At 38.8% G+C, this 115,343-nt stretch carries 99 protein-coding genes, 2 tRNA genes, 3 pseudogenes and 2 riboswitches (2 of these 106 running past the window's edge); of the genes and pseudogenes, 95 read left to right on the forward strand and 9 right to left on the reverse strand.

Translation table 11 applies throughout. From position 1 onward, the window contains the following. The 4 genes from FYJ25_RS00755 to tnpB all read left to right on the forward strand — a co-directional run. Positions 1–1,199 carry the 3' portion of a TRAP transporter large permease gene (locus FYJ25_RS00755; protein WP_154580286.1) on the forward strand. The gene continues 91 nt to the left of window position 1, outside the view, so the window shows 1,199 of its 1,290 coding nt (coding positions 92–1,290); its start codon lies beyond the left edge, outside the window; its stop codon occupies positions 1,197–1,199. A gap of 20 nt (positions 1,200–1,219) precedes the next feature. Further along, complete coding sequence (locus FYJ25_RS00760) at positions 1,220–2,254, forward strand: TRAP transporter substrate-binding protein (protein ID WP_096239223.1); 1,035 nt, start codon at positions 1,220–1,222, stop codon at positions 2,252–2,254. A gap of 691 nt (positions 2,255–2,945) precedes the next feature. After that, complete coding sequence (locus FYJ25_RS00765) at positions 2,946–6,101, forward strand: leucine-rich repeat protein (RefSeq protein ID WP_167513755.1); 3,156 nt, start codon at positions 2,946–2,948, stop codon at positions 6,099–6,101. 594 nt (positions 6,102–6,695) lie between these two features. Continuing rightward, the gene (tnpB, locus tag FYJ25_RS00770) at positions 6,696–7,814 is read left to right on the forward strand and encodes an IS200/IS605 family element RNA-guided endonuclease TnpB (RefSeq protein ID WP_154580288.1); all 1,119 of its coding nucleotides are present in this window, start codon (positions 6,696–6,698) and stop codon (positions 7,812–7,814) included. A gap of 530 nt (positions 7,815–8,344) precedes the next feature. Here tnpB and FYJ25_RS00775 read toward each other — a convergent pair. Continuing rightward, positions 8,345–9,277, reverse strand: coding sequence for an AEC family transporter (locus tag FYJ25_RS00775; protein ID WP_154580289.1), 933 nt, complete (start codon positions 9,275–9,277; stop codon positions 8,345–8,347). A 759-nt stretch (positions 9,278–10,036) separates the two neighbouring features. Here FYJ25_RS00775 and FYJ25_RS00780 point away from each other — a divergent pair. From FYJ25_RS00780 to FYJ25_RS00835, 12 genes are all read left to right on the forward strand, one after another. Then, a complete protein-coding gene (locus FYJ25_RS00780; protein WP_154580290.1) occupies positions 10,037–10,918 on the forward strand; it encodes a substrate-binding domain-containing protein in 882 nt (293 codons plus the stop codon). A gap of 14 nt (positions 10,919–10,932) precedes the next feature. Further along, entirely contained in the window at positions 10,933–11,787 is an 855-nt protein-coding gene (gene pstC, locus FYJ25_RS00785; RefSeq protein ID WP_147608702.1) for a phosphate ABC transporter permease subunit PstC, read from the forward strand. 75 nt (positions 11,788–11,862) lie between these two features. Continuing rightward, positions 11,863–12,723, forward strand: a complete 861-nt coding sequence (pstA, locus tag FYJ25_RS00790; RefSeq protein ID WP_154580350.1) for a phosphate ABC transporter permease PstA — start codon at positions 11,863–11,865, stop codon at positions 12,721–12,723. Positions 12,724–12,759: 36 nt separating this feature from the next. Further along, positions 12,760–13,500: a phosphate ABC transporter ATP-binding protein PstB gene (gene pstB, locus FYJ25_RS00795; protein ID WP_216412264.1), complete on the forward strand. Its 741-nt coding sequence runs from the start codon at positions 12,760–12,762 to the stop codon at positions 13,498–13,500. Between the two features lies 1 nt (position 13,501). Further along, entirely contained in the window at positions 13,502–14,146 is a 645-nt protein-coding gene (gene phoU / locus FYJ25_RS00800) for a phosphate signaling complex protein PhoU (RefSeq protein WP_096239230.1), read from the forward strand. A 173-nt stretch (positions 14,147–14,319) separates the two neighbouring features. After that, positions 14,320–16,173 (forward strand): Na/Pi cotransporter family protein, encoded by a 1,854-nt coding sequence (locus FYJ25_RS00805; protein WP_096239231.1) that lies wholly within the window; start codon positions 14,320–14,322, stop codon positions 16,171–16,173. 18 nt (positions 16,174–16,191) lie between these two features. Beyond that, positions 16,192–16,863: a response regulator transcription factor gene (locus FYJ25_RS00810; protein WP_096239232.1), complete on the forward strand. Its 672-nt coding sequence runs from the start codon at positions 16,192–16,194 to the stop codon at positions 16,861–16,863. Positions 16,864–16,884: 21 nt separating this feature from the next. Then, the gene (locus FYJ25_RS00815) at positions 16,885–18,198 is read left to right on the forward strand and encodes a sensor histidine kinase (RefSeq protein ID WP_096239233.1); all 1,314 of its coding nucleotides are present in this window, start codon (positions 16,885–16,887) and stop codon (positions 18,196–18,198) included. 183 nt (positions 18,199–18,381) lie between these two features. Further along, positions 18,382–19,266 carry a pyridoxal 5'-phosphate synthase lyase subunit PdxS gene (gene pdxS, locus FYJ25_RS00820; protein WP_021907282.1) on the forward strand — a complete coding sequence of 295 codons (885 nt, stop codon included), beginning with the start codon at positions 18,382–18,384 and terminating at the stop codon, positions 19,264–19,266. A 15-nt stretch (positions 19,267–19,281) separates the two neighbouring features. Further along, positions 19,282–19,857: a pyridoxal 5'-phosphate synthase glutaminase subunit PdxT gene (gene pdxT / locus FYJ25_RS00825; RefSeq protein WP_096239234.1), complete on the forward strand. Its 576-nt coding sequence runs from the start codon at positions 19,282–19,284 to the stop codon at positions 19,855–19,857. 57 nt (positions 19,858–19,914) lie between these two features. Continuing rightward, a riboswitch (cobalamin riboswitch) is annotated at positions 19,915–20,089 on the forward strand. Positions 20,090–20,391: 302 nt separating this feature from the next. Next, entirely contained in the window at positions 20,392–21,477 is a 1,086-nt protein-coding gene (locus tag FYJ25_RS00830; RefSeq protein ID WP_021907284.1) for a M14 family metallopeptidase, read from the forward strand. Beyond that, positions 21,474–22,817 carry an MATE family efflux transporter gene (locus tag FYJ25_RS00835; RefSeq protein ID WP_154580291.1) on the forward strand — a complete coding sequence of 448 codons (1,344 nt, stop codon included), beginning with the start codon at positions 21,474–21,476 and terminating at the stop codon, positions 22,815–22,817. Before FYJ25_RS00830 ends, FYJ25_RS00835 begins: the two co-directional genes overlap by 4 nt. 10 nt (positions 22,818–22,827) lie before the next feature. Here the strand turns inward: FYJ25_RS00835 and FYJ25_RS00840 are convergent, their stop codons facing one another. Continuing rightward, the gene (locus tag FYJ25_RS00840; protein ID WP_154580292.1) at positions 22,828–24,159 is read right to left on the reverse strand and encodes a threonine/serine exporter family protein; all 1,332 of its coding nucleotides are present in this window, start codon (positions 24,157–24,159) and stop codon (positions 22,828–22,830) included. A gap of 36 nt (positions 24,160–24,195) precedes the next feature. Continuing rightward, on the reverse strand, positions 24,196–24,999 hold the full coding sequence (locus FYJ25_RS00845) for a DUF4866 domain-containing protein (protein ID WP_021907287.1): 804 nt from the start codon (positions 24,997–24,999) through the stop codon (positions 24,196–24,198). 216 nt (positions 25,000–25,215) lie between these two features. Beyond that, a riboswitch (FMN riboswitch) is annotated at positions 25,216–25,378 on the forward strand. A gap of 323 nt (positions 25,379–25,701) precedes the next feature. Here FYJ25_RS00845 and FYJ25_RS00850 point away from each other — a divergent pair. The 10 genes and pseudogenes from FYJ25_RS00850 to FYJ25_RS15195 form a co-directional block, all read left to right on the forward strand. Further along, positions 25,702–27,243 (forward strand): FGGY-family carbohydrate kinase, encoded by a 1,542-nt coding sequence (locus FYJ25_RS00850; protein ID WP_096239235.1) that lies wholly within the window; start codon positions 25,702–25,704, stop codon positions 27,241–27,243. 237 nt (positions 27,244–27,480) lie between these two features. Then, positions 27,481–27,570: transfer RNA gene (locus FYJ25_RS00855), tRNA-Ser, on the forward strand. Between the two features lie 308 nt (positions 27,571–27,878). Then, on the forward strand, positions 27,879–30,578 hold the full coding sequence (locus FYJ25_RS00860; protein ID WP_154580351.1) for an NYN domain-containing protein: 2,700 nt from the start codon (positions 27,879–27,881) through the stop codon (positions 30,576–30,578). A 184-nt stretch (positions 30,579–30,762) separates the two neighbouring features. Then, positions 30,763–31,476, forward strand: coding sequence for an ABC transporter ATP-binding protein (locus tag FYJ25_RS00865; protein ID WP_021907290.1), 714 nt, complete (start codon positions 30,763–30,765; stop codon positions 31,474–31,476). Between the two features lie 12 nt (positions 31,477–31,488). Then, positions 31,489–32,406 (forward strand): SufB/SufD family protein, encoded by a 918-nt coding sequence (locus FYJ25_RS00870; RefSeq protein WP_096239238.1) that lies wholly within the window; start codon positions 31,489–31,491, stop codon positions 32,404–32,406. A gap of 144 nt (positions 32,407–32,550) precedes the next feature. Beyond that, a complete protein-coding gene (locus FYJ25_RS00875) occupies positions 32,551–32,823 on the forward strand; it encodes a metal-sensing transcriptional repressor (RefSeq protein ID WP_096239239.1) in 273 nt (90 codons plus the stop codon). Positions 32,824–33,046: 223 nt separating this feature from the next. Continuing rightward, positions 33,047–33,253, forward strand: coding sequence for a hypothetical protein (locus FYJ25_RS00880; RefSeq protein ID WP_021907293.1), 207 nt, complete (start codon positions 33,047–33,049; stop codon positions 33,251–33,253). A gap of 269 nt (positions 33,254–33,522) precedes the next feature. Further along, the gene (locus tag FYJ25_RS00885; protein ID WP_096239240.1) at positions 33,523–34,071 is read left to right on the forward strand and encodes a TetR family transcriptional regulator; all 549 of its coding nucleotides are present in this window, start codon (positions 33,523–33,525) and stop codon (positions 34,069–34,071) included. Between the two features lie 250 nt (positions 34,072–34,321). Beyond that, entirely contained in the window at positions 34,322–35,047 is a 726-nt protein-coding gene (locus FYJ25_RS00890) for an MIP/aquaporin family protein (protein ID WP_154580293.1), read from the forward strand. Between the two features lie 226 nt (positions 35,048–35,273). Then, positions 35,274–35,708 (forward strand): annotated as a pseudogene (locus FYJ25_RS15195) (IS1182 family transposase); the annotation flags it as partial. Here FYJ25_RS15195 and FYJ25_RS00900 read toward each other — a convergent pair. Then, positions 35,689–36,234, reverse strand: a pseudogene (locus tag FYJ25_RS00900) (cation diffusion facilitator family transporter); the annotation flags it as partial. The pseudogenes FYJ25_RS15195 and FYJ25_RS00900 sit on opposite strands and share 20 nt — an antisense overlap. A gap of 103 nt (positions 36,235–36,337) precedes the next feature. Between FYJ25_RS00900 and FYJ25_RS00905 the strand changes: the two are divergent. The 13 genes and pseudogenes from FYJ25_RS00905 to FYJ25_RS15200 all read left to right on the forward strand — a co-directional run. Continuing rightward, entirely contained in the window at positions 36,338–36,676 is a 339-nt protein-coding gene (locus FYJ25_RS00905; RefSeq protein WP_154580294.1) for a cupin domain-containing protein, read from the forward strand. Between the two features lie 177 nt (positions 36,677–36,853). Further along, positions 36,854–37,861: a sugar-binding transcriptional regulator gene (locus FYJ25_RS00910; protein ID WP_154580295.1), complete on the forward strand. Its 1,008-nt coding sequence runs from the start codon at positions 36,854–36,856 to the stop codon at positions 37,859–37,861. Positions 37,862–37,885: 24 nt separating this feature from the next. Then, positions 37,886–39,397, forward strand: coding sequence for a glycerol kinase GlpK (glpK, locus tag FYJ25_RS00915; protein ID WP_154580296.1), 1,512 nt, complete (start codon positions 37,886–37,888; stop codon positions 39,395–39,397). A 281-nt stretch (positions 39,398–39,678) separates the two neighbouring features. Then, positions 39,679–41,178, forward strand: coding sequence for an NAD(P)/FAD-dependent oxidoreductase (locus tag FYJ25_RS00920; RefSeq protein ID WP_154580297.1), 1,500 nt, complete (start codon positions 39,679–39,681; stop codon positions 41,176–41,178). Next, positions 41,159–42,433, forward strand: a complete 1,275-nt coding sequence (locus tag FYJ25_RS00925) for an NAD(P)/FAD-dependent oxidoreductase (protein WP_154580298.1) — start codon at positions 41,159–41,161, stop codon at positions 42,431–42,433. Before FYJ25_RS00920 ends, FYJ25_RS00925 begins: the two co-directional genes overlap by 20 nt. A 2-nt stretch (positions 42,434–42,435) precedes the next feature. Beyond that, positions 42,436–42,801: a DUF1667 domain-containing protein gene (locus FYJ25_RS00930; RefSeq protein WP_154580299.1), complete on the forward strand. Its 366-nt coding sequence runs from the start codon at positions 42,436–42,438 to the stop codon at positions 42,799–42,801. Then, positions 42,792–43,598, forward strand: coding sequence for a Cof-type HAD-IIB family hydrolase (locus FYJ25_RS00935; RefSeq protein ID WP_154580300.1), 807 nt, complete (start codon positions 42,792–42,794; stop codon positions 43,596–43,598). Before FYJ25_RS00930 ends, FYJ25_RS00935 begins: the two co-directional genes overlap by 10 nt. Before the next feature lie 122 nt (positions 43,599–43,720). Then, entirely contained in the window at positions 43,721–45,064 is a 1,344-nt protein-coding gene (locus FYJ25_RS00940) for a RuBisCO large subunit C-terminal-like domain-containing protein (RefSeq protein WP_154580301.1), read from the forward strand. 403 nt (positions 45,065–45,467) lie between these two features. Beyond that, positions 45,468–47,018: an FGGY-family carbohydrate kinase gene (locus FYJ25_RS00945; RefSeq protein ID WP_154580302.1), complete on the forward strand. Its 1,551-nt coding sequence runs from the start codon at positions 45,468–45,470 to the stop codon at positions 47,016–47,018. Between the two features lie 36 nt (positions 47,019–47,054). Beyond that, entirely contained in the window at positions 47,055–47,822 is a 768-nt protein-coding gene (locus tag FYJ25_RS00950) for an SDR family NAD(P)-dependent oxidoreductase (protein WP_154580303.1), read from the forward strand. A 126-nt stretch (positions 47,823–47,948) separates the two neighbouring features. Then, the gene (locus tag FYJ25_RS00955) at positions 47,949–49,505 is read left to right on the forward strand and encodes an FGGY-family carbohydrate kinase (RefSeq protein WP_154580304.1); all 1,557 of its coding nucleotides are present in this window, start codon (positions 47,949–47,951) and stop codon (positions 49,503–49,505) included. A 40-nt stretch (positions 49,506–49,545) separates the two neighbouring features. Further along, complete coding sequence (locus FYJ25_RS00960; RefSeq protein WP_154580305.1) at positions 49,546–50,355, forward strand: sugar phosphate isomerase/epimerase family protein; 810 nt, start codon at positions 49,546–49,548, stop codon at positions 50,353–50,355. Positions 50,356–50,474: 119 nt separating this feature from the next. Next, positions 50,475–51,088, forward strand: a pseudogene (locus FYJ25_RS15200) (transposase); the annotation flags it as partial. A gap of 375 nt (positions 51,089–51,463) precedes the next feature. Here the strand turns inward: FYJ25_RS15200 and FYJ25_RS00970 are convergent. Then, positions 51,464–51,817 carry a hypothetical protein gene (locus tag FYJ25_RS00970; protein ID WP_096239243.1) on the reverse strand — a complete coding sequence of 118 codons (354 nt, stop codon included), beginning with the start codon at positions 51,815–51,817 and terminating at the stop codon, positions 51,464–51,466. A 183-nt stretch (positions 51,818–52,000) separates the two neighbouring features. Between FYJ25_RS00970 and FYJ25_RS00975 the strand changes: the two genes are divergently transcribed. From FYJ25_RS00975 to FYJ25_RS00995, 5 genes are all read left to right on the forward strand, one after another. Then, a complete protein-coding gene (locus tag FYJ25_RS00975; RefSeq protein ID WP_021907298.1) occupies positions 52,001–52,192 on the forward strand; it encodes a hypothetical protein in 192 nt (63 codons plus the stop codon). Between the two features lie 39 nt (positions 52,193–52,231). Then, on the forward strand, positions 52,232–52,672 hold the full coding sequence (locus FYJ25_RS00980) for an RrF2 family transcriptional regulator (protein ID WP_154580306.1): 441 nt from the start codon (positions 52,232–52,234) through the stop codon (positions 52,670–52,672). A gap of 163 nt (positions 52,673–52,835) precedes the next feature. Continuing rightward, complete coding sequence (locus FYJ25_RS00985) at positions 52,836–53,768, forward strand: putative ABC transporter permease (RefSeq protein ID WP_096239245.1); 933 nt, start codon at positions 52,836–52,838, stop codon at positions 53,766–53,768. A 192-nt stretch (positions 53,769–53,960) separates the two neighbouring features. Then, entirely contained in the window at positions 53,961–54,644 is a 684-nt protein-coding gene (locus FYJ25_RS00990) for a phosphatase PAP2 family protein (protein WP_096239246.1), read from the forward strand. Positions 54,645–54,712: 68 nt separating this feature from the next. Then, positions 54,713–55,243 carry a EutP/PduV family microcompartment system protein gene (locus tag FYJ25_RS00995; protein ID WP_021907302.1) on the forward strand — a complete coding sequence of 177 codons (531 nt, stop codon included), beginning with the start codon at positions 54,713–54,715 and terminating at the stop codon, positions 55,241–55,243. A gap of 329 nt (positions 55,244–55,572) precedes the next feature. Here FYJ25_RS00995 and FYJ25_RS01000 read toward each other — a convergent pair. Continuing rightward, positions 55,573–55,645, reverse strand: a tRNA-Thr gene (locus FYJ25_RS01000). Between the two features lie 854 nt (positions 55,646–56,499). Here FYJ25_RS01000 and FYJ25_RS01005 point away from each other — a divergent pair. The 21 genes from FYJ25_RS01005 (at position 56,500) to FYJ25_RS01105 (ending at position 79,785) form a co-directional block, all read left to right on the forward strand. Next, entirely contained in the window at positions 56,500–57,468 is a 969-nt protein-coding gene (locus FYJ25_RS01005) for a ketopantoate reductase family protein (protein ID WP_154580307.1), read from the forward strand. Between the two features lie 92 nt (positions 57,469–57,560). Then, the gene (locus FYJ25_RS01010; RefSeq protein ID WP_330399849.1) at positions 57,561–57,758 is read left to right on the forward strand and encodes a helix-turn-helix domain-containing protein; all 198 of its coding nucleotides are present in this window, start codon (positions 57,561–57,563) and stop codon (positions 57,756–57,758) included. A gap of 65 nt (positions 57,759–57,823) precedes the next feature. Further along, a complete protein-coding gene (locus FYJ25_RS01015) occupies positions 57,824–58,363 on the forward strand; it encodes a hypothetical protein (RefSeq protein WP_243145655.1) in 540 nt (179 codons plus the stop codon). Positions 58,364–58,793: 430 nt separating this feature from the next. Next, complete coding sequence (locus tag FYJ25_RS01020) at positions 58,794–61,766, forward strand: DEAD/DEAH box helicase (protein ID WP_154580308.1); 2,973 nt, start codon at positions 58,794–58,796, stop codon at positions 61,764–61,766. 30 nt (positions 61,767–61,796) lie between these two features. Beyond that, positions 61,797–62,198 (forward strand): (deoxy)nucleoside triphosphate pyrophosphohydrolase, encoded by a 402-nt coding sequence (locus FYJ25_RS01025; protein WP_154580309.1) that lies wholly within the window; start codon positions 61,797–61,799, stop codon positions 62,196–62,198. Between the two features lie 31 nt (positions 62,199–62,229). Then, complete coding sequence (locus tag FYJ25_RS01030; RefSeq protein ID WP_154580310.1) at positions 62,230–62,787, forward strand: M48 family metallopeptidase; 558 nt, start codon at positions 62,230–62,232, stop codon at positions 62,785–62,787. 68 nt (positions 62,788–62,855) lie between these two features. Then, positions 62,856–63,392 (forward strand): GNAT family N-acetyltransferase, encoded by a 537-nt coding sequence (locus FYJ25_RS01035; RefSeq protein ID WP_154580311.1) that lies wholly within the window; start codon positions 62,856–62,858, stop codon positions 63,390–63,392. Positions 63,393–63,394: 2 nt separating this feature from the next. Next, positions 63,395–64,621: a 6-phosphofructokinase gene (locus tag FYJ25_RS01040; RefSeq protein WP_154580312.1), complete on the forward strand. Its 1,227-nt coding sequence runs from the start codon at positions 63,395–63,397 to the stop codon at positions 64,619–64,621. Between the two features lie 138 nt (positions 64,622–64,759). Then, entirely contained in the window at positions 64,760–65,539 is a 780-nt protein-coding gene (locus tag FYJ25_RS01045; RefSeq protein WP_154580313.1) for a nucleotide-binding protein, read from the forward strand. Continuing rightward, a complete protein-coding gene (locus FYJ25_RS01050; RefSeq protein ID WP_154580314.1) occupies positions 65,533–66,876 on the forward strand; it encodes a nitrogenase component 1 in 1,344 nt (447 codons plus the stop codon). The genes FYJ25_RS01045 and FYJ25_RS01050 overlap by 7 nt, the downstream gene beginning before the upstream one ends. Next, positions 66,877–68,007 carry a nitrogenase component 1 gene (locus tag FYJ25_RS01055; protein ID WP_154580315.1) on the forward strand — a complete coding sequence of 377 codons (1,131 nt, stop codon included), beginning with the start codon at positions 66,877–66,879 and terminating at the stop codon, positions 68,005–68,007. Beyond that, positions 68,004–70,409: a carbamoyltransferase HypF gene (hypF, locus tag FYJ25_RS01060; RefSeq protein ID WP_154580316.1), complete on the forward strand. Its 2,406-nt coding sequence runs from the start codon at positions 68,004–68,006 to the stop codon at positions 70,407–70,409. The genes FYJ25_RS01055 and hypF overlap by 4 nt, the downstream gene beginning before the upstream one ends. A 3-nt stretch (positions 70,410–70,412) precedes the next feature. Then, entirely contained in the window at positions 70,413–70,622 is a 210-nt protein-coding gene (locus FYJ25_RS01065) for a HypC/HybG/HupF family hydrogenase formation chaperone (protein WP_147607629.1), read from the forward strand. Further along, positions 70,619–71,674 (forward strand): hydrogenase formation protein HypD, encoded by a 1,056-nt coding sequence (gene hypD, locus FYJ25_RS01070; protein ID WP_154580317.1) that lies wholly within the window; start codon positions 70,619–70,621, stop codon positions 71,672–71,674. The genes FYJ25_RS01065 and hypD overlap by 4 nt, the downstream gene beginning before the upstream one ends. Positions 71,675–71,761: 87 nt before the next feature. Then, complete coding sequence (gene hypE, locus FYJ25_RS01075; RefSeq protein WP_021908042.1) at positions 71,762–72,778, forward strand: hydrogenase expression/formation protein HypE; 1,017 nt, start codon at positions 71,762–71,764, stop codon at positions 72,776–72,778. An 18-nt stretch (positions 72,779–72,796) separates the two neighbouring features. Continuing rightward, positions 72,797–73,045, forward strand: coding sequence for a TM1266 family iron-only hydrogenase system putative regulator (locus FYJ25_RS01080; RefSeq protein ID WP_021908041.1), 249 nt, complete (start codon positions 72,797–72,799; stop codon positions 73,043–73,045). A 29-nt stretch (positions 73,046–73,074) separates the two neighbouring features. Continuing rightward, entirely contained in the window at positions 73,075–73,830 is a 756-nt protein-coding gene (locus FYJ25_RS01085) for a nucleotide-binding protein (RefSeq protein ID WP_021908040.1), read from the forward strand. 101 nt (positions 73,831–73,931) lie between these two features. Then, positions 73,932–75,296: a nitrogenase component 1 gene (locus FYJ25_RS01090; RefSeq protein WP_096241538.1), complete on the forward strand. Its 1,365-nt coding sequence runs from the start codon at positions 73,932–73,934 to the stop codon at positions 75,294–75,296. Between the two features lie 141 nt (positions 75,297–75,437). Further along, on the forward strand, positions 75,438–76,682 hold the full coding sequence (locus FYJ25_RS01095; protein WP_154580318.1) for a nitrogenase component 1: 1,245 nt from the start codon (positions 75,438–75,440) through the stop codon (positions 76,680–76,682). A gap of 645 nt (positions 76,683–77,327) precedes the next feature. Continuing rightward, positions 77,328–77,924 carry a cytidylate kinase-like family protein gene (locus tag FYJ25_RS01100; RefSeq protein ID WP_021908037.1) on the forward strand — a complete coding sequence of 199 codons (597 nt, stop codon included), beginning with the start codon at positions 77,328–77,330 and terminating at the stop codon, positions 77,922–77,924. Between the two features lie 79 nt (positions 77,925–78,003). Continuing rightward, positions 78,004–79,785: an aminopeptidase P family protein gene (locus FYJ25_RS01105; protein ID WP_154580319.1), complete on the forward strand. Its 1,782-nt coding sequence runs from the start codon at positions 78,004–78,006 to the stop codon at positions 79,783–79,785. Between the two features lie 141 nt (positions 79,786–79,926). Here FYJ25_RS01105 and FYJ25_RS01110 read toward each other — a convergent pair whose 3' ends face one another. Beyond that, complete coding sequence (locus tag FYJ25_RS01110; RefSeq protein ID WP_154580320.1) at positions 79,927–80,649, reverse strand: SDR family NAD(P)-dependent oxidoreductase; 723 nt, start codon at positions 80,647–80,649, stop codon at positions 79,927–79,929. Between the two features lie 290 nt (positions 80,650–80,939). Between FYJ25_RS01110 and FYJ25_RS01115 the strand changes: the two genes are divergently transcribed. From FYJ25_RS01115 to FYJ25_RS01135, 5 genes are all read left to right on the forward strand, one after another. Then, positions 80,940–82,400 (forward strand): LCP family protein, encoded by a 1,461-nt coding sequence (locus FYJ25_RS01115; RefSeq protein WP_154580321.1) that lies wholly within the window; start codon positions 80,940–80,942, stop codon positions 82,398–82,400. A 94-nt stretch (positions 82,401–82,494) separates the two neighbouring features. After that, positions 82,495–83,358, forward strand: a complete 864-nt coding sequence (locus FYJ25_RS01120) for a WecB/TagA/CpsF family glycosyltransferase (protein ID WP_154580322.1) — start codon at positions 82,495–82,497, stop codon at positions 83,356–83,358. 337 nt (positions 83,359–83,695) lie between these two features. Then, positions 83,696–84,427 (forward strand): ABC transporter ATP-binding protein, encoded by a 732-nt coding sequence (locus FYJ25_RS01125; RefSeq protein ID WP_021908032.1) that lies wholly within the window; start codon positions 83,696–83,698, stop codon positions 84,425–84,427. A 205-nt stretch (positions 84,428–84,632) separates the two neighbouring features. Further along, entirely contained in the window at positions 84,633–85,721 is a 1,089-nt protein-coding gene (locus FYJ25_RS01130) for a PucR family transcriptional regulator (RefSeq protein ID WP_154580323.1), read from the forward strand. A gap of 74 nt (positions 85,722–85,795) precedes the next feature. Then, positions 85,796–87,145 (forward strand): S41 family peptidase, encoded by a 1,350-nt coding sequence (locus FYJ25_RS01135; protein ID WP_154580324.1) that lies wholly within the window; start codon positions 85,796–85,798, stop codon positions 87,143–87,145. An 83-nt stretch (positions 87,146–87,228) separates the two neighbouring features. On the opposite strand, the gene FYJ25_RS01140 is transcribed toward FYJ25_RS01135, so the two are convergent. Then, entirely contained in the window at positions 87,229–87,711 is a 483-nt protein-coding gene (locus FYJ25_RS01140) for a DUF5721 family protein (RefSeq protein WP_021908030.1), read from the reverse strand. A gap of 142 nt (positions 87,712–87,853) precedes the next feature. On the opposite strand from FYJ25_RS01140, the gene FYJ25_RS01145 reads away from it, so the two are divergent. From FYJ25_RS01145 to FYJ25_RS01265, 25 genes are all read left to right on the forward strand, one after another. Further along, positions 87,854–89,128 carry a M18 family aminopeptidase gene (locus FYJ25_RS01145; RefSeq protein WP_154580325.1) on the forward strand — a complete coding sequence of 425 codons (1,275 nt, stop codon included), beginning with the start codon at positions 87,854–87,856 and terminating at the stop codon, positions 89,126–89,128. A gap of 58 nt (positions 89,129–89,186) precedes the next feature. Next, positions 89,187–90,656 (forward strand): stage IV sporulation protein A, encoded by a 1,470-nt coding sequence (spoIVA, locus tag FYJ25_RS01150; protein WP_096239273.1) that lies wholly within the window; start codon positions 89,187–89,189, stop codon positions 90,654–90,656. Between the two features lie 142 nt (positions 90,657–90,798). Further along, positions 90,799–91,599: a GTP pyrophosphokinase gene (locus tag FYJ25_RS01155; protein WP_005349093.1), complete on the forward strand. Its 801-nt coding sequence runs from the start codon at positions 90,799–90,801 to the stop codon at positions 91,597–91,599. 45 nt (positions 91,600–91,644) lie between these two features. Next, positions 91,645–93,045 (forward strand): RsmB/NOP family class I SAM-dependent RNA methyltransferase, encoded by a 1,401-nt coding sequence (locus FYJ25_RS01160; RefSeq protein ID WP_154580326.1) that lies wholly within the window; start codon positions 91,645–91,647, stop codon positions 93,043–93,045. A 74-nt stretch (positions 93,046–93,119) separates the two neighbouring features. Further along, the gene (locus FYJ25_RS01165) at positions 93,120–93,836 is read left to right on the forward strand and encodes a pseudouridine synthase (RefSeq protein ID WP_154580327.1); all 717 of its coding nucleotides are present in this window, start codon (positions 93,120–93,122) and stop codon (positions 93,834–93,836) included. Positions 93,837–93,866: 30 nt separating this feature from the next. Next, positions 93,867–95,897 (forward strand): YgiQ family radical SAM protein, encoded by a 2,031-nt coding sequence (locus FYJ25_RS01170; RefSeq protein ID WP_154580328.1) that lies wholly within the window; start codon positions 93,867–93,869, stop codon positions 95,895–95,897. An 11-nt stretch (positions 95,898–95,908) separates the two neighbouring features. Continuing rightward, positions 95,909–96,670 carry an SDR family NAD(P)-dependent oxidoreductase gene (locus FYJ25_RS01175; RefSeq protein ID WP_154580329.1) on the forward strand — a complete coding sequence of 254 codons (762 nt, stop codon included), beginning with the start codon at positions 95,909–95,911 and terminating at the stop codon, positions 96,668–96,670. Positions 96,671–96,675: 5 nt separating this feature from the next. Then, positions 96,676–97,821, forward strand: coding sequence for an RluA family pseudouridine synthase (locus FYJ25_RS01180; RefSeq protein WP_154580330.1), 1,146 nt, complete (start codon positions 96,676–96,678; stop codon positions 97,819–97,821). Next, positions 97,821–98,360 (forward strand): Holliday junction resolvase RecU, encoded by a 540-nt coding sequence (locus tag FYJ25_RS01185; protein ID WP_021908022.1) that lies wholly within the window; start codon positions 97,821–97,823, stop codon positions 98,358–98,360. Before FYJ25_RS01180 ends, FYJ25_RS01185 begins: the two co-directional genes overlap by 1 nt. An 86-nt stretch (positions 98,361–98,446) precedes the next feature. Further along, on the forward strand, positions 98,447–99,325 hold the full coding sequence (locus FYJ25_RS01190) for a YicC/YloC family endoribonuclease (protein WP_330578214.1): 879 nt from the start codon (positions 98,447–98,449) through the stop codon (positions 99,323–99,325). Between the two features lie 11 nt (positions 99,326–99,336). Continuing rightward, a complete protein-coding gene (locus FYJ25_RS01195) occupies positions 99,337–99,606 on the forward strand; it encodes a DUF370 domain-containing protein (RefSeq protein ID WP_021908020.1) in 270 nt (89 codons plus the stop codon). After that, positions 99,596–100,243 (forward strand): guanylate kinase, encoded by a 648-nt coding sequence (gmk, locus tag FYJ25_RS01200; RefSeq protein WP_021908019.1) that lies wholly within the window; start codon positions 99,596–99,598, stop codon positions 100,241–100,243. Before FYJ25_RS01195 ends, gmk begins: the two co-directional genes overlap by 11 nt. A 25-nt stretch (positions 100,244–100,268) precedes the next feature. Then, positions 100,269–100,586, forward strand: coding sequence for a DNA-directed RNA polymerase subunit omega (gene rpoZ, locus FYJ25_RS01205; protein ID WP_021908018.1), 318 nt, complete (start codon positions 100,269–100,271; stop codon positions 100,584–100,586). After that, positions 100,576–101,187: a VanZ family protein gene (locus tag FYJ25_RS01210; protein ID WP_154580331.1), complete on the forward strand. Its 612-nt coding sequence runs from the start codon at positions 100,576–100,578 to the stop codon at positions 101,185–101,187. The genes rpoZ and FYJ25_RS01210 overlap by 11 nt, the downstream gene beginning before the upstream one ends. 128 nt (positions 101,188–101,315) lie before the next feature. Then, positions 101,316–102,776 carry a UDP-N-acetylmuramoyl-L-alanyl-D-glutamate--2,6-diaminopimelate ligase gene (locus FYJ25_RS01215; RefSeq protein ID WP_154580353.1) on the forward strand — a complete coding sequence of 487 codons (1,461 nt, stop codon included), beginning with the start codon at positions 101,316–101,318 and terminating at the stop codon, positions 102,774–102,776. A gap of 15 nt (positions 102,777–102,791) precedes the next feature. Beyond that, a complete protein-coding gene (gene priA, locus FYJ25_RS01220) occupies positions 102,792–105,044 on the forward strand; it encodes a replication restart helicase PriA (protein WP_154580332.1) in 2,253 nt (750 codons plus the stop codon). Positions 105,045–105,112: 68 nt separating this feature from the next. Continuing rightward, positions 105,113–105,589: a peptide deformylase gene (gene def / locus FYJ25_RS01225; protein WP_154580333.1), complete on the forward strand. Its 477-nt coding sequence runs from the start codon at positions 105,113–105,115 to the stop codon at positions 105,587–105,589. Continuing rightward, entirely contained in the window at positions 105,580–106,527 is a 948-nt protein-coding gene (fmt, locus tag FYJ25_RS01230) for a methionyl-tRNA formyltransferase (RefSeq protein ID WP_154580334.1), read from the forward strand. The genes def and fmt overlap by 10 nt, the downstream gene beginning before the upstream one ends. A 29-nt stretch (positions 106,528–106,556) precedes the next feature. Then, entirely contained in the window at positions 106,557–107,912 is a 1,356-nt protein-coding gene (rsmB, locus tag FYJ25_RS01235; RefSeq protein WP_205677370.1) for a 16S rRNA (cytosine(967)-C(5))-methyltransferase RsmB, read from the forward strand. After that, the gene (gene rlmN / locus FYJ25_RS01240) at positions 107,913–108,950 is read left to right on the forward strand and encodes a dual-specificity RNA methyltransferase RlmN (RefSeq protein WP_154580335.1); all 1,038 of its coding nucleotides are present in this window, start codon (positions 107,913–107,915) and stop codon (positions 108,948–108,950) included. Next, positions 108,947–109,678 carry a Stp1/IreP family PP2C-type Ser/Thr phosphatase gene (locus tag FYJ25_RS01245; RefSeq protein ID WP_021908010.1) on the forward strand — a complete coding sequence of 244 codons (732 nt, stop codon included), beginning with the start codon at positions 108,947–108,949 and terminating at the stop codon, positions 109,676–109,678. The genes rlmN and FYJ25_RS01245 overlap by 4 nt, the downstream gene beginning before the upstream one ends. 5 nt (positions 109,679–109,683) lie before the next feature. After that, a complete protein-coding gene (gene pknB / locus FYJ25_RS01250) occupies positions 109,684–111,789 on the forward strand; it encodes a Stk1 family PASTA domain-containing Ser/Thr kinase (protein WP_154580336.1) in 2,106 nt (701 codons plus the stop codon). 27 nt (positions 111,790–111,816) lie between these two features. After that, on the forward strand, positions 111,817–112,695 hold the full coding sequence (gene rsgA / locus FYJ25_RS01255) for a ribosome small subunit-dependent GTPase A (protein WP_021908008.1): 879 nt from the start codon (positions 111,817–111,819) through the stop codon (positions 112,693–112,695). Between the two features lie 108 nt (positions 112,696–112,803). Next, positions 112,804–113,493 (forward strand): thiamine diphosphokinase, encoded by a 690-nt coding sequence (locus FYJ25_RS01260; protein WP_154580337.1) that lies wholly within the window; start codon positions 112,804–112,806, stop codon positions 113,491–113,493. Positions 113,494–113,594: 101 nt separating this feature from the next. Further along, a complete protein-coding gene (locus tag FYJ25_RS01265; RefSeq protein WP_154580338.1) occupies positions 113,595–114,635 on the forward strand; it encodes a leucine-rich repeat domain-containing protein in 1,041 nt (346 codons plus the stop codon). A 90-nt stretch (positions 114,636–114,725) separates the two neighbouring features. Here the strand turns inward: FYJ25_RS01265 and ychF are convergent, their stop codons facing one another. Further along, positions 114,726–115,343 carry the 3' portion of a redox-regulated ATPase YchF gene (gene ychF, locus FYJ25_RS01270; RefSeq protein ID WP_021908005.1) on the reverse strand. 480 nt of this gene lie beyond the right edge of the window, so the window shows 618 of its 1,098 coding nt (coding positions 481–1,098); its start codon lies off the right edge, out of view; it ends in the stop codon at positions 114,726–114,728.

Here is a 115,343-nt window from a genome sequence, read left to right on the forward strand (position 1 = left end):
CGGGAGTATTTGATCCGTCTTTTACAGCAAGTGCTTCCTACGTTATCCGTTCTATGTTTGGTGGAATCGACAGTTTCCCACTCCTTGCAGTACCGATGTTTATTTTATCCGGTATTATTATGGCAAGAGGTGGAATTTCTAAGAGGTTATTTGATCTCTTTTCATATTTCATTGGAAAACGTACAGCAGGTCTGCCATGTGCAGCAGTAATAACCTGTCTGTTTTATGGAGCAATCTCTGGTTCGGGAATTGCCACAGTTGCCGCAGTTGGAAGTATGACAATCCCTCTGTTAGTAGAGCTTGGCTACGATAAAAAGTTCTGTACTGCCTTAGTTGCAGTTGCAGGAAGTCTTGGTGTTATTATTCCACCAAGTATTCCATTTATTATGTATGGTATGGCATCAGGAGCATCTGTAAGTGATATTTTCCTTGCAGGAATTGTTCCGGGAGTTCTTATCGGACTTCTTTTAATGGTATATGCCGTATTTTATTGTAAGAAACATGGAGAAGATAAAGAAAAGATTAATGCAAAGATCGATGATCTTCATGCACAGGGATTATGGAAAGTATTTAAGAGCAGTTTCTTTGCAGTGCTGTCTCCAGTCATCATCCTTGGATGTATTTACTCAGGTGTTGCCTCGCCTACAGAAGCAGCCGTTATCTCTGTATTCTACTCACTGATCGTCAGTATTTTCATTTATAAATCACTTCCGATTAAGAAAGTTTACGATGTATTTGTAGAAGCAGTAAGAACATATGCACCGATCTTATTTATTTTAGCAGCATCCATAGCATTTTCCAGAGTACTTACACTGATGCAGGTTCCACAGCTTATCAGTGGATGGATTCTTGCTCATTTTACAAGTAAGGTTGTTGTATTGATCGTAATCAACCTTGTATTATTACTTGTAGGTATGGTTATGGATACTACTCCTGCCATCCTCATCCTTACACCAATCCTTCTTCCGATTGTAGAGGGCTTTGGAATGGATCCCATTCATTTTGGTATCATGATGGTTGTAAACTTAGCGATTGGTTTTGTTACACCACCAATCGGTGTAAACCTTTTCGTAGCAAGCTCTCTTACCGATATTCCGGTTGTAGATATCGCAAAAAGAGCAATGCCACTCATTGGTTTCTTCTTAATCGCATTGTTACTTATTACATTTATTCCACAGATCAGTCTGTGTCTGCTTTAGATTAGGAAAGGAGAATCAAAATGAAAGGAAAATTTACAAGCGTTATCCTTGCAGTTGTTCTTGTCGCTATTACTGCTGGAACCATATTCTTTGGATATTCTAAGGCAAGTGGTAAGATAACAAAGTCAGGTGCAGAAGAAGAACAGAGATACGCATGGCCACTTGCAACCTGTAGTACAGAAGATACAATCACACACATCTTCGCAACACAGTTTGCAAAAGAAGTAGAGAAATTAAGTGATGGCAAGATGAAGATTAATGTATATCCACAGAGTACATTAGGTGGTGACCGAGAACTTATGGAGAGCTGTAAAGACGGAGATATCCCATTCGTTGTACAGTCTCCGGCACCACAGGTAAGCTTCATGCCGCAGCTTTGTGTATTTGATACACCATGTTTATTTGAAAATATTGATGATGCCCGAAAAGCAATCGATAATCCAGATTTCCAGAAAGAAATTCAGAAAATTTATAAAGGCGCAGGCTATGATCTACTTGGAATCGCAGACCAGTGTTTTCGTGTAATGACCAGCGCCAAACCATTTACAGGAATCGAAAGCTTCAAAGGTCAGAAAATCCGTACAATGGAGAACGCATACCATCTTCAGTTCTGGAAACAGATGGGAGCAAACCCTACACCAATGAGTTTCTCCGAAGTATACATCGGACTCCAGCAGGGAACGATCGATGCACAGGAAAATGCTTACGAAATTATCGTAAGTGCGAAGCTTTACGAACAGCAGAAATACCTGATCAGCACGAATGCAGTACCGGATTATACAACATTGATTGTCAGTGACGAATTCTACCAGGGACTGACAAAAGAACAGCAGAAGATTATCGATCAGGCTGCAAAAACAGCACAGGAAAAAGCTCGTGAATCTGCCGATGACCGTCGCGTACAGCGTCAGAAGGTTCTTGAAGACGAAGGTATGCAGATTGTAGATGTAGACCAGAAAACCTGGAAACAAATGCAGGAAAAATGCCAGCCAGTATACGATGCGATTCGTAAACAGGCAGGAGATAAACTTGTAGACCTGTATATGGGAAAATAGTAATTTGCTGGGGAAACAGACGCCGCTTTAGTAGAAGATATTGAGTTGAATTGTAGTAGTCTTCTAAAGAAAAGAAGAATGGTTATAAGTTTGATTTTGTTCCGTTGCACTAAGCATTCCATTCTGCCCAGAAAAACAGGAACTTGGGAAAAACGAGTCCCAAGTTCCTATGGTCAGAATTCCATAGCGCAAAGTCACAAAATGCAATACTTATAACCATTCTTTTTTCTTTACCATAGTTTCCTTACAATTCAGCAGGAAATTTTGTTTCAGCGGCTGTCTGTTTTTAATAGCAAATTAGTGATTTCTGTTGAAAAGAGAAGGGGATTCTCCAAAAGATTATGTGAGCTAACCAGAGAAAAATTCTCCATGAGGTAGGAGTAGTTAAATGTAATTTTTATACAATCAAGTAAGAAAGTATCTTCTTCTAGAGATGTTCATTCTAATGAAAACCATAGTCTTCTGGGCAATCCCCATTCTCACCAACTGTAGATTTGGATAGTCAGAAAAAAGAAATAATACCATATCCCAGATGCGGCTTCGGAGCGTGTTTAAGATGCGAATGAGCATTTTAAACACAGCGACTACAGAGCAGATGGGATATGGTATTATTTCTTTTTTCGTCTATACCAAATCTACAAATTCGTATTTTATATGGTATAATAAAATAATTAGACGGAGGAGGAAAGTTATGAAAAAACTATTTAGCAGGTGCAGTTGGCTTATAACTGTGCTGATATGTTTAGGTATTCTGTTTTCAGTAAAAACATTTGCTAAGGACAGTGCTGCTGATGATTCATTAAGTGGATCTTTAGGGAAGAATATTACATGGACGTTAGAAGGAAGTTCTGATTCTGGATATACTATTCGTATAAGTGGTAGTGGAGATACACCGGATTACGATTATACTAGTGATATTCCCTGGTATTCCCATATTAATGAGATCAAAAGTGTTATCGTTGAAGATGGGATTACAGGTTTAGGAAAATCATCTTTTTATAAAAGTACAAGTATCCAATCTGTTAAATTAGCAGATAGTGTTCGTTCGATTGGAGAAATGTGTTTTTTTCGGAATGGATCTTTGGAAAAAATTGAATTGGGGAACGGCCTGACATCTATTGGGGAAGCGGCTTTTTCAGTTAGTAACCTAAAAAAAGTTTCTTTACCTATAGGGATTACACATATTGAGTCAGATACATTTTATGGCTGTAAACAGCTTGAAAGTATTAATCTTGAACATGTAAAAAGCATTGGTAGGAGAGCTTTCTATTTTTGCTCTAATTTATCTGGTATTAATTTATCAGCAGATATTGAACAACTGGAGTATGCAGCTTTTCGTGGATGTAGTTCTATTGATAAGGTTAATATTGGAAGTAAACTGAGTGAATTAAGTGAACAGGTATTTGCTGAGTGTTCGTCTTTAAAAGAGATTTATATACCTGATAATATTACAGCGATTCAGAAAGCGGCTTTTTATGAGTGTACTGCTCTTGGGCAGGTAACTGGAGCTAAGAATGTAGAAGTGCTGGGAGAGATGGCTTTTAATGGTGCAAAATCTCTTGAAACGTATCCTTTCGGTGATAAAGTTCGGTTTATTGGAAACAGTGCATTTTCTGGTTGTTCATCTTTTAAGATTGATAAGATTCCTGACAGTGTAACATTTATGGGAACATGGGCCTTTGGCAGCACAGCAATCGAAACTATTGAGTTTGGCAGTGGATTGACATATATTAATTCTTATGCTTTCTCATATTGCTCAAACTTAACAAAAGTTACGTTTCCATCCAATATTGAGTCAATTAAAATATATGCCTTTTCTCATTGTCCCAAATTAAAAAATGTAATTTTTACAGAAGGTTTGAAAACAATTAATGAAGGAGCCTTTACAGGGTCTATTATTAAAGAAGCTGTAATTCCTAAGTCAGTATCTGCTATAGGCAGTAGAGCATTTCCGGATAGTACAAAGTTGACTTTACTCAACAACAAATTGACAAATATGGGAGAAAATACATATAAAGTAATTCATAAGGCGAAAGCCTCTTTTTACTATAATTATGATTATGCCTATGAAGTTCTTGAGTTGGTGAATAAGATTAGAAAAGAAAATAATCTTGAGCCGATGACTATGGATGTTGATTTGCTTGATAATGCCATGTATAGAGCTTCTGAACTTGCTCTGTATTTTAGTCATCAATCACCTATGGGATTTACAGCAATCGGTACAACAGAAAATTGTGCATTAGGTCAGAAAACTCCTCAGAAGGTTGTAGATGCTTGGATGTCGGATGAACACAAATATCCTATTCTCTCATCAGATTTTACTGCAATAGGCATTGGAGCTGTCGAATCAAACGGTCAGCTACACTGGACACAAGAATTTTTATCTAAGGTATCAGAAGAAGCGATGCAATCTTCTTATAAAAATGGGAATCAGATTAATACGATTAAATATACAACAGATATTGTAAACAATTTTTATCCTGAACAAGAATTGGTCAAGATTAAGGAAAAAGGAAATAGTTCTATCGTAAGTATCCTAAAGCGAGCGGTTCTATTGCCTGATTCCGTCCATTATGTATCTTCTGATGAAAAGGTATGTACAGTTTCCAAAGATGGTAAGCTTACTGGTAAGGAAGCGGGAAATGCAACAATTACAATTTATGCTGCAGATAGCGCTGATGAATATGCTCTGCAAACGACAGTCCAGGTGGAAGTACAACATAATTGGCAGTCGAAATATACAATTGATAAAGAACCTACTTGTACAGAGAATGGTAGCCAGAGTATTCATTGTGATGTTTGTAATACAATTAATCAAGATAGAGTAAGAGTAATCAAAGCAACTGGACATAAATGGTCTGATTGGGAAGTGACAAAAGAAGCAAGTGAGACAGAGGAAGGAAGCCGAAGAAGAGTCTGTGAGAATGATAAGACACACGTAGAGACAGAAGTAATCCCTGTTTTAGCTCATGTGCATAAGTTGATGAAGGTAGAAGCAAGGAAAGCAACATGTACAGAAGACGGAAATAAGGAATACTATGTATGTTCCAGTTGTAAGAAACTTTTTGCCGATGCTGACATTGGAAAAGAAATCAACAAAGAAGATACAGTAGTTAAGGCAACAGGTCATAAAGTAGTAAAAGATTCTGCTGTTCCAGCAACCACAACAACTACAGGTCTTTCGGAAGGCTCCCACTGTTCTGTATGTGGACAAATTATTGTTGCCCAGAAAGTGATTCCTAAAAAGGACGTCAAAGGAGATGTTAACGATTCGATTTCTGTAAATGATGTAGAAAAGAAAATTACAGCAAACAGAAATGATGGAGATATTGCGGGCTCAACATTTAAGATTCTTCAGTTAAGAGCTAAGAAGACAGGAAGAAATTATATCAATTTATCATGGACGAAGGTCAAAGGAGCTTCTGGTTATATTATCTATGGTAATAGATGTAATTCTGCTAGAAAAGTATATTCGCTTAAAAAAGTTGTGAGTACAACCAGAACATCTGCTAAGATTACAAAGTTGAATAAAGGTACTTACTACAAGTATACAGCTGTCGCTTATAAAACAACGACAGAAGGACAGAAAGTAATTGCATCTTCGAAGACTATTCATGTAGCAACGATAGGAGGTAAGGTTGGTAACTATAAGAAAGTGAAACTTAATAAGAAGAAAGTTAAACTGAAAAGTGGAAAGATCTTTAAGATAGAGGCAGAGCAGCTACCTGAAAAGAAGAAGCTGAAAGTAAAGAGACACCGAGGTATTTGTTTTGAATCATCGAATTCATCTATTGCTACTGTAAGTAGTTCTGGTAAAGTGAAAGCAAAAAAAAGGGAACTTGCGTAATATATATATATTCACAGAGCGGAACCTTTAATAAAATGACTGTTAGAGTTAAGTAACGATAATAACAGAAAGAAACTTTGTGATGGAGAAAAATAATGTTGAAGTGACAAATGAAGTTTCTGTGAACTGTAGTAAAAATATTGACAACAAAAAAGGTTTTTTATATAATAAACCCATCAAAATAGTAGGTTAAAACTGTTATGATAGAAAAAGTCTATTGTAACAGTTTTTTCTTCTTAAAAGAGTTTTGATTTTGCAGATTTTACTTTTGAACATGAAGAAAGCAAGCACTCAGAAAGACATTGTATTGCGATGTGCGGTAGGAGGTCTGGCTGGAATTGGTGATGGTTTGCAATCTTCGTTTTTATCCTTTTCTAGCAAGAAGACTCCGACCTCTAAGGTGGGAGATGAATTGCGTCTGCTACCTACTTGATAGAGCATCCTAATTATAGTATAGTATTTTTAGTCGGATAATAAAAAATTGAGATACAATAAATTGAGATATAATGTACATTTAGTATTCTTACTATACTAGCATCGTGTGCTTGTGGTCAAGTATCGCAGGCGGTTTTTCTAGGAAAAGGAAGTGTTGGAATGGCAAACAGAGCATATAAATTCAGAATGTATCCCAATGATGAACAGAAGATTTTGTTTGCTAAGACTTTTGGATGTGTCAGAATGGTGTATAATCATTGGCTTGATAGAAAGATCCGGCAGTATAAGGAGAACAAGACCAATGTAACATATACCATTTGTGCAAAAGAAATGGCTGCAATGAAGAAAACAGAAGAATACGGATTTTTAAAGGAAGCAGATAGTATTGCATTACAGCAATCGCTCAGACACCTTGATACGGCATTTCAGAACTTTTTCAAACAGCCGAAAACAGGTTTCCCAAGATTCAAATCAAAAAAGCGGAATAAAAACAGCTATTCCACAGTCTGCATCAATGGGAACATAACTTTGTCTAATGGATATTTGAAATTACCTAAGATTGGACAAGTCCGCTTAAAACAGCACAGGTCTGTTCCAAGTGAATACAGACTGAAATCTGTAACAGTAAGTCAGACCCCAAGTGAAAAATACTATGCAAGTATTCTTTTTGAGTATGAAGACCAAGTACAGGAAAAGGAGCTGCAAAAGTTTTTAGGTTTAGATTTTTCCATGCATGAATTATATCGTGACAGCAACGGTAAGGAGCCTGCCTATCCAAGGTATTACAGGAACGCAGAGAAAAAATTAGCGAGAGAACAACGTAAGCTTTCCAGAATGCAGAAAGGTTCAAACAATCGCAATAAGCAGAGGCTTAAGGTGGCAAAACTTCACGAAAAGGTTTCCAATCAACGAAAAGACTTTCTGCATAAGCAGTCAAGGCAGATAACCAATGCATATGATTGCGTATGTATAGAAGATTTGGATATGAAAGCAATGTCGCGGTTGCTAAATTTTGGGAAATCTGTTTCGGATAACGGCTGGGGAATGTTCACAACATTTTTGAAATACAAACTGGAGGAACAGGGGAAAAAGCTTGTGAAGGTGGGGAGATTTTTTGCAAGCAGCCAGACCTGTTCTGTTTGTGGTTATAAGAATGTTAAAACGAAAAATCTTGCGATAAGAGAGTGGGATTGTCCACAGTGTGGAACCCATCACGACAGAGATGTAAATGCGGCTATAAATATCAGAAATGAAGGAATGCGGATAGTAAATGTATGACCACAACATAATAACCTAATATAAACCGTGGGACACACGGGGATAGCTCGCTTATGCTTAGCACGGTAGTACTATCGAACGAGAACCAAACTTGCCGAGGATGGGAAGCCCCAACCTCTACAGGTGGGGGAGGATGTCACTACAGGGAAGTTTAAAGTTATTTGCAGGAATCATTATGATAATTATGGGAGTAAATATGCTTGGGATTTTCCAAGGGCTTAGAGGCTGTTTGAAAAATCATTCCAGTAAGCTACAAAAAATCAGTAAGATGCATAAAATACAGACTTCATTTCTCCATAAAAAAATATCAGGCGGAAGAAAAACACCATTTATCATAGGAGTATGTAATCCGTGACCGATTCTGGAAGAAGATAAAACAGAAACAGATAGCGAAATAAAAATATCCTACGACTTTTTAAAAGAGTCCTCGGATATTTTTGAAAACTGGAAAGTGAATTAGCTTCTGAGTTGTGAGAGATATTAATGTCAATATGAGTGTATCCATTGTTAGATTCCGATAAAGTAAAAAATTATATAGCAATCTGAAATAACATTACCATAAGAGGCATTGTAATAATAGCAAGCAGGGTAGTCACAACATTAATCGCACTGGCGTACTGTGAGTCATTTCCATAGACCTGACACATCTGTGTTACGGTAGAAGCAGATGGTGTGATAATTGCAAGAAAGACAATCAGCATAAGCTTATTTCCATTTGAAGAAAATGTGGAAAGCTGGCTGCATTTGATAAGAAAAAGTGCGATTACAGGGACGATGATTAAGCGTAAAAACGAAATGAAATATACTCGTTTATTTGCAAAAATCTGTTTGAGATCCATGCCGGCAAAAAGCATGCCGGTTACAATCATGCTTGCCGGTCCGATCATGGAGCCAACAGCACTTAACGTATTATTGATATTTGCTGGCAAATGAATTCTGGTTAAGAAAAGTATGATGCCAATTGCAATAGAGATCATATTAATATTTAATACAATCTTTCTCCAGTCATAAGTGGATTCCCGGCTGATAATCTTCTTGCAGTGCGTCCATATAAATACAAGCTGTACACTCATAAAAACACATCCATAAAGAACCCATTCTTTTCCTAAAATAAACGTCACGATTGGCACGATCAGATTACCGGAATTAGAGTAGTAAATGGAAGCAATTTCTACTTCATTTAAATGTAGAAACTTTCCTGAGACAGAGATAACAATAAGAAGAATAATTTGTGTCAGGACAGAAGCTGCCAAGGTGATTAATAATCCCTGTACAGTGTCTTTAGTATAATTCACTTGAAAAGCATTGATGATCACGCAAGGGATAATAAGATAAAGAACAATAACAGATAATATTTTACTATCCTCTGCTTTTAGAAGATTCGCTTTTACAATGATCAAACCCATAAAGATCATAATAAAAAGCTGGATAATCTGATTCATAAGAAGTAAACTGATGTGCATAAAATCATCTCCTGGTTAAATTTAAATATTATGTAGTGCACATACGGATGCAAAAAGAATATGTAGAATGCTTATTATTAGGAACAAATGTTTCGATACATTCATTGCCTGTCATAAGCCGTATTAATTATACAACAATTTTTATATTTTGTCTGTCTGAAAAAATATGATTTTTATATTTTTTTGTTATAATTATTATAATAAGTAAATTGTAAAACAGATATGGTATATTATAAGGAATATGTTATAGTATCAGTACAGAATTTTTTATTCTATAAAATTAAGGTTAGTTTATGGGAATCTGTCTTTGGCGGTTGGAGGAAGGTCAGAAGTTGTTTTTGGAGAGATTTGAGGGAACTTCAAAAGTCTACGATTTCTATTCAAACGGAAACATCCAGAAGAAATGTGTCAATCCTATAGACTTTAATTTCTCAAGAATTCATAACCTTCTGGAGAATTCCCATTCTCACCAATTGTGGATTTAGAGCAGTCAGAAAAAAGAAATAAGACCCTATCCCAGATGCGGCTTGGGAGCGTGTTTAAGATGCGGACGAGCATCTTAAATACAGCGACGACAGAGCAGATGGGATAGGGTCTTATTTCTTTTTTCGTCTATATTAAATCTACAAATTTTTACTTTTATTTTACAAAACTATGGTTTTGAACTTTACATGAGTCCCGTATCCTTTAGAGGAAGCTTGAGGGAAGCAAGCTTAAGAAAGAAAAAATAAAAGAAAGTAAGAAAGAAGGATTACAATCATGAAGAAATTTATCAGCTTCGCATTGATCGCAGCGATGGCAGTAACTACTCTTGTAGGATGTGGAAACAAAGGTGGTAATGCAGCAGGAGGAAGTTCCGATGCAGCAATTACTGTAATGTCAAGAGAAGATGGTTCAGGAACAAGAGGAGCTTTTATCGAACTGTTCGGTATTGAAGAAGAAGAGAACGGAGAGAAGGTAGATAAGACAACAGATGAGGCAAGTATTACAAACAGTACTTCCGTAATGATGTCTTCTGTAGCAAATGATGCGAATGCAATCGGTTACATTTCTCTTGGCTCTTTAAATGATACTGTAAAGGCTGTAAAGATTGATGGTGCAGAAGCTTCTGTAGATAATGTAAAGAATGGCAGCTACAAAGTAGTAAGACCTTTCAACATTGTATTAGGTAAAAAAGCAAGTGATGCAGCAAATGATTTCGTAAGTTATATCATGAGTGCAGAAGGACAGAAGATTGTACAGGATAACGGATACATTCCTGTTGATGAGGCAGCAGCTTCTTATAAAGCAACTGGTGCAAAAGGAAAAGTTGTTGTAGGTGGTTCTTCTTCTGTATCTCCTGTTATGGAAAAATTAGTAGAGGCTTACAGTAAAGCAAATAAAGACATTCAGGTAGAAGTACAGACAACAGATAGTACAACAGGTGTTTCTTCTACAGTAGAAGGTTCTTATGATATCGGTATGGCATCTAGAGATTTAAAAGATGATGAAACATCACAGGGTGTAGAAGGTAAGACAATCGCAAAAGATGGTATTGCAGTTATCGTAAACAATGACAATTCCGTAGATGAATTATCTACAGATCAGGTAAAATCTGTCTTCACTGGTGAGACAACATCATGGAGTGACGTTAGTAAATAAAGGAGAGAACAGACATGGCAAAATCTAAAGAAAAAATAATGGAAATCGTTTTTCTGCTCGCTGCCTGTGTCTCCATTCTCGCTGTAGCATTAATATGTGTATTCCTTTTTGCAAACGGAATACCTGCAATGAAGAAAATCGGCTTTGCCGATTTTCTTCTTGGTACAACCTGGAAGCCAGGAAATGATATTTATGGTATCTTCCCAATGATTCTTGGAAGTATTTATGTTACAGCAGGAGCGATTATCATCGGTGTTCCGATTGGATTACTTACCGCAGTTTTTCTGGCATGGTATTGTCCGGAAAAGATTTATAAGGTTGTAAAACCGGCAGTAGAGCTTTTGGCAGGTATTCCATCTGTAGTATATGGTTTCTTTGGTATGGTGATGATCGTGCCAACAATCCGTTATAACTTTGGTGGAACAGGAAGCAGTATTTTAGCCGCATCCATTCTGTTGGGAATTATGATTCTCCCGACAATCATTGGTGTATCTGAAAGTGCAATTCGTGCAGTACCGGGAAGTTATTATGAAGGTTCTCTGGCACTGGGGGCAACACATGAGAGAAGTATTTTCAGAGCTGTGTTACCGGCAGCAAAGTCAGGAATTTTTGCAGGAATCATTCTTGGTGTAGGTCGTGCGATTGGTGAGACGATGGCAGTTATCATGGTAGCTGGTAACCAGGCAAGAGTTCCAAGCGGTATTTTAAAAGGTGTTCGTACACTGACAGCAAATATCGTAATGGAGATGGGATATGCAGAAGGTCTTCACAGAGAAGCCTTAATCGCCACAGGCGTTGTATTATTTGTATTTATCCTTGTAATCAACCTTGCATTTTCTATTGTAAAAATGCGTTCCAATAAAGAGTAAGACAGGAGATGAGTAAATAAGATGGGAACGATGCAGCAGACAGCGAAAGCAGCCACAATGATAAACGAAGCTCCTATGAATCGTCTGTCATTAAGTGACAGATTAAAATCTTACAAAAGAACACCAGGTTCTTTGCTCGTTATGTTGCTGGTTGTTTTATCCGCAGTAACAACGATTGCGGCACTTATATTTTTGATTTTATATATTCTTGTAAATGGTATTCCGTATATCAACGCTGATTTATTTTCATGGAATTACACTTCGGAAAACTGTTCTGTAATTCCGGCAGCGATCAATACGGTAATTATGGCAGCGATTTCTCTTTTACTTGCCGTTCCTTTTGGAATCGGATCCGCAATTTATTTAGTAGAGTATGCTAAAAAAGGAAATAAATTAGTAAAAGTTATTCGTGTAACCGCAGAAACATTAACAGGTATTCCGTCAATCGTATATGGATTATTCGGTATGTTATTTTTCGTAACGGCATTAAAATGGAAATTCTCAATTCTTGCAGGTGCATTTACATTAGCGATCATGATTCTTCCAGTTATTTTAAGAACAACAGAAGAAGCATTATTGTCTGTACCAGATTCTTATCGTGAAGGAAGTTTTGGACTTGGGGCAGGAAAGCTTCGTACGATTTTTAAAATTGTTCTTCCGGCAGCAGTACCGGGAATCCTTTCCGGTGTTATCCTTGCAACCGGACGAATCGTAGGAGAAACAGCCGCATTGATTTATACTGCAGGAAGCGTAGCGAAAATTCCAAGCAGTGTATTTTCTTCAGGAAGAACGTTAGCAGTGCATATGTATTTACTTGCAAATGAAGGTTTACATGTAAATCAGGCATATGCAACAGCGGTAATATTACTGATACTTGTTATTGCGATCAATGCTTTATCTTCCTTTATCGCAAAGAAGATTACAAAAGCACAGTAATTTATAGAAAGGCAGGACAATATCTTGGCAAATAAAATGATGATTGATGACCTGAACCTGTATTATGGTCAGTTTCACGCATTAAAGGATATATCTTTAAATATACAGGAAAAAGAGATTACCGCATTTATCGGACCATCCGGTTGTGGTAAATCTACATTATTAAAATCATTAAACCGTATGAATGATTTAGTGGAAGGATGTAAGATTACCGGTCAGGTAACTTTAGATGAAACAGATATCTACAGAGATTTAGATGTGAATCTTCTTAGAAAAAGAGTAGGTATGGTATTCCAGAAACCAAATCCTTTCCCAATGAGTGTATATGATAACGTAGCTTACGGACCAAGAACACATGGTATCCGCAGTAAAGCAAAGCTTGACCAGATTGTAGAAGAGGCATTAAGAGGAGCAGCTATCTGGGATGAATTAAAAGACCGCTTGAAAAAGAGTGCATTAGGTCTATCTGGAGGACAGCAGCAGAGACTTTGTATCGCAAGAGCGCTGGCAGTAAAACCAGAAGTATTGCTTATGGATGAGCCGACCTCCGCGCTTGACCCGATATCTACGATTAAAATCGAAGAGCTTGCACAGGAATTAAAGAAGGATTACACGATCGTAATGGTAACTCATAATATGCAGCAGGCAACACGAATTTCCGACAAAACAGTATTCTTCCTGTTAGGAGAAATTATTGAGACAGGAAAGACAGATGAATTATTCTCTATGCCAAAAGATAAACGTACAGAGGATTATATTACAGGGAGGTTTGGTTGATATGCGTATCCGCTTTGATGAACAGTTAGAACAACTTAATGAAGAAATGATCAATATGGGAAATATGATCGAAGCATCTATTGGAAATGCGGTAAAAGCATTGATGAAGCAAGATGAAGAACTTGCAAAAAAAACGATGGCAGGCGATGAGAAAATTGACCGTACAGAAAGAAAAATCGAAGACTTATGTCTTAGACTTTTATTACAGCAGCAGCCTGTAGCAAGAGATTTAAGAAATATTTCTTCTGCATTAAAAATGGTAACCGATATGGAACGAATTGGAGATCATGCAACAGATATTTCTGAACTGGCGATAGTTCTTTCTAAAAAACCATACGTGAAAAAGTTAGATCATATTGAAGAGATGGCAAAAGAGACGATGGTTATGCTGATTCAGAGTCTGGAAGCCTTTGTAGAAAAGGATCTAGATAAAGCACAAAAAGTCATTGCACATGATGATGTTGTTGATGACCTTTTTGAAAAAGTAAAAAAAGAACTGATTGCACTGATTAGAGTTCATGCTGATGAAGGGGAACAGGCAGTAGATCTTTTAATGGTTACAAAGTATTTCGAGCGAATCGGAGATCATGCAACAAATATTGCAGAATGGGTTATCTTTTCTATTACCGGACAGATTGTAGCATAATAAAAGCAATAATTTGGTAATACGTCCTGTTAGAATCTATGTTTCTAATAGGATGTCGAAAAAAGAAATAATTTTACATAAACTTTACATAGTTCTCTCTTTGGATTTTACATACATATGATAACGTAAAAACTACGTATTAGAAAAGTAAAATGTAAAACGGAGGAGAGAATATGAATATTTTTGGTATTTTATCTATGATAGGGGGACTGGCGTTATTCCTTTATGGTATGGACGCAATGGGTGCAGGACTTTCAAAGTTATCCGGCGGCCGTATGGAACGTCTTCTTGAGAAACTGACTTCAAAAAGAATTATGGCAGTTTTATTAGGAGCCGGCGTTACTGCAGTAATCCAGTCTTCATCTGCAACGACAGTAATGGTAGTAGGTTTTGTAAATTCAGGAATCATGAAACTGAACCAGGCTGTCGGTATCATTATGGGAGCAAATATAGGTACGACAATTACATCCTGGCTCTTAAGTCTTACAGGGATTCAGGGAAGTAGCTTTGTATTACAGATGTTGAAGCCGTCCTCATTTTCTCCTATCTTAGCTGTGATAGGTGTAGGGCTTATCATGTTCACAAAAAACGAGAAAAAGAAGGATATCGGTAGTATTTTTATTGGATTTGCCATTTTAATGTATGGAATGGAAGCTATGAGCGGAGCAGTAGCACCTCTTGCAGATAATGAAAAGTTTACCGGTATTCTTACTACGTTTTCTAATCCACTTCTTGGACTGTTAGCAGGTACGATTCTTACGGCAGTAATTCAGAGTTCCTCTGCGTCTGTCGGTATTTTACAGGCACTTTGTGCCACAGGAGCGGTTAATTTCAGTACAGCTCTTCCAATTATTATGGGACAAAACATCGGTACTTGTATAACAGCGATTATTTCCAGTATTGGTACAAGTAAAAATGCAAAAAGAACAGCCGCAGTACATCTTTTCTTTAATATTACCGGAACAATAATCTTTATGGTTGTTTTTTATACTTTAAATGTATTTGTTCATTTTCAGTTTTTAAATACTGCTGCAAGTCCGGCAGGTATTGCAGTTATCCACAGTTTATTTAATATCGGCGCAACCATTCTTTTATTCCCATTTGCAAATCTGCTTGAAAAAATGGCAATTTTTGTGATTCCGGATAAAGAATCTGAAATGGAAGAGATGGAAGAAGAAAAAATCAATCCAGATCTTGCCAGATTGGACGAGCGTTTCTTAGATAAACCGGGATTTGCGATGGAAGAATGTCGTAGTGTTGCGATTAATATGGCAAGAAAATCACAAAAAGCAATGAATCTTGCGATTGATCTGCTTGGAGAATACAGTGACAAGACGGCAGACAGAGTAGAAAAATTAGAAAATCAGATTGATCAGTATGAAGATGCGCTTGGTACCTATCTTGTAAAATTAAGTGGGCGGGAGCTTTCGATAAAAGACAGCCGGGTTTTATCCGTACTGCTTCACTGTATCGGTGACTTTGAGCGGATTTCTGATCATGCCGTAAATATCAGAGATGCCGCAGTGGAAATGCATAAGAAGGACCTGAAATTTTCTGAAAAAGCAAAACAGGAACTTCGTGTATTTTCTAATGCAATCCGAGATATTTTAGACAGAGCAGTGATGGCGTTTGAGACAGGCGATGTGGAACTGGCAAAAGAAGTAGAACCATTAGAACAGGTTGTAGATGCCTTAAATAAAGAAGAAAAGCAAAGACATATCAACAGGCTTCGCACCGGAACATGTACGATTGAACTTGGATTTATTTTGTCGGATATTTCCACAAACTTTGAACGTGCCGCTGACCATTGTTCCAATATTGCAGTATGCCTGTTACAGGTTGACGAGGGTGGGTTTGACACCCATGAATATCTTGATATACTAAAAGAAGAAAACAGCGAAGAATTTCAACATGAATATATGGAGCTTAGTGAAAGGTATGCTTTACCGGAAAGTAAACATACTGGCAAGAAAGAAAAGATAGCAAAGACAGAAAAGATGGAGGCAAGAAAAGATAGTGGAAAATAATTATGGAGGAAAATAAGAATGGCAAATATTTATATAGTAGAAGATGATACAAACATTCAGGAAATAGAAGCAATCGCATTAAAAAACAGCGGTCATAACGTGGAACAGTTTGAAGATGCCAAACATTTTTATAAAAAAATAGAAGAAAAACTTCCTGATCTGGCAATTCTTGATATTATGCTGCCAGATGAAAATGGATATGAAATTGTAAAAAAGCTTCGTAAAAATCCAGCAACAAAAAAGCTGCCGATTATTATGGTAACTGCAAAGACATCGGAAATTGATATGGTAAAGGGATTAGATATCGGAGCAGACGATTACATAAAAAAACCATTTTCCATTATTGAATTTATTACAAGAATAAAGGCCGTTCTTCGCCGTACTGTAGAACAGCCGGATGACAAATATATGACGATTGGAGAAATCTTCCTTGATAATGAGCGTCATATGGTTTATGTAGACAATAAAGGAATTGAGCTTACTTATAAAGAATATGAACTTTTAAAACTGCTCATGCGTAATGCGGGAATCGTTTTGTCAAGAGAAATGATTATGGAACGTGTATGGGATACAGAATTTGAAGGGGAATCCCGAACCGTTGATATGCATATCAAGACTCTTCGTAAAAAGCTGGGCGATAGCAGTAAACATATCAAGACAGTGCGTAATGTCGGATATGTAATGGAATAAAAAAGAAACAGGGGAAGTATCATGAGAAGAAAGATTAATGTACAACTGGTAAGTATTTCGCTCATTGCGATTGTTGCTACTATGCTGGTCATGCTGTTTGTATTTTATGATTTATTTCAGACACAGGTGCAGGATGACTTAAGAGCCAATGCCATTGTATTGAAAAATACAGGAATTTTTCATTCTGGAAATGAAAATGCATTACATATGGATTACAGGAAACTTCGAGTTACATGGATCTCTGCAACAGGAACAGTCCTTTATGATAATGATGCAGATGTAGGAACAATGGATAACCATATGAGTCGTCCTGAAGTGAAACATGCATTTAAAGATGGAGATGGAAATGCCGTCCGGAAATCTGCGACGATGGATACAAATACTTTTTATTATGCCATAAAGTTAAATGATGGTTCGATACTTCGAGTAGCCAGAGAAGCAAGCAATATATGGAGCGTATGCGGAAAGATACTTCCCATCGTAGCGGCTACGATTCTTATTATGATGATTTTATGTATTATTCTGGCACACATTATGACGAAAAACATTATAAAACCAATCGAGCAGATGGCAGTAGATTTAGACGATTTTTCTGTTATTCCAGCTTATAAGGAATTAGAGCCATTTGCGGCAACGATTCGGGCACAACATACGGATATTTTAAAAAGTGCCAGAATGCGGCAGGACTTTACGGCAAATGTGTCCCATGAATTAAAAACGCCACTTACCGCGATATCCGGTTATGCGGAACTTATGGAAAATGGCATGGTTCCTTCAGAAGAAATTGGAACTTTCTGCCAGAAAATCGAAAAAAGCGCCCGCCGTCTCCTTTCGCTCATCAATGATATTATCCGTCTTTCTGAATTAGATAGTGCGAATACCCAGCTCATTGTAGAAAAGTTTGACCTTTTTGAAGAAGCAGCACTCTGTGTAGAAAATATGCAGATTTATGCGGAAAAAAATGATGTGACTATTACATATGAAGGTGGTCCGCAGGAAATCACTGCAAATCGGGAGATGATAAACGAGCTGATCAATAATCTTTGTGCCAATGCCATTCGCTATAATAAAAAGAACGGAACAGTAAAGGTCAGAGTAGACAGTGAACAAGGTCATTCATATTTGAGAGTAGAAGATACTGGAATCGGTATTCCAAAAGAACATCAGAAAAGAATTTTTGAACGATTCTACCGCGTAGATAAAAGCCGTTCAAAACAGACTGGAGGAACCGGTTTAGGGCTTGCCATCGTAAAACATATCGTTGCACTTCATGATGCAAAACTCGATCTTCAAAGCGAAGTTGGAAAAGGGACTACAATTACAGTGACATTTTAAACTGACTATATTAAACCGATAGGAAAAGCGAATAAAAAGCAAAATAAACTCCAAAAAGAAACAAAGTGACCATATTGACTATATCTAAATTGGATATTTCAATATGGTCATTTTTGCTGTACTATACGGGCAGATGCAAATGAAAAAGGCAATATTTTATCGGGAAAATGAAAGGAGTTTATCATGAATAATAATGCAGAAAAACAATATGAATTAAATAAAGAACTTGCTCAGATGTTAAAAGGTGGTGTCATCATGGATGTTACTACTCCGGAGCAGGCAAAGATTGCAGAAGAAGCTGGTGCATGTGCTGTTATGGCGTTAGAGAGAATTCCAGCGGATATTCGTGCAGCCGGTGGAGTTTCAAGAATGAGCGATCCAAAGATGATCCGCGGCATTCAGGAAGCAGTTTCTATTCCGGTTATGGCAAAGTGCCGTATTGGACATTTTGCAGAGGCACAGATTCTTGAAGCAATCGAGATTGATTATATTGATGAGAGTGAAGTTCTTTCTCCGGCAGATGATGTTTATCATATTGATAAAAAACAGTTTAAAGTGCCATTTGTATGTGGAGCAAAAGATTTAGGAGAAGCACTCAGAAGAATCAATGAAGGTGCTTCTATGATCCGTACAAAAGGAGAGCCTGGAACTGGTGATGTTGTACAGGCAGTACGTCATATGCGTATGATGAATCGTGAGATTGCACGCATTACTTCTATGAGACAGGATGAACTTTTTGAAGTAGCAAAAGAGTTAAGAGTTCCTTATGAATTAGTGTTAAAAGTACACGATACCGGAAGACTCCCAGTCGTTAATTTCGCAGCCGGTGGAGTTGCAACTCCGGCAGATGCGGCATTGATGATGCAGCTTGGTGCAGAGGGAGTATTCGTTGGTTCTGGTATTTTTAAATCCGGTAATCCAAAGAAGAGAGCAGATGCGATTGTAAAAGCGGTTACAAATTATAAAGATGCCAAAATGCTTGCAGAGCTTTCTGCTGATTTAGGAGAAGCGATGGTCGGCATTAACGAGAGTGAGATTCAGTTATTAATGGCAGAGAGAGGAAAATAAAGAGAGGAAAACAAAATGAAGGTTGCGGTACTTGCGGTCCAGGGGGCCTTTATAGAACATGAAAAAGCATTAGAAAGACTTGGTGTGGAGACAGTAGAGCTTAGAAAGGCAGAAGATTTAGAACAGGATTTTGATGGCCTTGTTCTGCCGGGCGGAGAAAGTACCGTACAGAGCAGACTTTTAAAAGAACTTTCTATGTTTGAACCTTTAAAGAAAAAAATAGAAGAAGGTCTTCCGGTTTTGGCTACCTGTGCCGGTCTTATTTTACTGGCACAGAATATTTCAAACGATGAGAATCGCTGCTTTGCTACGTTACCGGTTACTGTAAAGAGAAATGCATACGGAAGGCAGCTTGGAAGCTTCTATTATGAGGGAGAGATTAAAGGAATCGGAACATTTCCTATGGAATTTATCCGCGCTCCGTATATTGAATCTGTCGAAAAAAATGTGGAAATCCTTGCACAAGTAGAGGAAAAAATTGTGGGAGTTGCTTACAAAAATCAGTTAGCATTCTCATTTCATCCGGAATTAACTGGAAATGACAGAATTCATGATAAATTTATAGAACTAATTAAGGTAAGTAATAACTAACTTTTACCCTAAGATACAGTTGCCAGCTGAAAAAGCCTATGTTACAATAGATGAGAATTAGATACACAGCATATAAGTTCCGAAGGGATGAAAAGAGAATCCGGTGAGAGTCCGGAGCGAATCCGTCACTGTAAGGGGAGTCTGTACAATAAGCCACTGAGATATTATATTTTGGGAAGGATGTACCGATGGAGAACCAAGTCAGGAGAACTGCTTATATGTTTAGTCAACTCATCTTACGGAATTTTAAGAGAGCTGTATATCTCGCACATAAATCGACTATATGATTTGCGATGGAATTGGGATTCCAATCTATTTCAAATTTATTAGGTGATTTATGATTGAAAATTTAGAATACGATAGATGAAGAGACTTATAGTGAGTATAGGTCTCTTTTTCTTATCATAAAAAGCAGCCATCCTATAGGAGAAGAGGCAATTTAGGAGTACTTTTTGTTTGAATATACGGAATACTCTTTATGGATGGGAATCATTTTGAGATACAGTATTGTTAAAGGAGGTTATGTAGAAGTTTATGGGATTTCAGTTAGGCAATCTTTATGTAGAAAAGGGTGAAAAGGTATGTGGATTTTTAAAGCTGCCTTTTACAGAGGATGAATTACCCGTAACATTAATCTATGGACAGGAAGAGGGACATACGGTTTTAGTAGACGGAGGAATTCACAATGCAGAATATGTAGGAATTGAGTGTGTCACAGGACTGGCAGCAAAGCTTCAGCCTAAAGACATTAAAGGAATTCTTATCCTGCTTCATATTGTCAATGTAAATGGATTTAAAGCAAGAACGGTCAGTGTTTCTGCAGAAGACGGAAAGAATCTCAACCGGGTATTTCCGGGGGATGCGAATGGAACGTATACGGATAAGCTGGCATATTTTATAGAAAAAGAGATTTTTTCAAAAATAGATTATTATATCGATGTACATAATGGAGATTGGTTTGAGGATTTAACACCATTTATTTATTGTGTCGGTAACGCTCCGGAGGAGACCGTAGCGGAAGCAGAAAGAATGGCACAGGCAGCAGATATGCCATTTTATGTGAAGTCACAAAGTGGAAAAGGTGGAGCATATAATTATGCCGGAACGTTGGGAATTCCATCGGTACTGATTGAGCGTGGATGTAATGGTATGTGGTCAGAAGAGGAAGTAGCCGCCTCACAGAAAGATGTAAAGAATATTCTTCGCCGTATCGGTATGTTAAAGACAAGACCAACGTTAGCAGAAATGCAGATGCGTGTACCAAAACATATGAATCATGCACATTATGTTGATTCAGAAAAGGCGGGCTGCTGGTTCCCGAAAAAGAAGGCAGGCCAGATTGTGAAAGCCGGTGAGCTTTTAGGAGAATTAAAAGATTATTTTGGAAATGTCATCGAAGAATTTCGTTTAAAAGAAGACGCAATCATTCTGTATCAGACAATTTCTTATTCTGTTCCGGAGAATTCTCCATTAATTGCATATGGACATTATGATATCTGTATTGATGATATGGGAAATACACACCAGCATACACATGATGAACTTCATAAACATCGTAAAGAACATTATGACGATCATGCCGGAATTCATTCTCGTGAGATGTGGGAGGATATGATTTGAAAAATAACAGCCATACTTTAACTAAAGGCAGCGTAGGGAAGGGCATACTTTTATTTGCTCTTCCCCTTTTGGGTTCGAGTCTTATTCAGCAGCTTTACAGTACAGTAGATCTTATTTTTGTTGGACAGCTTCTTGGGACGAAAGCATCGGCGGCGATTGGAGCCAGTGGTCTGATCGTAACCTGTATGATCGGATTTTTTAACGGAATGGCTGTAGGGACGAATGTCTTTGCGGCAAGACATTATGGAGCAAGACGCTTTGAACAATTAAAGAAACTGATACAGACGATCTTTTGGACGGGAATAATCGGAGGCTTCTTTTTAACAGTGATCGGTCTGGTCTTATCTCCGGTATTTTTAACCTGGATGGGTACGCCGGAGAGTATTTTTCCACTCGCAGTACGATACCTCCGTATCTATATGGCCAGTATGATATCTGTAGTCAGTTATAATCTTTTAAGCGGTGTACTAAGAGCACTGGGCGATTCCAGAACACCGATGCTATATCAGTTTTTTGGCGGGATCATCAATGTTTTTGCGGATTTTATATTTTTATATGTTTTTCATATGGGAGTAGAAGGAACAGCGTTTGCAACGTTATTTTCCCAGACATTTGCGGCTATCGGAGTCATGATCCATTTATATCGATTAAAAAAACCGTATGCACTGCGGATTCGTTTTTCAGATTGCAGCCTGAAAGAATTTACGGATATACTAAAAGTAGGTGTGCCGGCTGGGGTGCAGTCAATTATTATCACCTTGTCCAATATTATCATACAGTCACAGATTAATACATTAGGTGTTACTTCAGTAGCATCGTTTACAGTCTATTTCAGAGTGGAGTTAATTGTCTACCTGCCAATTGTCGCACTTGGACAGGCGGTTGTTTCCTTTATTGGACAAAACTATGGAGCCGGCAACTGGGAAAGAATCAAAAAGGGTAACAGACTTTGTATTTTTGGAGGATCGCTCATTACATTTGCTGCCTGTATACTGCTTATCATAGCGATGCCGGTGATTTTAAATGTATTTACAAAAGATGCTGCAGTAGCAGCGCAGACATTAGAAATCGTAAAAGTAACCTTTCCATTTTACTTTTTTTACACCGTTCTTGAATGCTTCAGCAGTAATTTAAGAGGCTTTGGAAAGGCCTTTCTGCCAATGATCGTAACGGTGATCAGTTTCTGCGGCTTCCGGATCGTTGCATTATTTGCGCTTATGGCAAAGAATCCTTCCCCGGATAAAGTAGCATTATCTTATCCAATATCCTGGGGAATTGCAGCGGCAGCGATGGCGATACTCTATGTAAGGAACAATAGAAATAGAAGCAGAAAAATATAGTGCGATCCGATCAGGTACAATACCGAAAGGTTTTGTCGGTAAGTATTCTGGCAAAGATCAATCCAAGCGGCAGAGCCAGAATGATTAAAATTGCAGAAGCAAACCAGGTTGCGGAAGTAGCAAGGGACATAATACCAAGGTTGTAGAATCCTCTGTAAAGATAAAGCCCCGGAACCATAATAACGATCGAAGGAACTGTGACAGAGATTCTTGGATACCCAGCTTTATTTTTTATCAAAGAGGCAAGAAGACCTGCGGTCAAAGCGCCGATAAATGCGGCGGCGGCAGGAGGAAAGTTTATCAGATCAACAAGTTCAAGACGCAGCGTATTTGCAATAGCACCGATCAATGCGGCGGTTACTGCCAGCGGAACAGGACTGTTGAACATAATAGAGAAACCAAATACACCGCAAAAACTTGCAAGAAGCCGGAACAGGATCCAATCAGATAATGGTAATGAGATTTTTAAAAAGTCAACCGGCTGAAGATGGAGAATCAAAGCCATGATCCAGGCAGACATTGTTGCAACTAAAATAATGATCAGAGCATAACCGAGTCGTTCAATACCGGAACGCATATCCAGTTTTGCAAGGTCAATACCGCTGGTGATAAAAGGAAATCCCGGAATGATAAATAACATGGCACAGATATATCCGGCTTCATGCCGCACAGAAAGATGGAGAAAGACTTCCCCAAGCTTTAAAAGTCCAGCATAGGAAAGACAGGCGAAAGATACGGATAAAACAATGCCAAGAAATAAAGTATAATGATGTTTGGTTAATTTGCATCTTAAAAAGTTTCCAAGACCGGCACCAATAAAAGCGCAGAACATTTCAATCAGTCCGCCGCCAAGCAAAAAAGTAAATCCGCCACAGGCGATAGCAGCAGCAATACCAAGAGCAACTGGAGAATAAAGACCATGAATTTCTTCGATACTATCAAGAAAATCGTGCAGTTGATTTCCAGACATAGTCTTTCCTTCTGTTTCAAAGTTTCGGATAAAATGTTCCAAACGATTTAACTTTGAAGTATTGACTCCGGTATTTGTTAAACAAAGAGATTGTGTAAAGCCTTCTTCTCCATCAAAACAGGTATACTCAATTGATATTAGCCCAATATCCGCTGTACAGGTGACACCCATCGTCTCAGCAAGCGTATTCATAGAACTTCGTACACGCCATGCACCGGTTCCACAGGATAAGAGCATGATACCTACTCTGCCGATAATAGAAGCCTTTTCTGTAAGACTTGCCTGTGTGACCGGAATATTTTCTCCATTATTGTCAGTATATTCATGCCAGAGAACATCCATGTGATTTTTTCGTATTGTTGACTGACTCATTTTAACACTTCCCTTTACAGTTCTTTATAGATTTCGTTACAGTTCAAGACTTTTTACCCCGGCTTTTTTAATCATTTTTTCACGACAGGTTAAAACAAGTCCGTCTACCTCACTCAAATGGTGTAACATTTTCTTTTCAAATTCACGAATAGGAAGAAGAATACCGATTTCATCAAAAGTCTGTTCTTTCTTTAATCCGGTTTCCTGTCCGTAATAAACGATTGCATGGGGAGCTTCTTTTTGGATATTATGGAAGGTATTCCATACAACAGCGTAAGCCTGTGCTTCAGTTAAACCTAACTTTTTCGTATCAGGAAGTGCATAGAGAATCATAATACCACGTCGTTTATTTTCTTTTTTCTCCGTAATATTCATCTCGCTGCCGCCAACATAGGAACGAACGATATCATATCCATCGGCAAGATAAAGTTTAGAACGAGGCGCACATTCATGATTCTTATAAATTTCTTTAAATTTACTATACTCTCTACTGGAAACGATTTTCTTTGCTGTAGGCAAAAGCTCTCCGTCAGGATTTGTTAAAAGAACAGGATTCATTCCGGCTTTTCCATGAAATTTTTTAGGAATCAGGTACGCATCTCTTAAAAGATCAAACATACTTTTTCCGCAAAGTTTTAATAAAAGAGCGGTGACATCACCGTTTTGATAGGCATAAAAGAGTACTTTGGAAAAATGTTTCGGATCATCCGATTCTAATAAATGATTATCATCCATTGCATCATAAAAAACATCCATTAATTTTTTGCAGGAATCCGGAGAAGCAAGAATCTGGGAAAAAATAGCTTCAACTTCTTCCTCTCTTGGTAAAACAGTTTGCATAATAACACCTGGCTTTCCTTTCGTATGGCTTAAGTATAGAAAGGAAAAGTTCTGACATCAAATGTTTTATTTACATATTGAATATGTGTAGGATATATCGGATGTAAGATGACTCCCACATCTACGATATATCTTGAATAGAAATATAAAATTTTTCCATTATTTTTATCTTGAATCCATATTCATAATGCGTTATAATAAACGAGTAAATAAATACAGAATCTTCGGGGATGGGTGTAATTCCCTACCGGCGGTATTTGTTTCAGATGAAGCATCTGTTTATGAGCGAACGAATCTGGTAACATAAGCCCGCGAGCCATTGGCATGATTCGGTGAGAGTCCGAAGCCGACAGTACAGTCTGGATGAGAGAAGAATGAGAAGAGAGCGGTTTTTATAGTATTTTTATTGTATTGAATGAAGCATCAGGTAAAGGATAGAATCAGTAAAGGATAGAATTACATGATGTGGACTCTGATGCATAATATTATATCAGTTCGTTTAAAAGTGTAGCTTAACCCCGATAATATTTCTATCGGGGTATTTTTTATGGGTTAAAAAAGCTAAAGTTTCCTTCCCTGTTCAAACTTTATTATTTGGAGAGAATGTATTGTGTTTTTCGTAATGTATTTTCAGAGCTTTTTGTAAAATCAAGGACAAAAAGATTCCGAGAGTGCATAGTAAAAGAATGGAGGAATTGAAAAATGAGTCAGTATTATCTTGGATTTGATGCAGGAACGCAGAGTGTAAAAGTAGCGGTATATGATGAGAATATGAATTGTATCGTATCCTCTTCCGCACCAACAACATTAACTTATCCGGAGCCGGGATGGGTAAGTATGGACGTGGATGAGTATCTGGCACTCACGATTAAAGGAATGAAGGAATGTGCTTCTTTGATGAAGGAAAAAGGACTGGATGTGACAAAGATTAAGTCGATTATGGGAGATGGTATTATCTGTGGTATCTGCGGTGTAGATAAAGACGGTAATGCGATCACACCATATATTAATTATCTTGATTCACGTACAAAGGATGATGTAGATCTCGTAAATAGCTGGGATTTAGACATTTTTGGAAAAGAAACAGGTAATCCGGAAGCAAACTGTATGTTCCCTGCCATGTTTGCCCGCTGGTTTTTAAAGAATATAGAAGGATTTAAAGAAAACGGCGCGAAGTTTATTCATGATGCCCCTTATGTACTGGCACATCTTGCAGGTCTTTCTGCAAAAGATATGTTTATTGACTGGGGAACAATGTCTGGATGGGGACTTGGATATAAAGTAGAAGAGAAATGCTGGTCGAAAGAACAGCTTGATCTTCTTGGTATTCCGGAAGAAATGATGCCACGAATCGTAAAGCCATGGGATATCATCGGACATTTAACAGAAGAAATTGCACAGGAAACAGGACTTCCGGCAGGAATTCCTATTTGTGGAGGTGCAGGAGATACTATGCAGTCCATGATCGGAAGTGGAAATATGAAGCCGGGACAGGCCGTTGATGTTGCGGGAACCTGTTCGATGTTCTGTGTATCCACAAAGGGAATTATACCGGAATTAAGCAAGAAAGGAGCCGGTCTTGTATTTAACAGCGGTTCTCTTCCAGATACGTATTTTTACTGGGGCTATATCCGTACCGGCGGTCTTGCGTTACGCTGGTTCAAGGATAATATCTGTAAAAAGGCAGAAGACGATAATTATTATCGAGTATTAGAAGAAGATGCCAGAAAAGTTCCGGCAGGTTCAGATGGTGTACTTTTCCTTCCATATCTGACAGGTGGAATCAATGATATTCCGGATGCGGTAGGATGCTTCTTAAACATGACAATGGATACAGATCAGGCGACCTTATGGCATGCTGTTTTAGAAGCGATTGGTTATGATTACATGGAAATCACAGATCTGTATCGTTCTGCGGGAATTGACTTAAGCCGCATCACGATCACAGAAGGCGGAAGTCGTGATAATATGTGGAACCAGATGAAAGCAGATATGTTAGACAGTCGTACAGTCACATTAGAGAATGCGGCCGGTGCCGTTATGACAAACTGTATGTTTGGTGCCTATGCAGTAGGAGATGTAGACAATATCACCGAAGCTTTATCAGGGAATATTCACCTGAAAAATGTATTTGAACCTTCCAGGGAAAATGTAGAATTTTACCGTAAACAATATGAGAAAAAAACACACCTCGTGAAAAATACCATGAAGGAAGCTTTCGAAATCCTCAAGGAGCTGAGATAGTCTGCTTGGAAACAGACGACCGTTGAAGGAGGTAGCTATAGCAGAAACTCCCTGACCTAAACCCACACCATCAATTTATAGAAGCCAGAAAATGCAAACTCCTGTAATAGGAAAATGTGATGTCGGAGCAAGTAAAAATGCGGTGACGCATTTTCTACGCCGCGATTATCTTCACATTTTCCTATTACAGGAGTTTGCATTTTCGTCTCCCATATGATATAATTGTCGCTGTGCTTTGGAGATGTACCCAAGTGGCTGAAGGGTCCGCACTCGAAATGCGGTAGGTCGGCTATAACCGGCGCGAGGGTTCAAATCCCTCCATCTCCGTTTAATGTACTCTCAGAGTCTTTCTTGCACTTGCTTTTGTGGCTGATTTCCCGCCAGTCGCACCCGAATTTCATCAACGTACGCACCGCGTACGTCTCAAAAATTGGGCACAACTGACAAAAAATCTTCTCACAAAATCAAGCACAAAAAGATTCCGATAATACATTTTAGATGACCAGAGGTCAGGTGATAAGGAATATAAGAGCGGCAGGGCTTTGAAGATAGAAGTCATGTCGCTTTTCTTATGTGGTGTAACAGTTAGTATATTGGATTTTTGAAATGAGGTGAAAAACGTGAAGAATATTGTAATGGGAATACTGGCGCATGTAGATGCCGGAAAGACAACATTATCGGAAAGCATGTTGTATTTATCGGGAACGGTACGTAAGCTTGGACGAGTCGATCACAAAGATGCTTTTCTTGATACGTATGCATTAGAGAGAGACAGAGGAATTACGATTTTTTCAAAACAGGCTGTTTTTTCACTCGGAAATAAAAAAGTGAACCTTTTAGATACACCGGGACATGTTGATTTTTCTGCGGAAATGGAACGAACATTGCAGGTACTTGATTATGCGGTGCTTGTTATCAGCGGGGCAGATGGTGTGCAGGGACATACGGAAACTTTATGGAAGCTGTTAAAGCTTTATGCTATCCCTACATTTATTTTTATTAATAAGATGGATCAGCAGGGAACAGATCAAGCGGCATTGCTTTCAGAATTAAAGGAACGTCTTGATGAAGGATGCATTGCCTTTGGGAAGGAAGAGAGTACAGAAACTCTGGAAGAGCTGGCAATGACCGATGAAAAGGTACTGGACTATTTTATGGAGCATGAAAGTATTCGGAAGGAAGATATCTGTCGCTTGATAAAGGAAAGAAGAGTATTCCCATGTTATTTTGGTTCAGCATTAAAGTTAGAGGGAGTACAGGAACTTCTTTATGGGTTTGAACGGTATATGGAGCCGTATACGGGAACAGAAGAATTTGGAGCGAAGGTATTTAAGATTTCCAGAGATGATAAGGGAGAACGTCTCACATTCTTAAAAGTAACTGGTGGAAAGCTTGTTGTAAAGATGCCGGTGAATCTGGTGGATAAAGAAGAAAAGGTGAATCAGATCCGTATTTATTCCGGAGCAAAGTATGAGACAGTAAATGAAGTGGAAGCCGGGGGTGTCTGTGCGGTTACGGGACTGGTTTCTTCTTATATCGGACAGGGATTTGGTGTGGAAAAAGGTACAGCTGCCCCATTTTTAGAACCGGTTTTAACATATCAGATGATTTTGCCGGATGGAGCGGATACGACAAAGGTTCTCCGGGAGTTGAAACAATTAGAGGAGGAAGAACCACTTCTTAATATTGTATGGAATCCTGCATTAGAAGAAATTCATGTACAGTTAATGGGAGAAGTGCAGACAGAAATCTTAAAGACAATGATTGCGGAGCGTTTTCATTTAGATGTTGAGTTTGGTACGGGAAAGATTGTATATAAGGAAACGATAAAGAATTCTGTTGTGGGAGTCGGACATTACGAACCACTTCGTCATTATGCAGAAGTTCATCTTAAAATGGAGCCTCTTGAGGCCGGCGGCGGACTTGTTTTTGATGCAGATTGCAGTGAGGATGTTCTTGATAGAAACTGGCAGCGCCTGATTCTGACACATTTGCAGGAAAGAGAACATCCGGGAGTGCTTACCGGTTCGCCGATTACGGACATGAAGATAACGATTGTAGCAGGAAGGGCACATTTGAAACATACCGAGGGCGGTGACTTCCGTCAGGCAACTTACCGGGCTGTCAGACAGGGCTTAAAGTCTGCGGAAAGTATATTGCTAGAACCATGGTACTCTTTTGTTTTAGAAGTTCCGTCTGATCAAGTAGGCAGGGCGATGTCAGATATCGGGCAGATGAATGGAAGTTTTGAAGGTCCGGAGGCGGAGGATAAGCAGGGAATGGTGCGGCTTACCGGAACAGCACCAGCTTCGGAAATGCGTGATTATCAGCGGGAAGTCTGGACTTATACGAAGGGACGTGGACGAATCACATTCACTTTAAAAGGATATGAACCTTGTCATAATGCAGAAGAAGTAATAGAACAGATCGGCTATGACAGTGAGAGAGATATTGATAATCCAACCGGTTCTGTTTTCTGCGCACATGGTGCCGGATTTCTTGTAAAATGGGACGAAGTACCGGAATATATGCATATAAAAGAAGATTTTTTATCAGAAGGATCTGATGAGATATCAGAAGAAGAGCAGACGATAACAGGAAACACCCATTTTGGAAATAGTAGTTATTCCTCAGGATATGGAGATGATCCAGAACTCCTTGCAATCATGGAGAGAGAGTTTGGCTCCAAACAAAAAGAAAGAGATCGTTACAGCGGTTATCGTAAACAGACCGTGTCGGCACCAATGCCCCGGAAAACTGTTATAAAAGATACCGAACCGAAAAAAGAATATTTACTTGTAGATGGATATAATGTTATTTTTGCCTGGGAAGAATTAAATGAACTTGCCAAAGCAAGCATTGATGCTGCAAGAAATAAGCTGATGGATATTTTAAGTAACTATCAGGGATTTACAGGCTGTACATTGATTCTTGTTTTTGATGCATATAAAGTAAAAGGAAGTCAGGGAGAAGTGCAGAAATACCATAATATTTATGTTGTGTATACAAAAGAAGCGGAAACGGCAGATCAGTATATTGAAAAGACGACACATGAAATTGGCAGAAAGTATAAGGTCACAGTAGCGACTTCGGATGCTTTAGAGCAGGTTATTGTTATGGGGCAGGGCGCATACCGTATTTCTGCAAGAGATTTTTATGAAGAGGTAGAACGGACAGAAAAGCAGATTCGGGAGATAAATGGGCAGCAGCATGGTGAGAAAAGAAATTATCTTTTGGATTATGCAAAAGAAGAGGATGCAAAACATATGGAAGAAGTAAGGCTTGGGAAAAAGTTAGAGAAACTTGACAAAACCACTGTCAGCGACCCTGAGTAAATCCTAGTAAAGCAGTGTAGTATGCACAAAAAAACAAAGGGAAAAAGGGGCTGTTTTATTGACTTTTGAAAGTCTCTATGTTATATATGGAATTTAGACGTTACGATGAATGTACGCTCGGAATCTTTTCATAAAATCAAGCACAAAAGACTCGAGAGTACATAGGAGATGATAGGAGGAAACTATGCTTGAATTACAAAATATCAGCTATATGGTTGATGATGATGATAAAGAGATTTTAAGAGATATTAATCTTGCATTTGATGAGAAGTTTGTTGCGATTACAGGACCAAACGGAAGTGGAAAGTCCACTCTTGCAAAGATTATCGCCGGCATCTTAAAACCAACATCCGGTAAGATTTTATTAGATGGTGAGGACATTACAGACCTGAATATTACAGAAAGGGCAAAGAAAGGGATTAGCTATGCTTTCCAGCAGCCTGTAAAGTTTAAAGGATTAAAAGTAAAAGATTTAATGAGCATTGCCTCTGGAAAGACATTAGATATTGCCGGAATCTGTGATATTCTTTCTCAGGTAGGATTATGTGCAAGAGATTATATTAACAGAGAACTGAATGGCAGTCTTTCAGGCGGTGAGCTTAAACGTATAGAGATTGCTATGATCAAGGCGAGAGCAACAAAGCTTTCCGTATTCGATGAACCAGAAGCAGGAATTGATCTGTGGAGCTTTAACAGCCTTATTCATGTATTTGAAGATCTTCATGAGAAGACAGACGGTACGATCCTGATCATTTCCCATCAGGAAAGAATTCTTGAAATTGCAGACAGAATCATTGTAATTAATGACGGACTTGTAGAAAAGAGTGGAAAAGGAGAAGAGGTTATTCCGGAACTCCTTTACAAATCAAGTATGTGTCAGAAATTAAACAGAGATTAGGGGGACAGAATCATGGATTTAATACAGAAAGAATTATTAGAAGAGATTGCAGATCTTCATGGAGTACCGGCTGGAGCATATAATATTCGTGCAAATGGAGCTGCTGCTGCAAGAAATACGACAGCGAACATTGATATTGTTTCTAAAGAAGATAAACCGGGAATCGACATTATCATCAAGCCGGGAACAAAGAAGGAAAGCGTGCATATTCCGGTTGTAATCAGTCAGACAGGGCTTACCGACCTTGTTTATAATGATTTCCATATTGGTGATGATTGTGATGTGACGATCGTAGCAGGCTGCGGAATTCATAACAGTGGTGACGGACTTTCACAGCATGATGGTATTCATGAATTTTTTGTTGGAAAGAATTCTAAGATTCGTTATGTGGAGAAGCATTATGGTAATGGTGACGGCAAAGGCGGTAAGGTGATGAATCCAAAGACGATCATTCATCTTGACGAGAATGCATATTTTTATATGGATACCGTACAGATTAAGGGAATTGACAGCACAATGCGTGAGACAGAAGCCGATTTAAAAGACGGAGCAAAGCTTGAGATTTCCGAGAAGCTTATGACACATGGAGAGCAGAAAGCAGAAACACAGTTTGCAGTGGACTTAGACGGTGAGGGAAGCAGTGCGAACGTTGTATCCCGTTCCGTTGCACGTAATGATTCTTATCAGATGTTCCGCGCGAAGATCTCAGGTAATAATGCCTGTGCCGGACATAGCGAATGTGATGCGATCATCATGGATAACGCAAAGGTTCGTGCGATTCCTGAATTAGAGGCGAATAATCTGGATGCAGAACTGATCCATGAGGCAGCAATCGGTAAGATTGCAGGAGAACAGCTTATTAAACTTATGACATTAGGACTGACAGAAGAAGAAGCAGAAGAAATGATCATTTCCGGATTCTTAAAATAGTGATATACTAAACCGTATAATATACAGTCGTTTGTGAATGAAGTGTAACATTGCGGAAACTTGAGTACAACTGGCGGAATTTAACCCCAAAAGCAAGTATCGAAAGATTCTGAGACTATATAAGAATACTAAGGGGGACTTTTTATGAGACAATGTATGGATATGGATAATTTACATAAAAGATTAAAAAGAGTAGAGGGGCAGATCAAGGCAATTGACCGTATGATCGAGCAGGATGTTCCATGCGAGGATATTATTATACAGATTAATGCAGCGAAAACTGCCCTGCATAAGATTGGGCAGGTAGTATTAGAAGGGCATTTAAATCATTGTGTAAAAGACGGAATTGCACATGGCGATGCAGAGAAAACGATCGCAGATTTTGCAAAGGCTGTAGAATATTTTTCAAGATTATAAAACGGATGAATCAATGAAATAAAGAGGACATAGAATTTTTTTAGAATTTTATGTCCTTTTTTGTTATAAAAAGTGCAAAACAAAATAGCTACAGGATGGATATTTTTATTGCTACAAAAATAAAATCAACTTATAATATAAGAATATATTTTCGGAATTTTATAAGCGGATAAGATCAGGCTGGGAAATATCCGAATCAGATGAGAAAATGTGAGGTGTTAATATGAGCAGAACAGACGAAGAAATCAAAAGATATGAAACGAAGATGAAGTCTTGTACGACAATGACAGATTTACTGGTAGCGATGTCTTCCTGGCAGAGCTATGCACAAAGTCATAATTTAAGCACAGAAGAAAAGCGAATGGTAGATGAAGCGTATCTGAAGGCGGAAGAAAGACTGATTACTGCGGTAAAGCCAAGTTTATGGTAAGTTTTTGATTATAGATCTGCAGGAATATAAGTTTGCAGTGATAGCTGCATTGATAAAAGATTCAAGTCGAGCAGCCGCGAGACTTGGCGCGTGATTCTGGTCAGCGTAAGCTGACATATTCTTTACAGAATCACTGCGCATCCTCGCGGAGCGTTTATCTCAGTCGGAGATTGGACTCCCACTGAGACAAATTTGCTGTCACTCACCACCTGAAAGAGGTGGGAGTCTTCTCGACTGAGATAAACAGATTGCTAGTGGAGGGAGACAAAATGAACGGAACGAAAGGAAAAATGGCAGAGGCATTTAAGGAGCTTGTGTGTAAGAAGTCATTTCAGAAGATTACGATAAGCGATATCGCAAAAGAGAGCGCCATGACCAGAGAAAACTTTTATTATCATTTCCGGGATAAATATGACATCATGCACTGGATTTTTGAACAGGAGATCGTAGAAAAACTTCCGTCAGAAGAGGAATCGTTTGAAATATGGTTTCATACATTATTTATAAACACATGTGAGGATTACAAATATTACAGAAAGTTGATAAAGAATCTGAGTGTAGAGGAAGTACGCAGTGACTTATACAAACTATTTGAACACAGAGTACGTCTTATGATCGAAGAGTGTCTGGACGATTCCGTCTGGAATCTACGTAAGGAGAAGGAAGATTTTACAGTAACATTTTTTACGGAGGCTTTTCTTGGATTTTATATCAATTACATCAGGGAGCATGAGGAAATCAATCTTCAGTTACTCCAAATGGAAATAAAGTTTCTCTTTGATAAATTTCTTTCAACCGTAAGAATTACGAAAGAGTAAGTAACCGAGCAAGAAACATAATAATTAGATAAAATATCTAAAAGAAAGATAGGAATAATTACTGAAATAGTGCAAAATAGCCCATGAAAATGGAATTGTAAGGTAAAAAAACGAAAAAATATCGTAAGAAATATGACAGATTCTCACATAATTCTTACAATGTAAAAAGACAAATACCCCTATAAGTGTTATATTTAAATCAGCACTAGTGTACTTAATTGGAAACATTAATTGAATAGGAGGAATTAATATGACTAACGTAATTATTGGTGAATTTGTCGGAACCATTTTACTTGTATTATTAGGTGATGGTGTTTGTGCCAACGTTACACTGAACAATTCTGGATTTAAAGCAGCAGGCGCTCTGTTTATAGCACTTGGCTGGGGTCTTGCAGTTTGTCTCCCAGCAGCAGCATTCAGCGGCATCTGTCCAGCATCTTATAACCCTGCATTGACAATCGCTCTGTTCGCAGACGGAACATTAGCAGCAGCAGATGGCTACACAATCGCAGTTATTATCGAAATGATTATCGCTGAGATGGCTGGTGGTTTCATCGGTGCAGTATTAGTATGGGTAGCATTTAAACCTCAGTTTGATGCATCTTCAGATTTAGGTGATAGCCTTAGAGGTATATTCTGTACAGCTCCTGGCGTAAGAAATATCCCTTACAACATTCTTCAGGAAGCAATTGCAACATTCTGGTTAGTATTCGCTATTAAAGCAGCTTGTGGCGCATTTGATCTTGGAACATTTGGTGTATTCTTAGTAATCGTTTCTTGTGGTACATCTTTTGGTGGTCTTACAGGATACGCTATGAACGCAGCCAGAGATACAGCTCCTCGTTTAGCATTCGCTATCTTACCTATTAAGGGTAAAGGAGATGCTGACTGGGCTTATGGTTTAACAGCTCCATTAATCGGACCTGTAATCGGTGCATTAGTAGCTGTAGCTCTTTATGCCGCATTACCATTATAGAATATAATAGTAATTTAGTTTACTACATAATGAATAATAAAAACGGGGCTGTCGGGAAATAGATAGTTCCAAACAGGGGCAGATTTGATTCATGTAAGTCAAATCTGCCCCTAGAATTTTTCCATAAAAAGAAAAAAGATGGCCAACGACAACCATCTTCTCTCCGTTCCATGTTATAATGGAACTATGCTAAGACAAGATTATTATAACGAATTTTTTGAAATAGGGCAACAGAAAATTAACTCTTGCAGGACTTCTGGATACAGTTGATTTGCTGTATCAGAAATATAATGTTCTGATTGATGAAAATGAGTATAGCATAAGATATGACATTCCCCATGCCCATATGTTTGTGATTGAAGGGATGGAAAAAGTAAGGGATGTCATTAGAAAAAGCCGGAAACGGAAACTGACGAAACATAAAAAGCTGTCAAATAATACAATCATTGAGATTGACAACTGTTCTTCGCTGGAGATCCTGAAACTCTGGAAAAATTTGCTCCAGATTGCCGTAGAGAATTATTTCATTGTCTAGACTTATGTAAGTAATGACCGGACTGATTATAATACATTGATTCCTGTGTTAGAAAAGCACAAAAACGCATTTGGAGAGATTTTGGAAGAAGTAACTGTAGACAGTGGTTATGGTTCGGTCCATAATTGTGGATGATCAGATTATGTGTGCCGACAATACCAGCATAGGATTCTACAATATCTGTAATTTTCTGGTAAAGTTCAGCAGGGACACGTTCACCGATTAAAGGCTCTAAAGTATCCTTTGCGATAGATATACCGGACTAGATAACAATAGCAGAAACAATAAGACTGGCAATCGCATCGACATTAATGGATGTAAAGTGGCAGATAATGATAGAAATTACAGTAGCACTCGTTGTAATAACATCGCCGAGAGAATCTGTCGCAGTTGCAAGCATAACTTTAGAATCGATTCTTTTGCCAAGCTTATTATTAAAAAATACCATCCACAGCTTGACTAGAATTGATAAAATAAGAATAATAAATGGTACAGGATTAAAAGTGATCTCTTCTGGATGTAATATCTTTGAAATCGAACTTTTAAAAAAAGTAAATCCCACTTCAATAACAAGAAAAGACACGATCAAAGCTGCAATATATTCAATTCTTCCATGTCCAAAAGGATGTTCCGCATCTGCGGTAACAGCAAGGAAATGAAAAGAGGAATAATTTTTTCAATCTTGTAAAATAACAAAGAGGTGTATTAAAATAAAAATGTATACGTAGTTACTCTATGAGAGGAGGGAATATTATATGTATTTGGTAGATTCTAAAGACAAAGAATATCGTCATGGAGATCATGGTCCCAAATATTTAATGAAAGGACCAAGATCAAACTTTGGATTGTGTCAGTTGCGTCCGGGAGAGGTGGCAACACCTCATGTACACCGGATAATGGAAGAGAATTTCTATGTTCTTAAAGGGAAGCTCAAAGTAGAAATCAATGGAGTTATAACGATTGTGGAAGAGGGACAGATGTTTCATATTGAACCGGGAGAGTTTCATAAGGTATCTAATCCGACCGATGACTATAATGAGTATATTATAGCTTGTGCACCATTTGCAGATGGGGACAAATATTTGACAGAGTAAATTTATAATGTTATATTTAAAATGCCCACAAATTTTTTAGAAAATTTGTGGGCATTTATATAATATGACATGATATATAGGAGGGAAAAAATTTTCATTATTGTTATTGACAAAAAATAGGGATACTATAGAAATATGATTAGTGATTATTACTTGACATGAAGAGGAGACTTAGCTGTGACTGTAGATATGTATAATCAATCTGCTTTTTTGGTAATAAAAATTGCCTATATGTATTATATGGAGAATTATTCTCAGAATGAGATCGCAAAAGCTTTACAAATATCTGTTACTACAGTTTCAAGAATGTTAAAAAAAGCAAAACAGGAAAAGATTGTAGAGTTTGTAATAAGAGATCCTTATGTAGAATGTATTTCACTGGAGAAGAAGTTAAAAGATACATTCGGACTTAAGGATGTTATTATTGCACCGGGATTGGCGGTAGAGGCAGAGGATGGAAACTATTTAAGCGATGAAGAAAGTGCCAAAAAGCTAGTGGCACTGGAAGGAGCTAGATATTTACAAAGAATTATAAAAAAGAATGATGTTTTAGGTGTTACCTGGGGAAGTACGATTTACCGTCTTATTAATTACTTAAATCCTGCACAAAAAGTAGATGCGGCTTTTGTGACATTGCATGGGAGTATTGCATGCTGCAGGAATGAGTTAGATGTGCGGACTTTAGTATTGAGAATGGCAAAGGCTTTTTCAGGAACGCATTATTATTTACTTACCGAAGCTCTAATGAGCAGTAAGAAGGCAGCAGATATTATCAAGCAGGAGAAAAACAATAAAAAAGTTTTTCAGATGTTTGAAAATATAAATATTTCAATTAGCGGAACCGGTTCATTTTATCCTGAATTAAATTCCGTTCTGGCGAAGCAGGAATTTATGAGTAAGGAAGAGTTAGGCTGGCTGCAGGAACAATCCGTGGTAGGAGATATTGCCTTACGTTTTTTTGATAAAGAAGGAAAAGAATGCAAGACAGAGATTGCAGACAGAATGATAGCTATTGATTTCGAGCAATTTAAAAAGATTGATACGAAGATTACCATTGCGTCAGGGGGATATAAGGCGCATACGGTTTTAAGTGCTCTCAAGGGGAAGTTAATTGATGTGTTAATTATTGACTATCAGCTTGGACAGAGAATTATGGAACTGTACAGGGCTGAGACTACGGAATAATTTATATGTATTGGGAGGGGTAAAATGGAAGAATATATCATGACGATCGATGAAGGTACTACTAGTGCACGTGCGGTTCTTTTTAATAAGGATAGTGAAATCATAGCAATGTGTTCTAAAGAGTTTGCACAGTATTATCCGCAGCCAGGCTGGGTAGAGCAAGATCCAAAAGAAATCTGGCTGACCACAAAGGAAGTTATCAACAAAGTTGTTGCTGATTCAGGAATTGATCCAAAGCAGATTAAAGCAGCGGGTATTACAAATCAGCGAGAGACAGTAGTAGTTTATGATAAGAATACCGGTGAACCGGTATATAATGCGATTGGCTGGGCAGACAGAAGAACAGCTCCATACTGTGATGAATTAAAAGCAGCAGGAAAAGAGCAGATGTTTATTGACAAGACCGGCTTGCTTATTGATGGATATTTTTCAGGAACGGAAATTAAATGGATTCTTGATAATGTTCCGGGAGCAAGAGAGAAAGCGGAAGCGGGAGAGCTTTATTTCTCAAATATCGATGGATGGATTATGTACAAATTGACGGAAGGCAAGTGCCATCTTACAGATTACTCCAATGCATCAAGAACACAGTTATTTAATATCCATACGCTTGAGTGGGATGATGATATGCTGGAGCTTTTTAATATTCCAAAGTCAATGTGCCCGACGGTACTTCCGAGTAGTGGACATTTCTGCACAATAGAAAGAAAGGATTTCTTTGGAGGAGTAGCTGTTCCGATTACAGGTTGTATTGGTGACCAGCAGTCTGCAACGTTTGGACAGTGTTGTTTCGAACCGGGTATGTGTAAGATGACTTACGGAACAGCAGGATGTATGTTAATGAACATTGGTGAAAAACCAATCCCTTCCAAGAATAATCTGCTCTTAACAATCGGCTGGGGATTAGATGGAAAGGTAGAGTACATCTATGAAGGAACGGTATATAATGCAGGTTCTTCTATTCAGTGGTTAAGAGATGAGATGGATATGATTGATTCCACACCGGATTCTGAATATTATGCAGCAAAATCAAAGCTTCCAAGAGGTTATGTATATGTCGTTCCGGCATTCTCAGGATTAGGAGCACCGTGGTATGATTCCTATGCGAGAGCAACTATTTTCGGTATGCATCGTGGTGCTAATAAATATGATGTAATTAAAGCAATGTTGGATTCTCTTGGATATCAGACAAGAGATATTGCAAACGCAATGGCAAAAGATGCAGGTGCCCCTATTAAGTTACTTCGTATCGATGGTGGTGCAGCAAACAATAATATCGTAGCACAGTTTGTAGCAGATATTTTAGGTGCAGATGCAGAACGTCCGGTAAGTGTAGAGACAACAGCAGCCGGAGCAGCATATCTGGCAGGTCTTGCAGTTGGATTCTGGAAAGACAAAGAAGAGATTCTTGCGTGTCGTAAGATTGATCGTCTTTTCCATCCAGAAATGCCGGAAGAAGAAAGAGAAGAACTTTATGCCGGCTGGGTTAACTGTGTAGAGTCTCTTATGGTTTGGAGTAAGAAGGCAAAACAGTAATAAGATAAAAGCAGTCTGGATAAAACAGATTTATTAATGAGAAATCCTTGAATCATTACATCGTTATTTCCAAATTTTCAAAACAATATGATCGCAGGATAAGGAAGCAGTAAAAAAAGAATTGCTGTACAATTCATAAAATGTGTTGTACAGTAGTTCTTTTTTTCTGAAAATATTACATAGGGATGGAAAATTTTTTCATTATTGCACATGGAAATGCAAAAAAGTATAATAAATTTAGGTAAAAAAGAACTTATAACGTAACAGAAAGGGGCGCAAATATGAAAACAGATGTGTTGATTATTGGCGGCGGAGTAATAGGATGTGGAATTGCCCATCAGTTATGTAAGTATAATTTTGATGTTACACTGGTGGAAAAAGAAGCAGATGTGTGTATGGGAACAAGTAAAGCAAATTCCTCTATGTTACACGATGGTTACAATGTCGACAAAACGAAACTAAAAGGACAGATGGTTTTAAAGGCAACGAAGGAACTCTATCAGGAGCTGGCAAAGGATCTGCATTTTGACTTGAATATATGTGGCTCTCTTCTTCCGGGATTTGAGGAACAGGACTGGGCGGCTATTCATCATCAATTTGAGATGAGTGCGGATAATGGAATTCGAGGAGTCAGAATTGTAGGCCAGGAAGAATTACATGAATTAGAACCGCATATGAATCCTGCTGCGAAGTTTGCATTATTTAATCCAAATACCGGTGTGTTAAATCCTTTTGAGCTGACGATCGCACTTGGTGAACATGCGGTACTTAATGGAACAAAGGTATTATTAAATACCGAGGTAACAGGAATCAACTCTGAAGACGGAAGAGTTGTTTCGGTTGACACAACACAGGGAACGATTGAAGCAAAGATTGTAATCAATGCGGCAGGTCTTTATTCAGATAAAGTTGCCGGTATGGTGGAGCATGTAGATTATACGGTAAAACCAAGAAAAGGTGTTTATTTCCTGTATGATAAACAGTATGGGGATTTTATCAGACGACCGATCTACACAGCCCCTACGGCAGTTTCGAAAGGCTTGATCATGCTGCCGACAACAGAAGGAAATATTCTTTGTGGTTCTAATGCGATTTTACATGAGGACAAGGATGACCTTTCAACTGATCTTGAATCATTGAATCACATTTATGCAGAAGCAATTCACAAATATTATCCAGAGCTTCCACGTATGGGTGATGTTACAACAATATTTGCAGGAAACAGAGCGGTATCGAATACAGAAGATTTTATTATCGGACATTCTAAAACCATTCGTGGAATGATCAATCTTATTGGTATTCAATCTCCGGGATTATCTTCTGTTCCTGCGATTGCGGATATGGTAGAGGATCTCGTAAGAGAAGTAGGAGAAGATCTTAACTTTAATATTAAGGATAATTATAATCCAAAGAGACCAAAGCCGGTTCTTTTAAGAGAGCTTCCGTATGAAGAAAGAGCAAGATATATTGAGGAAAATCCAGACTATGGAACGATTATCTGTCGTTGTGAAACTGTAAGTAAAGGTGAAATCCTTGATGCAATAAGAAGACCGATCCCGGCAACGAATCTTGATGCAATAAAGAGAAGAGTTCGTGCAGGAATGGGACGGTGTCAGGGTGGATTCTGTGGACCAAGAGTTGTAGGAATTCTTGAAAAGGAATTAGGAATCTCTCCATTAGAAGTTACAAAGAAGGGTAAATCTTCTTACATACTTTCTATGCAGGCGAAAGAGCTTGCTTTACAGGAAGGAGGAAGCAGCGATGAAAAAGTTATCTTATGATCTTGTAGTCATAGGTGGCGGACCTGCGGGATTAGCAGCAGCGTTAGAAGCCAGAAGAAATAATGTAGAAAAGATTCTGGTCTGTGAAAGGGGTTCCAAGCTTGGAGGTATACTCGAACAGTGTATCCATAATGGATTTGGATTACAGTATTTTAAAGAAGAACTGACCGGTCCGGAATATGCAACCCGGTTTGCCAAAAAGGTTTTGGCAAGTGATATTGATGTAAAAACGGATACTATGGTTTTAGACATCACAGAGGATAAAAAAATTATTGCACAAAATGGTGTAGACGGACTGTTTGAAGTAGAAACAAAAGCGTGTATTCTTGCGATGGGATGCCGTGAAAGAACAAGAGAGGCAATTACGATTCCTGGTGACAGACCATCTGGTGTAATGACAGCGGGAGCGGCTCAGAGATATGTCAATGTGAATGGCTATCTTCCGGGCAAGGAAATAGTAATTCTTGGTTCTGGTGATATTGGTCTTATTATGGCAAGACGTATGACTTTTGAAGGAGCCAATGTAAAATGTGTCTGTGAAGTAGAGCCATTTTCATCTGGCCTTGTTCGTAACAAAGTACAATGTCTTGATGATTTTGGAATACCGCTTTACTTAAGCCATACTGTAACAAAGATTCATGGAAGAGAACGATTAGAAGGTGTTTCTATCGCAAAGGTTGACGAGAGAAAGAATCCAATTCCGGAGACAGAAGTTTATGTACCTTGCGACACGCTTCTTCTTTCCGTAGGATTGATCCCTGAAAATGAATTGTCAAAGAGTGTAGGTGTTACACTTGATAAAGTTACAAAAGGCGCAACTGTAAATGAAAAACGACTTACAAACATTTCGTGGATTTTTGCATGTGGAAATGTATTACAGGTACACGATCTGGTTGATAATGTAACAGAAGAAGCAGAAATTGCCGGAAAAGCCGCAGCAGAATATATTCACGGAGAATTAGTTAAACGGGCAAACTCAATAACAGTACAGCCTGGAGAGAACATCGGTTATGTTGTTCCACAAAGAATTGATTATGCTAATCCAGACGAAAAGGTTGTTAAATTATACATGCGTGTGAGAAAGCCGGATGAGAAGGTTCTCATGGTAGTAAAAGATAATGAAGATAATTTGATTGCCAAGTTTAAAAAAGATACGATTGCACCCGGTTCAATGGTATCACTTAGTATACCGTTAATGAAACTTACGGACACAGTGCATGAACTTACCGTGTCTGTTGAAAAACAGGAGGAATGATTATGGGTCAGACGAAAATCATCTGTATCGGCTGTCCAAAAGGGTGTCCGATTACGGTAACATATGAAGATAAGACAATTACAAATATAGAAGGATTTGGATGTAAAAACGGTGAGAGCTATGCAAGGAATGAGTTTACATCACCAGTTCGTGTATTTACTTCTACGGTCAAAGTAGATAATGGAGAATTCGCATTAGTTCCCGTAAAAACAGCCGGATCTGTACCGAAAAATATGTTAATGGAGTGTGCAAAGGAAAGTTGCCGAATTACAGTAAAAGCACCGGTTAATGTTGGCGATGTTATTTGTGAAGACTTTTGTGGAACCGGTATAAAGCTGGTAGCAACAAGGGATGTATTATGTCAGTAGATAAAAAAACAATAAAGCTAATAGTAACAGATGTTGATGGGACGCTGGGACCTGTGAGTACAGCCAGCATTAATGAAGAATATTATGAAGTTATTGCAAAATTACAGGATAATGGAATCATTTTTGGTGCGGCAAGCGGCAGACCCTGTGATGCCCTGGAGAAACTCTTTGCTCCCGTAAAAGATAGAATGCTTTTTTTGTCGGACAATGGAGCCAGAGGAGTATATAAGGGAAAAGAATTATATACGGATGCCATGTCTTTGACAGATTGCTTTGCTCTGGTAGAAGATACGAGAAAATTAAAAGGGTGTCAGTGCGTGTGGCAGAGTTCCGGAAAGACATATTTTGAAAAAGGAGGAGAAGAGATTTATAAGATTATGACAGAATCTATGCATTACAATGGAGAATTAGTGGAAAATTTAATGGAGGTAACAATCCCTGCATTAAAATATACCGTATATCATCCGCAAGATGCAGAGAAGGCAACAAAAGGAGAGTTCTCTGAAAAATGGGGAAGTGATCATCAGCTTGTCTGTGCCGGTCATAATTTTATGGATATAATGAATTTAGAAGCAAATAAAGGAAATGGACTTGCAAGAGTACAGAAGTATTTGAATATTGGCAAAGAAGAGACTGTGGCTTTTGGAGATAATATTAATGATTTGGAAATGCTTGCAAATGCAGCCTACAGTTATGCTGTAGGTGATGCCAGACAAGAGGTATGCAAGGCAGCTCGCTTTATCGCACCACCGATGGAGGAGGATGGTGTTTTGCAGGTGCTGAAAACATTCCTATGAAAATATTATCAGGAGGCAGAAAATATTTTCCTTCTTGTTTTCAATCAGAGAAGAATTTATAATAAAGTCATAGAAAAGAGAAAACAATAATTATTAATTTTAAAGTATTAGGAGGTAGCAAAATGATTCAACAGGACAGAATGTATAGCCCATTATTAAATCCTTTATATGAAGGATGTGACATGAACGATTTATGTGTAGGAACATATCTGATCGGTGCAACAAAAGAAGAAGAAGCAATTGTTAAAGCTGCCAGTATCGGTATTGAACAGACAACAGGTTCCTGGATCGATGTTCCGGAAGAAACAGATGAAATGAGAGCAAAATATTGTTCAAAAATCATTGGAATTTATGAAGTTCCGGCATTCGAAAATCAGACAAATGTAGATAGACAGGTTGCTCCTGACGGACTTCGTTTTTATGTGATCCGCATCGGATATCCAGTAGCAAACATCGAAGATAATATTCCATTATTGATTGGTTCTATTATGGGAAATATTATGTCAATGCCATACCTTAAATTATTAGATATTGATTTCCCTAAGAAATTTGTTGATAAATTCCAGGGTCCAAAGTTTGGTATTCAGGGAATCAGAGATATTTTAGGAGCATATGATCGTCCATTATTAAATAATATGATTAAGCCTTGTACAGGATATACACCAGATGTAGGTGCTAAGTTATTCTTTGAAGCAGCAGCAGGTGGTGTAGATGTTATTAAAGACGATGAGTTAATCGGTGGAGATCGTTCTTTCAATAAATTAGCAGATAGAGTAAAAGCAAATATGGATGCTGCTCACAGAGCAGAAGAAATTAAGGGAGAGAAAACTCTTTATGCTTGTAACATTACAGACGAAATCTCAAGATTAAAAGACAATGCGATGACAGTTATTGAAAATGGCGGTAACTGTATTATGTTAGATGTACATGGTGTTGGATATTCCGCAGTAAGAATGCTCGCAGAAGATCCGGATATCACCGTTCCGATTCTTGGACATAGTTGCTTTAATGGAGCATTTACCTGTTCACCTTATCAGGGTATAAGTTCCAAAGTTGTTACTAAGCTTTGTAGAATGGCAGGATGTGATGTTTACCTTACACAGCCTCCATACGGTAAATTTGATAATACATTTGATAATTATATTATTAATATGATTACTACAAAAGCTAAATTCTATGATCTTAAGCCAATGCTCCCATTCGTAGGAGGCGGAGTTGTACCTGGACTTGTGCCAAGATTTATGAAGGACGCAGGAAATGATATTCTCTTAGGTGTAGGTGCTGGTATCCACGGTCATGGAATGGGACCTAGAGCCGGAGCAAAAGCATTTAGAGAAGCGATTGATGCCTGCATGAATGATGTTCCATTAAGAGAAGCTGCAAAGAACAGTCCGGAGCTTACATGGTCCATTCAGAAATGGGGTATTTATGGAGAAGATCACAGTAAAGGATTATATGCAATTTAATTCCCCGCTTATTAATTAAGTTATACAATAATTAATACATATTAAATATGCCAGGATAATGACAAAGCCTAAGTAAAACCCAAAGAAGAAGCTGCCAGCGGCAGCTTCTTCTTTTTTGCCTGAGAGTAGTTGATTAAGTAGATTGCATAATTATGAAAAAAATAGAAATTTTGCTCGAAAAAGGAGTAATAAATAAAAAGACAGAAAATAATAAAAATATAGACAAAAAGACAGAAGAATAGAAAGAAGGATTGAAAATTTTTTCAATATTGCTACTGTATCAATAAAATAGTATTATAAATAGAAAGAGGTATTAACGTGTTATCAGTGTAATAACACAGGGAGAAGGTAACTTGTCAACAATATATTTATGCAACTATTGATATAGTAGAAAGGAGTATACATGGGTAAATACTATATTGGCTTTGATGCGGGGACACAGAGTGTAAAAGTTGTAATGTACAGTCTGGAAATGGAATGTATTGCCGAAGCAAATTATCCTACTTTTTTTGAATATCCACATCCTGGATGGGTGCAGATGAATGTGGATGAATATCTTGATGCAGTTAAAAAAGGAATCAGAGATGTTGTTAATGTAGCAAAAGAGAAAGGAATCGATCCATCAGAGATACGTGCTATTTTTGGAGATGGAATTATTTGTGGTATTGTAGGTGTAGATGAGAGCGGAGCAGCTATAACACCATATATTAATTATCTTGATTCAAGAACACAGAAGGATACAGAAGAATTGACAGCAAAGAATTTAGATATATGGGCTCGTGAAACAGGAAATGCTGTACCAAACTGTATGTTCCCGGCAATGTTTGCAAGATGGTTCCTGAAAAATAATGAAGAATTTAAAGCAAAAGGAAAGAAGTTCATGCATAACGCACCATATGTTCTTTCCAGATTGGCCGGTTTAAAAGCGGAAGATGCATTCATCGACTGGGGTGCTATGAGTGGCTGGGGCCTGGGTTACAATGTATATAAAAAAGAATGGTCACAGGAACAGCTTGATATTTTAGGTATTGACATTTCCTATATGCCAAAGATTGTAAAACCGTGGGATATTATTGGCGGACTTACAGAAGAAAATGCAGCATTTACAGGACTTATGCCTGGAACACCTATCTGTGGTGGAGCTGGTGATACGATGCAGTCCATGATCGGATGTGGTCTTACGGAAGTGAATCAGGCAGCGGATGTAGCAGGAACTTGTGCGATGTTCTGTGTATCTACAGACGGAATTAAGCCAGAGTTATCTACTCCGGAATCTGGTCTTATTTTCAACAGTGGAACAATGGAAAATACATATTTTTATTGGGGTTATATCCGAACCGGAGGATTATCTTTAAGATGGTACAGAGATAATATCTGTGATAAAGAAGGTGATGGAGAATATTACGATATTCTTTCCGAAAAAGCAAAAGAAGTGCCGGCTGGCTCTAATGGAGTATTATTCCTTCCATATCTGACAGGAGGATATGGTGATTTTGCAAATGCCAGCGGAGCATTTTTAAATATGACAATGGATACAAATCAGGAAGTGCTGTGGAGAGCTGTTCTTGAAGCAATCGGTTATGATTATATTAGTGTGACAGATGTATATAGAGCAGGTGGAGTATCTTTGGATAAGATCACAGTAACAGAAGGTGGAAGCCGCAGTGATTTATGGAATCAGATTAAAGCAGATATGTTGAATAGTACAGTTACCACTCTGAAAAAAGCAGGTGGAGCAGTTATGACGAATGTTGTTGTTGCTGCTTATGCGGTGGGTGATATTGATAATTTGAAAGATTCCTTTAACTCCTGGCTGGAAGTAAAGAAAGTATATACACCGAATCCGGAAAATACAGAGTATTATCGAAGCATATACAATATGCAGAATAAGCTGGTTCGTGAAGATATGAAGCCAACCTTTGATATGCTGGAGAAAATAAGAGAATATAAATAATCGTTGCATTATTGTAGCAAAGAAGGGGGGCTAAGTATGTTTGAAATATCACTGAAAGGACAGGTTTGTCTGATTACAGGGGCAACTCGTGGAATCGGCAAAGCAGTAGCATTAACGATGGCAAAAGCTGATTTGATGGGAATTGTCATAGTGGATATTCAAAAAGATGCCGTTACAGAAGAAACACAAAAAGAATTACAGTCTATGGGGGTAGACGTAAAGCTTGTGATAGGAGATGCGTCTTCGGAAGAAGTAATCAAAGAAGCCGTTAAAGTTTGCATGGACAACTGGGGTAAGATTGATATTCTGGCAAACATTGCAGGTGTTTCTTACATGAGGAATCTGGAGGATACAACAGTAGAGCAATGGGATAAGGTAATGGCAATCAATTTAAGATCTACATTCCTTACAATGAAATATTGTAGTGAGATTATGAAAAAACAAGGCTATGGAAGCATTGTCAATACATCTTCAATTGCCGGAATTACTGGTGGAAACACAGGACCGGATTACGGTGCATCCAAAGCCGGAATTATCGCTCTTACAAAATTTGCGGCGAAGAAGCTTGGTCAGTATAATATCAGAGTGAATGCGATCGCACCGGGAACGATAGCTACCGATATGATCAGACGAAATTACAGCACATTGACACCGGAACAATATGAAAAGAAAATGGCAGCAATACCTATGAAACGAATGGGAGAGCCAGAAGAAGTCGGAAAGGCTGTACTGTTCCTTGCTTCTGATATGGGTAGTTATATCAGCGGAGAGATTTTAGATGTTACAGGAGCACGCATGAGTTAGATGGTGTTTTAAATATGCTTTAGTGTAGTTGTGTTATTGCTGTCGGACTTAAACTGTAAAAAGGTTGCCGATTAATGGAGAAGGGAATTGGCAACCTTTTTATCAATGTATGAATGGGGGAGTACCATGATAAAATATGTAGCAGGAATTGATGCAGGAACAACGGGATTAAAGACAATTATTTTTGATTTACAGGGACAGGAAATTGGAAAAGACTATGAAGAATACCCATGTATTACACCAAGAGTAGGCTGGGTAGAGCAGGATGTTTACTGTCTTTGGGATGCTTTATGCCACACGGTAAAAGGTGCGATTGCAAAGGCAGGAATTGATCCCAAAGAAATAGGTTCTGTAGGAATCTCCAGTCAGAGAGGAACATTTTTTGCGATTGATGAGAACTGGGAGCCATTGCATAATTCGATTGTATGGAGTGATGGACGTGCCGTAGAAGAAGTAGAGTGGATTAAAGAAAATATCGGTGTAGAGCGTTATCATAAGATTAGTGGTGCACCGGTGAGCGGTGCATGGTCTTATGCAAAGTATAAATGGGTCAGAGATCATCAGCCAGAACTTTATGAAAAAGCATGGAAATTTGTCAATGCACAGGAATGGCTGTTACATAAACTTGGCTCAGAAGAATTATTTACTGATCCGGCATCTCTGGCATTAAATGGAATGATGGATGTAGCCACACTAGACTGGTCTAAGGAATTGTTAGATGCGATTGACTTTGATATTGATAAGCTTCCACCAGTAAAAGAACCGGCAAGACAAGTAGGAACCATATCAAAGAAAGCAGCAGAACTTACCGGATTTGCAGAAGGAATGGCAATTTGTGTCGGAGGTGGTGACCAACAGTGTGCAGCAATAGGCTGTGGTGTAACTAAAGAAGGAACCGCAGAAATTACAATCGGAACTGCCTCTGTAATGGTTGCAGCGGTAGATGGTGTAAAAGAAGACCCTGCACATGAAGTGATTTTCAGCGGTCATGCTGTACCGGGACATATGGATATGGAAGGACTTGCCTATGCGACAGGTGTGGCACTTCGCTGGTGGCGAGATGTTTATGGCTCACCGGAAGTTACCGTAGCAAAGGCGACAGATGTTGATCCTTATGACATTATATGTATGGAGGCAGCCAAATCTCCGGCAGGTTCAAGAGGATACATTTTCTTCCCATTTTTCTCCAGTCAGGTAACTCCATATTATCACGATAATGCAAGAGGTGGTTCACTTGGAATATCACTCGCACATAATCGTGCAGATATGGCAAGAGGAGTGTTAGAAGGCGGCGGCTATGAACTTCGAATGATCGTGGAAGCAATGGAAAGAGTTCTCGGCAGACCATTTGACGTTATAAGGCTTTCTGGCGGTGGTTCCAAATCTCCATTATGGAGACAGATTCTTGCCGATATATTTGGAAGACCAGTACAGTGTCTGAAAATGGCAGATTGTGGTGTTTTAGGAGCAGCAATTCTTGGAGCAAGTGGAGCGGGCATTTTTGAAAGTCTTCAGGATGCAGTAGATACGATGGTACATCCAACTGAAATGATTACACCAAATATGAATAACTACAAAATGTATACAGAAATGTACGAAATCTTCCGGGATGCTTTTTTAGCATATAGAGATAAAGACATTTATAATCGTTTAAATACGGTTTGTGAGAAGTATTGGAATTAATTCCAGAATTTTAAATAAGGAATTCAATGGAGGTGGAAGGATGCTTCAAAGTATTACAATATCTGATTGCGTAGGACCATATTCTCAATGCGTTTTAAAAGGAGATATTTTACAGTGTATTGACCATGCGAAGCGTCTGGGATATGAAGGCGTGGAGATGCATATGAGAAATGCAAAATTGAATGATTATCACCGGATTAAGGAATATGCAGACAGACTGGATATGAAAGTAACTGGAATCGGAACAGGAATGGCTTGCTATGCCGATGGACATTATTTGACAAACTTAGATAAACTCGCACGAAAAGAAGCACAACAAGTATTGATTGATTTTTTAGAGGTGGCACATATACTTGGCGATACAGTTGTATTATTTGGTCTTATGAAAGGTCCACTGCCAGATCCAAGAGAAAGAGAAAAATATAAAGATATTTTATTTGAATCTCTTCAACCGATAATAGAAGCTGCCGAAAAGTTTGGAAACGATCTGACTATAGAAGCAATCAATCGTTTTCAGGCAGATTATTTATGGTCCGCAGACGAAACATTAGAATTTGTAAATCGATTTGACAGTAAGAGAGCAACCATTCATTTGGATACCTTCCATATCAATATAGAGGATAAAGATATGGAGAGAGCAATCAGGATATGTAAAGACAGACTTGGGTATTTTCATGTATCTGATTCTGACAGGGCACATCCCGGACATGGACATTTTGATTTTAAAAAATGTATAGAAGTATTATATGATATAGGATATAATGGAGTATTAGGTCATGAATATAATGCGGATCCTGATCCGGTTACAGCGGCAGTGAATGGTTATCAGTTTATAAAGCAATATCTATAAAGTAACAGATTAAAAAGATGTACGAAAGGCAAGGAAAGTAACAAGCTGTCCGTACATCTTTTTTGCTTTTGAAAATTCACATTAATTAATAAAGAAAAAATATTGGAAGATGTCACATGAATACAAGTTATTGCAGTGAAAAGAATCTTCTGTATTTAAAGGAACCTAAAATCTCCAGTTACATCAAGCTGCAGGATCATGAAAAACAGAAAACACGTGGGTACACAGAAGAGATCGGGAAATATTACAACATGAAAACGCAGATGTTTGAGGATGAACTTTATTATGTCTGCCATGATGGAAGAGAACTTCACCATATCAGGACAGAGAAAAAAGAACAGGCTGGTTATACACAAACGTTTGAGGTGTATGGATGTTCCGATTGCAACGGCTGCAGATACAAAGCAAAATGTCTCTATAAATATGATACTGAAAAAGATGCAGAGAAAAATAAGGTCATGAAGATCAATGAACAATGGGAGCTTTAAAAGAGGAAACTCATGCAGATATACAGAGTGAGAAAGGAATTTTGAATCGGCAGATCCGTTCTATACAGACGGAAGGATATTTTGGAGACATCAAAGAAAATAATAGTTTCCGACGGTTTAATTACCGGACAACAGAAAAAGTATATAAGGAATTCATGCTGTATGCGATTGGAAGAAATGCAAATAAATATCATCGTTTTCTTCATAGTGAGATCAAGAAATTTGAAGGAAAACCGAAGAAAAGACAGCTTAGAAAAAGAGCACTTTCAAAAATACAGATAAGGGGTTTTTATGCCCTAAAATACATACAGAAAAGAAAAAATACGGATCTCCCGAAGAAGTTCAAGTATAAAAAATACGGATTTCTATGGGAGATTCGTATTTTGAGATTTTGAGCCTAAAAATTAGTATTAACCGACAGTCCCCTTTTTATATAGTGTTTTAGTCATTCTTAATTCATTAGAAACAGACAAAAATAAAAACTTCAGACTATAACAGCGATATCTTTACAGCAGCTATAGTCTGAAGTTTTTATTTCGTTTTCGGTTTATCCGTACCTCCTGGTTAGTATCGTTTCTTGAATCTTAGCTATAGTCTGAAGTTTTTATTTCGTTTTCGGTTTATCCTAAGTATTTGGCTAAAAATACAACAACGATTAAAATAACCGTTAGAAAAAACATAGTGTTCATTGGAACATTGAGACGTGGGAGTCCACCCTGATCCGGACGTATTTCAAAATTGTTTCGGTTTTCCCATGCTTCTTCTAAACGCTCTTCCTTTGTCTGGTTCTTCCAGCGTTCCATATTTTCTTTGCTTGTTTCTTCAAAGAGAGCAGAATCGCTTTTTAATCCAAGCGCAGCCCGGTCTCTCGAAGATAATGTTTCATCTTTTCGAATATCGTACCCACATACGGGGCATATTTTTTCATCAAATGGATAAACTTTACCACATTTACGGCATTTAATCGTTGTCATATAGAACCACCTCTTTTTTTAAATTATTAGAATTATAACACGCTTATTATAACTTGACAAGAATACGGAAAATGGCTTATCATATAAAAATAAAGTAAGCTGTTTAAGTGAATGAAACAGTTAATGTACTCTCGGAATATTTTTGTACTTCGAGAATACATATTAGAATCAGGAGGAAGAATAATGACAGTTGAGATGTGGATGGGGCTTGGAATTGTTGTTGCAATCATCGGCTTTATTATGTGGCGTGTAGGCTTGAGTATGCAGGCAAAGAGAAATCGAAACGCCGGTATGGTTACTATGATAGCGTGGTTACTTCTCATGGTTGGAGTAATGACCGCCTTTTCATTCTTTAGAGTAAAGTATTTAAGCTGATAAGTGGATAATATAGTAAAAAAGAAATAGGAGAGCATTATGAGGATTTCAACAAAAGGCAGATATGCTCTTCGTTTAATGCTTGATATTGCTATGAATGATGCAGAAGGGAAACCGGTGAGAGTGAAGGATATTGCCAAACGGCAGGAAGTGTCCGGGAAGTATCTGGAACAGATTGTTTCGGTGCTGACCAAGGCAGGATATTTGAGAAGTATTCGTGGTCCTCAAGGTGGATATCTACTCACAAAGCATCCGGATGAGTATACGGTAGGTATGATTCTGCGAGTCACAGAAGGCAGTATGGAGCCGGTTCCTTGTCTGGAAGAAGGAAGCGAAGTTTGCGAGAGAATGGAAGAATGCATAACGATTCCTCTCTGGAGAAAGCTGAACGAGGCAATCAGCGGGGTGCTCGACCATACGACATTAGCTGATTTGATTGAATGGCATTATGCGAAGAATGGAAATGATTATGTGATTTAAAAAAAGCTTCTGGAATTATAGAAGAGTATGATTTCAGAAGCTTTTTTCTATAAAGAAGAACAGAATGAGTTTTTACAAAACAGGAAAGTAAGCAGGAATCTGACGAAGAATATCGAGGTGTTCTTGAAATTGACATTTTTGTATTTTGGAAGGGAAGGATAAAATGATAGGACAGTATACAACACAACAGTGGCTTTTATATTTTTATGTGTATTGTTTTCTTGGGTGGATTTTTGAATCCTGCTATGTATCATTTAGAAAAAAACAGTGGGTAAACAGAGGATTTCTCCATGGACCGTTTTTACCTATTTACGGAAGTGGAGCAGTGATGATGCTCTTTGTGTCAGAACCATTTAAAGATAATCTGATACTCACCTATTTTGCAGGTGTGGTGGGTGCAACGCTGCTGGAGCTGGTAACCGGAGCAGCAATGGAAGCATTGCTTAAAGTAAGATACTGGGATTATTCCAACCAAAAGTTTAATTACAAAGGATATATCTGTCTGTCCTCTTCGGTTGCCTGGGGATTTTTGACGATATTGATGAACGAAGTATTCCATCCGGCAATCTTACACGTGCTTGCCGTCGTGCCAAAGATGACAGATGAAATCTTTGTGTGGGTAGTAAGTGCAGGTCTTGCGGTCGATCTGTGTATTTCTGTACGTGATGCAATTGATCTTAGAAATATTCTTGTTGGAATGGAAAATGTACGAAAAGAAGTGGTTATATTAAGAAAGAGAGCAGATGTTGTTATCGCTGTTCTTGATCAGGAGTGGAGAGAATATGTTAAGAACCATCCGGCAGTAGAGCGTATGGATGAAATAGGAAAAGAAATAGAACTGCGTCTGGCTAAGATGAGAGAAATGGCAGAGCTTCCAAGGCTTCCAGAACATCAGAAACTCGAAATGCTTGATATGAAAGAAAGAATCGGAAAGTTAAAAGAACGTAATTTCCGCCTGAAAAGAAAGGGAACCGGCAATGTCCGAATGCTTATTAAAGGAAATCCTACTATGGTCTCTCCAAAGTATACGGATGCCTTTAATCAGTTAAAAGGATACTTAGCGGATTTTGAAGAAAAAAGAAAAGGGAAAAAATAACAATTTTTTTAAGATATTGTGAAGAGTGGGAAAATACATTGACTTATTAAGAAAGTTGCGTTACATTTTTAAGATAATAAATTGTGCAGGCATCTGTATTATTTATACAGTTTATACATCATGACGCGCATCTCGCAGCAAAAATGTCAGGACATTCCTGAATATATAGCAATCGGGCAAAAAGGTGATATTATGACAGAAAAATTAAAGAATTATAAGCATGGTTTACTCCTGCTATACTTTCCGTTTTATTTAGCGGCATTTTCCTATTTAGAAAAAAGAGTGCCGGATCAATTACATATTATTGACTGTGCGATTGATCGGTATATTCCCTTTATAGAAGTATTTATCATACCGTATCTTTTATGGTTTGCGTATATTGCAATAGCAGGTATTTACTTTTTCTTCCAGGAAAAGGAATCCTTTTGTAAGTTAATGTATTTTGGCATGATTGGAATGACGATATTTATTATTGTTTCTTATGTATATCCGAATGGCTTAGAACTTCGGCCAGACACATTTACAAGAGACAATATCTTTATACAGCTTACCAGAAAGATCTACTCGATGGATACGCCGACAAATGTACTTCCGAGCATTCATGTGTTTAACTCGATGGCGGTGTATTTTGCCGTAAAAAACAGTCCGTATCTGAAAGAAAAGAAAGTGATAAGAGGAGCGGCCTTTTTTATGACTACTTCTATTATCCTGTCCACCATGTTTTTAAAACAGCATTCCGTTGTGGATGTACTTACTGCATTGATTTTATCTTATGTAAGTTATGATATTATTTATAATGAAAGAACAGAAAAGATAAAAGAAGGATTAGAAGAACTAAAATTTCGCAGAAAACGCAAAGAATTCTCCAAATTTTGACCTTTTCCTGCATTGGTTGATGTGATAGAATAGATATAACAAAATGTTGCAGATGAGGAAGTGTAGACATGCGAAAGATAATATTTATTGGAAGAAGTGAGGCGGGGAAAACAACACTCACACAGGCGATGAAAGGCAAGAAGATTGTTTATCATAAAACACAGTATATTAATCACTATGATGTGATTATAGACACACCGGGTGAATATGCCGAAACAAAGGAACTTGCCGGTTCCCTCGCTGTATATAGTGCAGAAGCAGACGTAGTAGGTCTTTTGATCAGCGCAACAGAACCGTTTTCCCTATATCCGCCAAACGTAACAGCGCAATCTAATAGAGAAGTAGTTGGAATCGTAACGAAGTGTGACCATTGGGCAGCGAACCCAGAGCAGGCCGCTGACTGGCTAAGACTTGCCGGTTGTAAGAAAATCTTTATGACAAGCTCATTTACAGGCGAAGGTATCGCAGATATAATTTCCTATCTGAAAGAGGAACATGATAAGCTTCCATGGGAAGAAGTCAAGGCACAGTACGACCATCTTGGCTATGGAAAAGGAGAAAGCGATCAACAGCTTAATCTTAACGGCGTAATCGTATAATTTATGTATGATTTATAAACAAACAAAAACATACAAAAAGCAGAAATTTACTATAAAAGAAAATGTGAAGATAGTCGCGGCGCAGAAAATGCCTGATCGGCATTTTTACTGGCTCCGACATCACATTTTCTTTTATAGTAAATTTCTGCTTTTCTGTTTTTCTGTTTTTGGGCGAATTAAAAAACTCATATTCATGTGCTTTATAACGCATAGATTGCTTTTTTTATGAATTTTAATTAAAGCTTCTGGTTTTCTTATTTTGATTATAATTCTTATTTTAATTATAGTTTGTAAAAAAATTCCAGGAAAAGTTTCTGGAAAATAAAAAAAGCTCCCTGCCGGACTTGAACCGGCGACCTACGCATTACGAATGCGTCGCTCTACCAACTGAGCCAAGGAAGCTTGTCAAAAACTGACCTAATCATTTTACTATACTTTTAGAAAAAAAGCAATAAAAAAATATTAATTTACTATTTGATTTCTTAGGGGAAACAGACGAAAAAAGAAATAATACCATATCCCATCTGCTCTGTAGTCGCTGTGTTTAAAATGCTCATCTGCATCATAAACACGCTCCGAAGCCGCATCTGGGATATGGTATTATTTCTTTTTTCTGTGTGTTGGCTCCAGAAGGAATGAATGTAATGGTTTTTGTAAGGGATAAGGAGAGAGGTCAGAAGACTACTGCTTGCTCGAAAGGTATACCATCCAGAAGAGAAAAATGATATATTGCCACAATATAGTAGTGAATTTATCGTATACAATGATAGCTGACAATATTATCTTATCAGCATTGACAGCATCGCGGAGATAGTATCAGAATAAGTCATAACCTTCTGACCCCTTCCCCATCTCTTTTTCAAAGACTATTACATTCATTCCATGTGATACCAACACACAGAAAATAAAAATAATAGACCATAGTAAATGAAATGTGAGAACAGGTAAATAAAATTCCATGACAGAGATATCTTCCGAACAAGCAGTAGATTTCTGACCACTCCCCCTTCTCTCCGCCAAAAACTATTGTATTCATTCCTTCTGGAGCCAACAAGCAGAAAATAAAAAGAATAGACTATCGCAAATGTAATGTGAGAGCAAGTAAAAATGCCGAACAGGCATTTTCTACGCAGTGATATCTTTACAGTTTCGATAGTCTATTCTTTTTATTTTCGTCTGTTTCCCTAATGAATCAAATAGTAAAATAGTGTATTATAGAGGATAGTATATTTTATTTTAAGAAAGAAGGACGAGTTATGAAATACATAATCATCGGAGCAGGTGGAACAGGAGGAATACTTGGATTCTACATGACAAAGGCAGGAAAAGACGTGACACTTATCGCAAGAAATGCACATTTAGAAGCTATGCAAAAGCAGGGACTTTCTGTCCAAAAAATGTGGACAAACGAAACAGAAACCATACCTGTCGGTGCAGAAAGTATGGAATCTTATGAGGCAAAAGGAGAAAAAGCAGATGTAATTCTCGTCTGTGTTAAAAAATATTCTCTCGATTCCTGCATTCCATTTATTCAAAGCATTTCCCATGAAAATACGATAGTTGTTCCGGTATTAAATGTTTATGGAACAGGTGCGTATCTTCAAGAGAAACTTCCAAAGGTTCTTGTGACGGATGGATGTATCTACGTTTCTGCTAATATTAAACAGGCAGGAGTATTATTGCAGCATGGAGAAATATTAAGAGTATTTTTCGGTGTAAGGGAAAAGGAAGATTTGAAGAAATTAAATGGACAGTCAGATGGTGAATATAAAGCAGAAAGATTATTGAAAAAGATTGCACAAGATTTTAAAGATAGTGGAATTGATGGAATTTTGTCAGATAATATAAAACGAGATGCATTGACTAAGTTTTCCTATGTGTCTCCAATCGGAACCGCAGGACTTTACTTGCATGCTGTTGCAGGAGATTTCCAACGAGAGGGAGAAGCCAGGGAACTTTTTAAGACATTAATTCGAGAAATTGTTACACTAGCTAACGCAATGGGAATTACTTTCGAAGAAGACCTTGTAGAACGTAACTTAAAGATCCTTTCTAATTTGCCGGAAGAAGCAACGACATCTATGCAAAGAGATGTTATGGAAGGAAAACAGTCGGAGATTGATGGGCTGGTATATGAGGTTGTACGGATGGCCAAAAAGTATGGGGTAGAAGTGCCAGCGTATGAGAGAGCGGCAGAAAAGTTTCGGGAGATGGGGGTGAAGTAGTATAGAAAATGACATAGCTTAGTTGACAGATTGGAATATATACAGTATCATTAATTAACGCAATGCGTTTTGTGATTGAATGGAGAGAGGTTGTGGGTAGAGGAAGAGAAATAAAAGAACTGCGAGAAAAAATGGGAATGAACCGCAGAGAATTCAGTGATTACTATGGAATACCATATCGTACGGTTCAGGACTGGGAAGCAGAAAAACGCCAATTGCCAGACTATCTGTTACGTTTGATTAAATATCGAGCAAAGATGGAGGGAATGGTGAAAAAAGATAAGTCGTAAGACTTATTTTTTTACCGCTTAATTAACGCAATGCGTATATTTAAGTAAAGCAGAAGGAGGTAGACGTGGAAAGAAAAGTAAATGTAATCGAGGATATAGATGGAAAGAAAACGGTATTTATTCATGACATCATATTCAAAGGGAAAAGATCTGTAAAATGGGAGAAGGTTGAAAAATATCTAAAACAATATGTAGGAGATATATACATAATTGATCATAGCAATGATGCAGTTTATATTGGAACAGATTTACCGGATGAGTATACTCATTCAAATTATACACATATTTTAAAAGGAGCAAATGCGAAGACAAAAGCTAATGCAGCACAGGGATTACCTGAATTGATTGAAATTGCAGCTGGAAAGAAATTTACTGAAAATTATAAAGAAAAACATACTATAGATGCAATGTATGGCTGGTATCGTTATGAGTCAAGATTTGCTTTGCCAGTGTTTAATGAAGTTGGGGAAATTGAAAGATATAATGTTTTTAATGTAATAATGGTTATTCGACATGCAAAAGATGGTAAAATGTATCTATATGATATAATGAACATAAAAAAAGAAACGAGCACCCTTTTCCAGTCTGAAGACATTACTCAGTAAAAAACCCATTTCTTGGCTATAATTATACCCCCGTAGTAGCAAAAAGTCAATGAAAAGAAACGAGCACCCCGCTTGAGCAATAGCTGTACGGTAACAAACCTATTTCTTGATTATATGATACATTGAACAGTATTAAATGTCAACGAAAAAAGCATAAGAACATATTTTGGAAATGATTTCCCAATTAAATAAGCCACTCCAATAAAAAATTGGTCCAGCTATTTATCGGAAAGATCAATGAAAAGGCAGGTTCAGATACACTCATTAAATTCAGTGCGTCCGGATCTGTTTTTTGTTGCTATCGTTTCGTTCAGTTGCCTTTGCTATGTTTGCTTCCTGGGGATTTCAATGACAAACTCTCTCCCATAAGGTATAATACTAATCAGAGTATTTTGTTTTACTCATTACGAAATGAGAGGGAGATTTTTCAATGGATGCGAATGTGATCAAGGAATTGCAAAATGGCTTAAATGCCGCTTATATAAATGGTTCTGTGGCGGTAAATCTGGCGTACAAGCCAGCATTTGTGTCGAATAATCCGGAAGAGGGGAAGAAAGTTATTTCATCTGTAGAGGACGAATTGTTGCGCTGTGATCAGTTCCAGATCAGTGTTGCGTTTATCACGATGGGTGGTGTGACCCCGCTTCTGCAGACTTTAAAAGAGCTTGAGAAAAAGGGCGTTAAAGGACAGGTTCTTACGACCAATTATCTGAATTTCAGCGAGCCGAGAGCACTTGAGAAACTCAATGGATTGAAAAATATTACGTTGAAAATGTATGACGTGGAAGCTGCCGGAAATGGTTTCCATACGAAGGGATATATTTTCAAGAAAGAAGAGATTTATCGAATCATCATCGGAAGTTCTAATATGACAAGTGCGGCGCTGACGGTTAATAAGGAGTGGAATACGAAACTGATTTCTACAGAAAATGGTGAGGTAGCAGAAGAGATTGTGGAAGAATTTCATAATCTCTGGAACAGTGAGTATGCATTGCCTTATGATGATTTTTATGAAATTTACAGAGAACGTTACAATATCATAAAACATCAGCGTGAGATAGCGAAATGCGAAGAGATTCCGTCACTCGAAAAATACCGATTAAAACCGAATTCTATGCAGGAGAGATTTATTGCGAATCTTAGGAAGATTCTGGAGCAGGGAGAAGAGAGGGCACTTTTGATATCAGCCACTGGTACCGGTAAAACATTCGCCTCTGCATTTGCTATGCGAGAACTTGGTTTCAAAAGAGTGTTGTTTTTAGTACATCGTGTAACTTTGGCGAAACAGGCTAAGAAATCTTTTGAAAAAGTCTTCGGTAAGAAAGTGACGATGGGAGTGGTTGGTGCTGGTTTCTATGAATATGAGAAAGAGTATGTGTTTGCTACAGTAGAAACCTTAAATCGAGATACTCATTTATTTCAATATCAACCGGATGCGTTTGACTGCATTATTCTAGATGAAGCGCATCATAGTTCCAACAACATTTACACCAAAGTCATTAATTATTTCAAACCAAAGCTGTTCTTAGGAATGACGGCAACTCCGGACAAAAGGGATGATAATCAGCAAGGAAAAAATATTTATGAGATTTTTCATTATCAGATTGCTTATGAAATCCGTTTGCAGCAAGCTATGGAAGAGGATCTTCTTTGTCCATTTCATTATTTTGGCATTAGTGAGATTATTTCTTTGGATGACAAAATGTTACAGGCTACAAAATTGACAGATGCAGCGTTCAATCAGCTTACCAGCGATGAGCGTGTAAGACATATCATTGAGCAATCGGAGTATTACGGATATAGTGGTAATCGTGTAAAAGGACTCATTTTTTGCAGTCGTGTAAAGGAATGCGAGGAGTTATCGAAAAAATTCAATGAACTGGGATATCGCACAGTTGCTCTTAGTGGAAATGATAATGAAGACAAACGCCAGGAAGCCTTTGAAAGACTGGCAATGGATGAAGAAGATGCTACGGAAGATCGTCAACCTTTAGATTATATTTTTTCCCGCGATATATTGAACGAAGGTGTTGATATTGTTGAAGTGAATCAGGTTATCATGCTTAGACCGACACAGTCTCCGATTGTATTCATTCAGCAGTTAGGACGAGGATTAAGAAAAGCGCCGGGAAAAGAATATGTTGTTATTCTGGATTTTATTGGGAATTATAATAATAATTTTATGATTCCGGTGGCGTTATCTGGAGACCGTTCTTACAATGCTGATGTGATTCGTAAGTATGTGATCAGTGGAAATAGTACGATACCAGGTGCATCAACTGTACATTTTGATGAAATCTCTAAGGACAAAATTTTCAAATCTATTGATAAGATTAAGGGAATGAAAGCTCTGATTAAAGAAAGTTATATTTCACTGAAGAATCGTTTGGGGAGAATTCCGTTTTTATATGATTTTTATGAGAATCAAGAAATTGATCCATTAGTAATTATTCGAGAATATAAAACGTACTATGCTTTTATGCAGGTAATGGAAAAGGATAAATACACAAATAATTTAAGTGAACAGGAAAAGTTAACACTGGAGTATTTATCTAAAACTGTTCTTTCAGGTGTACGACCCGATGAACTTGCAATTTTAAGTCAATTGCTTCATAAAGATTATATCGGTATTACAGAGTTTAAAACGGAATATCAAAAGACATTTGGATTTGAAATCAGTGTAGCACAGGTAAAGGAAGCAATTCAGGTATTACAGGGACATTTTGTAAGTAAAGAGGCTGAGTATAAGAAGTTCTGTCAGATTGACATTTTAGAAAATGATCGGTCAGGAATGATTCGAAGAGTACAAAGTTATGCGGACAGACTTAAGCATATACAATTCTACAAACAGGTGGAAGATATTATAAAAGTTGGACTTACTAGATATCAGGAAAAATATCTTCCATGGAAAAATATAGATAGTCCATTTGTGTTGTATGAAAAATATTCCAGAAGAGATGTTAGTTTGCTTATGAATTGTGGCAAGGATTTATCTTCTGTTATGTATGGTATGAAACGAATTGATGATGATGTATTTATTTTTATTACTTATCACAAGGAAGAGAGCCAGGATGAAAAAAATTATGTGGCTGGAAAACCGGACTATGCGGATGCATTTGAAGATAACTTGATTTTTAAGTGGGATTCTCAGATTGGTAAAGGATTGGAAAGCTCTTATATGCAAGATGTACTGGGAGCTACAAGAAAGCATTTGCTTGTAAAAAAATCAGATGCAGAAACGAATTTTTATTATATGGGAGAATTTGATGTAATGGAAGCTAAAAATGCACAGAAAGAAGATAATCGTGGACGCATGCAGCCGATTACGAAAGTCACTATGAGAATGCACCATGCAGTAAGAGAGGATTTATTAAGATATTTACAGTCTAATATTACAGCATAAAAAGATAGAGGGATGATAGAGGAGAAACAGATGAAAACGGTAAAAGTAGTTGCAGCAATTATCTGCGATAATATGAAAGAAAAAAATAAGATATTTGCAACAGCGAGAGGCTATGGCGAACTGAAAGGTGGCTGGGAATTTCCAGGAGGAAAAGTGGAGCCGGGAGAAACATCTCAGCAGGCACTTATAAGAGAAATCATAGAAGAACTGGATACGGAAATCAAGGTCGGAGAACTGATTGATACGGTAGAATATGATTATCCAACTTTCCATCTTTCTATGGATTGTTTTTGGGCTGAAGTTAAAGCAGGACATTTGGAGCTGAAAGAAGCAGAAGCGGCAAAGTGGCTTACGAAAGATCAATTAGATAGTGTTACCTGGCTTCCGGCAGATATTCTGTTGATAGACCAAATTAGAAAGTGTATGAAATAAGTGTATGAAATAATAGAATAAAGGACTTAGTATGAAAGTTACAGTAATCAGATCAAACAGGAAAACGGTGGCTATTCAGGTAAATTCCAATCTAAGTGTCACTGTAAGGGCTCCGCGTAGTGCTTCAGAGAAAGACATTGAAGAGATTCTTAAAAAGAAGGAAGCCTGGATAAGTAAACATATTGAAAAAATTAAGGAAACCAAGGAAAGGGTTGAGGCGGAACCTACAGAAAAGTTGACGCGTGAGAAAGTTATAGCGCTTGCGGAGGAGGCGCTTAAGGTGATTCCGGAGAGAGTAGAATATTTTGCAAAAGTAATCGGAGTTACTTATGGAAAGATAACTGTTAGAAATCAGAAGACAAGATGGGGAAGCTGTAGTAGTAAAGGAAATTTGAATTTTAACTGTCTTTTAATGCTGGCGCCTCCGGAAGTGTTAGATTATGTTGTAGTTCATGAACTGTGTCACAGAAAACAAATGAATCATTCTAAGGCGTTTTGGTTAGAGGTAGAGAAGGTGCTTCCTAATTATAAAGAAGTAAGGAAGTGGCTAAAAGAAGAAGGAAGCCAGATGATTACATTATTTCTATAATTACCGTCTTGTCGCATGCTTTCTCTTATTGTATAATAATCATTGATAAAATTTTTGGAGGCGCTAAGATGAAGATACGAATCGCTACGCCGGAGGATGCTTCTGCTATTCAGAGTATTTATCGGTATTATGTAGAACATACAGCGATAACTTTTGAATTGGAAGTTCCATCGGTGGAGGAGTTTCAGGGAAGAATTAAGAAGACCTTGGAGCGGTATCCTTATTTGGTGGCTGAAGAGGATCGTGTGATTATTGGATATGCGTATGCAGGAATTTTTTATGACAGAAGGGCATATGACTGGTCAGCGGAGATGTCGGTTTATGTGCAGAAGGGGATTCACGGGAAAGGTGTTGGTACGGCTCTTTATGAGAAGATGGAAGAGTTGTTGAAAAAGCAGCATATCGTGAATTTGTTTGCATGCATTACCCATCCGAATGCAGAGAGTGAAGCGTTCCATGCAGCACGTGGATATGAGAGGAAAGCACATTTTGAGAAATGTGGATATAAGATGGGGCAGTGGTGGGATATTGTGTGGATGCAGAAGATAATTGCGCCGCATGATGAAGCGCCGGAACCTTTTCAAAGATTTACAGGAGGATTTTAAAGATGAAGAAGAATTTGTTAGTAGCACAGTCAGGAGGACCAACAGCAGCGATTAATGCAACGTTAGCAGGTGTGATCGGACAGGCAATGAAGGAAGAGCAGATTGATCAGGTTTATGGTGCCTGTTATGGAATTCAGGGTGTGTTGGAACAGAAGTTTGTGAATCTTACAGAGAAGGTTGACACAGAGGAAAAGTTGGAGAAGTTAAAGAGAACTCCGGCGGCAGCGCTTGGTTCTTGTCGTTTTAAGCTTAATAATATCAAGGAAGATGACAGTCAGTATCAGGAGATTGTTGATATTCTTCATAAGATGAACATTGGATATTTTGTTTATATCGGTGGGAATGATTCTATGGATACGGTAGCGAAGCTTTCTGCATACTGTAAGGAGAAGGGTGTAGAAGATATTAAGGTTATTGGTGGACCAAAGACGATTGATAATGACCTTTGCGGAATAGACCATTGTCCGGGATTTGGTTCAGCAGCTAAGTATATTTCTACAGTTTTCTGCGAGCTTGAACGGGAGATTACTGTATATGAACCGAAGAATGTAATTATTGTTGAGATGATGGGACGTCATGCCGGATGGCTTACTGCGGCTGCTGCATTAGCGGAAGGTAAGAATGGTAATGTACCATATCTTGTTTATTTAGAAGAAAAACCATTTTCATTGGATCGCTTTATTGATGATGTGAAGGAAAAGCTGGCCTCAACGAATGCTGTGCTTGTTGCGGTTAGTGAAGGTGTACATGATACAGAGGGTCGTTTCTTATGTGAACAGGAAGGATCTAGAGAGTTAGATGTATTTGGACATACGAAGTTATCTGGTACTGGAAAGATTTTAGAGGAAGCGGTTCGAGCAAAGATTGGCTGTAAGGTTCGTTCGATAGAATTGAATCTGTTACAGCGCTGTGCAGGGCATATTTTAAGTAAGACGGATATTGAGGAGTCCGGTAATCTTGGTGCGAATGCAGTTAAGCTTGCAGTAGCAGGAGAGAGTGGATTAATGTCTTCTCTTACAAGAGTGTCTGATGCTCCATATACGGTAGAGTACAGTGGTGTTGATATTCGTGAGGTTGCGAATAAAGAGAAGAAGATTCCTGTAGAGTGGATTAATGAGGCTGGCAATGGTGTGAAAGAAGAGTTGATTACTTACTTAACCCCATTGGTTCAGGGCGAAGTTTCCAGTATCTATGAGGATGGTATGCCAAGTTATATTGTTTTAAAATAATAAAATTAAATTCGACTCTGACAGTAAGGTTTTCCGCACTGGAATAGTTATGATGATAATGGAAATAGCAGGAGAAAAAGCTCTTCTATTCTATCTTTCTGTCAGCTGGTCGGTAAGGGTAGAGTAGAGGAGTTTTTTATGTTAAAGATAGCGGTTTATGGGAAGGGTGGTATCGGAAAGTCCACAGTGACCAGTAATTTAGCGGCGGCGTTTGCCAGTATGGGAAAGAAGGTTATCCAGATTGGATGTGATCCTAAGGCGGATTCTACGATTAATCTTCTTGGGGGAACAACGCCGATTCCAGTGATGAATTATATGCGTGAGTATGATGAGGACCCAGAACAGATCGAGGATATTTCAAAGATTGGTTATGGCGGGGTTTTATGTATTGAGACAGGGGGACCGACACCGGGTCTTGGCTGTGCCGGAAGAGGTATTATAGCGACGTTTAGCTTGCTGGAGGATTTGGAGTTGTTTGAAACATATGAGCCGGATGTGGTGTTATATGATGTGCTTGGTGATGTAGTATGTGGTGGATTTGCAGCACCGATTCGTGAGGGATATGCGAGCAAGGTACTAATCGTGACTTCCGGGGAGAAGATGGCTCTTTATGCAGCGAATAATATTAATAATGCAGTGAAGAATTTTGAGGATAGAAGTTATGCGAAGGTGTATGGTATTGTGTTGAATCACAGGAATGTTGAGAAGGAGACAGAGAAAGTTGCTGAATTTGCGGATTTAGTCGGTCTTCCGATTGTGGGAAAGATTCCGAGAAGTGATGAGATTACCCGATGTGAAGATAAGGGAATGACTGTTATTGAGGGAGAGCCGGATTCTCCGGCAGCACAGGCATTTTTGAAGCTTGCAAAGGAACTTCTTGAAAATGCACAGGATACTGCGGAGGAAGAAGTATGGTAGAGAATGTAAAGAGTACAATAACAGAGACAGAAAGAGCGGAAAAAGCCTATTTCATTACAACAAAAGAACTTGCAGAAGCAGGGAGAGACAATATTCCTGATGAGCTGATTTCTTCAAAGCACCTGATCTATAGTTCGCCGGCGACACTTGCGTATAATTCACCGGGAGCGCAGGGGTTTGGTGTAAAGAGAGCGGGACTGGCGATTCCGGGTTCGGTCATGCTTCTTTTAGCTCCGGGATGCTGTGGAAGGAATACGACTATTTTAAGTGAGCTTGGCGGGTACAGTGAACGATTTTTTTATCTGATGATGGATGAGACAGATATCGTAACAGGGAGACATTTAAAGAAGGTGCCGCAGGCAGTAGAAGAGATTTATGATTGTCTGGAGACGAAGCCATCGGTTGTTATGATCTGCCTTACCTGTGTGGATGCTTTGTTGGGAACGGATATGGAACGTATTTGTAAGAAGGCGCAGAAGAGTGTAGGTATTCCTGTTTTACCATGCTATATGTATGCACTTACAAGAGAGGGAAGAAAGCCTCCGATGGTACATGTCAGACAGTCGATCTATTCTTTGTTAGAACCAAGAAAGAAGAAGAGTACTTCTGTGAATCTATTAGGGCATTTTGCTCCGTTAGAGGATGACTGCGAGCTTTATGATCTGTTAAAGCAGCTTGGAGTTAAGACGATTCGAGAGATTTCACGCTGTGAGAATTATGAAGAATATCTTGATATGGCAGAAGCTAATTTTAATCTTGTATTAGATGCAGAAGCACGTTTTGCAGCAGCAGATATGCAGAAGCGTTTAGGAATTCCGTATATTGAACTGACAAGGTTATATCAGCTTGATAAAATTAAGAACCAATATGCGTTGTTTGCAGCGGCGCTTGGAAGTAAGTTTGATGATGAGGTATATTTTAAAGAAGCGTTTGCGGCGAAAGAGGCTTTTAAGAAAAAGTATCCGCATGTAGTGTTTGCGATTGGAGAAGGCTGCAATGCCAATGCATTTGAACTTGCATTGGCGCTGATTCGCTATGGATTTGAGGTTGCGGAAGTATTTGGTAATCTTTCAAAAGAGGATTTTGTTTATATTGAGAAGATGGCGAAGGTAAGTCCAAAGACAAAGATTTATTCGAATTTAGAGCCAACGATGATTTATTATGAACCGGGGGAGAATCCGGTAGATATCGTAATTGGAAAGGATGCTTCTTATTATCATCCGGAAGCTGCAAAGCTTGAGTGGAGTGATGATATACAGCCATTTGGTTATCGGGGAGTAAAGCATTTCTTTGAAGAATGTGAACGTGTACTGGAATTGGAAAGGGGGCAGATTTAAATGAAGGGACTTAGAAAGTATCTCTCACCGTTTGCTCCGGATCAGTCCGGTGCAGCAGCGGTACTTTGTGAATTTCATGGATTGATTATTATTTTAGATGCTGGTGGCTGTGCCGGAAATATCTGTGGATTTGATGAGCCGAGATGGTTTGACAGCCGTAGTGCGATTTTTAGTGCGGGACTTCGTGATATGGACGCGATTCTTGGAAGAGATGATCGTCTGGTGGAGAAGATCGGCAAGGCTTGTGAGAAGCTTTCCGCAGATTTTATTGCAGTGATCGGGACTCCGGTTCCGGCAGTTATTGGAACAGACTATAAAGCACTTTCTCGAATGATTGAAAAGAAAACAGGAATTCCTGCATTGACAATTGATACAGATGGAACGAAGCTTTATGATATCGGAGAGAAAAAGACATGGAAGGAGCTATTTAAAAAGTTTGCTGTAAAACAGGAAGTAGAACCGGGGCGTGTAGGTATTATCGGAGCGACACCGCTTTCGTTTGGCGGCATTTATGAAGAGAACTTTTTAAAAGAGTATTTTAGCGAAAAAGGTTTTTCCAAAGTGCTTTGTTACGGTATGGGTGATGGTTTAGAAGCAGTGAAAGGGGCAGCAGCGGCAGAGAAGAATATCGTTATATCACCGTCTGGAATTGCGTCAGCGAAGTATTTAAAACAGAAGTTTGGAACGCCGTATGAAGTATTTTGCCCACCAGAGATTATTCCGGAATGGAAAGAACGAAAAGAGCAACTTGAACATAGTGAGCAAATAGAACAAAATATAGCAATGCCAAACAGGAAAGAACGCTCAGATAAGAAAGTTTTGATCGTACATCAGCAGGTATTGGCGAACACATTAAGAGAAGAATTGCTTACTCTTGCTATGGAACAGAAGATAGAAACGGATTTTGCAAAGATTACGGTTGCTTCCTGGTTTATGTTAGACGATGCACTAAAGAAGGAAGGGGATCTTCTTTTTAAGGAAGAAGATGACTGGATTTCTTATATCAAAGAAAATGAATATGACATCATTATTGCCGACCCACTACTGAAAAAAGCAGTGCCATTTTATAAGGGAGAATGGTATGACCTGTCGCACTTTGCAATCTCAGGGAAGAAGAGGCAGACTGTATGAGAGTCTGTATCAGGGTATTCGGGATTGTTCAGGGCGTTGGATTTCGACCGACTGTAAAGCGCCATGCAGATGTCTGCCGGATTGAAGGCAGTGTGAGTAACAAAGGACCTTATGTGGAAATCTTTGCACAGGGCAGTGAAGAATGTGTGAATCACTTTATAAAGAGGATTCAGGAGCAGCCGCCGAAACGAGCAGTTATCTTAAAGATGGATGTGGAAAGTCTGGAATCTGCAATAGAGTCTGACACAGAATTTGAAGTGAAATCGGAAGCAAATGCTGAATCAGATAGTAAAGAACGATTCCGTATCATAGAGAGTGAAAAAGAAGAGGGAGAGATTTTTGTTTCTCCAGATATTGCGATTTGTCCGGAATGTAAGAAGGAACTTTATGATAAGAAGGACAGAAGGTATCTCCATCCATTTATTAACTGTACCTGCTGTGGACCGCGTCTTACTATTTTAGATTCCATGCCGTATGACAGAGTACGAACGAGCATGGGAGAGTTTCCAATGTGTGAAAAGTGTGAATGGGAATATACGCATGCAAAGACAAGAAGATTTGATGCCCAGCCGGTTTGCTGTAATGAATGTGGACCGGAGGTGTATTTGCTTGGCAGACCGGAACGGGGAGCAGATGCGATTCGTTACACAAGAAAGGTGATTAGCGAAGGCGGAATTGTAGCGGTAAAAGGCATCGGAGGATTTCATCTTTGCTGCGATGCGTTAAAAGAAGAAGTAGTTGTGGCACTTCGTGCCAGGAAAAAGAGACCGATGAAGCCATTTGCGGTGATGATGAAAGATTTGTCAGTAGTAAATAGGGAATGTGAAGTGGCACCGTATGTAGAAGAGATTCTTGATGGACACCAAAAGCCGATTATTTTGCTTCCGAAAAAGGCAGGAGGACGTCTTTGTGAGAGTGTTGCACCGGATAATCCAAAGATTGGTGTGATGCTTCCGTATGCACCGATACAGCTTCTGCTATTTGATTATCAGGATGATGTAGAAGTTTCTGATTGTCTCGTAATGACAAGTGCGAATACATCAGGTGCACCGATCTGCCGGGACGATGAAGATGCACTGCGTGAACTTACCGGGCTTTGTGACGTAATTCTTTCCCATGATCGGAAAATACGGATTCGGGCAGATGATACAGTCATGGATTTTTACAAGGGAGAGCCGTATATGATTCGTCGTTCCAGAGGCTATGCTCCGCTTCCATTTATGATGGGCAATGAATTTAAAGGGCAGGTGCTTGCCGTTGGCGGTGAACTGAAGAATGCCTTTTGTATCGGAAAGAATCAGTTATTTTATCCATCTCCGTATATTGGAGATATGGGAGATGTGCGAACGGTAAAGGCGTTAAAAGAATCTGTGAAGCGAATGGAAGAATTGTTAGAGGTAAAGCCAGAGATTGTCGCCTGCGATATGCATCCGTCTTATAATACAAGGGCGGCAGCAGAAGAGATGGGACTGCCGGTATTTCCGGTACAGCATCATTACGCCCATATCCTTTCTTGTATGGCAGAGAATGAGTGGACAACAAAGAAAAAGGTTATTGGTGTTTCTTTTGACGGGACCGGGTACGGAACGGATGGAACAATCTGGGGAGGAGAAATCCTTCTGGCGGATTATGATTCTTTTAAACGCTGGGGCTGTATTGAGCCATTTGCTCAGACCGGTGGAGATGCTTCTGCTAAAGAAGGATGGAGAATTGCAGTTTCTCTTCTTGGAAAGATTTACGGAAAGGAAATCGCTCTTTCGATTATTGAAACATTAGGACTTTGTGAGTCGAAGCTGGCAAAGCTTCAGTTTACTATGGAAGGGCGTGGAATCAATACCGTAAAGTCCACAAGTGCCGGGCGGCTGTTTGATGCGGTCAGTGCGATTCTGGGGATTAGAAAGTCATCGACATTTGAAGGTGAGGCTTCGACTTCCTTACAATTTGCAGCAGAAAAATGGCTGGATAGTCAGGAAGAAAAGATAGCAGAATATGAGGACTTTGTAGAATCTGGAGTAATTACAGAATATAGAGAAGAACAAAAAGAAACACTTGTAAAAGATGAGTTATATTATTTACCGACCCTGGCTCTTGTCAAAGAAGTAGTAGAGAGAAAACTGTCAGGAGAAAACAGCAATCAGCTTGCCTTACATTTTCACAAAGGGTTAGCCTGTATGATTGTTTCTGCCTGCGAAAAAGCAAGGGAAGAAACCGGGATTGATACCGTTGCTCTAAGCGGCGGTGTTTACCAGAATAGATTACTGCTTGATTATAGCGTAACCATGTTAGAAAAAAGAGGATTTCATGTGCTGCATCACCATTTACTTCCGCCAAATGACGGAGGAATCAGTCTTGGACAGGCGGTGGCAGCAATGAGAAGTATGTGTGTACAAAAAGGGGAATAAATTATGTGCGTAGGATTACCAGCAAAGGTTATGACAATGAAAGACGGAATGGCAGTTGTAGATGCATCCGGAGCAAAGAGAGAAGTTTCAGCAGAACTTATTGAGAATCTTGAGCCGGGCGATTATGTAATGGTCCATGCCGGTATTGCGATTGCAAAGATTACAGAAGAAGATGAGGATGAAGCAGAAGATCTTCTGGAGGAATTACTATGAAAGAACAGTTAAAAAAAGCAAAAGCTATCATTGAGGGATACGATGGACCTCCGGTCCGCGTTATGGAAGTGTGCGGAACTCACACGCATGAGATCTTTCATCTTGGTGTGCGAAAGATTCTGCCACAGCAAGTAGAACTTATTTCCGGTCCAGGCTGTCCGGTTTGTGTCACACCAGCAGACTTCATTGATGAGGCGGTGTGGCTTGCTTTAGAAAAAAATGTGACAATCTGTACATTTGGGGATCTGGTTCGTGTGCCGGGAAGTACAAAGAGTCTTGCAGATGCCAGAAGTCTTGGCGGAAAGATTCAGATGGTTTATTCGCCAATGGATGCCTTTGAATATGCCAGAGAGCATAAAGAGGAGCAGGTTGTATTTCTTTCTGTTGGATTTGAGACAACGACTCCGGCAAGCTGTCTTTCCGTAAAGATGGCAAAAGAAGCAGGACTTACGAATTATGCACTTCTTACTGCGAATAAAACAATGCCAGGAGCCTATGAAATGTTAAAAAACAGTGCGGATGTTTTCCTGTATCCGGGACACGTCAATGCGATTACCGGAAATGCATTAAACAAAAAGCTTTGTGAGGAAGAAGGAATCAGCGGTATAGTAACTGGATTTACTGCCAGTGAGATTTTAACTGCATTTGCTGTATTATTAAAGAAGTTCCCGGAAGGCAAGCCGTTTTTTGTTAATGCTTATCCAAGAGTTGTTACAGAAGAGGGAAGTATTCCGGCGCAGAAACTGATCAAAGAATGGATGGAACCATGTGATTCTCAGTGGAGAGGACTTGGTATGATTAAAAATTCCGGACTTCGTTTAAGAAAAGAAGCGCAGGATTTTGATGCAAGAGTGAAGTTTTCGATTCCGAAGATGGAAGGGAGAACAAGTCCGGCCTGTCGCTGTGGAGATGTGTTACAGGGCAAATGTCTTCCAACAGATTGTAAAGTATTTGGAAAAGGATGCACACCACTTCATCCGATCGGGGCATGTATGGTGTCGAACGAAGGGGCCTGTTCCGCATATTACCAGTATAATAGTCGAGGAGAATAAATATATCAGATGTGAGATGACTCCCACCTCTGTAGGTGGCGAGCAGCAAGAATGCCGGGGCATTCTTGAAAAGAAAGAGGAAAAACAATGGATAACTTAAAAGGAAAAACAGTTTCTCTTGCCCATGGTGCAGGAGGAAAGCAGACAAGCGAATTAATTGACCAGGTATTTAAAGCACATTTTGCCAATCCAGAACTGACAAGTGATGATGCGGCAGTATTAAAAATGAAAGAAGGAAAGATTGCATTTACAACGGATGGATTTATCGTATCTCCGTCAGAATTTCCGGGAGGAAATATTGGAAAATTAAGTATTTGCGGTACGGTGAATGATTTGTCCTGTATGGGAGCAAAACCACTGTATCTTTCCTGTGCCTTTGTTATTGAAGAGGGATTTCCGATGGAGAAACTCGAAGCAATCGCAGCTGCAATGGAAAAAACAGCAAAGGAAGCCGGAGTAAAGATTGTTGCAGGTGATACAAAGGTTGCCGGTAAGGGACAGGTTGATGGCGTATTTATTACAACAACAGGTATCGGTGAGATTCAGGAAGGTGTAGAGACCTCTGGATTTATGGCAAAACCAGGTGATGCGGTTATTGTCAGTGGAGATATCGGAAGACATGGTTGTACTATTCTTCTTGCAAGAGAGGATTTTGGAATTGATGCCGATGTGACAAGTGACTGCGCACCACTTTGGGGAACCGTGCAGGATATTTTATCAGTGACAAAGGATGTACATGTAATTCGTGACGCAACACGAGGTGGTGTAGGAACCGTTTTATACGAGATCGCAGAGCAGAGTCATACAGGAATACGGCTGAATGCAGAGGCAATTCCAGTACAAGAAAGCGTAAAAGGTGTGTGCGGAATGCTTGGATTAGAGCCACTTTATCTTGCCTGTGAAGGTCGTCTTGTCATTTTTGCTCCAAAGGAAAATGCAGAAGCGATCGTTGCAAAGTTACGTGAAGGAAAATATTCAACAGAGGCAGCGATTATCGGTGAAGTTACCGAAGAAATGCCGGGAAGAGTTGTAGTAACAACGGAAATCGGAGCAGAAACATTACTGCCACCGCCGGGGGGAGAACTTTTACCAAGAATCTGTTAAGTTAGAGAAAGGAAAAACATGGAGAATACAAGAATCGCTGTTCTCTCCATTATCGTAGAGGACAGTGAAAGTACGGCAAAGTTAAATGAGATGATTCACGATTATGCAGAGTATGTTGTAGGCAGGATGGGTATTCCTTATCGAGAGAAAAATATCAGTATTATCAGTTTGGTAATCGATGCTCCGCAGACAAAGATCAGTGAGCTGTCTGGGAAAATAGGGCGCCTTTCCGGTGTGACAGCAAAAGCTGCTTACGCAAAAGTGTAATCAGTGTACGGATAAAAGGAAAAGAAGATATGATTAAGATAGCGGTATATGGAAAGGGTGGAATCGGAAAGTCTACAACAGTTTCTAATATAGCAGCAGTATTTGCCAGCGAGGGACTTCGAGTGATGCAGATTGGCTGTGATCCAAAGGCAGATTCAACGGTGTTACTGCGTCATGGTGAGAAAGTAGAGACGGTTCTTGACCTTGTACGAACGAAAAAAGATAATTTTACATTAGAAGATATCGTTAAAGAAGGCTTTGCCGGTGTCTGTTGTGTAGAAGCCGGCGGACCATCTCCCGGACTGGGCTGTGCCGGAAGAGGAATTATTGCGGCGTTAGAAACATTAGAAAAAAAGGGAGCTTACGAGAAATACTGTCCGGATGTTGTAATTTACGATGTTCTTGGCGATGTTGTCTGTGGCGGATTTTCCATGCCGATGCGTCGTGGATATGCCGATAAAGTATTTGTCATTACTTCTGGTGAGAATATGGCAATTCATGCAGCGGCGAATATCGCCATGGCAGTAGAAAACTTTAAGGATAGAGGATACGCACAGCTGGGAGGCCTTATTTTAAATCGCAGAAATGTAAAAAATGAAGAGGAAAAAGTTGCGGAACTTGCAGAAGATATTCACAGTAAGGTAATTGGAACATTATCAAGAAGTGAACTTGTTACAGATGCAGAAGAACAGCAGAAGACAGTAATGGAAGCATATCCGAATTCGCCGATGGCAGAAGAATACCGGGTACTTGCAAAACAGATCAGGAAGCTGTGTGGAATCTGATGAGAAGATAAGAGTAAGCTAAAATAAATTTTTTGGAATTTTTTGAAAAAGTGATACAAGCTGTAGAACATTTTACAGAGGAGGTGCGGATTTTGCTTGAAATGTTACATGGAAAAGCAAAGGATGAAGCATGGAATAATCAGGTAAAAGAAAAATTATCTCCAGCATTGCAGGAAGAAGTTTCTTTTAAAGATGCAGCCTGGCCATCGCCCTTTGTTCCGGGATTAGAATATAACAGTCCGGCACATGGACCATGGAATATCGTACATATGGGAATGCTTTTACCAGGTGCCCATCAGATTTATGTATGTGGTGCAAACTGTAACAGAGGTGTAATCCTTACTGCGGCAGAAATGAATGCTGGAGATAGATTTTCCTTTGTAGAAATAAAAGAAGAAGATTTATTTAACGGACAAATGGAAGAACTTGTTATCGAAGGAGTAAGTGATATTCTTCATAAATTACCAGAAAAACCATCGGTAGTTCTTTTATTCACTGTTTGTGTTCATCATTTTATGGGATGTGATCTCACGTATATTTATGATACATTAAGAGGACGATTCCCCGAGCAGTGTTTTGTAGATTGTTACATGGATCCGATTATGCAAAAAGAAGGGCTGACCCCGGATCAGAAGTTAAGAGCCGGTTTATATAAGCCGCTTCCAATGCGTGAAAAGAATTTAAAACAGATAAATATTATTGGCAATGATTTTCCGACAAGAGAGGAAACAGAATTAAAACAGATTGTAAAAGAGGCAGGTTATACAGTAAAAGACATTACAGAATGTAAAACCTATGATGAATATTTATCCATGGCAGAAAGTTATTTAAATATTGCCTGTTATCCACCGGCAAAGTATGGAGCAGAGCAGTTATCCAAACGACTTGGAATGAAGTTTCTCTATCTTCCGTTTTCCTTTGATTACAATGAGATAGATACCCAGCTAAAAAGTCTGGTAAAAGAAATGCAGGGATGTGAGATGCCAGATACCAGTTTACTTCAGAAAAGATGTGAGCGTATGTTAAAAGAAACGAAAAAACTTGTCGGTAATATGCCGATTACAATAGATGCTACAGCAGTTCCCCGGTTTTTAGGGCTGACGAAGCTGCTGATCACACATGGGTTTTCTGTCGTAAAAGTATTTGCGGATGGATTTTTGGCAGAGGAAAAAGCAGATTACTTGTGGTTAAAGAAAAATGCTCCTGATCTTAAAATAGGTGCAACAATACATCCGAACATGAGAGTGTATCCAAGAAATTCACAGGAAAAAGTACTTGCAATCGGACAAAAAGCCGCTTATTTTTCCGGGACAGAGCATTTCGTAAATATGGTAGAAGGCGGAGGTTTGCATGGTTATGATGGAATCTGCGAGCTTTGTTTAAAAATACAGGAGGCCTATCAGACAAAAAAAGATACAAGAGATCTGATTGTCCGTAAAGGATTAGGATGTGAAAGCTGTGTCTAAACTGTCCTATTGTATATTAACTAACACCTATATAACAAAAGACATTTCAAGTCGAGCAGTTCCTGTTACTCACCACCTGAAAGAGATGGGAGTCTTCTCGACTGAGATAAACAAAACATTTTTGCCGGAAAGGATGTAGTTATGAAACAAGTATCAGTAACATTATCAACTTATACGGCAGACGTCTCCGGAGTATGTTCTGCCCTCTATGAGCTTGGGGGCATGGTAGTGATCCATGATCCGTCCGGCTGTAATTCTACTTATAATACTCACGATGAGCCACGATGGTATGAGATGGACAGCCTTGTATTTATCTCCGGTCTTTCACAGATGGATGCCATTATGGGGAATGATGATAAATTTATTCACGATATCGTGCGGGCGGCAAAAGAACTTCAGCCTCGCTTTATTGCCTTAGTGCGAACACCGATTCCTCTGATGACAGGAACAGATTTTGAGGGGATATCACGTGTCATAGAAAAACAAACAGGAATTCCTGTATTCTACTTTCCGACAAGTGGAATGCATACCTATGTAAAGGGAGCAGGAATGGCAATGGAAACAATCGCAAGAGAACTTGTGCCAGCAGGTGGGGAATCTGTGAAAGAAAGAAAAAACAAGCAGGAAAATCCACTGAAAATCAATATTCTAGGAGCGACTCCGCTTGATTTTTCCATAAATTCTACCTTAGATTCTATAAAAGAATTTCTAAGCCAGCATTTTGAGATTATCAGTATTTTTGCTATGGGAAGCTCTATAGAAGACATACAAAGAGCAGGAGAAGCAGACGTAAATCTTGTCATCTCATCTGTTGGAGTTTTAGCGGCAAAAGTATTAGAAGAACGTTTTCATACCCCATATGTTATTGGTACACCAATCATTGGATTTGAAAATGTATTAGCTGAAAAATTAATAGAATCAGCCTGGACAAAAAAGTCACAGACAGCCTATTTTAGTGTTTTACAAAAAGCACACAAAAAAGATACAGCTAATTTTACAACAATACAAAATACAGAAGCTGTTTCTAATTTAAAAAAAATAAGAAGTCTAACAGAAACAATAGAAAAAAATAAAGTCAGCGGTAACGTTTATATTATCGGTGAATCTGTTATATCCCAGTCATTAAAAGCAGCGCTGGCATTACGATACGGAATAGAAGCCACTGTAATCTGTCCGCTTGAGACAGAACCAGAATATACAGAGAAAGATGTCTTGCTCCTTTCTTCCGAGGAAGACATCAAAAAAGCAATAATGGATGCCGATACCGTAATTGCCGACCCAATCTATAAAACAATCTGTTCCGAAAAAGTGAATTTTGTGGCAATGCCACACGAAGCATACTCAGGAAGAATCTACAGAAAAGAAGTTTGTGATTTTATTCATTGAGAGAAACAGACGAAAAAAGAAATATTGCCATATCCCATCTGCTCTGTAGTCGCTGTGTTTAAGATGCTTGTCCGCATCTTAGACACGCTCCGAAGCCGCATCTGGGATATGGCAATATTTCTTTTTTCTGTTTTTTGGCAGGATAAGGGGGAGAAGTCAGAAGTCTTCTACTTGCTCGGAAGATGTATCGTCCAGACGATTATGTTCTTTCTTTAACGAGTAGAAAAGAAAAAGGGCTTATCATCAGTGAAACTTGAAAAAAGTCAGCATAGTGGAGAGAGCATCGCAACTGTAATGTGAGAGCGGGTAAATAAAATTCCATGACAGAGATATCTTCCGAGCAAGTAGTAGTCTTCTGACTTCTTCCCCTTATCTCCCCAAAGACTATTGAATTCATTCACGTGGAGCCAACAAACAGAAAATAAAAAGAATAGACCATTGCAACTGTAATGTGAGAGCAAGTAAAAATGCCGAACAGGCATTTTCTACGCAGTGATATCTTTACAGTTGCAATGGTCTATTCTTTTTATTTTCGTCTGTTCCCTAATGAATTAAATAGTAAATCATCACTTGGAAAAAGCTTTAAAATATTATATACTAGGGAGAGATGAATTTCGAAATATTTAGAGCATGAGGAGGATGAAAATGAAGAAGAATATTATCGCAATCAGCCGAGAGTTTGGTAGTGGAGGAAGAACGATTGGAAAGCTTGTTGCAGAGAAACTCGGTATTGAATTTTATGATAAGGATATTATTAAAAAAGTAGCAGAAGAGTCAGGTCTTACAAGAAAGTATGTAGAGCATTACGGAGAGTTTGCTCCATCTTCTGATCAGCGTTTTGCGTATTCTTTTGTAGGTCTTGATGAAGATTCCAATTCACCGCTTGTTCAGCTATGGAAGACAAGAGAAAAGGTAATTACAGATTTCGCAACGGCGAAGCCATGTGTTATTGTCGGTAGTTGTGCAGACTACATTTTAAGAGACAGGGAAGATTGTCTGAAAGTATTTTTATATGCGGATTCAGATACGAAGGAAAAGCGTATCCAGGAAATCTATGGTGAAGTTGGGTTAAAGCTTAAAAACCGGGTAAAAGATATGGATATTCGAAGAAGCCTGAATTATAAGTATTTTACAGGTCAGGATTGGGGTAAGGCACAGAATTACGATATGGCTCTTAACAGAGGAAGCCTAGGTGTTGAGAAATGTGCACAACTTATCGTAGAAGCTGCATTAGGAGAATGAGATTAAAGACGTTACATCTATGAGATTCGATCACAGATTACAAAAAATTACAGAAAAATAGTATGGGAGTAATTTGAGAATGAAACGGGAACTGGAATTATTAAGAGTGAAAATGAAAGAAACAGGTGTAGATGCCTGCCTGATCCCTACAAGTGATTTTCATGGTTCAGAATATGTAGGAGATTATTTTAAATGCAGAGAATATATATCCGGATTTACCGGTTCTGCGGGCACCCTAGTTGTTACTTTGGATGAAGCGGGACTTTGGACAGATGGAAGATATTTTTTGCAGGCAGCAAAACAGTTATCTGGTTCTGGTATCACTTTGATGAGAGAACGTCAGCCAGGAGTTCCTTCAATAGAGGAATATTTAAAGACAACATTAAAGAAAGGCGAGACTTTAGGTTTTGACGGCAGATGCATTATGGCAGAATATGCAGATACCTTGATCACACAGCTGAATGCACTGGGAGTGGCGGTTCGTACAGACATTGATCTTCCTGGTGCTGTGTGGGAGAAGCGTCCGCCGTTATCAGCGCAGGCAGTATGGCCGCTTCCTGTAGAGTATGCCGGGGAAAGCAGTGAAAGTAAGATCAAACGTGTTCGGGAATTCCTTTCTGAAAAGAAGGCACAGTACTTGTTGTTAACTTCTTTAGAAGATATTGCATGGCTTTTAAATATGCGTGGTAACGATGTGGAATCGACACCGGTTATTTTAAGTTATCTTTTATTAGGACAGCAGGAAATAATCTGGTATGTACAGGAGGAATGTCTTTCCGAAAAGATCAAGATCCTTCTAGAGATGCAGGGAATAAAAAATGCTTCGTATGCACAGATTTATGAGGATGTGAAGAAGCTTCCGGAAGAAGCATCGGTATATTATGATAAAGCGGCAGTAAATACCGCATTAGTTTCTGCATTGCCAGACAAGGTGAAGAAGATAGAAGGTGTCAATCCGACTCTTTTGTTCAAAGCAAAAAAGAATCCTGTAGAAGTGGAAAATGAACGAAAAGCTCATATAAAAGACGGTGTCGCAGTTACAAAGTTTATTTACTGGTTAAAGAAAAATGTAGGAAAACAGAAAGTAACAGAGCGCACTGCGGCTGCAAAGTTAGAAGAGTTCAGAATGGCACAGGAGAATTATATAGAACCAAGCTTTGCACCGATCATTGCATATAAAGAACATGGAGCTATCGTACACTACAGCGCAACAAAAGAATCTGATGTCGAGATACAGCCGGAAAGCTTCGTGTTAGCAGATACCGGTGGACATTACCTGGAAGGTACGACCGATATTACAAGAACAATCGCACTGGGTACATTGACTCAGGAAGAAAAAGAAATGTACACAACTGTATTAAAAGGACATATTCAGTTGGAAACCGCCCGCTTTTTACAGGGTTGCAGCGGTCAGAGTCTGGATATACTTGCAAGAACACCATTGTGGGAAAAAGGACTTGATTATAATCATGGAACCGGTCATGGAGTAGGTTATCTTTTAAGTGTTCATGAAGGACCGAACAGCTTCCGCTACCGTCCATCTGTCAATGGACGAAATGACTGTATTTTAGAAGAAGGAATGCTAACATCAGATGAACCGGGAATTTATTTAGAAGGAAAGTTTGGAATCCGTCTGGAAAACATGATCGTATGCCAAAAAGATGTAGAAAACGAATATGGCAGTTTTCTGTGTTTTGATTCTCTTACCCTTGTACCATTTGATCTTTCTGCGATTATTCTTGAAGAACTTAGTACAAAAGAAAGAAGATGGCTTGAACAATATCATAAGAAAGTATTTGAAACAATTTCTCCCTATCTGACAGAAGAAGAAACAGAGTGGTTAAAAGAAACTTTAATTTAGACTTTGCTTTATTTGGAAAAATAATAAAAAACAGCATAACAGTGCATTTGTAAAGACAGTCGCAGGTAGAAAATACTTCGTTGTATTTTTATTTACTCTGACGTTATATATACGCTGCTATGCTGTTTTTCGTTTCATTTTTTAAATCCAGCCGCCATCGAATCGTATGATCTGTCCGGTTAGATATTCAGGAGATTCAGTAATCTGGTAGCAGAAAGCAGCAGCTTCTTCCGGGGATGCAAAACGTCCGTAAGGGATTTCTTCAGAAAGAGCAGCTCGTTCCTCCTCGTCAAAACAGCGGTTCATGTCAGTATCAATGACACCAAAGCTTATTCCGTTAACAGAAATATGAGAAGGAGCCAGTTCTTTTGCAAGGGCTTTTGTAAGGGCATTTATGGCACCTTTTGAAGCAGAATAGGCAGCTTCACAAGAAGCACCGACTTCTCCCCATACAGAGGATATATTTAAAATTTTTCCGCTGTGCCGGTGAAGCATATGAGGGATTACGGCTTTTGACATATAAAATACAGAGTCAAGATTCGTCCCCATAAGGGTATGCCATTCCTCAGAAGTCATATCTGACAAAAGACCGATATGGGAAATACCGGCATTATTAATTAAAAGGTCGATCTGTCCAAAAGTATCCATCGCTTTTTGTGTCATTGTGATGGCTGTTTTCTTTTCAGCGACAGAGCCAAAGCAGGAAATGACTCTTGTTTTTTTGGAAAGTTCTTTTTCTACAGCTGCTAAGGCATCTTTATCGTGACCACCGTTTAATGTAAGACAACAGCCCTTATCTGCATAAAAACGGGCAAGAGCAAGGCCAATTCCCCTGGTGGCACCCGTAATAAGTATTGATTTCATATATAAAACTCCTTGTATGATTTTGTAGCAATATTATATAGTCTGATAATCAGAACTACAAGATAAAATTTATTTCAATATTTAGAAATTATTTACATTCAGACAATAAGACAGAAACGAAAACTTGCAATAGAAAAAGAACTTTGATATACTTAACAGATGAAATGCGGAGTAATCCGTCAGATCACGACAATATGGAGTAAAACAGGATGTACTTTCGGAGTAAGATTTTTTCACAAGATTAAGCACAAAAGATTCTGGGAGTACATGAGGTAAAACAGGAGGGCAAGATGAAAAAGCCAAGTTTTATAAAAAGATTTTTCTCCTTCCTTTTAAGAGTATGTGTTGTGCTCGCCTTGATGGCTGTGATTGCCGTTGGTTCTTTTGAGGGAGTAACATATTATCTGACAGGAAGTTTTACGAGTGTAAAGAAGGCCGTAAAAGAAGAGACAGATCAGCAGGAAGTGCAGGAAGACACTACAGACATTGCTAAGTATAATAAGAATATGGAGAATACATTGGTATTTGTTCATGATGAGAATACCAATAAGGATTATACAAGCCTGAATATGTATGATAAGAAGACGAAGGCATTTGATGTATTATTGATGCCATGTGATGCACAGGTGTCTGTAAGTGAGAGTCTTGTGAAGGAACTTCGTGAGACGATATCAGATATAAGCAGTACAGTAAGCATGTCAGATGTGGCACGTGCTTTTGGTGATAAGAAGTATGAGACATATGTAAAGATTATGGAAGATATCAGTGGCGTGAAGATTTCAGGCTATGCTGTAATGTCTTCTAATGATTTTAAGAAGCTTTTGAATGCAGGTAATACAGTAACATATCATCTTGATTATGCAGTTTCTTATCGTGATGCAGATAATGTATTACAGAGTATTGAGGCGGGAGATGTAGAACTTGATGGCGATACCGCTTATGCTCTTATGACTTATATGGATGGAACAGATGATGAGGAGACCAGAAGATTAGAAAGAGCGAATGATTATCTTACAAAGTACATGGAAGAAATCTTTACAAAGAATAATAATTCAACGCTTGCTAAAAAGTATGACAGCCTTGTAAAAGCGGAGAATACAGATGATCTGACATCAACAGAAGATATTCTTAAAGGGCTGACAGAGGATGGATTCACTCTTCGTATTATGCAGGGAAGCGAGACAAAAGGAGTATTTTCTTTAGATTCTCAGAAAGTAAAACTTCAGGTTGCTGCGCTTACAAAGAAAGCAGAATCTTACACAAAGAATGGTTCATCAAAGGCTGCTTCAAGTACCGCTTCTTCTAGCAGCACAGAAAGTTCTAAGAAGTATTCGATTGAAGTTTATAATGCAGCGTATGTTTCCGGTCTGGCAAAAGAATGGGAGACGTATCTTGAAGGCGAAGGATACACGATCAGTCTTATCGATTCTTATCAGGAAGAGGGACCGATTTCCCAGACAAGAATTAATGTTACTGAAGAAGGAATGGGAGAAGATTTACTGAATTACTTCCCGGATGCAGAGATTAATGTAGTAGATTCCATTTCAACAGGCGGAGATATTCAGATTTATGTCGGAACAGATAGTACAAAGGTACCGGAAGGAAGCGGAGAGTCCACAACAGCAGAGGAAGATGTTGATGATGAGAGTGATGACAGTACCTCTGATGATGATACAGAGGAATCTCAATCTGTAGACAATACAGAAGACACAGATACATCTAACGGATATGATTTCAGCTCCGGAGAATAGTAAATAGAAACGTTGCTTGAATTATAGACTGGAAAGATATTTAAAGGATATTTAATAGAAAGATATTTATAGGATAAAAGAAAGGAACCTTAACATGAAAGATCGTTACCACAAAAAAGCGAATGTACTCGGTATAGATGTATCAATGATGCGGGTGGACAAGGCGGTCAATGTATCAATGGAACTGATGCGTGGAAAGGGGCTTCCTGTTATCTATTTTTTATCAGCAGTCAGTTCATTATTGTGCCAGAATAATGCAGGAGCAGCAGAATATGTTGCTTCCTGTAATCTGGTGCTTTCAGGAGATCGTCATATGGAGCTTGCAGTACGCCATCAGCAAGAGGATGGGGAAGTTCCGCAAGGTATAGGGGAATTTGCAGATAATTATCTTAAGAGATTATTTGCAAAGCTAAACAGAGAGGGACGAAGTATTTATACGATTATGGATCAGGAGGAACATCTTACTTCCTTAGAAGAATATATGGAGGAATCTTATCGCAGTATAGAAGTCCATGGAGGCATTATTGGAAAGAATGTGAAAGGTGAGGCAGACCGTATTGTGAATGAGATCAATGCCTGTATCCCAGACATCGTATTTGTCTGCCTTCCGGCAGAAAGACAGATTAAATTCATGGAAAAGTATGCAGCGATGATGAATACCCGTCTTTGTATTCTTATAGAATCTGTACAGCCATTGATTCGGAAGGAAACCGAAGAGATTCCATTGTGGGTACAGAAGCTCCACCTGGAGGGAATTTATTCCTGGTTTAAAAAGGAACAGAAGATTCGGAATACGATTGTTGGTTCTGTTTTTAAAAAGAAGGTAATGAGAGAAGTGCCGGAAGACATTTCCTTAACGGAGCCGGAAGAAAATTCTCAGGAAAGTATTTTGGAAAAACAGGAAGAATTATGTAATGACAAAGCGGATGAGAGCAAAAATAATAAAAACGTACAATGAATTTGTCATAAGAATAACAAAATAAGAAAGAAATAAGGACACTTTTCACAAAAATAAAATAGAAAGGTGTCTTTTTTTTAAAATTGCTTTAAGAAATGTACAATATCTCAGTTGTTTTTTGCCCAGAGCGTAGGAAAAATGGTAAAAATGTCTAATAAATAAAATATGCTTAACAATTTAGATGAAATAGCAGGCATATTTTCGTGAGTTTTCTCCTAGAATTATTTACAAATTTTAGGTATGATAGATAGGGACAAAATGTTTATAGCATAATGTACTCTCGGAGTCTTTCTTGTACTTGATTTTGTGAGTACATCATATTTTTAGGAGGTTATTTATGGCTAGTTTATCACTTAGACATCTTAGCAAAACATATGATAACGGAGTCAATGCAATCAAGGACGTTACCCTTGAAGTTGATGATAAAGAATTTATGGTACTTGCCGGTCCGGTGGGATGCGGCATTTCTACGGTATTAAGAATGATCGCAGGAGTAGAAGATATTACGGACGGAGAACTTCTTGTTGATGGAGAACGAATGAATGAGACTCCTTCTATTGATCGGGATATGGCAATGATTTTTAAGAATGGAAAGTTATATCCGCAGATGAATATTTATGATAATCTTGCATTTGGGCTTAAGTTAAAGGAATTACCAATTGGAGAGATTGATGCGAGAATCGCAGAAGTTACACAGGTACTTAATATTGGACATCTTCTTGATAAGATGACGGAAGATTTAGATGAAAAAGAACGTGCGTTAGTTGTTCTTGGGCGTGCTATTGTAAAGAAACCAAAAGTATTTCTTTTAGATGAACCGTTTTCAAGTCTGAGTAAGGAGCTGAAAAAGGAGATGCAGGAGCTGTTGTGGAGTCTTTATGAGAAGATGCAGATTACAGTCGTTTATGTGACACATAATAGTGAAGATATTCGACACACAGATACAAGAGTCGCTGTTATGAATGATGGAAGTGTACAGCAAATTGGAACGATCGGAGAACTTTATGATAAGCCGGCAACGCCATATGTTTCGGAGTTTTTAGGAGTTCCTGCTGAAGAAGTATGTTAATAAATCATAGGCGATTTTTACATAGACACCGGGCTTTTGTAGCTTTTATACATGAATGAACATAAAAAATAATAAATTTTCACAAGAGGAAATATATTTTTCGTATATTTCCTCTTTTTTTTTTGTCAATTTTGTATTAAAATAAAGAAAGATTGTTGCGTACAACAGAAAAGATGCGATGAGAGGGAAAGACAGGAGTGATACGATGATTTCAAATCAGATTTTACAGGACACCATTGATGGTATTAAGGCAATTACAAGAATTGACTTGTGCGTCATGGATACGGAAGGAAAACCGCTTGCCTCCACATTAGATGCAGTTGAAGAATATAAAGAGGCGGTTCTGGTATTTGCAGAGTCTTTAGCAGAGAGTCAGGCGTTACAGGGATACCAGTTTTTTAAAGTTTTTGATGAGAACCAGTTAGAGTACATCATTCTCGTCAAAGGTGAGACTGATGATGTGTATATGGTTGGAAAGATGGCTGCTTTCCAGGTACAGAATCTGTTAATTGCCTATAAGGAACGTTTTGATAAAGATAATTTTATCAAGAATTTGTTATTAGATAACTTACTGTTGGTTGATATTTATAACCGGGCTAAGAAGCTTCATATTGAGACCGATGTAAGAAGATGTGTATTTATTGTTGAGACAAAGAATGACAGAGATAATAATGCGTTTGAAACTGTCCGTAATATTTTTTCTGCTAAGACAAGAGACTTTATCACTGAGGTTGATGAGAAGAACATTATTCTCGTAAAAGAAGTGAAGAACGGAGAAGGATACGATGAGCTTACGAAGACCGCACAGGTTATTGTAGATATGCTTAACACAGAAGCGATGACAAAGGTTCATGTTGCCTTTGGTACGATTGTGAATGAGATTAAAGAAGTATCCCGCTCTTATAAAGAAGCGAAGATGGCGATGGATGTCGGAAAGATTTTCTATCCGGATAAGAATGTTATCGCATACAGCCGTCTTGGTATCGGACGTTTGATCTATCAGCTTCCGTTACCACTCTGTAAGATGTTTATCAAAGAGATTTTTGATGGACGTTCACCGGATGAGTTTGACGAAGAGACATTGCAGACGATCAACAAGTTCTTTGAGAATAATCTGAATGTATCAGAAACATCCAGACAGCTTTATATTCATCGAAATACATTAGTATATCGTCTGGATAAGCTGCAGAAGAGCACAGGGCTTGATCTTAGAGTATTTGAAGATGCAATTACTTTTAAGATTGCTCTTATGGTAGTAAAGTACATGAAGTACATGGAAAGTATCGAATATTAATAATAAAGCCTCCTGTCGGTATCGTCAGGAGGCTTTGTTATTAATAGTGTACTGTAGAATGGAATGCAAGTTGAATGCAAGACACTGATACAGTACACTACATTGTTGCGGTGAAGAGAAAGGCAGATGAAATGGACGTAAAAGACAAAGAAATGACTATCGAATTAGAAAATGTTTCAGAAGAAGGAGCTACAGAGCAGGCGGAGGAGAGTTCTGATAAAAAACAGCATCATAAGCGAAAGGGCGGCTGTTTTAAAACGGTAATGCTGGCGTTTGCGATGGTTATCGTGGTTGGAGTCAGCTTTTTTGCAGGAAGACAGAGTGTGATGACATCTTCCGGATTTGGGACTGGACTTAATAATGGAACGATTCTTAGAAAGCTAAGTTTATTAGAAGCTTATACAGGCAAATATTATCTTAATAAAATAGATGCAGATAATGTGGAGCAAAATATTTATAAGGGATTTGCAAAAGGGTTACAGGATCCTTATGCAGAATACTATACAAAGGAAGAATTCAAACAGCTGACCGAAGAAGATTCCGGAGAATATGAAGGAATCGGTATTTCTGTAGCAAAAGATACCGATACTGGATATGCAGAAATCGTATCAGTATTTAAAGATCAGCCAGCGTATAAAGCAGGGCTTAAAACGGGAGATCTGATTATTGCTGTCAATAAAAAAAGTACAATGAATATGGAATTACAGGAAGTCGTTTCAGAAATCAAAAAGAAAGAAAATAAAAAGGTTGTTCTTACGATCTACAGAGATAAAAAGTCAAAAGATTATACAGTAAAGAAGTCTTCTGTACAGTTAGATACCGTCTCTTATAAAATGAAGGAGAAAAAGATTGGTTATATTGCAGTAAGCCAATTCCTTGAAAATACTGGTGATCAGTTTGATAAAGCAGTTACTGCTCTTGAGAAAAAAGGAATGAGGAGTCTGATCATTGATCTTCGAGACAACGGTGGAGGACTGTTAAATACTTGTACACAGATGGTATCACGCGTGATAGATAAAGATAAATTGATTGTGTATACGAAAGACAAAGAAGGAAATAAAGAAGAATTTAAGAGTGATTCTGGTAAAACTTTAGAGATTCCGATTATTATTTTAGTCAATGGAAATACAGCCAGCGCTTCAGAGATTATGACAGGATGTCTGAAGGATTATGGCAAGGCAACCGTTGTAGGAACGACAACATACGGAAAAGGAATCGTCCAGAATATTATGCCGCTTACGGATGGCTCAGCGATTAAGTTTACAATCGCAAAGTATTATACGCCAAACGGTACGGATATTCATAAAAAGGGAATTAAACCGGATGTTAAAGTAAAAATGAGTGATGCACAGTGGAAGAAAGCACAGACAGATGAAAAGGCAGACAAACAACTGAAAAAGGCAATAGAACTGCTTGAAAAATAAAAAACAGAAAAATAAAAACAGGAACTTTTGGGTAAGGATCCAGAAGTTCCTGTCGTTAGATGTATAGTGAAAAGTCAGCGATGCTAAAGCGCAGCCTTCTCTTTTAGAAACTTTGCCAGATATTCATCAAAGGCATATTCTAACGATTTGTCGAGAGAAAAGTTCTTATAGGAAATACCGGTGGTTATGAGCAATGTTTTTGGGTCATATAAAATATTCACATAAATGCCTTCAATATCATCTTCACGAAATGTGCTGTTACTATGTGAGATCAGGTAAGAAACCGATTGTTTTGGGAGACCGAGAACTATTTTACAGGAAAGAGGAAGACGTTTTCCTTTGATAATATCAAAAATACGGTTACGAACTTCTTTCCAGTAACAAAAGTCGCGGTTTAGTGTCTGTTCTACGCTTGTATCATAGAACCCTTCATTGATTCGTCCCTGAATCTGGTAACTGACCCCCATCTTGATGGAAGCTTCGATAAAATAAAAGTGATCGAATGTATTTCCAGATAAGAGATGGGACATAAAGTTTTTGGTATCGGAAACTTGTATTGATAGCATAAATGACTCCCTCCAAATAGAATTTTGATTTAGAATATAAAAATATAAAATGCCTTGGTATTCTTGACTTAGTAAAAGATGATTTTTCATGTCTTGCAATAGATAATAGCATAGATTATTTTTTTTGAAAAGGAGTATAAAAATGAATGTTTTAACAGAATGTTTAAGCCAGGGAACATCACCGGCAAGTGTCATTTCTTTTGCAAAAGAATATTTAAAACAGGAAGGTTTTGAAGAATTATATTATGATAAGATGCTTTCACCGAAGGAGAATGGAAAGTTTTTTATTACACCATTTCCAGATGTATTATTCGCCTTTACGACAGGAAACGCAAAGGCAAAGATTCAGTCTCTTCGGATGGCATTTGCCCATGTAGACCAGCCTTGCTTTAAAGTAAAGGGAAAACCAGATTTTAAAAGTATGGGATGTGCGATGCTTAATGTGGAAGTATACGGAGGAATGATGGATCATACGTGGTTTGACCGTCCTCTTGGTATAGCAGGAACAATCATGTTAAGGGGAGAGGATGTTTTTAAGCCGGAAGAAGTGCTCTATGACAGTAAGAGACCGATTGCTGTTATTCCAGGACTTGCGATTCACATGCAGCGTGAGGCAAATAATGGATGGAAGATTGATCGCCAAAAAGAACTGATGCCGTTGATGGGGATTGCGAATGGGCGTTGGACAGAAGGTGCATTTTTACATTTCCTTTCAGAGGAACTTTCCGTAGATGAAAGTGAGATTTTAAGTTATGATCTTAATTTATATAATTATGATCAGCCACAGCTTTGTGGAGTAAAAGAAGAAATCTTATGCAGCCCTCGAATTGATAATCTGGCATCCGTCAGTGCATTATTGGAGTCGATTACTGATGGAGAAAGAGAAAGTGGAATCAATCTGATCGGACTTTTTAACCATGAGGAAGTGGGAAGTTTCACGAAGTCAGGTGCAGATTCGACCTTGCTGGAATCCATCTTGAATCGGATTTTATCGGGAATGGGATGCTCGAAAGAACAGATAGAGATTTCTCTTGCACAAAGTTATTATCTTTCTGTGGACGGCGCGCATGCAGCACATCCAAATTATACGGATTGTTGTGATACAACAACGAGGGCATATATCGGTCAGGGAGCAACGATAAAAGTAAGTGGTACGCAAAAGTATGCATCCGATTGTCGTATGTATGCGATACTTCTTGGGCTTGCTGAAAAATACGATATTTTATTACAGGAGATCAATGACAGGAATACGATTCGTGGTGGGACAACATTAGGACCGATGATTGGTTCTCATTTGCCAATGATGGGATGTGATCTCGGAATCCCGATGCTTGCGATGCATTCTGCGAGAGAGACAATGGCAATGGAAGATTATATCAGCCTATGTCGATTAGTGACGGCTTTTTTTACAGAGTAAATTAGTCTATTTTTCTAATCCTTCGCATATACTGGAATAGTATTGGGGAGGGATTTTCATGGAAAAACAAAATATATATCAGGATATTTCTGCCAGAACAGGCGGAGAGATTTACCTTGGTGTGGTTGGACCGGTCCGAAGCGGCAAATCAACTTTTATTAAGCGATTTATGGAACTGCTCGTACTTCCTGCAATAAAAGATGAAAATGAACGAAAAAGAACGATGGATGAGCTTCCACAAAGTGGGACCGGAAAGATTGTTATGACAACGGAACCAAAATTCATTCCAAAAGAAGCAGCGGAACTGCCGATGGAAGATATGAAAATAAAAATCCGTTTGATTGATTGTGTGGGATTTATGATTCCCGGAGCCGGAGGAAATCTGGAGAACGGACAGGAACGCCTTGTAAAAACCCCTTGGTTTGATTATGAAGTTCCATTTACAAAAGCAGCAGAATACGGTACGAGAAAAGTAATCAGAGATCATTCAACAATAGGAATTCTTGTAACGGCGGATGGTTCCTTTGGGGAGATTCCGAGAGATTCCTATGTAGAAGCAGAGAAAAAGACAGTAGCAGAATTAAATGAGATCGGTAAACCGTTTTTAGTGCTTGTAAATAGTGAGCGGCCGTATTCAAAAGCAACGCAGGCATTGACAGAAAAGCTTGCCAAAGAATACGGCACAAGTGTTATGGCAGTGAATTGTGATCAGCTCAGACAGGAAGATATTTTAGAAATACTGAAAAATGTATTGCTGGAGTTTCCGTTATCGTCTGTGGGATTTTATTTGCCGAAATGGGTAGAAACATTAAGAGATGACCATTGGATGAAGAAGTCTATTCTTGATCTTGTGAAAGAATTTATGGCAGATAAGGGGAAGATGAAAGATCTTTATCAGAAAGTTTTTCCATCGAACGATTACATAGAGTCTGGTAAAATAGAAAAAATCCATATGGATACCGGAACAGTCGATGTTAAAATACAGATTAGAGATTCTTATTATTATGATATTTTATCTGATTTGACAGGACTTCCGATAAAAAGTGAATATCATTTGATCCGTCTGATGAAGGAATTATCGGGAAAGAAGAAGGAATTTGAAGAAGTATCGCAGGCACTAAAAGATGCAAGAGAACGAGGATACGGTGTTATGAAACCTGTTCTTTCAGAAATTACACTTTCTGAGCCAGAAGTTGTGAAACATGGAAACAAATACGGGGTTAAAATCCGGGCAGAAGCACCGTCAATTCATCTGATCCGGGCAAATCTTACAACTGAAGTAGCACCGATTGTTGGAACACAGCTTCAGGCAGAAGATCTGATTACGTATATAAAAGAGCAGGCCGGTGAGGAACCTGACGAAATCTGGAATGTAAATATTTTTGGAAAAACATTAGAACAATTAGTGGATGACGGTATATCCGGAAAAGTCACAAAAATCAATGATGACAGCCAGGAAAAACTGCAAAATGCCATGGAAAAAATCGTAAATGAAAGCAGTGGCGGATTAATCTGTATTATTATATAATAATAGGGTCAAAATACTTTTGACCCTGACATCATCATAGATATTCAAGTCGAGCCGCCGCGAGCCTGAAAAGGTGGAATAAAGCATACATTTTACTTGCATAAAATGGAAAAATATGGTATAATAATTTGGGGGTGATCACATGGAGATACAGCTTTGGAGAGAACTGCTTGACCCATACCAGCTGGCAGTCGATGAACTGACTGTTAAGTTTCATCATATTATAGAAGAACATCGTAATCAGGGCTTATATTCACCGATAGAGTCTGTCGATGGACGAGTGAAGAGTATTGTCAGTATTTTAGATAAGATGCAGCGTAAGAATGTATCGATGAATGATATTGAGAAGAAGATAGAAGACCTGGCAGGAATTCGTATTATCTGTCAGTTCGTGGAGGATATAGACCGGGTTGTGAATCTTATAAAGAATCGCACAGATATGAAGGTGAAGTGTGAGAAAGATTATGTAAGTCATATGAAGACCAGTGGATATCGTAGTTACCATATGATTATTTTATATACAGTGAATACGATTCATGGTCCAAAGGAGCTGAGTGCAGAGATTCAGATCCGGACGATGGCGATGAACTTTTGGGCAACGATCGAGCATTCTTTGCAGTATAAGTATAAGGAGAATATTCCGGAATATATTCAGCAGAAGCTTTTAGATGCATCAGAGGCGATCATTGAGGTAGATCATGAGATGTCTGATGTAAGAGATGAGATTATGGATGCGCAGAATTCTCACAGAAAGAAAGAGACATTAGTTAAGGATATTTTGAATAATATTCAGAATTTATATAAGGTTGCTAATCAGAGAGAAGTAACCAAGATTCAGGATGAGTTTTATAAAGTATATGTGCTTGATGATATGTTGCAACTAAAGCATTTTGCAAGACAGCTTGATATCATTTCAGAAGGATATCGTGCACAGAGCTTGTAAAGAGGTTTGGTGTATACATTATGGATTCAGTACAGGAGGAAGTGGATGAATTTACCAAAGGATTATCAAAGTAAGATGCAGGAGATGCTTGGAGAGGAGTATTTACAGTATCTAGATAGTTTTAATCATAGTTATGGACAGACGCTTCGGGTGAATCAGTTAAAGATGGAACCGGCGGATTTTATCCGCCGGTTCCTTTTAAGCGGACAGGTTTCCTGGTGTAATACAGGATTTTATTATGAGGGAGAACAAAAATTATCCGCACACCCGTATTATTATGCAGGAGTCTATTATTTGCAGGAGCCGAGTGCGATGGCACCAGCAGCGTTTTTACCAGTAGAACCGGGAGACAGGGTGCTTGATCTTTGTGCGGCACCGGGGGGAAAGTCTACGGCACTTGCGGCAAAGCTTCAGGGAGAAGGAATTTTGCTATCGAATGATATCAGTGCTTCCCGGTGTAAGCCGCTCCTTAAAAATATGGAGATGGCAGGCGTTTCGAATGCGGTGATAACCTGTGAATCACCGGAAAAGCTTGCAGACCGGTTCTTCGGATACTTTGACAAAGTGCTTGTGGATGCCCCATGTTCCGGAGAAGGAATGTTTCGACGGGAACCATCGATGGTAAAGAGCTGGTCACTTGAAGAAGTGGACCGGTATGCAGAATTACAAAGAGAGATTCTTTCTCATGCAGCGCAGATGGTAAAACCAGGAGGATATCTGTTGTATTCGACTTGCACTTTTGCCAGGGAAGAGGATGAACAAACCGTAGAGTATTTTTTAGAACAGAATGCTGATTTTTCTCTGCAGGAGCTTCCAATCTGTGATGGTATTGAAGAAGGCAGGCCAGAATGGACGGTAAGCGGAAGAGAAGATGTAAAGAACTGCCGGCGATTTTTACCGTATAAAGTAAGAGGAGAAGGGCATTTTGCAGCATTATTTAAGAAGCGTGAAAAAGCCGATTGTTTAGACGAGGTTTTTGAAAAGGCAGATAGAAAGCAGATAGTAAAGGAACAGGCGATATCGAAAGAAAAGATTCCGGATGCGATGGAAGAATTTATGCGTGATATTCCGGAATGGAAGCAGTGGAAGAAGCGGTTATTTTTTATAAAAGAAAGAGCGTTTCTCCTGCCAGAACATTGTCCGGACCTTAGAGGGTTACGTATCGTGCGTTCCGGACTCTATCTTGGAGATTGTCTAAAGAAGCGTTTTGAACCAAGTCAGGCATTGGCAATGGCATTACATCCATCTGGATATAAAAGAAGTATTTCATTCCCGGCGGAAGATATTCGTATGGAAAAGTATCTTCGTGGCGAGACAGTGGATATGGATGATATCGAACTTTCTGGTTGGACACTTTTTTGTGTAGATGAGTTTCCACTTGGATGGGGAAAGTGTAACAGAGGAAGATTGAAGAATAAATATAATCCGGGCTGGCGTAAATTATAAATACAGAAGAACAGTTATATATAAGCAGAGATAAAGTACTCCGCCAGAGACTATAACAGGAAAGGAATAAGAATATGCCGGAAAATGCAAAGAAAGTCAGACTGGATAAGTTTTTGACACAGGCTGCGGAGCTTACCAGAAGCGAGGCAAAGCAAAAGATTAAAAAGGGCAGTGTGACAGTTAACGAAGAACTTATTAAGAAACCGGAAGTAAAGATCTCTTTGCAGGATCGTGTATGCATTGATGGAGAAGAGGTCCTATATGAACAGTACCGTTATATTATGCTGCATAAACCAGCAGGAGTGATCAGTGCCACAGAGGATGCCGGAGACAGAACGGTTCTTGACCTGATAGCAGAAGGAAAGAAGGGACTTTTTCCGGTTGGAAGGTTGGATAAAGATACAGAGGGACTGTTACTGCTTACGAATGATGGTGTGCTGGCACATAATCTTTTGTCACCAAAAAAGCATATAGATAAAACATATTTTGCAATTCTTGATGGTCCGGTGGGAACAAAGGAACAGGAACTATTTTTACAGGGGCTTGATATCGGAGATGAGAAGCTGGCACTTCCGGCGAAGTTAGAATTGACAGAGAATGAGAATGAGGTTTTTATTACTGTACAGGAAGGACGTTTTCATCAGGTCAAGAGAATGGCGCAGGCAGTAGGAAGGAATGTCACGTACTTAAAAAGGATTTCTATGGGAAACCTGGTTCTTGATCCGAACCTGAAAAAAGGGGAATACAGATCACTGACCGAGAAAGAACTTACCAGTTTAAAGAAAAAATAAACGGAAAGATAAACGGAAAGGAATTACTTTATGGCAAAAGAAAACGGCTTTTTGCCCATCAATAAAAAAGAAATGAGAGAACGAGGCTGGAAGCAGGCAGATTTTGTTTATGTTTGTGGAGATGCTTATGTAGATCATCCTTCGTTTGGAGCAGCAATCATTACGAGGCTTTTAGAAGATGCAGGATATAAGGTCGCATTTATCGCACAGCCGGATTGGAACGATGAGAACAGTATTGCGGTTTGTGGAGAACCAAGACTGGCATTTATCGTGTCAGCAGGCAATATGGATTCCATGGTGAATCATTATACTTCGTTTAAAAAGAGAAGGCATCAGGATGCATATACACCGGGAGGCGGTTTTTCCGGAAGACCGAACCGACCAACCATTGTATACAGTAATCTGATTCGAAAGACGTATAAAAAGACACCGATTTTGCTGGGAGGAATTGAAGCGTCCTTAAGAAGAATGGCGCATTACGATTATTGGAGTGATAAGGTAAAGCGTTCTGTTTTATTGGATTCTGGTGCAGATCTGCTTATGTACGGAATGGGAGAACATTCGATTCTTGAAATAGCGGAGGCGTTGGATTCAGGAATAGACGTGCATGATATTACTTATGTCAGAGGAACCGTTTTTAAATGTAAAGACTTGGGAGAACTTTCCTGCGAATATGAACTGCTGCCATCTTATGAGGAAATCACAGAATCAAAAGAAACATTTGCCAGAAGTTATTATCAGCAATATATTAATACAGATGCGATTACTGCAAAGACATTAGTAGAACCTTACAAGAAAAAAGAATATCTTGTGCAGAATCCGCCGTCATTGCCTCTTACGGTAGAGGAGATGGATCATGTATACGAACTGCCGTATATGAGAAAGTGGCATCCTTCGTATGATAAGCTTGGCGGGGTTCCCGCATTGAAGGAGATTAAGTTTTCTCTTACAAGTAACAGAGGCTGCTTTGGAGGCTGCAGTTTTTGTGCATTAACTTTCCATCAGGGAAGAAGAATTCAGATAAGAAGCCAGGAATCTATTTTAAAAGAAGCAGAGATTTTGATTAAAGATCCGGAATTTAAAGGTTATATTCATGATGTAGGAGGACCAACGGCAGATTTTCGTCATACAGCTTGTGAAAAACAGTTGAAATATGGAGTCTGTACGAATAAACAATGTCTGTTTCCAAAGCCATGTGCGAACATGAACGCAGATCATGGAGACTATATTACACTTCTTCGTCGTTTGCGGGCACTGCCAGGAGTAAAGAAGGTATTTATTCGTTCAGGAATCCGTTTTGATTATGTGCTGGCAGATAAAAAGGATCATTTTTTAGAAGAACTTTGTAAATATCATGTCAGCGGGCAGCTAAAAGTTGCTCCGGAGCATATTTGTGACAGTGTTTTACGACTTATGGGCAAGCCTTCAAATCACGTGTATGAGCAGTTCGCAAAAGAATATCGAAATATGAATAAAAAGCTGGGAAAGAAGCAGTATATGGTTCCGTATTTAATGTCTTCCCATCCGGGATCTCATTTAAAAGAAGCGATTGCTTTAGCAGAATATATTCGTGATCTTGGATATATGCCGGAACAGGTACAGGATTTTTATCCGACACCGGGAACAATTTCTACATGTATGTATTATACAGGTTTCGATCCACGAACGATGGAGAAAGTCTATGTTCCGGTAAGTTTAAAAGAAAAACAGATGCAGAGGGCATTAATTCAGTATCGGAATCCGGAAAATTATGATATTGTAAAAGCAGCATTGATTCAAGGCGGCAGAGAAGATCTGATCGGCTTTGATGAACACTGTCTGATTCCACCAAGAAAGATGGGAAAGAACTATCATCCGGCACAGAAACATTCTGTGGAGAAAAAGAATGCAATTAAGACAGACAAATTTAAAACAGACAGGTTTAAAACAGAAAAACCTAAAATAGAAAGAGCTAAAGCAGACAGATTTAAAACAGATAGAGTTTCTGGGAAGGAAGAAGGCAGAGGAAAGGCAAAGAAGAAGACGATCCGTAACGTTCATAAAAAGAAGAAACGTGGATAGGAGGTTACCAGATGAATATAGGAATCATTACCGGTGCTTCATCGGGAATGGGGAAAGAGTTTGTGAAACTGACGATGCAAAATCACCTGGAATTAGATGAGATATGGGTGATTGCCAGAAGAAAGGAACGTCTGGAAGCCTGGTCAGATCTTTATAAAGAACAGAAGTTTCGTATTCTTCCCCTTGATCTTCAAAAGAAAGAAGATATGGATTATCTTGGAAAGACATTGGAAGAAGTACAACCACATATCGAATTATTTATTCACTGCGCGGGATTTGGTATTATGGGAAGGATTCAGGAGATTTCTATGGAAGAGCAGGCTGAGATGGTAGATGTGAACTGCCGAAGTGTTGTTGAAGTGTCCTCACTTGTGCTTCCTTATATGAAATACAGAGGAAGAATGATTTATATGGCATCAGCAGCAGCCTTTCTCCCTCAGCCGGGCTTTGCGGTATATGCGGCAAGTAAAGCATTTGTTTTAAGTTATGTGCGGGCTTTACGTGCAGAAAGCAGAGAAAAACAGCTTCGTGTGACGGCAGTATGTCCGGGAGCGGTAAAAACAGAATTTTTTAATCGTGCACTTACGAAAAAACATTTGCCAGCATATAAAAAGCTAGTCATGGCAGACCCGAAGAAAGTGGTAAAAAAGGCCTGGCAGGATAATGAGAAGAATAAAGAAGTTTCCGTATACGGAACAGTGATGAAGCTTACACATCTGGTAACAAAATTACTTCCACACAGTCTTTTTTTGCAATTTATTGGAAGGAAATAAAACAAATGAAAGAAATAACAATTACAAAAAGAGAAGAAGGACAGCGTTTTGACCGATTTCTTGGAAAGTATCTTCCGGGAGCTTCCTCCGGTTTTCTTCATAAGATGCTCAGAAAGAAGAATATTAAGCTTAATGGGAAAAAGGCAGAAGGACGGGAGAAACTCAGTGCCGGAGATTTGATTCAGATTTTCTTTTCAGATGAGACATTTGAGAAGTTTCAAAAACCGCAGGAAGGTGGAAAACAGGACACATTTACAGACGGCAAGAGCATAGTACAGAGGACGCAGGGAAAACAGCTAGAAAGAACAAAACAAAAGAAAAGACTGACAAAAGAAGAGATGAATCTTCGAGAACAGGTAAAAGTTCTCTATTCTTCCGAAGATACTCTTGTATTTCACAAACCGGCAGGAATGCTTTCACAAAGAGCCAAAGCAGATGATGATTCTTTAAATGATTATCTGATCGATTATTGTGTAAAGAATGGAATTATTTCACGAGAGGAGCTGTCAGCCTTTCGTCCGTCTGTTGCAAATCGTCTTGACCGGAATACAAGCGGGATTGTTCTTGCAGGAATTTCAATTAGGGGACTTCAGAACTTATCTACCATGTTAAGAGAGCGTACTCTTGGAAAGTATTACCTTTGCCTTGTAGAGGGAAGAGTAAAAGAAGATGCTCGTATCTCAGGTTATCTGACAAAGGAAGAAAAGAATAATAAAGTATCACTTCATAAAGAAAAGGTAGAAGGAGCATCGTATATCGAGACAGAGTATACGGTTCTTAAAAGTACGGAAAAGGCGAGTCTTTTAAAAATTCGTCTTATTACAGGAAAGAGTCATCAGATTAGAGGACATCTAGCTTCTACGGGACATCCGGTGTTTGGTGATTACAAATATGGTAATAGAGAGTTTAATAACCAGATTAAATGGAAAGAAGGAATTAACTATCAGCTTTTGCACAGTTATGAATTGATCGTGCCGGAAGGAACAGGAGAACTTTCAGGATTACACATTATTGATCCAGTGCCGGAAGCTTTTCATCAAGTTCAGAAAAATTGGAATTTAGAATTTTCAGGACTTTCTTATACAAAAACTTCCCACCAAACTGCTTCTCGTTTGGATAAGAGAAAAAATGACAGAGAGGGACGGAAGTAATGGCAACCTGGAATTCAAGAGGACTTCGGGGTTCCGTCTTAGAGGAACTGATTAATTATGCAAATCAAAAGTACAAAGACAAAGACCTGGCTCTTATTCAGAAGATTCCTACCCCCATTACACCAGTTCGTTTTGATAAAGAATCCAGACATATCACGCTTGCCTATTTTGAAAAGAAAAGTACAGTGGATTATATTGGGGCAGTGCAGGGAATTCCTGTTTGCTTTGATGCAAAGGAATGTGCTGCCGATACGTTTTCTTTACAGAATTTACATCCTCACCAGGTAGAGTTTATGAAAAATTTTGAAAAACAAAATGGAATCAGTTTTTTGTTAATCTACTATACACATCGGCAAAAATGTTATTATCTGAGATTCTCAGAAATGATGAAGTATTGGGAGCGAATGGAACAGGGAGGCCCTAAAAATTTTAAATATGAAGAATTATCTCCAGCTTTTTTTGTGCCGGCAGCCGGTGGGATTGCATTACATTACCTTGTGGCAATGCAGGAAGATTTAAAAGAAAGAAGTATTCGGTAGATTGACGAACCTTCATTTTTCATATATAATAAGACTTTGTAAAATTTTGAGGATTATAATGTTTTTAGATATGAGGTGAGAGAAAAGTGATTAAGAGCATGACAGGATTCGGACGCGGGGAGAGTGTGTCAGAGGACTGTAAGGTAACTGTGGAAATTAAAGCGGTGAACCATAGATATTGCGATCTGAATATGAAGCTTCCAAGAAAGCTTAATTATTTAGAAGTGGATATCCGGAACTTTTTAAAACAATCTATTCAGCGTGGTAAAGTAGATGTTTTTATAAATTACGAAGATTTATCGGCAAAAGATGTGAATGTCCGCCTGAATGAAGAGTTGGGCAGGGAGTATTATGCCGCACTGACAAGATTAGGCGAAACGCTTGGGATTTCAAGCGAAGTGACCGCATTACAGATTGGAAGATTTGCTGATGTACTTACGTTAGAAGATGTGCCTGTGAATCAGGATTCGATCAAAGAACAGATCATGGAAGTTTTAAAAGAAGCTACGAATCACTTTTCTGCCAGCAGAGAAAAAGAAGGCGAGAATCTCAGAAGCGATATTCTTATAAAGCTTGATGAAATGAAAGAGAATGTTACCTTTATCGAAGAAAGGTATCCGGCGATTGTCAGTGAATACCGTAAAAAGCTGGAAGATAAAGTTGCAGAACTTCTAGAAGACTCTAATATAGATGAGAGCCGTATTGCAGCAGAAGTTGTTATCTATTCAGATAAGATCTGTGTAGATGAAGAGACTGTCCGCTTAAAGAGCCATATTGATGGAATGCGTGATGAACTCTTAAAGGGCGGTAATGTCGGACGTAAGCTCGACTTTATTGCACAGGAGATGAACCGAGAGGCGAACACCATTTTATCAAAGGCGAATGATATCGAAGTGTCAGATCATGCAATTGATTTAAAAACAGAGATTGAAAAAATTCGTGAACAGGTGCAGAATATAGAGTAGACGGAGAGAGAATGGCAGATTTTATTAATGTAGGTTTTGGAAATATGGTGAATGGAGATAAGATTATTTCCATGGTCAGTACAGATGCCGCGCCAGTCAAAAGAATGATACAGAATGCAAGAGACGAAGGAAAGGCAGTTGATGCCACCTGTGGACGGCGTACAAGGACAGTGCTTGTTATGGAAAGTGACCATCTTATTTTATCTGCCCTTACGACAGATACGTTATCTTCCAGATGCCATAATAAACGCAGTGATGAGGATGAGGAAAATGAAAGATAAGGGAACATTAGTTGTAATTTCCGGATTTTCCGGTGCAGGCAAAGGAACAGTATCCAAAGCTCTCGTTGAAAAGTTTGGATACAGTCTTTCGGTTTCGGCAACAACCCGTCAGCCGAGAGAAGGAGAACAGGACGGAAGAGAATACTACTTTAAATCAGAAGATGATTTCTTACGTTTGATCGATTATAATGGATTTATTGAATACGCACAGTATGTAGATCATTATTACGGAACTCCAAGAAAGTTTGTAGAAGACGAGCTTGAAGCAGGACATGTTGTGATCCTTGAGATTGAAGTACAGGGTGCGATGAAGATAAAGGAGCAGTATCCGGATGCAATTCTTTTATTTATTACAGCACCATCAATCGAAGTACTTAAGAACCGTCTGATCGGACGAGGTACGGAGACAGCAGAAGTCGTAGAGAAGAGAATGCGAAGAGCAGCGGAAGAAGCAGAAAGTATTGAACAGTATGAGTTTATCGTCAGCAACGAAGAAGGTAAGCTTGAAGATTGTATGAATACGATTCATTCTATTATTGAAAGCGAGTCCTGTCGTATTACAAAGAGACAGGAATTTGTGGCAAGCCTTCGAGAGGGCTTGGAAGAATATAAAGAAAACATCGATAAAGACAAATAAGACAAAGAGAAAGGAGACTTATTTTATGTTACACCCATCTTATACAGAGTTAATGGAAAAGATTAATAAAGAAGGCGAACAGGGAGAAGAACCGGTTATCAACAGCCGTTATTCTATTGTTATTGCAACTTCTAAAAGAGCAAGAGAGATTATTGCAGGTGATGAACCTTTAGTAAGTGGAATGGAAGGAGAGAAACCTTTATCCATTGCTGTTAAGGAATTATATGATTCTAAACTTAAGATTCTTCCGGGAGATGATGTTGTTGAAGATGAAGAGAATCTTTCTAACGAAGAGTTTGAAGAATTAGGAGAAGTTGATCCGGCATTTACAAATGTGGAGTAGTAAGAAAAAGGCAGACACCAGTATCCAGGGTCTGCCTTTTTATATCAAAAAAGATACGTTTTTAAAAGCAGATGGCAAGTGGAAAGCAGCCTATATTTTATCAGCATTCCTGGTAATTGCTATGTTATGCATGATTTTTTGTTTTTCAGCAGCAGATGCCACGCATTCCTCGCATTTAAGTGAAGGAGTATGCATTCGGCTTGTTCGTGAAGTCAGTTCCGTTTTCCCGGAACAGTTTCCAAAAGAGAGGATGCTTAAAATCGCAGCGATCATAGAGTTACCGATTCGGAAATGTGCACATTTTTCAGAATATGCAGTGTTGAGTATTACCATCAATTTATATTTATGGGTTTGCTTTCGCATGGAACGATTGCTAGAAGAAAAGAAATGGAAGATCTTTTTAAGAGCAGAAGTTTTTTGTGCCTTGTATGCCTGCAGTGATGAATTTCATCAGTATTTTGTGCCGGGAAGAAGTTGCCGTTTTTTTGATGTCTGTGTGGACAGTACAGGTGCATTTTTCGGAGCATTGTTATTCTGGGGAATGTATTCTTGTTTGAGCAAACGAAAAAGACAGGAAATTTTTAGAGTGGATGGATGTTGACGCTTTTTTATAAAACAGCTACAATAAAAATACGTATGAAATAATGGATGATAGAATCGATGTATGTCGATTTAAAGATAAAAGAAAGAAGAAAAGCGGATTTTCCGGATTTGAAGGGAGCGTTTGAAATGAAGTGCAGTCAGTTATTAGAACATATAGAGTATACATGTTTACAGGGAAGCACAGATGTAAAGGTCAGTGCGGTAGTGAATGATTCAAGAAAGATAGAAGAAGGCTGTCTTTTCTTGTGTATTAAGGGAGCTTCTTTTGATGGACATACGTTTGCAGCAGAGGCAGTCAAAAAGGGAGCAGCAGTTTTAGTTGTAGAAGACGCAGTAGAAGTACCGGAAAACGTAACAGTGATCAAAGTAGATAACACTCGTTATGCTATGGCATTGATTTCAGCAGCATGGTTTGGTTATCCGGCGAATGAACTTACAACAATCGCTGTTACCGGAACGAAGGGAAAGACGACAACAACCTATATGGTAAAGGCGTTATTAGAAGAAGCCGGACATAAAGTTGGTGTCATCGGAACGATTGAGGTTGTTATTGGAGAGAAACATATCCCTGTCAATAATACGACACCGGAATCTTATGATATTCACAGCTATTTCAGACAGATGGCAGAAGAGGACTGTGATGTAGTTGTTATGGAAGCATCTTCACAGGGCTTTAAGTTAGACAGAACTGCCGGAATTTTGTTTGATTACGGCTTATTTACGAACCTTTCTCCAGATCATATCGGACCGAATGAACATAAGGATTTTGCGGAATATCTTTCTTGCAAGGCAAAGCTGTTTCAACAGTGTAAATATGGATATGCGAATCTTGATGATGAGCATTTTGCAGAGATTACGAAGAATGCCACTTGCCAGATCGAGACATTTGGCTTGAATGAAAAGGCAGATTTAGTGGCATATGATGTAGCACTTACGAGAGACAGAGATTTCTTAGGTGTGGATTTTGATTTAAAGGGAACATATGAAGGCAGAATTTCTTGCGGGGTACCGGGAACATTTAATGTGCATAATGCATTAGGAGCAATCTGCATTGCCGGACATATGGGTGTAACAGTAGAACAGATGAATAAAGCGCTTCGTCATTTCAGTGTGAAGGGAAGAGTACAGATTGTACCTACAGGATATGATTATACATTGATTATCGATTATGCACATAATGCAGTAGCGTTAGAGAGTATTTTGAATACATTAAGAGCATATGATCCTCCAAGACTGATCAGTTTATTTGGATGTGGCGGAAACCGTTCCAAACTTCGCCGTTATGAGATGGGAGAAGTATCCGGCAAGCTTGCAGATTTTACGATTATCACATCGGATAATCCAAGATTTGAGGAGCCACAGGCAATTATCGATGATATTTTAACAGGAATGAAAAAGACAGACGGGGAATATATTTCTATTATTGACCGCCGGGAAGCGATTTCCTATGCGATGCATCACGCACAGCCGGGCGATATCGTAGTTCTTGCCGGAAAAGGTCATGAAACATATCAGGAGATTAAAGGCAAGAAGTATCATATGAGCGAAGAAGAAATCGTTCAGGATGTTCTTGACGGTAAATATTAAAGCAAGGGAAATAGTATGGGAGACAGTAATATAAGATATGCTGACATAATTATAGACATTTCCCATGAGGCACTCGATAAGGTATTCCAGTACAGAGTGCCTCTTTCCTTATGGGAAGAAGTGCGGCCAGGCAGTCGGGTTTTCGTTCCGTTTGGAAGAGGAAACCGGGAAACGGAAGGATATGTCATTGCGATTTGCCAAGAGGCAGACTATGAGGAAAGTAAGATTAAGGAAATTCTCCGGGTAAATACAGAGGGGATTTCTGTAGAGTCTGAATTGATCCAGGTTGCGTCTTTTTTAAAAGAAAAGTATGGCTCGACAATGATACAGGCACTTAGGACAGTGTTGCCGGTAAAGACAAAAATGAAACCGAAAGAAGAAGTTTTTATCACACTTTCCATAGAAAAAGATACGGCGCAGCAATTACTTTGTGAATGGGAACGTAAGCATTTTGCAGCCAGAGCAAGATTTTTATCAACACTGCTCAAAAAAGAAAGAATGCGAAAAGAAGAAGCGGTGAAGACATGTAATTTTCCTTTGAAAGAGCTTAGAAAGCTTTCAGAACAGGGGATTATAAAGTTAGAGTCAAGGATTAAGTATAGAAACCCATTTCCGGAACTTGTAACAAGAAAGCAGGGCTGGCCTTTAAATGATGAGCAAAGAGCAATCGTAGATAATTTTATAGAAGAATACAGGAAGGGAGAGCGAAGAACCTATCTGCTATACGGTATTACAGGAAGTGGTAAGACGGAGGTCTATCTTTCTTTGATTAATGAAGTTCTTGCGGCAGGCAGACAGGTTATTGTGCTGATTCCGGAAATCTCGCTTACTTATCAGACAGTACGACGTTTTTATGAGCGCTTTGGAGAACGAATTGCTGTCATTAATTCCAGAATGTCAAAGGGAGAGAAGTCAGATGCCTGTGAGAGAATCCGGGCAGGTGAGGCAGATGTTATCATTGGGGCACGTTCGGCTCTGTTTGCTCCAACAGAACGGCTGGGGCTGATCGTGATAGATGAGGAACATGATGGAGCCTACAAAAGTGATACTTCCCCAAAGTATCATGCAAGGGAAACCGCTATTTATCGGGCTAAGCTTTGTGGAGCCAGTGTTGTTCTGGGTTCTGCTACTCCCTCTGTAGAGGCATATGCACATGCATTAAACGGAGAATATCAGTTATGGACCTTAAAAAAGCGAGCCGGGAATGCCATCTTACCGAAGACACAGATTGTTGATCTTAGAGAAGAGTTTAAAAAGGGCAACCGTTCGATTTTTAGCGAGGAACTTCATAAAAAGATAACGGAATGTCTGGAAAGAAAAGAACAGATTATGCTGTTTTTAAATCGACGGGGTTTTGCAGGTTTTGTTTCCTGCCGGGCCTGTGGTCAGGTGATCAAGTGTCCGCATTGTGATGTTACACTGACCTATCATCGGAATGGAAAGCTACGTTGTCATTATTGTGGGCATGAAGAAGTGTTCACAAAACAGTGTCCGATTTGTAAAAGTCCACATGTGGCGGCATTTGGCCTTGGAACAGAAAAGGTAGAAGCGGCGCTTCATCAGGAATTCCCAGCTGCCAGAGTACTTCGAATGGATATGGATACGACAAAAAGAAAGCATGCCCACGAAGAGATGCTTGCTGCTTTTGCAGCTGGGAAAGCAGATATTCTTCTGGGAACCCAGATGATCGTAAAAGGGCATGATTATGCCAATGTCACTTTAGTAGGAATCCTTGCAGCGGATCTGTCTCTTCACGAGCAGGATTTTCGAAGCGGTGAGAAAACATTCCAGCTTTTATGTCAGGCAGCCGGGAGAGCCGGAAGAGGAGAGAAGGCAGGCAATGTTATTATCCAGACATACTCTCCGGAACATTATGCGATTGTTGCTGCAGCCAGACATTCTTATGAGAATTTCTTTAAGGAAGAATATACATACCGGAAATTAATGGCTTATCCGCCATGCGCACATATGTTAGTCATCCTAATACAATCCGGTGATGAATCGCAGTCGATTATCGCAATGCTCCGTATTGAAAAGATAATAGAGCAAAGTCAGTCAGGAGAGAGTAATCCGATACAGATTTTAAATCCCGGACAGGCGAGTCTTTCAAAACTTAAAGATGTATATAGACAGGTTCTTTACTTAAAACATAAAGAAGAAGAAAGATTATTGGATTTAAAGAGACGGTTAGAGCCAGTTTTAGAGAAGCATCCGATGTTTGCGGGAATATCCATACAGTTTGATTTTGACCCGCTCTCACATTACTAATTCACTTTACGACAGGCGCTTACGATGTTATAATCGAGAGTGCATTAAAAACACGAGGAGGAAAAGAAATGGCAATTCGTAAAATTCGCTTTATTGGCGATCCATGTTTAAATAAAGTATGTAAACCGGTACAGAAGATCACCCCTTCAATCGAGACACTGATCGAGGATATGTTCGATACAATGTATGAGGCAAGAGGGGTTGGTTTAGCAGCACCACAGATAGGAATTTTAAGAAGAATCTGCGTCATTGATGTTATGGATGGTGATCCGATTATTTTAATTAATCCGGAGATTATTGAAACATCCGGAGAACAGACCGATGAAGAAGGATGCTTAAGTATCCCAGGAAAGTGTGCCAGTGTGACACGAGCAGATTATGTTAAGGTTAAGTCACTTGATATGGATCTGAATCCTGTAATTATTGAAGGAGAGGGACTTCGTGCAAGAGCTCTTTTACATGAGATGGATCATCTTGACGGTATTCTTTATGGAGAGAGAGCTAATGAGCCGTATCACGATGTGGAGGAAGAAGAATGCGAGTAGTATTTATGGGAACACCGGATTTTGCGGTTCCTACATTAGAAGCTCTTATAGAGAAGCATGAAGTTGTCGGTGTCGTGACACAGCCGGATAAGAGAAAAGGCCGCGGTAAAGCGATGGCATTTTCACCGGTGAAGGAGAAGGCATTAGAACATGAGATTCCGGTTTATCAGCCGGTAAAGGTAAGAGAAGAAGCATTTGTTCAGGTCCTTCGTGAACTAGATCCAGAGGTGATTGTTGTTGCTGCCTTTGGACAGATTCTTCCGGAAAGCATTTTAAATATGCCGAAGTATGGATGTATTAATGTACATGCTTCCTTACTTCCAAAGTATCGTGGCGCAGCACCGATTCAGTGGTCCGTTATTGACGGAGAAAAGGAAACCGGTGTTACGATCATGTATATGGAAAAGGGCTTAGATACCGGAGATATGATAGAACACGTTGTTGTACCGATTGATGCGAAAGAAACCGGAGAATCTCTTCATGATAAGCTTGCAGTGGCAGGAGGTCCGCTGTTACTAGATGTTCTTGCAAAGTTAGAGAATGGAACAGCCGTACGGACTCCGCAGAATGATGCAGATAGCTGCTATGCAAAAATGCTTACAAAGGATTTAGGTAAGATTGACTGGAATAAAGATGCGGCAGCGATTGAACGTCTGATCAGAGGCTTGAATTCCTGGCCAAGTGCGTATACCGCATTTCATGATAAGACACTTAAGATCTGGGATGCTGATGTGGAAGAAGAAAGCAGTGATGCACAGCCAGGAACCGTTGTAAAAGTTACACCGGATGCCCTTTATGTGCAGACAGGAAAGAACCTGCTTAAACTGAACGAAGTACAGATTCAGGGCAAGAAGAGAATGCCGGTAAAGGCATTTTTACTTGGACATAAAGTAGAAATCGGAACTTTGCTTGGACAAGATAATGAAAACAACCGTTAACAGGTCAGAGAAAAAGAAAGGAAAAGCAGATGGAGAAGCGGACAGACATGAGAGCGGAAGCTCTCGATACGCTGATTGATATTGAAAGAAATAAAAAGCTTTCTCATATTGCAATCGGAGAGACACTGATGCGCCACCAGTTTGAAAAAAAGTCTGACAGGGCTTTTTATACCAGACTTTGTGAGGGAGTAACAGAGAGAAAGATTTATCTAGATTATATCCTTGATACGTATTCAAAAACGCCAATGAAAAAGTGTAAGCCGCTCATACGCTCTCTTCTGCGAATGGGAGCATACCAGATCTTGTTTATGGATGTAAGAGATGCGGCTGCCTGTTCGGAGGCAGTATCTCTTGCAAAAAAAAGAGGATTTGGAAGACTCAGTGGTTTTGTAAACGGAGTTTTACGAACCATCGTAAGAGAGAAAGACCGTCTGCCTGTTCCTGACAAAAAAGAATTTGATAAGTATCTGAGCATCACATATTCTGTACCGGAATGGCTTAGTCGTCTCATGATCGACCAGTATGATGCTCAAACTGCGGAGACGATGTTTGCTTCTTTTTTAGAGGCAAGACCATTGACAATCCGTACCAATCTTTCTGTGATCACACCAGAGGCATTAGAAGAAGAACTGAAAAAAGAAGGGGTCAGTGTGGAAAGAGGAACCTACCTTCCTTATGCCCTTACGATTTCTCATTTGAATTATCTTGGGAAGCTTGCAGCTTTCCGTCAGGGAAAGTTTGCGGTACAAGATGAGAGTTCACAGCTTGCTGTAGAAGTCGCGGATATCAACGAAGGCGATTTTGTTCTTGATGTCTGTGCGGCACCAGGTGGGAAGACATTCCATGCGGCAGACCGGCTTCATGGAACCGGAAAGGTTCTTTCGAGAGATTTAACAGAATATAAGACAGATCTGATCGAGGAGAATAAAGACCGGATGTGTTATGAGAATGTAGAAGTACAGCAATGGGATGCACTTGTAGAAGATGAAAGTCTTTTAGAAAGTGTTGATGTTCTTCTTGCAGATCTTCCCTGTAGTGGACTGGGCATTATGGGAAGGAAGAATGATATCAAATATCAGATGACACAGCAGCAGCTTTCCGAGCTTGCACAGCTGCAAAGAAATATACTTTCCATTATCTGGAAGTATGTAAAACCAGGCGGAGAGATGATATTCTCTACCTGTACACTGAACCGGGGAGAGAATGTAGAGAATATCCGCTGGATAGAAGAGAATACACCAATGCGTCTGGTATCGATAGAAGACTATCTGCCAGAGAACCTTAAAGGCAGAACAGGAAGTCAGGGATATTTACAGCTGATACCGGGTAAGGATAGCTGTGATGGCTTCTTCATTTCAAAATTTGAAAGACCGGAGGCGAGATAGATGGATTTAAAATCCATGACAATGGAAGAACTGACAGATTGTATAGTAGAACTTGGAGAGAAGAAGTTTCGGGCAAAGCAGATTTATGGATGGCTGCATCAGAAGCTGGTAAGAAGTCCGGAGGAGATGAGCAATGTTCCGGCAAAGTGTCTGGAGAAGCTTTTAAAAGAACATCCTTTTTATGGAGTAGAAGAAGTAGAACATTATGTATCAAAGATAGATGGTACACAGAAGTTTTTATTTTCTCTGCATGATGGAAATATGGTAGAGAGTGTATTGATGAAGTATAAACATGGAAACTCCGTTTGTATTTCTTCACAGGCAGGCTGCCGTATGGGCTGCCGTTTCTGTGCATCTACGTTACTTGGATTGTCAAGAAACTTATATCCATCCGAAATGCTCGATCAGATCTATGCGATTCAGAAAGCTACAGGGGAGAGAGTATCGCATCTTGTAGTAATGGGAACTGGAGAACCATTTGATAATTTTGAATCATTATGCCGTATGATCGAACTGCTCTGTTCACCGGAAGGATTGAATATCAGTCATAGAAATATTACAGTATCCACCTGCGGAATCGTACCAAAGATTTATGAATTTGCAGATAGAAATCCGCAGGTTACCCTGGCGATTTCTTTACATTCGCCAAATGATACGATGCGAAAAGAACTGATGCCGATTGCAAATAAATATTCTATGGATGAACTGATGAAGGCTGCGAAGTATTATACGAAGACAACCGGCCGGAGAATTACATTTGAATACAGCCTTGTAAAAGGAGTTAACGATAAAAAGGAACATGCCGAAGAACTTATTTCAAGAGTGAAAGGCATGAACTGCCACATTAATCTTATTCCGGTAAATCCAATCAAAGAAAGAGATTTTGAACAATCTACACAGAATAATGTAACGGCATTTAAACATATACTGGAACGACAGCATATTCAGGTGACGGTCCGCAGGGAGATGGGAAGAGATATTCAAGCTGCGTGCGGACAGTTAAGGAAAAGCTATAAAGAAAGGAGTGGGAATGAATGAAATCTTTCGGCATGACGGACATTGGAAGAAAGCGAAAAGTAAATCAGGACTATCTGTTTTTTTCTGATGAGCCGATTGGCTGTTTCCCCAATCTCTACATTGTAGCAGACGGAATGGGTGGACATAAGGCTGGCGATAAGGCATCCTCTTATGCGGTAAACCGCTTTGTAGAGCTGGCGAAGAAAGAGAAGAAAGAACTTCCCTTCCTCGTTATGGAACGACTTTTAAATGAAGTAAATGAAGCAGTATACGAACTGTCCTGTAAAGAAGAACAGTATGCAGGAATGGGTACAACATTTGTAGCAGCGACAGTAGTAGATAAAACAGCATATATTATGAATGTGGGGGATAGCCGGCTATATTATTTTGATGGCAAGATCCGTCAGGTAACAATGGACCATTCTCTCGTGGAAGAACTGGTTCGAGCTGGCGAGATTGACCGGTCAGAAAGCCGGAATCATCCACAGAAAAATATTATAACAAAGGCAGTAGGTGTGGCAGAAGATATTCAGCCGGATTTCTTCATTGTTGACATGGAAGAAGGAAGTTCGCTTTTATTATGTTCTGACGGATTAACAAATATGGTAGACGATGAAAAACTAGAAGAGATTTTATCAGAGGATTGTACAGAAGAAGAATATGCAGGCAAATGCATAGAAGAAGCTTTGTTTTATGGTGGCCTTGATAATATTGCGGTTGTCATCGCCCGGAATAGAAGTGGGAGGTGAAGACATTGCTGCAAAAAGGGACTATTTTAGCTGGAAGATATGAAATACTCGAACATATCGGTTCCGGAGGTATGGCAGATGTATACAAAGCCAGATGCCATAAATTAAACCGTTATGTAGCAATCAAGGTTCTGCGCCGGGAGTATTGTGATAATGAAAGCTTTGTGCGAAAGTTTACAGTAGAAGCGCAGTCTACAGCCGGATTGATTCATCCTAATATTGTAAATATTTATGATGCCGGGAATGAAGAAGGTATCCATTATATCGTGATGGAACTGGCGGAAGGAATGACATTAAAACGCTATATCAGACGATATGGGCGCTTAAGTGCCAGAGAGACCGTAGACTTCGCAATTCAGATCGCAAGTGGATTGCAGGCTGCACATGAGCATCATATTATACACAGAGACATTAAGCCACAAAATATTCTGGTGTCAGACAGTGGAACAATTAAAGTTACAGACTTTGGAATTGCCAGAGCAGCAACAGGAGATGATACGATTTCATCAAGTGCGATGGGATCGGTACGTTATCTTTCACCGGAACAGGCAAGAGGCGGCTATGCCGATGAAAGAAGTGATATTTATTCTCTTGGTATCACTATTTATGAGATGGCTACGGGAAAGGTTCCTTTTGATGGGGAAAATACAGTTGCGATTGCATTGATGCATTTGCGGGATGAAATTACTCCGCCGCGTTGTTATTTCCCGGATATTCCATCCAGCCTAGAAAAAATTATTTTAAAATGTACTATGAAGCAGCCGGAACAGCGCTATCAGAGTGCAGCAGAACTTATTCTTGATCTGCAGAAGGTATTTTTGTCTCCAGACGGTAATTATGTCTATGTGAACCCACTAGTAGATGATTCACCGACAATTCAGAGAAATACAGAAGACATAGAGAAAATTCGTAAATCCCTGATAGGAACAGAAAGAAAAAGAGATGTAGAGAAAAACAGATCTCGAGCAGAAGAAGAGGGAGACGAGGAAGAAGATTATAAAGATGATGCATCCATGAATCCAAAGCTTGAAAAGCTGATTCTTGTAATTACGATTGTCTTTGGTGTTTTAGTTGCCTGTATCGTCTTTTATCTTGTTGGAAATTCTCTTCATTTATTCCGGACATCTTCTAATAAAGGAACGACACAGGCTGCGGTTGAGACAACAACAGAAGCACCGAAGGAGGCAACGACCGCATCAAAGCCGGAGGAGACAAAATACACAAAGATGCCAAATCTGATCGGACTTACGAAAAATGCGGCCGAAGATGAGATGAAAGCGCTGGGATTAAAAGCAGACTTTGCATATGAAGACGGAAGCAGCAGTGCAGATAGTGATCTTATCGTAAAAAAACAACAGTATAATAAAGATGATGCTGTTGCAATTGGTTCTACAGTAAAGATTACACTTGGTAAGAAAGAGTCAGCAGATGCGACAACAACTGCAGAAAAAGTGGAAGTACCGGCTATGGTGAATTATACAGAGAAAAAGGCCGAAAAAGAATTAACGAAGGCTGGACTCAAAGTAAAGAAAGCATATGCGACAAGCGATACGGTAAAGGAAGGTTATGTGATCAAACAGAGTCCAAAAGGTGGAACCATCGTTAATAAAGGATTTGCTGTAACGATTACGATTAGTAAAGGTGTAGGAAAGACAACCGTACCGTCACTAATCGGTGTTTCACAAAGTGTTGCAGAAAGAGAGCTGAATCAGGTTGGATTAAAGCTTGGTACAGTAAGCTATGACTATAGTGGAGAAGTTGGCGTAGGCGATGTTATTTCTCAGGGAATTGAGTCAGGAACATCAGTAGATAAGGGAACAAAAGTATCGATTGTTCTAAGCCTTGGAGAACAGGAAAGTTATCGTTATGAAGGAAGCGTAAACATTGAAGAACAGCCATTTGATGAGGGGGCTTCCGGAAGCGTAAAGCTTGTGTTAAAGCAGGATTCCTGGGAAAGTACTATTTATTCGAAGAGTAGTGTAAGCAATGATGATTTTCCGCTAAACATTACATTTGAAGGAGACAGAGAAGGTGGCGGAACTGTAATTATGTATGTAAATGGCAAACAATATAACACATATAGTGTAAATTTAAGTGCGATTTCAGATTAGAAGCTTGCATATTTTATGGAGGAAAGAATGACAGGAAAGATTATGAAAGGAATCGGAGGATTCTATTATGTATATGTAGAACAGCAAGGACTTTATGAATGTCGTGCAAGAGGTATTTTCCGCAATAAAAAGATGAAACCGAATGTTGGTGACGTTGTAGATATTGATGTTTTATCTGAAGAAGAAAAAACAGGAAACCTTGTAAAGATTCATAAAAGAAAGAATCAGTTGATTCGTCCGATGGCATCCAATGTGGATCAGGCGCTTGTCATTTTCTCTGTTCATGAACCAGAACCGAACTTTCATTTGCTGAATCGCTTTCTGATTACAATGGAGCAACAGGAGATACCGGTAATCATCTGTTTTAATAAGACAGACCTCTCTACAGAGCAGCAGCAGGAACAGTTAAGAAAAGATTATGAAAACAGCGGCTGTATCGTTGTGTTTCAAGCAGCAGCAAAAGGCGAGGGGATTACTCAGGTAGAAGAGCTTCTGCGAGGAAAGACAACCATTATGGCAGGACCCTCCGGAGTCGGAAAGTCATCTACTTTAAATTGCATTAGCAAGGACAGGCAGATGGAGACAGGAGAAGTCAGTGAGAAGATTAAAAGAGGAAAGCATACGACAAGACATTCAGAATTAATTTATATTGGAGAAGACACATACTTGATGGACACACCGGGCTTTAGTTCTCTTTTCCTTGAAAATATTGAAAAAGAAGATTTGAAGTATTATTTTCCTGAATTTACACCTTATGAAAATACATGCAAGTTTAACGGATGCTGTCATATTCATGAACCTGGATGTGAAGTGAAAAAAGCATTAGAAGAAGGAAAAATCAGCAAAATGCGTTATGATGATTACTGTATGTTTTATGAGGAACTGGCACAGCAGAAGAAATGGTAATGAATTAGTAATGAATTAATGAATGATTCCTATCTATCAATATGAATTTCAAAGAAGAGGAAAACAGTGACTCTGTAAGAACAGAAAGTCAGAAAGGAATATCGAGGGATGAAGAAAAAGAAGAGTATTTTAATTGTAAGTGGTGGAAGCATAGATGTGGATTTTGCCAAAGAATATTTAAGAGAAAGACAGTATGACCATATTGTTGCGGCAGATTCCGGTCTTGCACACTGCAAAGAGATTGGAATAGAACCAACAGATATCCTTGGAGATTTTGATAGCCTTAGAAATTTAGAATTGTTAGAATACTACAGACAAAAAGGAATACCCTTACGTGAATTTCCAACACGAAAAGATTATACCGATACACATCTTGCAGTGAAGTATGCAATAGACCTAAAAGCAGAAGAAGTAACCATTTTAGGAGCAACGGGAACAAGATATGATCATACACTTGCCAATATCAGTCTGCTGGCATTATTACGTGATGAAGGAATCGACGCACAGATTGTTGATGCCCATAATGAAATAGAAATCCTTCGTGGTCCGGCCGAGAAAAAATATAAGAAAAAATATCATCGGAAAGGCAGCGAAACAGAGCAAAAGAAAGAATACTTCTCTATTATTGCATTTTCACCAGAGGTAACAGGCATTGATGAAGAGGGATTTTCTTATCTTTTACATCAGGCAGCCCTTTATAACAAAGAAAGCATCGGTGTCAGCAACGAAATTGTGGAGAAGGAAGCTACTTTACGATTACAAAGTGGATATCTTATCGTTATGAGAACAACAGATTAGAAAAGACAGTGTAAAAAGGCGTTGTTTTTAGAAAAAATTGTGCTATAATAACCCCTGTGAAAGTTTTGAAAGTACATGATATTTACAGGAGGAAAAAAATAATGAAAAAACAACTAAAAGCAATTTCTGCCTGTCTGCTGTCTGCATTACTTGCAACAACAGCTTTCCCTTTTTCCAAAGTAGAGGCAAAGTCAAAATGGGTTGAGATCAATGGAGTCAATTACGAAATAAACCGAATGACAGGTGAATGTGAAGCCAGTCTGAATGTAACACAGGGAAAGAGCGAGGTAACAATTCCAAATAAAGTTTCCTATCAGGGAGATACTTATAAAGTAACTTTCTTTAGCTGGGATGACTGGGAGCAGGACTGGAAAGAAGAGACAAGTCGTACATATAAACCAGCAGCTGGTTCTTATCAGGCCGTACTTGAAAAAATCACTATTGCAAAAGGCGTTCGTGTTTCTGAACCAGCATGCCACTATCAGAAGCTTAAAACAATTATTTTTGAAGACCCGGCAGGAGTTTCCGGAACAGAATTTTATGATTGCCCACAGCTTCAGAGCCTCTACATTCCTAAAAAAGTAAAATACTGGCCAACGGTGAGAAAGTGCCCAAAAGTAAAGATTACAGCATCTTCTGCTAATCCGTATTTAAAAGTAATCAATAATGACATTTACTCAAAGAATGGAAAAGTTCTTTATAGTGTAGCAAGCACAAAAACAAAGTATAAAGTAAAGAAGTCTGTAAAAGAAATAGAAGATGGTGCTTTTTACAAAAATGACAGTATTAAGAGTATTTATCTTCCGGATTCTGTAAAAGAAATCGGAGAAGAAGCGTTTGGAGACATGGAGAACCTCCAGTCAATCCGCTTTAGCAGATCAATCAGTGAATTAGACTATGCAATGTTTAATAAGTGTAAAAAGTTAAAAACAGTCAAGCTTCCAAAAAGAATTCAGACGATTCGCGGAAACTTCGGAGGAAAGAAAAACTGCTATCTTAAAAAAATATATATCAATGCAGTAAATTTAAAGAAGAGTAATTTAAAGAGTCTTCCGAAAAAATGTAAAGTATATGTAAAGAGTAAAAATGTAAAAAATCAGGTCAAAAAAGCCGGATTTAAAGGAAAAGTGATAATCCGGTAAAGAAAAGAGAAAAGAAAAAAGGAAATCTTACTTAGGTATTTGTCCAAGTAAGATTTCCTTTTTTAATGCTGTTTTGACACTGACATCATTTTATACATTAAATTTAAATAATACAACGTCTCCGTCTTGCATGACATATTCTTTTCCCTCAGAACGTACAAGACCCTTTTCTCTTGCAGCAGTCATGCTTCCATTTTCAATTAAATCCTGATAACTGATAACATCAGCTTTGATAAATCCACGTTCAAAATCAGAATGGATTTTTCCGGCTGCCTGTGGAGCTTTTGTACCACGAGTGATTGTCCATGCCTTTGATTCGATCGGACCGGCAGTAAGATAAGAGATAAGACCAAGCAGAGAATAGCTTGCCTTGATGAGCTTTTCAAGTCCAGACTCTTTTAAGCCGAGATCTTCAAGGAACATTGCCTTTTCATCATCGTCAAGTTCTGCAATTTCCTGCTCGATCTGAGCACATACAACAAATACTTCTGCTTCACAGCCCTTCGCATATTCTCTGACTTTTTGTACAAAAGGATTTTCTGCACCATCATCTGCCAGATCATCTTCAGAAACATTAGCCGCAAAGATAACAGGTTTATCTGTAAGAAGATTACATTCGCTTAATAATGCCTGCTCGTCTTCATCTTCAGTAACAAATGTTTTAGCAAGCTGTCCATCTTCAAGATGTGCTTTTACTTTCTTTAAAAA

The organism is Anaerobutyricum soehngenii, from assembly GCF_009697165.1.
Lineage (GTDB): Bacteria > Bacillota > Clostridia > Lachnospirales > Lachnospiraceae > Anaerobutyricum > Anaerobutyricum soehngenii.

Excerpts from the sequence above, each read along its gene's own strand:
- FYJ25_RS00760 (WP_096239223.1), top strand. The coding sequence starts at position 1,220 with ATGAAAGGAAAATTTACAAGCGTTATCCTTGCAGTTGTTCTTGTCGCT.
- FYJ25_RS00765 (WP_167513755.1), top strand. The coding sequence starts at position 2,946 with ATGAAAAAACTATTTAGCAGGTGCAGTTGGCTTATAACTGTGCTGATA.
- tnpB (WP_154580288.1), top strand. The coding sequence starts at position 6,696 with ATGGCAAACAGAGCATATAAATTCAGAATGTATCCCAATGATGAACAG.
- FYJ25_RS00775 (WP_154580289.1), bottom strand. The coding sequence starts at position 9,277 with ATGCACATCAGTTTACTTCTTATGAATCAGATTATCCAGCTTTTTATT.
- FYJ25_RS00780 (WP_154580290.1), top strand. The coding sequence starts at position 10,037 with ATGAAGAAATTTATCAGCTTCGCATTGATCGCAGCGATGGCAGTAACT.
- pstC (WP_147608702.1), top strand. The coding sequence starts at position 10,933 with ATGGCAAAATCTAAAGAAAAAATAATGGAAATCGTTTTTCTGCTCGCT.
- pstA (WP_154580350.1), top strand. The coding sequence starts at position 11,863 with ATGAATCGTCTGTCATTAAGTGACAGATTAAAATCTTACAAAAGAACA.
- pstB (WP_216412264.1), top strand. The coding sequence starts at position 12,760 with ATGATGATTGATGACCTGAACCTGTATTATGGTCAGTTTCACGCATTA.
- phoU (WP_096239230.1), top strand. The coding sequence starts at position 13,502 with ATGCGTATCCGCTTTGATGAACAGTTAGAACAACTTAATGAAGAAATG.
- FYJ25_RS00805 (WP_096239231.1), top strand. The coding sequence starts at position 14,320 with ATGAATATTTTTGGTATTTTATCTATGATAGGGGGACTGGCGTTATTC.
- FYJ25_RS00810 (WP_096239232.1), top strand. The coding sequence starts at position 16,192 with ATGGCAAATATTTATATAGTAGAAGATGATACAAACATTCAGGAAATA.
- FYJ25_RS00815 (WP_096239233.1), top strand. The coding sequence starts at position 16,885 with ATGAGAAGAAAGATTAATGTACAACTGGTAAGTATTTCGCTCATTGCG.
- pdxS (WP_021907282.1), top strand. The coding sequence starts at position 18,382 with ATGAATAATAATGCAGAAAAACAATATGAATTAAATAAAGAACTTGCT.
- pdxT (WP_096239234.1), top strand. The coding sequence starts at position 19,282 with ATGAAGGTTGCGGTACTTGCGGTCCAGGGGGCCTTTATAGAACATGAA.
- FYJ25_RS00830 (WP_021907284.1), top strand. The coding sequence starts at position 20,392 with ATGGGATTTCAGTTAGGCAATCTTTATGTAGAAAAGGGTGAAAAGGTA.
- FYJ25_RS00840 (WP_154580292.1), bottom strand. The coding sequence starts at position 24,159 with ATGAGTCAGTCAACAATACGAAAAAATCACATGGATGTTCTCTGGCAT.
- FYJ25_RS00845 (WP_021907287.1), bottom strand. The coding sequence starts at position 24,999 with ATGCAAACTGTTTTACCAAGAGAGGAAGAAGTTGAAGCTATTTTTTCC.
- FYJ25_RS00850 (WP_096239235.1), top strand. The coding sequence starts at position 25,702 with ATGAGTCAGTATTATCTTGGATTTGATGCAGGAACGCAGAGTGTAAAA.
- FYJ25_RS00860 (WP_154580351.1), top strand. The coding sequence starts at position 27,879 with ATGGGAATACTGGCGCATGTAGATGCCGGAAAGACAACATTATCGGAA.
- FYJ25_RS00865 (WP_021907290.1), top strand. The coding sequence starts at position 30,763 with ATGCTTGAATTACAAAATATCAGCTATATGGTTGATGATGATGATAAA.
- FYJ25_RS00870 (WP_096239238.1), top strand. The coding sequence starts at position 31,489 with ATGGATTTAATACAGAAAGAATTATTAGAAGAGATTGCAGATCTTCAT.
- FYJ25_RS00875 (WP_096239239.1), top strand. The coding sequence starts at position 32,551 with ATGAGACAATGTATGGATATGGATAATTTACATAAAAGATTAAAAAGA.
- FYJ25_RS00880 (WP_021907293.1), top strand. The coding sequence starts at position 33,047 with ATGAGCAGAACAGACGAAGAAATCAAAAGATATGAAACGAAGATGAAG.
- FYJ25_RS00885 (WP_096239240.1), top strand. The coding sequence starts at position 33,523 with ATGAACGGAACGAAAGGAAAAATGGCAGAGGCATTTAAGGAGCTTGTG.
- FYJ25_RS00890 (WP_154580293.1), top strand. The coding sequence starts at position 34,322 with ATGACTAACGTAATTATTGGTGAATTTGTCGGAACCATTTTACTTGTA.
- FYJ25_RS00905 (WP_154580294.1), top strand. The coding sequence starts at position 36,338 with ATGTATTTGGTAGATTCTAAAGACAAAGAATATCGTCATGGAGATCAT.
- glpK (WP_154580296.1), top strand. The coding sequence starts at position 37,886 with ATGGAAGAATATATCATGACGATCGATGAAGGTACTACTAGTGCACGT.
- FYJ25_RS00920 (WP_154580297.1), top strand. The coding sequence starts at position 39,679 with ATGAAAACAGATGTGTTGATTATTGGCGGCGGAGTAATAGGATGTGGA.
- FYJ25_RS00925 (WP_154580298.1), top strand. The coding sequence starts at position 41,159 with ATGAAAAAGTTATCTTATGATCTTGTAGTCATAGGTGGCGGACCTGCG.
- FYJ25_RS00930 (WP_154580299.1), top strand. The coding sequence starts at position 42,436 with ATGGGTCAGACGAAAATCATCTGTATCGGCTGTCCAAAAGGGTGTCCG.
- FYJ25_RS00935 (WP_154580300.1), top strand. The coding sequence starts at position 42,792 with ATGTCAGTAGATAAAAAAACAATAAAGCTAATAGTAACAGATGTTGAT.
- FYJ25_RS00940 (WP_154580301.1), top strand. The coding sequence starts at position 43,721 with ATGATTCAACAGGACAGAATGTATAGCCCATTATTAAATCCTTTATAT.
- FYJ25_RS00945 (WP_154580302.1), top strand. The coding sequence starts at position 45,468 with ATGGGTAAATACTATATTGGCTTTGATGCGGGGACACAGAGTGTAAAA.
- FYJ25_RS00950 (WP_154580303.1), top strand. The coding sequence starts at position 47,055 with ATGTTTGAAATATCACTGAAAGGACAGGTTTGTCTGATTACAGGGGCA.
- FYJ25_RS00955 (WP_154580304.1), top strand. The coding sequence starts at position 47,949 with ATGATAAAATATGTAGCAGGAATTGATGCAGGAACAACGGGATTAAAG.
- FYJ25_RS00960 (WP_154580305.1), top strand. The coding sequence starts at position 49,546 with ATGCTTCAAAGTATTACAATATCTGATTGCGTAGGACCATATTCTCAA.
- FYJ25_RS00970 (WP_096239243.1), bottom strand. The coding sequence starts at position 51,817 with ATGACAACGATTAAATGCCGTAAATGTGGTAAAGTTTATCCATTTGAT.
- FYJ25_RS00975 (WP_021907298.1), top strand. The coding sequence starts at position 52,001 with ATGACAGTTGAGATGTGGATGGGGCTTGGAATTGTTGTTGCAATCATC.
- FYJ25_RS00980 (WP_154580306.1), top strand. The coding sequence starts at position 52,232 with ATGAGGATTTCAACAAAAGGCAGATATGCTCTTCGTTTAATGCTTGAT.
- FYJ25_RS00985 (WP_096239245.1), top strand. The coding sequence starts at position 52,836 with ATGATAGGACAGTATACAACACAACAGTGGCTTTTATATTTTTATGTG.
- FYJ25_RS00990 (WP_096239246.1), top strand. The coding sequence starts at position 53,961 with ATGACAGAAAAATTAAAGAATTATAAGCATGGTTTACTCCTGCTATAC.
- FYJ25_RS00995 (WP_021907302.1), top strand. The coding sequence starts at position 54,713 with ATGCGAAAGATAATATTTATTGGAAGAAGTGAGGCGGGGAAAACAACA.
- FYJ25_RS01005 (WP_154580307.1), top strand. The coding sequence starts at position 56,500 with ATGAAATACATAATCATCGGAGCAGGTGGAACAGGAGGAATACTTGGA.
- FYJ25_RS01020 (WP_154580308.1), top strand. The coding sequence starts at position 58,794 with ATGGATGCGAATGTGATCAAGGAATTGCAAAATGGCTTAAATGCCGCT.
- FYJ25_RS01025 (WP_154580309.1), top strand. The coding sequence starts at position 61,797 with ATGAAAACGGTAAAAGTAGTTGCAGCAATTATCTGCGATAATATGAAA.
- FYJ25_RS01030 (WP_154580310.1), top strand. The coding sequence starts at position 62,230 with ATGAAAGTTACAGTAATCAGATCAAACAGGAAAACGGTGGCTATTCAG.
- FYJ25_RS01035 (WP_154580311.1), top strand. The coding sequence starts at position 62,856 with ATGAAGATACGAATCGCTACGCCGGAGGATGCTTCTGCTATTCAGAGT.
- FYJ25_RS01040 (WP_154580312.1), top strand. The coding sequence starts at position 63,395 with ATGAAGAAGAATTTGTTAGTAGCACAGTCAGGAGGACCAACAGCAGCG.
- FYJ25_RS01045 (WP_154580313.1), top strand. The coding sequence starts at position 64,760 with ATGTTAAAGATAGCGGTTTATGGGAAGGGTGGTATCGGAAAGTCCACA.
- FYJ25_RS01050 (WP_154580314.1), top strand. The coding sequence starts at position 65,533 with ATGGTAGAGAATGTAAAGAGTACAATAACAGAGACAGAAAGAGCGGAA.
- FYJ25_RS01055 (WP_154580315.1), top strand. The coding sequence starts at position 66,877 with ATGAAGGGACTTAGAAAGTATCTCTCACCGTTTGCTCCGGATCAGTCC.
- hypF (WP_154580316.1), top strand. The coding sequence starts at position 68,004 with ATGAGAGTCTGTATCAGGGTATTCGGGATTGTTCAGGGCGTTGGATTT.
- FYJ25_RS01065 (WP_147607629.1), top strand. The coding sequence starts at position 70,413 with ATGTGCGTAGGATTACCAGCAAAGGTTATGACAATGAAAGACGGAATG.
- hypD (WP_154580317.1), top strand. The coding sequence starts at position 70,619 with ATGAAAGAACAGTTAAAAAAAGCAAAAGCTATCATTGAGGGATACGAT.
- hypE (WP_021908042.1), top strand. The coding sequence starts at position 71,762 with ATGGATAACTTAAAAGGAAAAACAGTTTCTCTTGCCCATGGTGCAGGA.
- FYJ25_RS01080 (WP_021908041.1), top strand. The coding sequence starts at position 72,797 with ATGGAGAATACAAGAATCGCTGTTCTCTCCATTATCGTAGAGGACAGT.
- FYJ25_RS01085 (WP_021908040.1), top strand. The coding sequence starts at position 73,075 with ATGATTAAGATAGCGGTATATGGAAAGGGTGGAATCGGAAAGTCTACA.
- FYJ25_RS01090 (WP_096241538.1), top strand. The coding sequence starts at position 73,932 with ATGTTACATGGAAAAGCAAAGGATGAAGCATGGAATAATCAGGTAAAA.
- FYJ25_RS01095 (WP_154580318.1), top strand. The coding sequence starts at position 75,438 with ATGAAACAAGTATCAGTAACATTATCAACTTATACGGCAGACGTCTCC.
- FYJ25_RS01100 (WP_021908037.1), top strand. The coding sequence starts at position 77,328 with ATGAAGAAGAATATTATCGCAATCAGCCGAGAGTTTGGTAGTGGAGGA.
- FYJ25_RS01105 (WP_154580319.1), top strand. The coding sequence starts at position 78,004 with ATGAAACGGGAACTGGAATTATTAAGAGTGAAAATGAAAGAAACAGGT.
- FYJ25_RS01110 (WP_154580320.1), bottom strand. The coding sequence starts at position 80,649 with ATGAAATCAATACTTATTACGGGTGCCACCAGGGGAATTGGCCTTGCT.
- FYJ25_RS01115 (WP_154580321.1), top strand. The coding sequence starts at position 80,940 with ATGAAAAAGCCAAGTTTTATAAAAAGATTTTTCTCCTTCCTTTTAAGA.
- FYJ25_RS01120 (WP_154580322.1), top strand. The coding sequence starts at position 82,495 with ATGAAAGATCGTTACCACAAAAAAGCGAATGTACTCGGTATAGATGTA.
- FYJ25_RS01125 (WP_021908032.1), top strand. The coding sequence starts at position 83,696 with ATGGCTAGTTTATCACTTAGACATCTTAGCAAAACATATGATAACGGA.
- FYJ25_RS01130 (WP_154580323.1), top strand. The coding sequence starts at position 84,633 with ATGATTTCAAATCAGATTTTACAGGACACCATTGATGGTATTAAGGCA.
- FYJ25_RS01135 (WP_154580324.1), top strand. The coding sequence starts at position 85,796 with ATGCAAGACACTGATACAGTACACTACATTGTTGCGGTGAAGAGAAAG.
- FYJ25_RS01140 (WP_021908030.1), bottom strand. The coding sequence starts at position 87,711 with ATGCTATCAATACAAGTTTCCGATACCAAAAACTTTATGTCCCATCTC.
- FYJ25_RS01145 (WP_154580325.1), top strand. The coding sequence starts at position 87,854 with ATGAATGTTTTAACAGAATGTTTAAGCCAGGGAACATCACCGGCAAGT.
- spoIVA (WP_096239273.1), top strand. The coding sequence starts at position 89,187 with ATGGAAAAACAAAATATATATCAGGATATTTCTGCCAGAACAGGCGGA.
- FYJ25_RS01155 (WP_005349093.1), top strand. The coding sequence starts at position 90,799 with ATGGAGATACAGCTTTGGAGAGAACTGCTTGACCCATACCAGCTGGCA.
- FYJ25_RS01160 (WP_154580326.1), top strand. The coding sequence starts at position 91,645 with ATGAATTTACCAAAGGATTATCAAAGTAAGATGCAGGAGATGCTTGGA.
- FYJ25_RS01165 (WP_154580327.1), top strand. The coding sequence starts at position 93,120 with ATGCCGGAAAATGCAAAGAAAGTCAGACTGGATAAGTTTTTGACACAG.
- FYJ25_RS01170 (WP_154580328.1), top strand. The coding sequence starts at position 93,867 with ATGGCAAAAGAAAACGGCTTTTTGCCCATCAATAAAAAAGAAATGAGA.
- FYJ25_RS01175 (WP_154580329.1), top strand. The coding sequence starts at position 95,909 with ATGAATATAGGAATCATTACCGGTGCTTCATCGGGAATGGGGAAAGAG.
- FYJ25_RS01180 (WP_154580330.1), top strand. The coding sequence starts at position 96,676 with ATGAAAGAAATAACAATTACAAAAAGAGAAGAAGGACAGCGTTTTGAC.
- FYJ25_RS01185 (WP_021908022.1), top strand. The coding sequence starts at position 97,821 with ATGGCAACCTGGAATTCAAGAGGACTTCGGGGTTCCGTCTTAGAGGAA.
- FYJ25_RS01195 (WP_021908020.1), top strand. The coding sequence starts at position 99,337 with ATGGCAGATTTTATTAATGTAGGTTTTGGAAATATGGTGAATGGAGAT.
- gmk (WP_021908019.1), top strand. The coding sequence starts at position 99,596 with ATGAAAGATAAGGGAACATTAGTTGTAATTTCCGGATTTTCCGGTGCA.
- rpoZ (WP_021908018.1), top strand. The coding sequence starts at position 100,269 with ATGTTACACCCATCTTATACAGAGTTAATGGAAAAGATTAATAAAGAA.
- FYJ25_RS01210 (WP_154580331.1), top strand. The coding sequence starts at position 100,576 with ATGTGGAGTAGTAAGAAAAAGGCAGACACCAGTATCCAGGGTCTGCCT.
- FYJ25_RS01215 (WP_154580353.1), top strand. The coding sequence starts at position 101,316 with ATGAAGTGCAGTCAGTTATTAGAACATATAGAGTATACATGTTTACAG.
- priA (WP_154580332.1), top strand. The coding sequence starts at position 102,792 with ATGGGAGACAGTAATATAAGATATGCTGACATAATTATAGACATTTCC.
- def (WP_154580333.1), top strand. The coding sequence starts at position 105,113 with ATGGCAATTCGTAAAATTCGCTTTATTGGCGATCCATGTTTAAATAAA.
- fmt (WP_154580334.1), top strand. The coding sequence starts at position 105,580 with ATGCGAGTAGTATTTATGGGAACACCGGATTTTGCGGTTCCTACATTA.
- rsmB (WP_205677370.1), top strand. The coding sequence starts at position 106,557 with ATGGAGAAGCGGACAGACATGAGAGCGGAAGCTCTCGATACGCTGATT.
- rlmN (WP_154580335.1), top strand. The coding sequence starts at position 107,913 with ATGGATTTAAAATCCATGACAATGGAAGAACTGACAGATTGTATAGTA.
- FYJ25_RS01245 (WP_021908010.1), top strand. The coding sequence starts at position 108,947 with ATGAAATCTTTCGGCATGACGGACATTGGAAGAAAGCGAAAAGTAAAT.
- rsgA (WP_021908008.1), top strand. The coding sequence starts at position 111,817 with ATGACAGGAAAGATTATGAAAGGAATCGGAGGATTCTATTATGTATAT.
- FYJ25_RS01260 (WP_154580337.1), top strand. The coding sequence starts at position 112,804 with ATGAAGAAAAAGAAGAGTATTTTAATTGTAAGTGGTGGAAGCATAGAT.
- FYJ25_RS01265 (WP_154580338.1), top strand. The coding sequence starts at position 113,595 with ATGAAAAAACAACTAAAAGCAATTTCTGCCTGTCTGCTGTCTGCATTA.